At 71.2% G+C, this 113,439-nt stretch carries 112 protein-coding genes, 3 pseudogenes and 1 riboswitch (1 of these 116 only partly in view); of the genes and pseudogenes, 64 read left to right on the plus strand and 51 right to left on the minus strand.

Annotation, left to right across the window (positions count from 1 at the left end):
- The 6 genes and pseudogenes from ACWDCZ_RS03635 to ACWDCZ_RS03660 form a co-directional block, all read left to right on the plus strand.
- Positions 1-449 (plus strand): annotated as a pseudogene (locus ACWDCZ_RS03635) (hypothetical protein); the annotation flags it as partial.
- The gene (locus ACWDCZ_RS03640) at positions 446-1,582 is read left to right on the plus strand and encodes an AAA family ATPase (protein ID WP_449815120.1); all 1,137 of its coding nucleotides are present in this window, start codon (positions 446-448) and stop codon (positions 1,580-1,582) included. The pseudogene ACWDCZ_RS03635 and the gene ACWDCZ_RS03640, both read left to right, overlap by 4 nt.
- A complete protein-coding gene (locus ACWDCZ_RS03645; protein ID WP_449815121.1) occupies positions 1,579-4,158 on the plus strand; it encodes a TniQ family protein in 2,580 nt (859 codons plus the stop codon). Before ACWDCZ_RS03640 ends, ACWDCZ_RS03645 begins: the two co-directional genes overlap by 4 nt.
- 259 nt (positions 4,159-4,417) lie before the next feature.
- Positions 4,418-5,317 carry a radical SAM protein gene (locus ACWDCZ_RS03650; protein WP_449815122.1) on the plus strand — a complete coding sequence of 300 codons (900 nt, stop codon included), beginning with the start codon at positions 4,418-4,420 and terminating at the stop codon, positions 5,315-5,317.
- On the plus strand, positions 5,314-5,727 hold the full coding sequence (locus tag ACWDCZ_RS03655; protein ID WP_269858036.1) for a DUF6375 family protein: 414 nt from the start codon (positions 5,314-5,316) through the stop codon (positions 5,725-5,727). Before ACWDCZ_RS03650 ends, ACWDCZ_RS03655 begins: the two co-directional genes overlap by 4 nt.
- Entirely contained in the window at positions 5,724-9,722 is a 3,999-nt protein-coding gene (locus ACWDCZ_RS03660; protein ID WP_449815123.1) for a hypothetical protein, read from the plus strand. The genes ACWDCZ_RS03655 and ACWDCZ_RS03660 overlap by 4 nt, the downstream gene beginning before the upstream one ends.
- Positions 9,723-9,874: 152 nt before the next feature.
- Here the strand turns inward: ACWDCZ_RS03660 and ACWDCZ_RS03665 are convergent, their stop codons facing one another.
- The 7 genes from ACWDCZ_RS03665 to ACWDCZ_RS03695 all read right to left on the minus strand — a co-directional run bounded on the left by ACWDCZ_RS03665 (position 9,875) and on the right by ACWDCZ_RS03695 (position 20,014).
- Positions 9,875-10,984, minus strand: coding sequence for a restriction system modified-DNA reader domain-containing protein (locus ACWDCZ_RS03665; protein WP_449815124.1), 1,110 nt, complete (start codon positions 10,982-10,984; stop codon positions 9,875-9,877).
- A gap of 20 nt (positions 10,985-11,004) precedes the next feature.
- Positions 11,005-12,639: an AAA family ATPase gene (locus ACWDCZ_RS03670; protein ID WP_449815125.1), complete on the minus strand. Its 1,635-nt coding sequence runs from the start codon at positions 12,637-12,639 to the stop codon at positions 11,005-11,007.
- 34 nt (positions 12,640-12,673) lie between these two features.
- Positions 12,674-14,188 (minus strand): N-6 DNA methylase, encoded by a 1,515-nt coding sequence (locus tag ACWDCZ_RS03675; RefSeq protein WP_449815126.1) that lies wholly within the window; start codon positions 14,186-14,188, stop codon positions 12,674-12,676.
- Positions 14,185-15,534, minus strand: a complete 1,350-nt coding sequence (locus ACWDCZ_RS03680; RefSeq protein ID WP_449815127.1) for a hypothetical protein — start codon at positions 15,532-15,534, stop codon at positions 14,185-14,187. The genes ACWDCZ_RS03675 and ACWDCZ_RS03680 overlap by 4 nt, the downstream gene beginning before the upstream one ends.
- Positions 15,531-18,248, minus strand: coding sequence for a DEAD/DEAH box helicase family protein (locus ACWDCZ_RS03685; protein ID WP_449815128.1), 2,718 nt, complete (start codon positions 18,246-18,248; stop codon positions 15,531-15,533). The genes ACWDCZ_RS03680 and ACWDCZ_RS03685 overlap by 4 nt, the downstream gene beginning before the upstream one ends.
- A gap of 890 nt (positions 18,249-19,138) precedes the next feature.
- On the minus strand, positions 19,139-19,441 hold the full coding sequence (locus ACWDCZ_RS03690) for a hypothetical protein (protein WP_449815129.1): 303 nt from the start codon (positions 19,439-19,441) through the stop codon (positions 19,139-19,141).
- A gap of 15 nt (positions 19,442-19,456) precedes the next feature.
- Positions 19,457-20,014, minus strand: coding sequence for an HAD domain-containing protein (locus tag ACWDCZ_RS03695; protein WP_449815130.1), 558 nt, complete (start codon positions 20,012-20,014; stop codon positions 19,457-19,459).
- 172 nt (positions 20,015-20,186) lie between these two features.
- Here ACWDCZ_RS03695 and ACWDCZ_RS03700 point away from each other — a divergent pair, with 172 nt between their 5' ends.
- On the plus strand, positions 20,187-22,478 hold the full coding sequence (locus tag ACWDCZ_RS03700) for a hypothetical protein (RefSeq protein WP_449815131.1): 2,292 nt from the start codon (positions 20,187-20,189) through the stop codon (positions 22,476-22,478).
- Positions 22,479-22,612: 134 nt separating this feature from the next.
- Here ACWDCZ_RS03700 and ACWDCZ_RS03705 read toward each other — a convergent pair whose 3' ends face one another.
- The 4 genes from ACWDCZ_RS03705 to ACWDCZ_RS03720 all read right to left on the minus strand — a co-directional run bounded on the left by ACWDCZ_RS03705 (position 22,613) and on the right by ACWDCZ_RS03720 (position 27,531).
- Positions 22,613-23,983: a S53 family peptidase gene (locus ACWDCZ_RS03705; protein ID WP_049655521.1), complete on the minus strand. Its 1,371-nt coding sequence runs from the start codon at positions 23,981-23,983 to the stop codon at positions 22,613-22,615.
- 209 nt (positions 23,984-24,192) lie between these two features.
- Positions 24,193-24,951, minus strand: a complete 759-nt coding sequence (fabG, locus tag ACWDCZ_RS03710; protein ID WP_049655523.1) for a 3-oxoacyl-ACP reductase FabG — start codon at positions 24,949-24,951, stop codon at positions 24,193-24,195.
- 145 nt (positions 24,952-25,096) lie between these two features.
- Positions 25,097-26,296, minus strand: coding sequence for a thiolase family protein (locus tag ACWDCZ_RS03715; RefSeq protein WP_449815132.1), 1,200 nt, complete (start codon positions 26,294-26,296; stop codon positions 25,097-25,099).
- Positions 26,297-26,367: 71 nt separating this feature from the next.
- Positions 26,368-27,531, minus strand: coding sequence for an acyl-CoA dehydrogenase family protein (locus tag ACWDCZ_RS03720; protein WP_449815133.1), 1,164 nt, complete (start codon positions 27,529-27,531; stop codon positions 26,368-26,370).
- A gap of 173 nt (positions 27,532-27,704) precedes the next feature.
- On the opposite strand from ACWDCZ_RS03720, the gene ACWDCZ_RS03725 reads away from it, so the two are divergent.
- Positions 27,705-28,376, plus strand: a complete 672-nt coding sequence (locus ACWDCZ_RS03725) for a TetR/AcrR family transcriptional regulator (protein WP_449815134.1) — start codon at positions 27,705-27,707, stop codon at positions 28,374-28,376.
- Positions 28,377-28,483: 107 nt separating this feature from the next.
- Here the strand turns inward: ACWDCZ_RS03725 and ACWDCZ_RS03730 are convergent, their stop codons facing one another.
- From ACWDCZ_RS03730 to ACWDCZ_RS03760, 7 genes are all read right to left on the minus strand, one after another.
- A complete protein-coding gene (locus ACWDCZ_RS03730) occupies positions 28,484-29,911 on the minus strand; it encodes a sugar porter family MFS transporter (protein ID WP_074004449.1) in 1,428 nt (475 codons plus the stop codon).
- 141 nt (positions 29,912-30,052) lie between these two features.
- Positions 30,053-31,024 carry an L-histidine N(alpha)-methyltransferase gene (gene egtD, locus ACWDCZ_RS03735; protein WP_449815135.1) on the minus strand — a complete coding sequence of 324 codons (972 nt, stop codon included), beginning with the start codon at positions 31,022-31,024 and terminating at the stop codon, positions 30,053-30,055.
- Positions 31,025-31,068: 44 nt separating this feature from the next.
- Positions 31,069-31,818: an ergothioneine biosynthesis protein EgtC gene (gene egtC / locus ACWDCZ_RS03740; protein WP_449815136.1), complete on the minus strand. Its 750-nt coding sequence runs from the start codon at positions 31,816-31,818 to the stop codon at positions 31,069-31,071.
- On the minus strand, positions 31,818-33,224 hold the full coding sequence (gene egtB, locus ACWDCZ_RS03745; RefSeq protein ID WP_449815137.1) for an ergothioneine biosynthesis protein EgtB: 1,407 nt from the start codon (positions 33,222-33,224) through the stop codon (positions 31,818-31,820). The genes egtC and egtB overlap by 1 nt, the downstream gene beginning before the upstream one ends.
- A complete protein-coding gene (gene egtA, locus ACWDCZ_RS03750) occupies positions 33,221-34,501 on the minus strand; it encodes an ergothioneine biosynthesis glutamate--cysteine ligase EgtA (protein WP_241853032.1) in 1,281 nt (426 codons plus the stop codon). The genes egtB and egtA overlap by 4 nt, the downstream gene beginning before the upstream one ends.
- Before the next feature lie 273 nt (positions 34,502-34,774).
- Positions 34,775-36,025, minus strand: a complete 1,251-nt coding sequence (locus tag ACWDCZ_RS03755) for an aminotransferase class I/II-fold pyridoxal phosphate-dependent enzyme (RefSeq protein WP_449815138.1) — start codon at positions 36,023-36,025, stop codon at positions 34,775-34,777.
- Between the two features lie 50 nt (positions 36,026-36,075).
- Positions 36,076-36,576, minus strand: a complete 501-nt coding sequence (locus ACWDCZ_RS03760) for an SRPBCC family protein (protein ID WP_449815139.1) — start codon at positions 36,574-36,576, stop codon at positions 36,076-36,078.
- Between the two features lie 248 nt (positions 36,577-36,824).
- On the opposite strand from ACWDCZ_RS03760, the gene ACWDCZ_RS03765 reads away from it, so the two are divergent.
- The 3 genes from ACWDCZ_RS03765 (at position 36,825) to ACWDCZ_RS03775 (ending at position 43,794) form a co-directional block, all read left to right on the plus strand.
- Entirely contained in the window at positions 36,825-37,631 is an 807-nt protein-coding gene (locus tag ACWDCZ_RS03765; RefSeq protein ID WP_049659216.1) for an SAM-dependent methyltransferase, read from the plus strand.
- A 148-nt stretch (positions 37,632-37,779) separates the two neighbouring features.
- Complete coding sequence (locus ACWDCZ_RS03770; RefSeq protein WP_388047920.1) at positions 37,780-39,897, plus strand: putative bifunctional diguanylate cyclase/phosphodiesterase; 2,118 nt, start codon at positions 37,780-37,782, stop codon at positions 39,895-39,897.
- Positions 39,898-40,653: 756 nt separating this feature from the next.
- Positions 40,654-43,794 (plus strand): protein kinase domain-containing protein, encoded by a 3,141-nt coding sequence (locus tag ACWDCZ_RS03775; RefSeq protein WP_449815140.1) that lies wholly within the window; start codon positions 40,654-40,656, stop codon positions 43,792-43,794.
- 116 nt (positions 43,795-43,910) lie between these two features.
- Here the strand turns inward: ACWDCZ_RS03775 and ACWDCZ_RS03780 are convergent.
- A pseudogene (locus ACWDCZ_RS03780) lies at positions 43,911-44,195 on the minus strand (GTP cyclohydrolase); the annotation flags it as partial.
- 76 nt (positions 44,196-44,271) lie between these two features.
- Positions 44,272-44,847 carry a hypothetical protein gene (locus ACWDCZ_RS03785; protein WP_387969419.1) on the minus strand — a complete coding sequence of 192 codons (576 nt, stop codon included), beginning with the start codon at positions 44,845-44,847 and terminating at the stop codon, positions 44,272-44,274.
- A gap of 141 nt (positions 44,848-44,988) precedes the next feature.
- Here ACWDCZ_RS03785 and sufD point away from each other — a divergent pair, with 141 nt between their 5' ends.
- On the plus strand, positions 44,989-46,173 hold the full coding sequence (gene sufD, locus ACWDCZ_RS03790) for a Fe-S cluster assembly protein SufD (RefSeq protein WP_387969422.1): 1,185 nt from the start codon (positions 44,989-44,991) through the stop codon (positions 46,171-46,173).
- Positions 46,174-46,181: 8 nt separating this feature from the next.
- On the opposite strand, the gene ACWDCZ_RS03795 is transcribed toward sufD, so the two are convergent.
- The 7 genes from ACWDCZ_RS03795 to ACWDCZ_RS03825 form a co-directional block, all read right to left on the minus strand.
- Positions 46,182-46,976, minus strand: coding sequence for a hypothetical protein (locus ACWDCZ_RS03795; RefSeq protein ID WP_449815141.1), 795 nt, complete (start codon positions 46,974-46,976; stop codon positions 46,182-46,184).
- Positions 46,973-47,494, minus strand: a complete 522-nt coding sequence (locus tag ACWDCZ_RS03800; RefSeq protein ID WP_387969428.1) for a hypothetical protein — start codon at positions 47,492-47,494, stop codon at positions 46,973-46,975. The genes ACWDCZ_RS03795 and ACWDCZ_RS03800 overlap by 4 nt, the downstream gene beginning before the upstream one ends.
- A 4-nt stretch (positions 47,495-47,498) precedes the next feature.
- Positions 47,499-47,723 (minus strand): hypothetical protein, encoded by a 225-nt coding sequence (locus tag ACWDCZ_RS03805; protein WP_387969430.1) that lies wholly within the window; start codon positions 47,721-47,723, stop codon positions 47,499-47,501.
- Between the two features lie 277 nt (positions 47,724-48,000).
- Entirely contained in the window at positions 48,001-48,297 is a 297-nt protein-coding gene (locus tag ACWDCZ_RS03810) for a hypothetical protein (RefSeq protein ID WP_387969433.1), read from the minus strand.
- A 68-nt stretch (positions 48,298-48,365) separates the two neighbouring features.
- Positions 48,366-48,827 (minus strand): ATP-binding protein, encoded by a 462-nt coding sequence (locus ACWDCZ_RS03815; RefSeq protein ID WP_387969436.1) that lies wholly within the window; start codon positions 48,825-48,827, stop codon positions 48,366-48,368.
- Positions 48,824-49,420, minus strand: a complete 597-nt coding sequence (locus ACWDCZ_RS03820; RefSeq protein ID WP_387969439.1) for a hypothetical protein — start codon at positions 49,418-49,420, stop codon at positions 48,824-48,826. The genes ACWDCZ_RS03815 and ACWDCZ_RS03820 overlap by 4 nt, the downstream gene beginning before the upstream one ends.
- Positions 49,398-49,928, minus strand: a complete 531-nt coding sequence (locus tag ACWDCZ_RS03825) for an ATP-binding protein (protein ID WP_387969442.1) — start codon at positions 49,926-49,928, stop codon at positions 49,398-49,400. The genes ACWDCZ_RS03820 and ACWDCZ_RS03825 overlap by 23 nt, the downstream gene beginning before the upstream one ends.
- A 207-nt stretch (positions 49,929-50,135) precedes the next feature.
- Here ACWDCZ_RS03825 and ACWDCZ_RS03830 point away from each other — a divergent pair, with 207 nt between their 5' ends.
- On the plus strand, positions 50,136-51,035 hold the full coding sequence (locus ACWDCZ_RS03830; protein WP_387969445.1) for a helix-turn-helix domain-containing protein: 900 nt from the start codon (positions 50,136-50,138) through the stop codon (positions 51,033-51,035).
- A 2-nt stretch (positions 51,036-51,037) separates the two neighbouring features.
- The gene (locus ACWDCZ_RS03835; protein ID WP_387969448.1) at positions 51,038-51,280 is read left to right on the plus strand and encodes a hypothetical protein; all 243 of its coding nucleotides are present in this window, start codon (positions 51,038-51,040) and stop codon (positions 51,278-51,280) included.
- 78 nt (positions 51,281-51,358) lie between these two features.
- On the opposite strand, the gene ACWDCZ_RS03840 is transcribed toward ACWDCZ_RS03835, so the two are convergent.
- From ACWDCZ_RS03840 to ACWDCZ_RS03915, 16 genes are all read right to left on the minus strand, one after another.
- Positions 51,359-52,822 (minus strand): hypothetical protein, encoded by a 1,464-nt coding sequence (locus ACWDCZ_RS03840; protein ID WP_387969451.1) that lies wholly within the window; start codon positions 52,820-52,822, stop codon positions 51,359-51,361.
- A 223-nt stretch (positions 52,823-53,045) separates the two neighbouring features.
- Positions 53,046-53,402 carry a hypothetical protein gene (locus tag ACWDCZ_RS03845; protein WP_387969454.1) on the minus strand — a complete coding sequence of 119 codons (357 nt, stop codon included), beginning with the start codon at positions 53,400-53,402 and terminating at the stop codon, positions 53,046-53,048.
- 23 nt (positions 53,403-53,425) lie between these two features.
- Positions 53,426-53,635: a hypothetical protein gene (locus tag ACWDCZ_RS03850; protein ID WP_387969457.1), complete on the minus strand. Its 210-nt coding sequence runs from the start codon at positions 53,633-53,635 to the stop codon at positions 53,426-53,428.
- A 31-nt stretch (positions 53,636-53,666) separates the two neighbouring features.
- Positions 53,667-54,149, minus strand: coding sequence for a hypothetical protein (locus ACWDCZ_RS03855; protein WP_387969460.1), 483 nt, complete (start codon positions 54,147-54,149; stop codon positions 53,667-53,669).
- A gap of 96 nt (positions 54,150-54,245) precedes the next feature.
- Positions 54,246-54,773, minus strand: a complete 528-nt coding sequence (locus ACWDCZ_RS03860; protein WP_387969463.1) for a hypothetical protein — start codon at positions 54,771-54,773, stop codon at positions 54,246-54,248.
- A gap of 58 nt (positions 54,774-54,831) precedes the next feature.
- Entirely contained in the window at positions 54,832-55,026 is a 195-nt protein-coding gene (locus ACWDCZ_RS03865; protein WP_387969466.1) for a hypothetical protein, read from the minus strand.
- A 92-nt stretch (positions 55,027-55,118) separates the two neighbouring features.
- On the minus strand, positions 55,119-55,598 hold the full coding sequence (locus tag ACWDCZ_RS03870) for a hypothetical protein (protein WP_387969469.1): 480 nt from the start codon (positions 55,596-55,598) through the stop codon (positions 55,119-55,121).
- 50 nt (positions 55,599-55,648) lie between these two features.
- Positions 55,649-55,798, minus strand: coding sequence for a hypothetical protein (locus tag ACWDCZ_RS03875; protein ID WP_387969472.1), 150 nt, complete (start codon positions 55,796-55,798; stop codon positions 55,649-55,651).
- Positions 55,795-56,040: a hypothetical protein gene (locus ACWDCZ_RS03880; RefSeq protein ID WP_387969475.1), complete on the minus strand. Its 246-nt coding sequence runs from the start codon at positions 56,038-56,040 to the stop codon at positions 55,795-55,797. The genes ACWDCZ_RS03875 and ACWDCZ_RS03880 overlap by 4 nt, the downstream gene beginning before the upstream one ends.
- A gap of 40 nt (positions 56,041-56,080) precedes the next feature.
- The gene (locus ACWDCZ_RS03885; protein WP_387969478.1) at positions 56,081-56,335 is read right to left on the minus strand and encodes a hypothetical protein; all 255 of its coding nucleotides are present in this window, start codon (positions 56,333-56,335) and stop codon (positions 56,081-56,083) included.
- 32 nt (positions 56,336-56,367) lie between these two features.
- Positions 56,368-56,625, minus strand: coding sequence for a hypothetical protein (locus ACWDCZ_RS03890; protein WP_387969481.1), 258 nt, complete (start codon positions 56,623-56,625; stop codon positions 56,368-56,370).
- A gap of 98 nt (positions 56,626-56,723) precedes the next feature.
- Positions 56,724-57,032 carry an antirestriction protein ArdA gene (locus ACWDCZ_RS03895; protein WP_387969484.1) on the minus strand — a complete coding sequence of 103 codons (309 nt, stop codon included), beginning with the start codon at positions 57,030-57,032 and terminating at the stop codon, positions 56,724-56,726.
- A 47-nt stretch (positions 57,033-57,079) separates the two neighbouring features.
- Entirely contained in the window at positions 57,080-57,265 is a 186-nt protein-coding gene (locus ACWDCZ_RS03900; RefSeq protein WP_387969486.1) for a hypothetical protein, read from the minus strand.
- Positions 57,266-57,316: 51 nt separating this feature from the next.
- A complete protein-coding gene (locus ACWDCZ_RS03905; RefSeq protein WP_387969489.1) occupies positions 57,317-58,099 on the minus strand; it encodes a hypothetical protein in 783 nt (260 codons plus the stop codon).
- 45 nt (positions 58,100-58,144) lie between these two features.
- Positions 58,145-58,348, minus strand: a complete 204-nt coding sequence (locus ACWDCZ_RS03910) for a hypothetical protein (protein WP_387969492.1) — start codon at positions 58,346-58,348, stop codon at positions 58,145-58,147.
- Between the two features lie 33 nt (positions 58,349-58,381).
- Complete coding sequence (locus tag ACWDCZ_RS03915) at positions 58,382-58,675, minus strand: hypothetical protein (protein ID WP_387969495.1); 294 nt, start codon at positions 58,673-58,675, stop codon at positions 58,382-58,384.
- 578 nt (positions 58,676-59,253) lie between these two features.
- On the opposite strand from ACWDCZ_RS03915, the gene ACWDCZ_RS03920 reads away from it, so the two are divergent.
- From ACWDCZ_RS03920 to ACWDCZ_RS04030, 23 genes are all read left to right on the plus strand, one after another.
- Complete coding sequence (locus ACWDCZ_RS03920) at positions 59,254-59,577, plus strand: HNH endonuclease (protein WP_387969498.1); 324 nt, start codon at positions 59,254-59,256, stop codon at positions 59,575-59,577.
- Between the two features lie 29 nt (positions 59,578-59,606).
- Entirely contained in the window at positions 59,607-59,924 is a 318-nt protein-coding gene (locus ACWDCZ_RS03925) for a hypothetical protein (RefSeq protein ID WP_387969501.1), read from the plus strand.
- A gap of 12 nt (positions 59,925-59,936) precedes the next feature.
- Positions 59,937-60,167 carry a hypothetical protein gene (locus ACWDCZ_RS03930; protein ID WP_387969504.1) on the plus strand — a complete coding sequence of 77 codons (231 nt, stop codon included), beginning with the start codon at positions 59,937-59,939 and terminating at the stop codon, positions 60,165-60,167.
- Positions 60,168-60,170: 3 nt separating this feature from the next.
- On the plus strand, positions 60,171-61,832 hold the full coding sequence (locus tag ACWDCZ_RS03935; RefSeq protein ID WP_387969507.1) for a terminase: 1,662 nt from the start codon (positions 60,171-60,173) through the stop codon (positions 61,830-61,832).
- Positions 61,832-63,295: a phage portal protein gene (locus ACWDCZ_RS03940; protein ID WP_387969510.1), complete on the plus strand. Its 1,464-nt coding sequence runs from the start codon at positions 61,832-61,834 to the stop codon at positions 63,293-63,295. Before ACWDCZ_RS03935 ends, ACWDCZ_RS03940 begins: the two co-directional genes overlap by 1 nt.
- The gene (locus tag ACWDCZ_RS03945) at positions 63,216-64,103 is read left to right on the plus strand and encodes a VG15 protein (protein WP_387969513.1); all 888 of its coding nucleotides are present in this window, start codon (positions 63,216-63,218) and stop codon (positions 64,101-64,103) included. Before ACWDCZ_RS03940 ends, ACWDCZ_RS03945 begins: the two co-directional genes overlap by 80 nt.
- Before the next feature lie 8 nt (positions 64,104-64,111).
- Complete coding sequence (locus tag ACWDCZ_RS03950; RefSeq protein WP_387969516.1) at positions 64,112-64,603, plus strand: hypothetical protein; 492 nt, start codon at positions 64,112-64,114, stop codon at positions 64,601-64,603.
- 68 nt (positions 64,604-64,671) lie between these two features.
- The gene (locus tag ACWDCZ_RS03955) at positions 64,672-65,697 is read left to right on the plus strand and encodes a P22 phage major capsid protein family protein (protein ID WP_387969743.1); all 1,026 of its coding nucleotides are present in this window, start codon (positions 64,672-64,674) and stop codon (positions 65,695-65,697) included.
- A gap of 9 nt (positions 65,698-65,706) precedes the next feature.
- Positions 65,707-66,135: a hypothetical protein gene (locus tag ACWDCZ_RS03960; RefSeq protein WP_387969519.1), complete on the plus strand. Its 429-nt coding sequence runs from the start codon at positions 65,707-65,709 to the stop codon at positions 66,133-66,135.
- The gene (locus ACWDCZ_RS03965; protein WP_387969522.1) at positions 66,132-66,515 is read left to right on the plus strand and encodes a hypothetical protein; all 384 of its coding nucleotides are present in this window, start codon (positions 66,132-66,134) and stop codon (positions 66,513-66,515) included. The genes ACWDCZ_RS03960 and ACWDCZ_RS03965 overlap by 4 nt, the downstream gene beginning before the upstream one ends.
- On the plus strand, positions 66,499-66,783 hold the full coding sequence (locus ACWDCZ_RS03970) for a DUF5403 family protein (RefSeq protein ID WP_387969525.1): 285 nt from the start codon (positions 66,499-66,501) through the stop codon (positions 66,781-66,783). Before ACWDCZ_RS03965 ends, ACWDCZ_RS03970 begins: the two co-directional genes overlap by 17 nt.
- Positions 66,780-67,208 (plus strand): phage tail termination protein, encoded by a 429-nt coding sequence (locus ACWDCZ_RS03975; protein ID WP_387969528.1) that lies wholly within the window; start codon positions 66,780-66,782, stop codon positions 67,206-67,208. The genes ACWDCZ_RS03970 and ACWDCZ_RS03975 overlap by 4 nt, the downstream gene beginning before the upstream one ends.
- Positions 67,209-67,228: 20 nt before the next feature.
- Positions 67,229-67,828 carry a phage tail tube protein gene (locus ACWDCZ_RS03980; protein ID WP_387969530.1) on the plus strand — a complete coding sequence of 200 codons (600 nt, stop codon included), beginning with the start codon at positions 67,229-67,231 and terminating at the stop codon, positions 67,826-67,828.
- 585 nt (positions 67,829-68,413) lie between these two features.
- Positions 68,414-68,755, plus strand: coding sequence for a hypothetical protein (locus tag ACWDCZ_RS03985; RefSeq protein ID WP_387969533.1), 342 nt, complete (start codon positions 68,414-68,416; stop codon positions 68,753-68,755).
- Positions 68,716-69,255 (plus strand): hypothetical protein, encoded by a 540-nt coding sequence (locus tag ACWDCZ_RS03990; RefSeq protein ID WP_387969536.1) that lies wholly within the window; start codon positions 68,716-68,718, stop codon positions 69,253-69,255. Before ACWDCZ_RS03985 ends, ACWDCZ_RS03990 begins: the two co-directional genes overlap by 40 nt.
- Positions 69,256-69,266: 11 nt before the next feature.
- Positions 69,267-71,573: a phage tail protein gene (locus tag ACWDCZ_RS03995; protein ID WP_387969539.1), complete on the plus strand. Its 2,307-nt coding sequence runs from the start codon at positions 69,267-69,269 to the stop codon at positions 71,571-71,573.
- A 4-nt stretch (positions 71,574-71,577) separates the two neighbouring features.
- The gene (locus tag ACWDCZ_RS04000; protein WP_387969541.1) at positions 71,578-72,786 is read left to right on the plus strand and encodes a phage distal tail protein; all 1,209 of its coding nucleotides are present in this window, start codon (positions 71,578-71,580) and stop codon (positions 72,784-72,786) included.
- A gap of 13 nt (positions 72,787-72,799) precedes the next feature.
- On the plus strand, positions 72,800-73,948 hold the full coding sequence (locus tag ACWDCZ_RS04005; protein ID WP_387969544.1) for a hypothetical protein: 1,149 nt from the start codon (positions 72,800-72,802) through the stop codon (positions 73,946-73,948).
- Entirely contained in the window at positions 73,948-75,123 is a 1,176-nt protein-coding gene (locus ACWDCZ_RS04010; RefSeq protein ID WP_387969546.1) for a hypothetical protein, read from the plus strand. The genes ACWDCZ_RS04005 and ACWDCZ_RS04010 overlap by 1 nt, the downstream gene beginning before the upstream one ends.
- A complete protein-coding gene (locus tag ACWDCZ_RS04015; RefSeq protein WP_387969549.1) occupies positions 75,120-75,641 on the plus strand; it encodes a hypothetical protein in 522 nt (173 codons plus the stop codon). The genes ACWDCZ_RS04010 and ACWDCZ_RS04015 overlap by 4 nt, the downstream gene beginning before the upstream one ends.
- An 87-nt stretch (positions 75,642-75,728) precedes the next feature.
- On the plus strand, positions 75,729-77,585 hold the full coding sequence (locus tag ACWDCZ_RS04020; protein WP_387969551.1) for a LysM peptidoglycan-binding domain-containing protein: 1,857 nt from the start codon (positions 75,729-75,731) through the stop codon (positions 77,583-77,585).
- 301 nt (positions 77,586-77,886) lie between these two features.
- Complete coding sequence (locus ACWDCZ_RS04025) at positions 77,887-78,153, plus strand: hypothetical protein (protein WP_387969554.1); 267 nt, start codon at positions 77,887-77,889, stop codon at positions 78,151-78,153.
- Positions 78,154-78,280: 127 nt separating this feature from the next.
- A complete protein-coding gene (locus tag ACWDCZ_RS04030) occupies positions 78,281-78,976 on the plus strand; it encodes a hypothetical protein (RefSeq protein WP_387969557.1) in 696 nt (231 codons plus the stop codon).
- A 71-nt stretch (positions 78,977-79,047) separates the two neighbouring features.
- On the opposite strand, the gene ACWDCZ_RS04035 is transcribed toward ACWDCZ_RS04030, so the two are convergent.
- Positions 79,048-80,265, minus strand: coding sequence for an IS30 family transposase (locus tag ACWDCZ_RS04035; RefSeq protein WP_449815142.1), 1,218 nt, complete (start codon positions 80,263-80,265; stop codon positions 79,048-79,050).
- Between the two features lie 133 nt (positions 80,266-80,398).
- On the opposite strand from ACWDCZ_RS04035, the gene ACWDCZ_RS04040 reads away from it, so the two are divergent.
- The 19 genes from ACWDCZ_RS04040 (at position 80,399) to ACWDCZ_RS04130 (ending at position 92,826) form a co-directional block, all read left to right on the plus strand.
- A complete protein-coding gene (locus ACWDCZ_RS04040; protein WP_387969560.1) occupies positions 80,399-80,953 on the plus strand; it encodes a deoxynucleotide monophosphate kinase family protein in 555 nt (184 codons plus the stop codon).
- Entirely contained in the window at positions 80,950-81,147 is a 198-nt protein-coding gene (locus ACWDCZ_RS04045; protein WP_387969563.1) for a hypothetical protein, read from the plus strand. Before ACWDCZ_RS04040 ends, ACWDCZ_RS04045 begins: the two co-directional genes overlap by 4 nt.
- Before the next feature lie 73 nt (positions 81,148-81,220).
- Entirely contained in the window at positions 81,221-82,018 is a 798-nt protein-coding gene (locus ACWDCZ_RS04050; RefSeq protein ID WP_387969566.1) for a hypothetical protein, read from the plus strand.
- Between the two features lie 134 nt (positions 82,019-82,152).
- Positions 82,153-82,905 carry a recombination directionality factor gene (locus ACWDCZ_RS04055; RefSeq protein WP_387969569.1) on the plus strand — a complete coding sequence of 251 codons (753 nt, stop codon included), beginning with the start codon at positions 82,153-82,155 and terminating at the stop codon, positions 82,903-82,905.
- Positions 82,906-82,986: 81 nt separating this feature from the next.
- Positions 82,987-83,541 (plus strand): hypothetical protein, encoded by a 555-nt coding sequence (locus ACWDCZ_RS04060; protein ID WP_387969572.1) that lies wholly within the window; start codon positions 82,987-82,989, stop codon positions 83,539-83,541.
- Positions 83,538-84,164: a hypothetical protein gene (locus ACWDCZ_RS04065; protein ID WP_387969575.1), complete on the plus strand. Its 627-nt coding sequence runs from the start codon at positions 83,538-83,540 to the stop codon at positions 84,162-84,164. Before ACWDCZ_RS04060 ends, ACWDCZ_RS04065 begins: the two co-directional genes overlap by 4 nt.
- 98 nt (positions 84,165-84,262) lie before the next feature.
- Complete coding sequence (locus ACWDCZ_RS04070) at positions 84,263-84,481, plus strand: hypothetical protein (protein WP_387969578.1); 219 nt, start codon at positions 84,263-84,265, stop codon at positions 84,479-84,481.
- Positions 84,478-84,654, plus strand: coding sequence for a hypothetical protein (locus ACWDCZ_RS04075; protein WP_387969581.1), 177 nt, complete (start codon positions 84,478-84,480; stop codon positions 84,652-84,654). The genes ACWDCZ_RS04070 and ACWDCZ_RS04075 overlap by 4 nt, the downstream gene beginning before the upstream one ends.
- Positions 84,651-84,830: a hypothetical protein gene (locus tag ACWDCZ_RS04080; protein ID WP_387969584.1), complete on the plus strand. Its 180-nt coding sequence runs from the start codon at positions 84,651-84,653 to the stop codon at positions 84,828-84,830. The genes ACWDCZ_RS04075 and ACWDCZ_RS04080 overlap by 4 nt, the downstream gene beginning before the upstream one ends.
- Positions 84,830-85,234, plus strand: coding sequence for a hypothetical protein (locus ACWDCZ_RS04085; protein WP_387969587.1), 405 nt, complete (start codon positions 84,830-84,832; stop codon positions 85,232-85,234). Before ACWDCZ_RS04080 ends, ACWDCZ_RS04085 begins: the two co-directional genes overlap by 1 nt.
- A 21-nt stretch (positions 85,235-85,255) precedes the next feature.
- Positions 85,256-86,158, plus strand: a complete 903-nt coding sequence (locus ACWDCZ_RS04090; RefSeq protein WP_387969590.1) for a toprim domain-containing protein — start codon at positions 85,256-85,258, stop codon at positions 86,156-86,158.
- Positions 86,155-87,693, plus strand: a complete 1,539-nt coding sequence (locus ACWDCZ_RS04095) for a DNA primase family protein (RefSeq protein WP_449815143.1) — start codon at positions 86,155-86,157, stop codon at positions 87,691-87,693. Before ACWDCZ_RS04090 ends, ACWDCZ_RS04095 begins: the two co-directional genes overlap by 4 nt.
- An 11-nt stretch (positions 87,694-87,704) precedes the next feature.
- Positions 87,705-89,564 carry a DNA polymerase gene (locus tag ACWDCZ_RS04100; protein WP_387969596.1) on the plus strand — a complete coding sequence of 620 codons (1,860 nt, stop codon included), beginning with the start codon at positions 87,705-87,707 and terminating at the stop codon, positions 89,562-89,564.
- Positions 89,554-90,009: an endonuclease domain-containing protein gene (locus ACWDCZ_RS04105; protein ID WP_387969599.1), complete on the plus strand. Its 456-nt coding sequence runs from the start codon at positions 89,554-89,556 to the stop codon at positions 90,007-90,009. The genes ACWDCZ_RS04100 and ACWDCZ_RS04105 overlap by 11 nt, the downstream gene beginning before the upstream one ends.
- Positions 90,010-90,185: 176 nt before the next feature.
- Positions 90,186-90,560, plus strand: coding sequence for a hypothetical protein (locus ACWDCZ_RS04110; RefSeq protein WP_387969601.1), 375 nt, complete (start codon positions 90,186-90,188; stop codon positions 90,558-90,560).
- A 189-nt stretch (positions 90,561-90,749) separates the two neighbouring features.
- Entirely contained in the window at positions 90,750-91,805 is a 1,056-nt protein-coding gene (locus ACWDCZ_RS04115; protein ID WP_387969604.1) for a hypothetical protein, read from the plus strand.
- Positions 91,806-91,860: 55 nt separating this feature from the next.
- Complete coding sequence (locus ACWDCZ_RS04120) at positions 91,861-92,034, plus strand: hypothetical protein (protein WP_387969607.1); 174 nt, start codon at positions 91,861-91,863, stop codon at positions 92,032-92,034.
- A 19-nt stretch (positions 92,035-92,053) separates the two neighbouring features.
- Positions 92,054-92,635 (plus strand): hypothetical protein, encoded by a 582-nt coding sequence (locus ACWDCZ_RS04125; protein ID WP_387969610.1) that lies wholly within the window; start codon positions 92,054-92,056, stop codon positions 92,633-92,635.
- Positions 92,632-92,826 carry a hypothetical protein gene (locus tag ACWDCZ_RS04130; RefSeq protein WP_387969613.1) on the plus strand — a complete coding sequence of 65 codons (195 nt, stop codon included), beginning with the start codon at positions 92,632-92,634 and terminating at the stop codon, positions 92,824-92,826. Before ACWDCZ_RS04125 ends, ACWDCZ_RS04130 begins: the two co-directional genes overlap by 4 nt.
- A gap of 74 nt (positions 92,827-92,900) precedes the next feature.
- Here the strand turns inward: ACWDCZ_RS04130 and ACWDCZ_RS04135 are convergent, their stop codons facing one another.
- Entirely contained in the window at positions 92,901-94,496 is a 1,596-nt protein-coding gene (locus ACWDCZ_RS04135) for a recombinase family protein (RefSeq protein ID WP_387969616.1), read from the minus strand.
- Positions 94,497-94,560: 64 nt separating this feature from the next.
- Positions 94,561-94,908 (minus strand): annotated as a pseudogene (locus ACWDCZ_RS04140) (GTP cyclohydrolase); the annotation flags it as partial.
- A gap of 331 nt (positions 94,909-95,239) precedes the next feature.
- On the opposite strand from ACWDCZ_RS04140, the gene gdhA reads away from it, so the two are divergent.
- The 3 genes from gdhA (at position 95,240) to ACWDCZ_RS04155 (ending at position 98,692) form a co-directional block, all read left to right on the plus strand.
- Positions 95,240-96,634: an NADP-specific glutamate dehydrogenase gene (gdhA, locus tag ACWDCZ_RS04145; protein WP_449815144.1), complete on the plus strand. Its 1,395-nt coding sequence runs from the start codon at positions 95,240-95,242 to the stop codon at positions 96,632-96,634.
- A gap of 164 nt (positions 96,635-96,798) precedes the next feature.
- Positions 96,799-97,674 (plus strand): AraC family transcriptional regulator, encoded by an 876-nt coding sequence (locus ACWDCZ_RS04150; protein WP_449815145.1) that lies wholly within the window; start codon positions 96,799-96,801, stop codon positions 97,672-97,674.
- Positions 97,675-97,927: 253 nt separating this feature from the next.
- The gene (locus ACWDCZ_RS04155; protein WP_449815146.1) at positions 97,928-98,692 is read left to right on the plus strand and encodes a VOC family protein; all 765 of its coding nucleotides are present in this window, start codon (positions 97,928-97,930) and stop codon (positions 98,690-98,692) included.
- Here the strand turns inward: ACWDCZ_RS04155 and lnt are convergent.
- The 3 genes from lnt to ACWDCZ_RS04170 form a co-directional block, all read right to left on the minus strand.
- A complete protein-coding gene (gene lnt / locus ACWDCZ_RS04160; protein ID WP_449815147.1) occupies positions 98,668-100,266 on the minus strand; it encodes an apolipoprotein N-acyltransferase in 1,599 nt (532 codons plus the stop codon). The two genes, ACWDCZ_RS04155 and lnt, sit on opposite strands and share 25 nt — an antisense overlap.
- A 222-nt stretch (positions 100,267-100,488) precedes the next feature.
- Entirely contained in the window at positions 100,489-104,112 is a 3,624-nt protein-coding gene (gene cobN / locus ACWDCZ_RS04165) for a cobaltochelatase subunit CobN (RefSeq protein ID WP_449815148.1), read from the minus strand.
- Positions 104,109-104,369 (minus strand): hypothetical protein, encoded by a 261-nt coding sequence (locus ACWDCZ_RS04170; RefSeq protein ID WP_147409322.1) that lies wholly within the window; start codon positions 104,367-104,369, stop codon positions 104,109-104,111. Before ACWDCZ_RS04170 ends, cobN begins: the two co-directional genes overlap by 4 nt.
- Positions 104,370-104,416: 47 nt before the next feature.
- Positions 104,417-104,502, minus strand: a riboswitch (cobalamin riboswitch).
- Positions 104,503-104,716: 214 nt separating this feature from the next.
- Here ACWDCZ_RS04170 and ACWDCZ_RS04175 point away from each other — a divergent pair.
- Genes ACWDCZ_RS04175 through ACWDCZ_RS04185 form a run of 3 tightly spaced genes read left to right on the plus strand, consistent with a single transcriptional unit; the run spans position 104,717 to position 108,221 of the window.
- Positions 104,717-106,084 (plus strand): cobalamin biosynthesis protein CobG, encoded by a 1,368-nt coding sequence (locus tag ACWDCZ_RS04175; RefSeq protein WP_449815149.1) that lies wholly within the window; start codon positions 104,717-104,719, stop codon positions 106,082-106,084.
- Entirely contained in the window at positions 106,081-106,707 is a 627-nt protein-coding gene (locus tag ACWDCZ_RS04180) for a precorrin-8X methylmutase (protein ID WP_049649824.1), read from the plus strand. The genes ACWDCZ_RS04175 and ACWDCZ_RS04180 overlap by 4 nt, the downstream gene beginning before the upstream one ends.
- Positions 106,704-108,221: a precorrin-2 C(20)-methyltransferase gene (locus tag ACWDCZ_RS04185; protein ID WP_449815150.1), complete on the plus strand. Its 1,518-nt coding sequence runs from the start codon at positions 106,704-106,706 to the stop codon at positions 108,219-108,221. The genes ACWDCZ_RS04180 and ACWDCZ_RS04185 overlap by 4 nt, the downstream gene beginning before the upstream one ends.
- A 97-nt stretch (positions 108,222-108,318) precedes the next feature.
- Here ACWDCZ_RS04185 and ACWDCZ_RS04190 read toward each other — a convergent pair whose 3' ends face one another.
- A complete protein-coding gene (locus ACWDCZ_RS04190) occupies positions 108,319-110,058 on the minus strand; it encodes a TIGR03767 family metallophosphoesterase (RefSeq protein ID WP_107418848.1) in 1,740 nt (579 codons plus the stop codon).
- 332 nt (positions 110,059-110,390) lie between these two features.
- On the opposite strand from ACWDCZ_RS04190, the gene ACWDCZ_RS04195 reads away from it, so the two are divergent.
- Entirely contained in the window at positions 110,391-111,611 is a 1,221-nt protein-coding gene (locus ACWDCZ_RS04195) for a cobalt-precorrin-5B (C(1))-methyltransferase (protein WP_449815151.1), read from the plus strand.
- Between the two features lie 147 nt (positions 111,612-111,758).
- Positions 111,759-113,288 carry a UDP-N-acetylglucosamine 1-carboxyvinyltransferase gene (locus tag ACWDCZ_RS04200; protein WP_049649821.1) on the plus strand — a complete coding sequence of 510 codons (1,530 nt, stop codon included), beginning with the start codon at positions 111,759-111,761 and terminating at the stop codon, positions 113,286-113,288.
- 25 nt (positions 113,289-113,313) lie between these two features.
- Here ACWDCZ_RS04200 and ACWDCZ_RS04205 read toward each other — a convergent pair whose 3' ends face one another.
- Positions 113,314-113,439, minus strand: the 3' portion of a protein-coding gene (locus tag ACWDCZ_RS04205; protein ID WP_449815152.1) for a protein-tyrosine phosphatase family protein. The gene runs 381 nt beyond the window's last position; 126 of the gene's 507 nt are visible here — the last part of the coding sequence; the start codon falls outside the window, past its right edge — the gene reads right to left on this strand; it ends in the stop codon at positions 113,314-113,316.

Raw genomic sequence — 113,439 nt, forward strand, 5'->3', positions numbered from 1 at the left:
TGAGTTGCCTGCGCGTCACATCCAACAGTCCTACCGGGTTCTGCCCCGGAGCGGGGCAGAACCCGAAGATTGATCACAACATCACACAGGCCCTAGAGCGTTGGGGTGCGGGGTTGACCACGGATCGCGTCGAGCGGCGCATGGCAGTACGGCTGTCGCAGGAACGCCTGCTACTGGTTGGCGAGGACGACGCCCCGCAGAACGAGCGTGATCAGATCGCGCAGCTGCCGTCGGTTCGGCGCCTGACCGCCCTGGGATCTTCACCTGGCGACGATGTCGAGAGGGGAGGCAGACCGGATCTCCAGGGCCCATCCGTCGTTGATGGGGACCTCGCAGGTGACGACGACGGGGATGAGGAGTGCGAGGCTACGTTTCCAGGCGAGGAAGCGGACGGCGTCTGCCCGATGGACGAGGACGATTTCTACTCCGATATCTGGGAGACCAGTTGAGCGCGGGGACCGGCGAGGAGCCGTTCGAGGGTGATGAGCGACAGTACTCCCCGACTCGGCTTGAGGGCTGGTTGCAGGAGGTCAACGGGCCGGATCGAGTGCAGCCTGAGCAGCTGACCCGCGCTCAGCTCGCGGACCTGTCACCACGCGAGCTCTTGAGGCACAACGACCGGCGCGAGGTCTGGCATGCCAATATCGGCCCGATCCACACGCCTCAGCTGCTGGCCTTGCACGCGGACCTGGGGGAGATCGTGGAGTCGAACCGGCAGGACGGTGACAAGACCAAGCCGGCCGCATTGGTGGACGCCTATCCGGGACTGGGCAAGAGCACGGCGGTGCGCGACTACGCGCGCTTGCTCCACCGCAAGCAGATCGCTCTGCGCGGGGAGACCACACCGAGCGGACACCGCCGGATCCCGGTGATCTACATCGCGCTCACCGGGAACACGCAGATCCGCGGCCTGAACGCGGCGATCTGCCGCTTCTACAGGCTCCCGGTGTCCGGCAACGCCGACACGCTCGCCGAGCGGGCCGTGGACGCGGTGCTGAGCATGAAGACCGTCGCGATCGTCATCGACGACGTCCACTTCCTGGCCGGCTCGCGCAGCAACGCGATCCGGATGGCCAACCAGCTGAAATACCTGGCCAACGTCTTCCCCGTCACGCTGATCTACGTCGGAGTGGGGGTGCAGCAGCGCGGGCTGCTGCGTGAGGGCTTCCTGCCTCAGGACGCGCTGCTGGCCCAGTTCGGGCGCCGCACCACTCCGCTGACGCTGTTACCGTTCCAGGTCGAGAACGAGGTCGGTCGGCGGGAGTGGCGCACACTGCTGAAGACGATCGAGCGCATGCTGGTGCTGGCGGAGAAGTATCCCGGGATGCTCGCCGACGACCTGTCTGACTACCTCTACTCCCGCTCCACCGGGCACTTCGCCTCGCTGATGGCGCTGATCAACCGCGGTTGTCTGCGGGCGATCCGAAGTGGCCGCGAGCGTCTGGATGTTGAGCTGATGGACCAGGTCAAGAACGACGCGGCCGCCGAGGAAGCCCGCCGGGAGCTGGCCGCGGCGATCGAGGCGGGACTGCTGACCACCCGGCCGGGCGTCCGGACCGGACAGCGCAGGCGGTCGGCGTGAGCGCGTGGACCGAGGGTCGGCTTCCGATCTTCGTCGCACCGCAGCCGGGCGAGGCGCTGGAGAGCTGGATCGCCGCCTACGCTCGGCGCCTGCGCACCACCAGTAACGGTTTCCTGGAGCACATCGGGCTGCCGCGGACCAAGGCTGCCTCGCTCACGATCCGGATGTTCGCCCACGAGGCCGAGGCACTGGGGCGGGCCACCGGGTTGCCGCGGCGGGAGCTGGTGTCCATGACGCTGGAGCTCTACGACGGCCTGGCGGTCACGCTGGTGGATGACCGCCGCCGCATGGCCCTGGCTCCCTCCTGGCGTTTCGGCGGGGCCCGGCCGCGCTACTGTCCAGCCTGCTTGAGCGCCGACGGCGGCCGCGGCCCGATCGCCTGGTGCTTGCCCTCGGCGTTCGCCTGTCCGCGCCACCGGGTACTGCTGGTGGACTCATGCCCGTCCTGCGGGCGTTCCCCCAAACCCTGGCGGGAGCGCCGACTCGGCCCGGGCCCGAGCTCCTGCACCCGCGACAATCCGGAACTGCTCGCGCGCTCCGCCCGCCGCCGGGTGGCCTGCGGCGCTGACCTTACCCTCGCGCAGGCTGTTCCGTTGCCTGCTGGCGGGCTGGTTCTGACCGCCCATCACCACCTGGCCGCCCTCCTGACCAGTGCCCCGGAACGGCGCCCCGCTGCCGCTGCAGAGCTGAGACAGCTCTACGCGCTCGCGCGGCGCGCGGTCCGCGGTCTGCACAGCATCCCCGACCAGGCGCCGGCCGTCGTGCACACGATCCTCGCCGAATGCGGTGGCAACCTGCCCGCTCTCACCGACGGCACCAGCACCCATGATGCTCACAATGCGGCCCTGGGCGCCGCGATCGCCCGTATCGCCCTCCAGCCGGGTCACCGCGACCGCGAGGCCGTCTTCGACTGGATCCTCGCTGCCGACCGCACGCTGCTGACCTCGCGTCAGAAGACCAACATTGGCTCTCTGGCAGCACGCTGGATACGCACCGCACCGGGGCTGGTCCCACGTGTCCTTGCCCAGCTCGACGCCCAGGCCGACCTGCACGCTCGCCTTCGGTACGGCAGCGCCAGCCCGACCCCGCGCTGGCCGGATCGCAGCGCCGAAGACATTCGCCGCCGCGCCGCCATGGTCCCGGCACTGCTCTGGCCGGGCTGGACGATGCGCCTGCTGCCCACCACCCCAACCTCCGACCAGTCGCAGACCAGGGTGCGAATCGCCGCCTTCCGCCGTGGCTGCGCGAGCTTCCTTCTACTGACCGGTGGCCCTCCCGAGCTCAACTTCGAACGCGTCGGACCGCTTCTCGGCAACCACCGCATCCACACCGACCGGGACGCCATCGAACGCGGCCACTACCAGGGACGCGACCATACCCCGCTCGCATCCGCGCTGGCTCAACTCGCGTACGCTCTGGACGAGCACGGCTCCCCGATCGACTACGCCCGCCGACGCGCTCTGTTCACTCCGGACACCGTCACCGTCGACCTCGATGCCTACACTCGCCTGTGCACTCAGCACAACTGGAGTTCTGGAGGCACCAACCGCACGTCCGTCATGCGCTGGTACATCCTCGCCCTGCTCACCGGAGAGGATCGCCGAAGCCCCTACACCGCGCGCATCCGGGAATTCCGCTTCCAAGCCCCACGCGAGTTGCGGCTCTTCCTGCGCGAGCAGGCCCAGCACCATCTCACCCGGCACGGCATCAGTGAACCCGTCACCTGGGAGCCACCCGACGAGTGGGTCAGCGACCTCCGCTGGCCCGGTGCCTCCCCCTCGGCCATCGACCATGAGGCCTTCCGAGATCTGTTCGCCACCACCGAATCCGTGCACGAGATCGCCCAGAACCTGAATCTGACCCCCGAGCACGTGCGGCTCCACTGCGAAGCCACCGACACCGGCCTGCCCCCGCGTCCGGCCAACGGCAAACCGCTGGCCGACCGTCGCACAGGCCTGCTCGCCCCGCAACAACTCCACGACCTCTACGAGAACCAGCAGCTCTCACTGACCCGTATCGCCCACCTGGCGTCCTGCAGCCCCGCGATCGTCCGCCGGCTCCTCCAGCACGACGGCGTCCTACTGCGATCCCGCCCGACCGTCACCCGCGACTGGCTCTACCACGAATACATCGAGAAACGACGGAGCATCATGGCGCTCGTCCGTGAAGCCGGCGTCTCCCATCTCCGCCTGACCCAGTTGGCCAAGCAATGGGGGATCCCCCTGCGCGCCCCCGGCCGCTACAGCACACTCGGCACCCTCATGACCGTGCTGCCCCAGCCGCCCAGCCCGGCCCTTCAAACCGTCGCCAACAGCACCGGAGCCCTCCAGCGCCTGAAACTCATCGTCGCCGTCCCCGGATACCAGAGCTTCGCCGCAGCCGCCCGCGACCTCTACGACGGCAACGACACCGCGCTGCGGCAGCGCGTGCTCTACATCGAACGGAGCGTCGGCTTCCCGATCTATCACCGCGCCACCCCGCTGACCGCCACCGAGCGCGGCCAGGCCCTCATCGACGAGGCCCGCCACCTCCTGAGAGCCGCCCGCGACACCGACCCCGCCGATCGTCCCCAGTGACCGTTTCCGGCACCACGCCAACTCGCAGCGCCGGTGCAGAGCTACAGCGTCTCGGCCAGCGCGCTGGCGAGCACATGGACGAGAACGCCATGTCGCAGGTGTCGTCTGGAAAATGATCAACTTCTGCCCCGCCGACTGACTGGCGAAACCGTCCCGACCTGGCGCGGAATCGGACCATCAGAACCAGGAACGAAACGCCAGAAGGCGATATTTTCCGTTCATCCTCGCCGTCGCTGGCCCTCGTGGCATCATGTCGTCGATGACGTGCAAGATCCGCCTGTCCGCTTGTGGCGTTCACTTGTTTGACCGCACCTCCGGGATGAACGTCCTGCTCGATGAGGTGTCTGTCGCTGCTGAGCAGTTCTCTCCTGCACCGCGGTACCTGTCCATCGCCTTGACGAACGCGTGCGAGCTCCAGTGCCTGTACTGCTACGCGCCCAAGCATGCTGCGGCTCTCAACCCCGAGAACGTACTGGCCTGGGCGGTCGAGCTCGATGCGGCCGGGTGCCTGGGCGTCGGCTTCGGAGGAGGGGAGCCGACCGCGTACCGCCGCTTTTCTCAACTGTGCACGGACATTACTCAGTCCACGTCAATGGCAGTGACGTTCACTACGCATGGGCACCGGCTGACGCCCGACTTCATCGAGTCCCTGCGCGGGGCCGTCCACTTCGTCCGTCTGTCGGTCGACGGAATCGGACCAACGTACGAACGGCTCCGCGGCAAGCCTTTCGCCTCCGTGGTCCGAGCGGCCTCTTTGCTCGCCTCCCTTGCCCCGTTCGGCATCAACACAGTGGTCAACGCCGACACCGTCGATGAACTTGACGACGTCGCCAGGTTCGCTGCCGATGTCGGCGCCTCTGAGTTGCTGCTTCTGCCGGAGCAGCCGACTGCGGCTACCCCTGGTATCGGCGAAACCGATGCTCGGCGTCTTGTCGAGTGGGTCTCGGCCGCCAGGGCCGGGGTTCGCCTCGCAATCTCGCGCACCGGCCTCGAGACGGCGCTGCCAGTCGCGGAGGCACTCCCGGGCGAGCATCCTCTGGACGCGCACATGCACGTCGACGCCACAGGGGTGCTGCGCCCTCACGCCTACGCTGCTGTGGGAACACCGGTTGGCGCCTCCATCTTGGATGCCGTCCAGACGCTGAGAGGAGCACGATGAGGATCTGGAACGGATACGGCTCGGAGCACTCGATGAACCTCGTCATGATCGGCCGCTTCCAAGAAGTCACCGGCGCGAAGGCAGCCGAGGAATGCATGAAGGCACTGCAGGAACTCGCCCAAGACACGTGGTCCGACGACGACTGGCGCACCCACGATGAGCGCATGCCCCGCGAACTCAGCGACGCACTGCAGGAAATGAAGCTGTACGACCTGGGCCGCTCCGACGTCGACAACTACGCGTTCGACCATAGCGTCACCCGCGACGCCGAGACGGTCAGGCTCTGGACCGATGAGTCCGATGTACAGGGGTTCTTGAAGGTGTTCCTCCACTACGGTGCGAAGGTCGAGGTGTTCTCCCGCCACGAATGGAACGAGGACGCGACGCCGCGATCGGACGTGAGCGAGTGACACTGGATCTGGCTGATCTGGAGCGCCTGCCCGGTGCCCCCGACCAGAGCTTCGAGGCCCTGACGCGAGCCATCGTCTCTCGGCGCCACGGCGCGCTGGGAAGGATGCGGGAGCGGCGCAACCAGCCCGGTGTCGAGTTCTACTTCCATGTCGACCGCGTCGGCGCCCTGGGCGATCCCGGCCGGGTCTGGGGCTGGTCGTGCAAGTGGTTCGCGCTCAATAGCAAGAACGAGTTGACCGTCCGCCAGCGCGAACTGATCGAAGAGTCGCTCAGGCTGGCGGTCAAGCACTTTGATGGGCTGACCGACTTTGTTCTCTGCCTACCCCACCGGCCGGCGAAAAAGGACGAGGACTGGATCGACGGCCTCAGCCAGGAAACCGTCAAAGTCAGCCTGTGGTGCGCCGAGAACTACGAGGCTCAACTGGCCGGGCTTGACGAGCTGCGGGCCACGTTCTTCGGCGAACTCGCGCTTACCCCCGAGGTATTGAAGCGATCCCACGAGCGGAGTGTTGCGCCGGTCCGGCTCCGGTGGATGCCCCGCCTGCACACCTCAACCCAGGCTGAGCATCACATTGACCGTGCGTTGCTACGCCCGGCGGCGTTCGACTGGCTGCAGCAGCGAACCGACGATGTCGCAGTCCGTACCGATGCGCTTCGCGCCGCCCTCGATGGCCTGGACCCGGACTCGCGTGGCGCCGCCGCAGTTGCTGCCGACGACCTGAATCGCTTCGTCGAGGACCTGCGTGCGATCATCGACGCCGGCAGGAGCCTTCGCCCTGGCGAGGTCCGTGAGCGGCTCGCAGGCCAACAGCCGCCAACGACTTCTCCCCGAGCGCTGAAGCGCCTGGTGGTCAAGCTAAGGAGGCATCAGCGACCTGAGGCGCTTCTGGTGACTGGCCTTGGCGCGGACATTCGCGACATCGTCCAGTGGCTCAGCACTGCGCGAGCCGATGCCGAAGCTCCACTGCTTGCCGTCACCGCCGCCGCGGGGCAGGGCAAGACACACCTCGCCGCGCAGATGACCGCACCGACCGGCCGACCTGCAGCAGGGGTGTTCGTCCAAGGCGGGAGCCTGCATGCTGGCAGCACTCTTGACGACCTCGCACGGCGGATTCCCGGTATCAAGGCCGATCGCTTCGACCAGCTCCTGGAAGCGCTCAATTCCTCTGGAATTCGGGCGGGTTGTCGCATCCCGCTGGTCATCGACGGGCTGAACGAGGCCGAGCGGCCCCTCGAATGGCGCAGGCTGTTGGCCGAACTGGCGCCGGCGTTGGGCGACTACCCCTACGTGATGGTCATCGTCACCCTTCGCGACGCACACGCCGACCAGCTGATCCCCCAGGACGCCACGCGGTTGGACCTGGAGTGGCAGCAGGCGGAGGTCTCCGAGATCGTCTCGGTCTACTTCCGCGAGTACAAGATCAACCCGTCCGGCGCCTGGCTTCCGACGGTGGCCTTCCATAGCCCCCTGTTCGTCCGCATGTACTGCGAGGCAGCGAACCCCACGCGCCAGACACCGGTGGGCGCGGAAGCGCTGCCTCAGTCCCTGGTGGGTGTCTTCGAGTTGTACCGCGACGGTGTGGCCGAGCGCCTGGCCCTGGACCCGGCGCGCACCCACGTGCCCGCCGAGCAGATCAAGCGCCGCCTCGCCAACCTCGCCAACCACATGTGGACACATCAGCTCCGCCGTCTGCCGTCCGACGAGGCTAGGGAGATCCTAGATGCGGGCCAGTCGAGCTGGGACGAGAGCCTCTTCCGGCGCCTGGTGGAGGAAGGGGTCCTCATTCGCCAGGAGACGGAGGGCTTCGACGACACCGAGAGCGCATTCGCGTTCGACCGCCTCGCCGGATACCTGATCGCCGACTCGCTCCTGGTGCGCATGACCTACTCCGGTGTCCACGATCAGCTCGCGGAGCCGGATCTGTGGGAGTCCCTCCTCGGCGAGCAGGCGCACTCCCTCGGTGAGGATGTCACCGTCGGGCTGATCGGCCTGCTCCCACGTCGCTTCACCAAGCGTCACCTATGGCGCGCTGCCCCGGCCGAGCATCGTGATTTCGCGCTCGCCGGTGAACTCGCCACTGAGTCCGGTTTCCTGGATGACGAGACTGTCAACGCGCTTGAAGCCCTGATTAGCACACGCTGGGCCGGCGGCCGAGGGCATCGTCATGTGTTCGACCGCCTGTGGGAGGTGCGCAGGTCTGCTCGGCACCGCTTGAACGCCGAGTTCCTTGACCGGGTCCTGCGGCGGCTTCCCCTTGCGCAGCGCGATCCGTACTGGACCGAATGGGTTCGTGGCCAAGCCCCAGGAGTGCTCACCAAGGCCCTGGAGCAGACGGTCAGCCGATGGGAGGCCCGGGCAGACCGTGCCGAGAGCGACGACTTGGATGCATTGGCCATCTCCTGGCTGCTGGCCTCGACGGACACGGTCTTGCGTGACCTCGCCACGAAGGCCCTCCAGCGATACGGCCGGCCGGAACCCAAGCGGTTGTTCGACCTCGCGGCCAGGATGCTCGACGTCGATGACCTCTACATCGTCGAGCGCCTAGTCGGTGCCGCGTTCGGTGCCGCCAGCACCCATCAGATGCCTGATCCCGAAGGATCGTTCGAGCAGGCGCTGCGTGACTGGCTGGCGCAGTTGCACGACAGTTTCCTCGATGGTGGCGCCACTCCCACCTCCCATGAGCAGTTGCGCGGCTACGTACGGGCGACCTTCGAGTTCGCTGGTGCTCTCCACCCCGCCGCCGTCCCGGATGGTGTCTACGCCCGCGCCCTGACGTTTGCCGCCGTGGGGCCCGCCAATGTGATGGCCGACGACGATCCTCATGCACCGGAATGCGACCGCACCATGGGCATGGACTTTGAGAACTACGTCATCGGAGCTGCCATCAACGACCGCGGCAACTACAACTACACCCACCCTGACTTTCGCCAAGCCCGCGCCGAGGTCAGGGCCCGCGTCTGGGAACTCGGCTGGCGCAGCCAAGAATTCGGCAGCCTCGACGAGGGCATCGCCATGAGTGCCGAGCGCCGCCACAGCTCTTCCAGGAAGGTGGAGCGTTACGGCAAAAAGTACAGCTGGATCGCCTATCACGAAATGGTCGGCCGTCTCGTGGACGCCGGACGGGCACCGGCCCCCTTCGGGGAGCCGGAACGTTTGATGCCCGACATCGACCCGGGCTTCCCTGACAAGCCGCCGGCCGTACCCGTGCACCTTCCGTCGTGGGCATCTGTGGAGTGCATGGACCATCAGACCTGGGTCACGTCCGGCAGTGTGGCAGTCCCCGACCAGCTGAGGTCTCCGGCGGAGATCCACGGTGTGGACGGCGGCTGGCTCCTGGCCGAGGGCTACCTGGCCCACGAGCATGATGGTCGGACGGTGTTCGGGTTCTTCCGAACCCTTCTGCTAGCCCCCGAAGAAGCCGAACGCGCACGGCGGCTCGCCGAAGATCAGGGCTATCCGGGGAACGACTTCTTCCCCTCACTCCCAACAGCCCGCGGCGTGCTGGCCACGGAAATGCCCTGGAGCCCCAGGTTCGACCCCGCCTCAGCCGCCGACCCGCAGCCGGAAATGCGGCGGCACTGGCAGGACACCGAAGGCATCGGCCTCGGCCAAGTCGCTGTTGAGTTCTCCTCCGGCAGTGAATCGGAGAGTGCACTGCGAGGGTCATACAACGTGCCGTCCTACGAGTTCGCCGCTCAGTTCGGCTTGCGTCAATTGCCCGGCACCCTGGACCTCGTGGGCTTGGACGGCCGACGCGTCTCCGCGGTCTTCGGCGTGGACAAGCCCTGGCGCGGGAACCTGCTGTTCTTGCGCCGTGATCTCGTTGAGAGCTTCGCCGCCGGCCGCCGGATCATGCAGGTGGCGTGGGGCGAGCGCGAGGTCGCCGTCGACTGGCACGCGCCCCCTTCATGGGTACGGGAGGCCCAGCGTGCCTACACGAACGTGTGGCGCCATGTCCGGCTACTCGAGCCTGACAGCCCACCATCGTCCTGAATCCTCGTAGCGGTTTCTGCTCATGATCAGCTGCCATGAGCGGCACTCATCACTCGCGGATTCCGATGAGGACCGGTCCGTCCTTTGTCGGGCCTGTACATCCGGCCACACCTTCGGGCGCGTCAGGGTGAGTAGCGAGCAGGGGTGACCACTCAGGCCGGTGGGTCGGGTGTGGTGAGTGCGGCGCGGAACTCGGCAAGCGACTGTTCAACACCGCCAATGGCCAGCCGCCAGAAGTTCCATCCGTCGATCTCGTCGCTTCCAGTGGCAGCCCGGGCCGCAGAATTCGGGGTTCCCCAGGGTCGATTCCAGACGCTTATCCGGCCGTCGTGGAGCAGCACCGCCGTGTGCACCTTGTTCCTGTAGCGGCCGGTCAGCGAAATACCCGCCTTCAGTTCGACGGGATCGAGGTGTTCGAGAAGGTCATGCAAGTCGACGTTCGAGCGCCCCAGAGTGCTGCCCGCCGTGGCGGGGCGCGCCGCCACGGATCGGTCGGGCGTGTTCAGCTGCCGGTTGCAGGCGCGCTGCACTGCCAGAGCGGCTGCGGCTGCTGCGCTCCACTGCGCGGTAGGGCACACTCTTTTATCGATCAAGTCCTGGATGACGGGGTTGCCTGGGAACTGCGCGAGTGCAGCGATCTCCTTCATGAGCTCGCTGCGCTGCTCAGTGATCTGGGTGCTGTTGAGCGCTAGGATCCGTATGGTCTCGTCCGCGCGGCACACACCGCGTTGCGTCTCGGCCTGCGAGTAGGGGGTATGACCGCGGCGGGCGTAGCCGGCGGTGTCGAAACCGAGCAGATCAGGATCGCCGATTTGTGCGGGATCCAGGAGCAGCGGTTGCTCAAGGTCCAAGTCATCGCGCTGGCGCCAGGCGCGCGGCCCGGCCAGCAGTGGGAACCGGCTGCCCTTCGCACGGCCTTCCCGCATTCCGTTGAACCTGGCTCCGCTGCTGTTGCAGTGCTTGCATGCGATGCGGTAGTTGGCAATCTTGTAGGCGAGCCACCAGTACCCCTTGTGGCCGGGTTCCCCGAGCACCTCGGACTTGGGTCGGAAGTGGTCGACGGTGATATCCGCGCGCTGGATCGTGGTCTCGCAGTACCAGCATTTCGGTCCGAGCAGCGCGACCAACTGGTCGCGTACCTCGTCGTCGGTCCAGTGCTCGGTGAAACGGCGCTTGGCATTGCGGGCCATGGCTGCCCGCACGACATCCAAAGTGCGTTCGGTCTTGGCTGCCCACGCTTGCGGAGTGATGAGCCCGCTCATGTCCACATGTCTCATTGGCGTCAGATCACCGATGAGAAGTGCTCGTTGAACAGTTCGGCGACCAAGACCTCCAGGACCTGTGGAGGCGGAGGGTTCGCACCGGTGGCGGCCTCGACGAGGGCGCGGCGCCTGCGGTGGAGTTCGGCTAGAAAGGCCGCCACCAGCGGATCGCGGTTCGCCGTAGAAAAGCCCAGTGCGTCGAGCTCGGCTGTGACCTCGCGGAGCTCTGACTGAAGGACCGCATCATTGCCCGCCACCGGCAGCAGCGCGTACTGTCGGTCGATCAGTTCCTGGGTATGTTCGTCTAGTTGCGTGGGCAGCCCGAACAGATCGGTGGTCAGCAGGCCGCCCGCGCCCTGGCCTCGCGGGGTGGCCTCGGGGATCACGGCAGTGGCCTGACCTTCCTGATCAGTGGCGACGATCCGGACCTGCTGGCGGGTCATGTTAGCTACCAGCAGAGGTTCGTGGGTAGCCGTGATGAACTGTGAGTCCTGGTGTGTCCCCAGCACAGTGCGTACGGAGCTGTACCAGCGTCGGCTCCACTCGGGGTGGAAGTGTGAGTCGGGCTCATCCAGGAGGAAGAGTGACTCTTGTGCTCGCTGGAGCCGCAGCAGGCCCAAAATGGTTAGGAGTTGCTGCTCTCCGGAGCTCAGGTCGTCCAGCCCGAGCATTACTGCGCCGGTCTTGTGTAGGCGGACCTCGACGGTGAGGTACCCGGCGTCGAGCAGGGTGGCGAGCAGCCCAAACATCGACAGGTCACTGTCGAAGAGGTTGCGGAAGGCCCGAACGTCCTCGGTGGTGCCGAGGACGATCCGGAACCCGTCGGCGGGGCTCCCCGCGCTGTCCACCGGGTCCGGATCGGGAATTGGGCCGAAGCGGCCGGACTCGGCCACGGCCGCGAACAGAGTGCGGGCCGGCCCGCCCAAGCCCCAGTATGGCAGCGCGTCCAACGGCGCCCCCCGCGCGGTGCGGGGCGCTTTGACGCGTAGGACGGCTGAGGCCACGTGCTGGATGTAAGAGTGCTCCCGCAGGTAGGTGCCGAACGAGTCGGCCCAGTGTGTGGTCTGCGCCAGAAGGAGGAGCGGCAGGTGGGCGGGGGTGCACAGGAAGACGGGGGTGTACAGGGGGCAGTGGATGGGGAGGGCGAGCTGTTCCGGCCACGCGTCCTCGGGCGACCGGCTGGCGAGCCAAGCGTCAAGATCCTCTCGCCACTGTCGGCGCCAGTCGCCCAGGCGACGTGTCGCGAAGCGGCGGTGCTGGTCGAACTCCGCGGTCCAGGGCGCGTGTGGGTAGGCCTGGTAGCCGAATACGTGGTCGGGAAGATGTTGCGGCCAGTGGGCCCTCGGCACTCTTGTTGACTCGTGACCGGCCTGGGTCACGGTCAGTTCGGGGGCGGCTGAATGGGCAGTCTGCACGGCCCGGACGGTTGTGCCGCGCAGCTCGTATTGGACGTCGAAAGGGAAAGCCGCGCGATGTTTCGGCCGGTGCAGGGTACCGAAGATCTCGGCGAGCGCGTGCAGCGCCCGCGACTTACCGCCGCCGTTGGGGCCGATCAGCGTGGCGATGGCATGACCGCCATCCACCGCGTCGGTGAGGTCCAAGTGGAAGTCCCGTAGCCCGCGGTAGGCGGGAAGGCTCAGGCGCAGCAAACGCATGCGGTCCCCCCAGACGCAGCGGGTGTGGTCGCGGTCATGTCGTCGATCCCCGATCCTGGCGGTCGCGGTGTGCACTGTAGGGCCGCAGCGCTTCGGTAAGAGCGGTCAACTCCTCCAGGGCCGAGAGGAGCTCACCCGCGATTTCCTGTGCCATGTGGTGCAGATCGGATTCGGGCTCGTCGGGGGCAAGCAGATCGTCAGGTGGGCTGGCAGCCAGAAGATCGAGGTTGGTGCGCTCACGGGCGAGCAGGTCCTCCACGTTGAAGGACCGGAACATGTGTGACTCGACCCGCTCGCTGCGGGGCCGTCCTGGCAGGTAGGCGGACACGAAGTCGTCGTAGTCGGCACCGGACAGCGTGGTCGTACTGGTGGGCACGGGGCGGTGGGAGCGAAGGTCGTACACCCACAGCTTTTTGGTTGAGGGCTTGCCGTCCGCCCGAGGAGCGGGCTTGTCGAAGAACAGGACGCTGGCCTTGAGGCCGGTTGCGTAGAAGACGCCTGGCGGAAGCCGGAGCAGGGTGTGTACGTCGCACACATCAAGGAGTCGGCGCCGGACATGCTCGCCGGCTCCGCCTTCGAAGAGCACATTGTCGGATACCACGACGGCTGCCCGGCCGTTGAGCTGGAGCAGGCTGTAGACGTGCTGGAGGAAATTGAGCTGCCGGTTTCCCGTCTCCGCCCAGAAGTCGGGCCGATAGTACGCGTACGTCTCCCCGGCGATCGTGGATCGCCTGCCGAATGGGGGCGTGGTAAGGACCAGCGTCGCGTGTCGCGTCGGAGCCTGGGCGAGCGCATCGCCTACGGCGATCAGGGGACGGCCGTCGGCCCGTGTCAGTCCGTGCAGGACGAGATTAATGGTGGCCAACCGCGCTGTGGCATCGACGAGTTCGGTGCCGCTGAACGCGCCCTCGGTCAGTCGAGCACGCTCGGCGGGGGTAACGCCGGCAGGGAAGTGCTCAACCAGGTACTCGAACGATTTGGTCAAAAAGCCGCCAGTGCCGCAGGCCGGATCGATGATCGTATCGCCTACTCCCGGCTGGACACACTGCACGATTGCTTCGATTAGCGGGCGGGGGGTGAAGAACTGCCCAGCACCGGTCTTGGTATCGGCGGTCAGCCGGGCCAGCAAGGCTTCGAAGAGCGCGCCGCGGCTAGTGCTGTCGCTCCCTGACCAGCTGTAACTATCGACCAGGTCGACCAGGCGGCTGAGCTTGGCGGGATCCGAGATGCGGTTTTGCGCCTTGCGGAACAGCAGAGCGAGGTTGCCCGACCCATATGCAAGGCGGTCCAAGGCCCGCTCGTAGCGGTGTCGCTGGTCCTCACCGGCGCTCCAGCGGATCTCTGCCCACGCATCGTAGCCAATCATGTCGACAGGGTTGAGCGGGCGCCGGCTCTGCTCGTGGGCCAACTTGAGGATGACCAGGCAGGCGAGCTGCTCGACGTACTCGATGCCTGAGACCCCGTCTTCTCGCAGCACGTCGGCAAAGGACCAAAGGACCTTGGCCAGGTCCGGGTCGTGCCCGGGGTACGAGGAGGAAGGTGGGTTCACAGCGAGGACTCCTGTTGCCCGAACGGGTGGGCGCCTTGGGACAGCTGGCCGGTGAACGCCTGCTGCAGCAGGTTGCTCCGCAGCCGGACGGCCACGTCAATCGCTCGTTCGGCGGCGGCGGAAGAAGCCCGCAGGGAGGTGAGGTGCGCATCGACCAGGGCGACCAGCCGTTGCTGCTCGCTAGCCGGGGCGACGGGTACCGGCATCAGCCGGATTTTCCCCAGACCAATGGATGCCAGCCCGGTGACCTGCGTGGCGTTGCGCTCGCACCATTGGCGGCCGAATCCGTTGGCGTGCCAGGCCAAGAGCTTCGGGTGCAGCTGCTGGTGGGTGATGCGCGCTCGGAACACATGGTTTTGGTGGACGCAGTCAAGCACCTGCTCCTCCCAGATCCAGCTGCGGCCCAGCTGGCTGCGATCTCCGCCTCCGGTCAGGAGCACGTCGCCGGTGCGGAGGCGGGTGGCCTGGGCCCGCTGCACGGGCAACCGGATCATGTGGATGTCATCCAGGGCGAGTCGGCCCCGTTGCACGTTGGCGACCCGCAGGCAGGGAACTTCCACATCCACAGGATCCCACTGCCGTCTGTTGTTCCTGGCTACCCCGAGGGTCACTTCGGCGACGCTCTCCAGGCGGGCCCACCGCCAGTCGGCAGGCAGGGCCGGCAGGGCGCCATCCTGGGTGCCCGCAGGCGGCAGGCTTCCTGATACACGGTCGGTACCGGACAGCCCGCCCAGACTGGCTTGGGTGCTTATTGCCTGGACCAGTTCGTCGGCCCGATCGACGGCCCTGCGGGTGCGGGTCATGGTGGCGTCGATCTGGGCGAGACGCTCCTCCACCAGGCTGGCGATCCGGGCCTGCTCTTCGGGTGCTGGGAGCGGAAGCCGGATCTGCGCCAGGTCACGGTGGTTGATTCGGTATAGCGCGGTACCGCCCTGCCGGGCCAGATCCTCAAGCTGGCGGCGCACGACCGGCGAGTTCCACAGGTGTGCGAGGTATCGCGGGTCGACCAGAGAAGGCTGCACGCGCACGCGGGTCATGGTGTCGGGGAAGGCCACCGTCCGGAGAGGTTCGTCCACCAAGGCGCCCTCGCCGACCAGGGAGTGAGAGCCGCTGACCCGGCTGACCAGCAGGTCACCGGGTTCTGCCAGGGAAGGCGGGGTGTTGTGAGCTGTCTCGTCGCCGCCCTTGGTCTGGGTGAAGTCCACCGTCACCGAGCGAAGAGCCGTCGCTCGCAGGACGGGGAAGCCGCCCTCGCGGGTGGGCAGGGACCGGCCGTTGGCCAACGGCTCGCGTAGGACGTCAGCCAACTTCACCAGGGTCCAACTGGTGGGAAGGTCAAGGTTCAAGCGAGTGCCTCACCCAAGTCTTCGAGGAGGTCGATGGCGGCTTCGGCGCCGAACGCGCCAAGGAACCCATCGGTGCCACCCCGACCCGAAAACGGGACGCTGTCGAGGTCTCGGGGATCAAATCGGTCCTCGGCGGTGGCAGTCGCTTCCGCAATGTTCTCGATCCACCACACCTGGGCCGGGGTGAAGGGTCCTGCCTGCTGCATGAACGCGGCCAGACGCTGTCGCATGCCCTCGGCGGCCGCACCCTGTCCGGTGGTGGGCTCCTCCGCATCCGGTGCAGCCGGTCTGTCGTAGAGGCGGAGCAGGAGCTGCCGCAGCGCAGGCCTGTTGCCCAGCAGCGCCCTGGCATCGCGGACTTCCTCCTCGAGGGCCTCCGGCCCCCAGGCTGCGCGGACCTTCGCAACGTGGTCCGGATCGACGGTGCCTAGAAGCCGGGCCACCAACCCTTCCAAGGAAGAGCCAGCCAGCTTTCGGACCGCGGCGCCATCCGCCTCGCTCAACACGGGAACGAGCCGGGCGAGCCGCACCCCGAGTTCGGCCGTCTCGTCAGCGGTCATGCCGGCGTCCACCGTGCGGTTCAGCAAGCGCTCCAGGGCACGCCGGCCGGCCCGGCCGGATGCATCGGTCACATTGACGAGTCGTCGATGATGATGACGCGAGGTTCCCACCGCGTCGATCACCACGAACTGGGTCTTGGCGAATGCTCCTGGGGTGACCGCTCGGAGCGCCGCTGGCGCAATGCGCTGAGCCCCTTGCGCCAGCAGCCGCTCGTAATAGGCAGCGGAGCGGACATCGCGCAGGAACAGCACGCATTCGACCGCTCGCATGTCTGTGTGGCCGGACATGATGTCCACCACCACGGCAATCCGAAACTGCGGAGCGGTCCGGAAGTCCCTCAGCAGCTGGTCCGGGTTATCACTGCGCATGGTGATCTTCTGGCAGAAGGCGTCACCGGCACCGAACACCTCGCGGATTTGGTGCACGATGTCTTCCGCATGCGCGTCGCTGAGTGCGAAGATCACGGTCTTGGGTACACCCAGCTCGCTCTCGGTTGCCCTCTCGGGGAACAGGGCAGGCAGTTCATCACGGAACGCCGTCACCACCGCGGCCAGCTGCTCTGACCCCACGATCCGTGGGGCGCTGGCCGGTCCGGCGTGAGCTAGGTCCTCGTCCAACTGCTCGTACCAGGTGCGGCGCGGAGCCTTGGCCTCGGCGGCGATGTACTCAGTCAATGGCACGAGCGCTGCGCGTCCGGATGGTTCGAACCGTGCCTGGTACACGGCGTAGTCCACGAGGAGTCCGTCGGCGACAGCCTGTTCGAATGGGTATTCGCTGACCAGATTGGCTTTGAAGAAGCCGAACACCGGGGCGACCGGTGTCGCGGTGAATCCGACCACCGGAGCGTCGAAGTACTCCAGGAGAGCACGCCCTCGTCCGTAGATCTGGTGGTGGCAGTCGTCGACGACGATAAGGTCAAAGGAGTCAGGCGGCAGGGCCGGGGAGTAGGTCACTTCGAGCGGCGCGGTGTTGGACTGCGAGACCTGCTCGGCGGTCTCATAGGCCGATACGCGGGCGGATCCGTCCTTCAGCTCGGGAGTGCCTGCCAGCATGCTCTCCAACCGTTGTGCCGTGGCCACGACGATGGATACCGACGATGGCACGCCTGCCGACGTCAGCTCTGCTGCTTGGTACACATCAGCCAGACTCCGACCCGTATCCGGGAGAGCGAACTGCCGGAACGCAGCCACCAGCTGATGTGCCATCACCACGCGATCAACAACAAACAGAATGCGGGCGGCCTTGGCGTATCTGAGCTGGCGGTAGGCCGCGAAGACTTCGGTAGAGATCCGTCCCGTGCCGGTAGCCATCTGGACCAGAGCTCGGCGATCTCCGGCCGCGAGGGCTTGCTCGACTGCCAGAACTGCCATCAACTGCGGCAATCGCATTTGTCCGGCCGCCTGCGTGCCCTCTTGCAAGGGCGGCAGGGCCGTCATCCTTGCGCGATAGGTTGGGGCCTCACTGTCGGCCTCTGCCTCGCGCTGCCAACGAGCCAACGTGGCTGGCCGGTGGAAGCCGCTGACCAGCCGGGCGCGCGTTTCTGGATCATTGGTGTCGTAGAAGAGCAGCCGCCGGCCGTCACTTACGTACCGGTAGGGCAGCGGAGAGCGCCAGACCGGCCACGGCGAGGCGTCGGTCACCGCGATGGCCAGCCTCCCCGCCTGCTCCATAGCCGTGCTTAGATCCGCGCCGTCCCTCTTGTACTCGATAATCCCCACCACCTGCCCGCCAACCAACAGCAGCAAGTCGGCACGGCTGCCGCCGGGCAGACGGGGCTCGATCAACACGCAGCCGAGTGAGTGATGCCAGTCATCACCCGCATCGGGGCCCAGAACATCCCACCCTGCATGGGTGAGCCTGCGCTGCACCTCCGCCGCAATCGCGTCTTCTGTCAGCGGCTCATAGGCAGCATCGCGGGCACTGACGATCAGGCGCTCGCGCTCTGAAGCTGGTAGAGACGTGGGCCCTACTCGGAGGTCAAATTCGCGGCGCAGCTGCGGCTCGACCGCATCCACCGGAACCACTCGCTCTGCCAGAACGCGCAGGTCAGACGGGCTGGTGTGGACAAAAAGCATCGGCTCTTGGTCGCCGGTCTGGAGACGGAAGAACCAGACAGCCAGCTCAAAACATCGCTGCACCAGCTGCGACGCCACCGCCTCCGCCCGATCAGCATCACCATTCGGGTGACCGTGAAGGTCCTCGAACGCGGCAAGGACTCGCGCAGGCAGTAGCCCAGCACGGGTCAGCACCCGCAGACGAGACGACTGGGCTGCCGTCGGCAGTCGCACCCCGGCCACATGGCCAAGTTTGGCGGCGAGAACCTCACCGAACCGACGCGCAGCCACCACTGAGTCAGCAGGGACAGTGGGTGCCCAGGCCTCCGATGACGCGCCATAGAGGACTAGGAGCGGTTCGTGCGGAAGGAGGAACCCGAAATTGGCCGAGGCAAGTGCCAGGTTCGTGAATCGACTTTCGAGCTCGTTCGACTCTCGAGCCACACCAGCCCTCCCTGCCTGACCTGCCTGATGATGCGGTCGGCGGCGTGATAGCCGTTGCAGACCTGTCTCCTAGCCTATCGCCCGTGAACCGCGTGGAACATCGAGGTTTCACCAGATGCAGACCGGTGCTGCCCCCAAACGCGGCCGATTCGCCCGACGCTCTGGCGGTCAGTGAGATAGGGGCACCCCAGGCAGGGAAGGCAGCCGTTGCCGAAGTCTGCGTCTAGGGCCCGCTGCAACGGCCATACCGTCCCTGCCCGAGGATGCTTCCGAGCCGACATCTGGGCCGCCTAGCACGCGGTCCACCCGGCCAGACACCCAGGCCGAACGTCAGGGCATGCGGATCACGGGGCATCCGCTACTCAAAGTGACCGAACTCAGTATCCTGGTAGCGGTTTCTGCTCATGATCAGCCGACACGAGCAGTGCTCATGACTCACGGATTGCGATGTTTCCGCAGGCACTCGTGCTCACGATCTCGCGCTCCCTACACGCCCGCCCGGCCACTCCTGTTCCAGGGGTGGCCGGACGGGTTTCCGGGAGCGGTCACTCCTCCCAGGAGAAGGGCCGGCAGGCACAGGTGCCGTCGCGCGCCGGTTCGGCGGCCGAGTGGACGTCCTGGACGACGGCCTCCTGAACCCGTGCCACGGCCACCAGGACCCGCCGGTCGTCCGCCGGGGTCCGCGCGACCACCTCGACCTGCTCCTGCTCCTCCGCCGTCGCCCGGACGAGCGAGCTGAACACGTACGTCCCGCCCTCGACGCCGTACCCGTCCGCCCACAGCTCGACCAACGCCCCGCCGTGCAGGGCCAGATGCCAGCGGGACGGTGCTCCGGCGACGGGTTCCATGGCGGGGCAGTGTAGTCAGGCCGTCCGCAGCCAGGCGTCCAGCGCGGCGAAGTCCGCGTCGGTGAGCCCGCGTCGGGGATCGACCCGGTGGAGCAGGGCGCGGGCGGGGGAGTGGGCGGCGACCCAGCGGCGGTCGGCCCCGGTGATCTCGTCGTCCACCCAGGCGAACGGCCGCCCGCCCGCCCAGGCGAGCAGCGTGCGGGTCTTCCAGTGCAGGCCCTCCGGCGGGTGCGTGGCGTCCGCGGTGTCCGCGTCCTCCGCGTCCTCCGCGTCGTCAGAGTCGTCCACCGGCCAGTCCACGACGGGCAGTCGGGGCAGGCCGAGCCAGGGCGCGAGGCACTCGTTGGCGTCCTCCAGCCAGGTGGTGGCCCACACCGGCTCGGCCGGCAGGCGGAGCAGCCGAGGGCCCAACTCCGGGTCCACGCGGGCGATCAGCGGGTTCCCGCCCGGAGTCGTACCGGCCGGGACGTACGGGCTGCGGTGGACGGGGTAGCCGCCCGGCGGCGGGCCCCCGAAGGGGATCAGCGGACCGTCCACGTCGAGGAAGAGCAACGGGCGATCGGTATCGATCATGACGGCACCTTAGCGGGCGGCGCGGGTGGTGTGGCGCGCCGATCGGCCACCCGGCCTGGAACGGGCGAGCCGGGATCTCGTAGGGTGGCGCGCACGGAGTGTGGTGGCAGGCACCACGCAGTCGAGGGCATCAGACGCCGCGGGAGCGGCGGGGCGGGGCGGTGACCAGGAGATGGCGGAGACGACAGCGGTTTCCGGAGGTCCCGACCCGGCCGGGGGCTCGGGTCCCTGGGACGCCGTACCGCCGCCCCCGCGCCTCCCGGCCGAGGAGCACCCGCCGGGCCCCGCCGCGCTGTACGAGCCGCCGCCGGCGCCCCCGGCCGCACCCCCGGTCGCGCCGCCGCCCGCACCGCCCGTCCCGCCCACCGGATGGACCCTCACCGGGCTGCCCGCCGCCGGGGCCGCGTCCACGGCGACCCCGCCGCCGTTCCCGGTCCAGAGCGCGGCGCCGAGCGCCGCCGTCGGCGCGGGCGGGCTCGGAGCCGCGCCGCGCGGACGGATCCTGGTCATCGAGGGCGGGTACGGAACGTCCGGCCGCCGCACCTGGGGCCGCGGCGGACCGACCCAGGCACCCGTACTCTCGGCGATGCTCGCCGCCGTCTCGCCGCAGGTGCTGCTCGCCGCGGACGCGGTGGACGCCGTCCACCTCCCCGGCGCCGGGGACCCGCACACCGTCCTCGCCCACCTGCGCGCCGCCTCCCGGCACCCCGGACCGCTGCTGATCCACCTGGGCGGCCACGTCGTCGCCGACAAGCGCGGCGGGCAGCTCCAGCTGACCCTGCGCGACGCCAAGCAGGACGGCCTCCCCTGGCAGGCCGTCGCCGCCGAGCTGAGCCACCGTCCGGCCGAGTGGCAGACCCTCGTCATCGCCGACCTGAGCGCCGACCAGAACGCCTGGCCGTACCTCCAGGGCACCGTCTCGCCGCTCAGCGAGGGGATCCCGCTCTGGGCGGTGGTCAGCCCGGACCCGGAACAGATCGGCACCTTCACCCGCGCCCTGATCGAGGCGCTGCACGGCGGGCGGCCCGGCGCGGGCGAGGTGCTCGCGCCGGAGCAGCTGCGTCAGCAGGTGTACTCGGTGCTGCGGCCGGATGTGGTCATCCTGGCCACGCACGCCCCGGACCGGCCGTTCTTCCGCAACACCGCCCGTCGCGGCGAGGGCCTGCCGGCCGAGGTGGCGCCGCTGCCGACCGCCGGTACGGCGCCCTCCGACGCGCCGCCGCCCCCGGTGGCGCCGACGGCGCCGCTGCCGCGTCCGGCGGAGCCCCGGGACGCCGCTCCCGAGTGGCCGGTAGCGGCCCCGGCCGGGGCGCCCGCGTCGTCGGCCGGGTCGGCGGGGGCGGTCGGGTCCGCTGCGTTCGCCGGGTCTCCGGTGGCCGCGGGCGGTCCGGTCAGCCTGGTCAAGCCGGGCGTACCGCCCACCCCGCCGCGGCCGGCCCGCCCGGTCAGCCTGCAGAAGGCGGGCGGGAGCGTCGAGGCACCGGGCGTGACCCTGCGCAAGCCCGCCCCGGCCGACACCGTGCCCGAGGACAGCGCGTCCCCGGCGGGCGTCACGCTCCTGAAGTCCCGGCCGGAGCCGGTGGACGGTGCCGTCGCCGAGCCCGAACTCCCGCAGGAGGAAGCCGCGGTGGCCGCCGAAGCCGCGGCGGAGGCGGTCGGGACCGTGGTCGAGCCGGTGGCCGAGGAGGCAGCGGAGGAGACGGCGGAGGAGACGAGCGAGGAGGCAGCCGAGGGCGCTGCCGGGGAGGTCGTCGAGGAGGCACCCGAGGCCGCGGAGGAGCCCAGGGACGCCGTCCCGGTGGAGTCCGTGCCGACGGACGAGGCTCCCGCCGAGCAGGAGTCCGCCGAGCAGGCTCCCGCCGACGTCGTTCCGGTGGACGGGACACCTTCTGACGAGGTGCCGACCGACGCCGTGCCGCAGGACGAAGCGCCGGCCGAGGACGCTCCCGCCGACGCGCCGCCCGCCCCGAGTGACGCCCCTGCCGACGCACCGGCCGACGAAGCCGCTGCGGCCGCTGCGGCCGCTACGCCCCGCGCGGACTACCGCGAGGTCATCGGACGGATCGTCCGTAGCGCCGAGGCCGGGGACCACGCCGCCGCCACCGACCTGGCCTTCGCCCTCGAACTGGAGGCGATCGCCGAGCACGGTGCCGTCTCCGAGCCGGTGCTGCAGGTCCGGCAGGTCCGGGCGCACGTCTGCCGGCTCGCGGGCCGGTCGGCCGAGGCCGCGGACATCTACCGTGAGGTGGCGCTGACCCTGCTCCGTTCGCAGGGCCCGGACCATGTGGAGACCCAGCGGGCGGCCACCAACGCCGAGGCCTGCTGGCGCGCGATCGCCGACCGTGCGGAGGCCATCCGGATCGCCCCGGAGATCATCGAGCTGCGCGCCTACCTCCCGGGCCCCGACGGCCGCAAGCTCCGCGCCGCCGAGCGCTACCTCGCCCAGCTGGCGGCCACCGGCTGACAACCGGCGGTCGGCGGGCGACAGCTGACGGATAACAGCAGACGGAAAACAGCGAACAGCGGACAGATTTCAAAATCTGTCCGCTGTCGTCTGTTATCTGTTACCTGTCACCCGTCACCCAGTGACCCGCCGGTTCACCGACCGGCGACCGCGTGCACGAACTTCGCGCCGTCGATGGTGCCCAGGCCGCTGGCGAGGTCGTAGCCCTCGGTCGCGTTGTAGCCGGTGACGCCGTTCCAGCCGTTGTCGCCCTGCTTCACGTCCACGATGCCGCTCCACTTGCTCGGCAGCAGGTTCATGCCGTACAGGCGCCAGTTGAGCTGGCCGAGGCGGTGGCCGGCGAGCTGGTCGGCGAGCGCGACGACGCCCGAGAACAGCGGGGTGGCCTCGCTGGTGCCGCCGGTGAGGTGCCAGCCGACCGAGGTCGGGTCGTAGGACTCGTAGGTCCAGGCGGCGCCGTCCACGGCCGCGCTCATGCTGATGTCCGGGGTGCCGCGGTGGTTGCCGGTGACGTTGGCGACGCCGGCCTGGTACCACGGACGCTCGAAGATGCCCGAGACGCCACCGCCGCCGGCGCCGGACTTGTCGTGCCACACCTTGTCGGGCGCGGTGCGGTTGCCCTTGTCGTCCAGGGTGAGCTGGGTGCCGCCGATGGAGGTGACCAGCGGGTCCGAGGACGGCCAGGAGTTGACCTTGTACGGGTACAGGTCGGTGCCGTTCTCCTGGGCGTCGGTGGCGCCGTTGTCGCCGGAGGCGGCGAGCACCGTCACGTTGTGGTCGGCGGCAGCCTGGAAGGCGTAGCGCAGGTCGGTGAGCGACTTGAAGTCGCCCTTGTCGTACCCCGGGAAGGTGTTCTCGGTGGCGCCGAAGCTCTGCGAGATGACGTCGGCGCGGCCGGCCTTGATGAGGGCCTTCTCGGCGTCCATCATCTCGGGCAGGCCGGTGGTGCCCTCGGTCTCGGCGACGCCGGTCTCGACCAGGATGATGTGCGCGTCGGGGGCGATCGCGTGGGCGTACTCGACGTCCAGGGTGGTCTCGCCGGCCCAGCCGGTGTGGTCGGGGTTCTTCGGGTCCCAGGTGGGGACGTTGCCCCACTTGACCACCTCGACGTTGGTGTCCGGGATGCCCCACTGCTTGTCGAAGACCTCCAGGTCGTGCTGGATGGTCGGCGAGCCGAAGGAGTCGACGATGACGATGGTGCGGCCCTTGCCGGTGATGCCCTCCTGGTACAGCGGGTCCAGGTTGTAGGCGGTCCGGTACTGCAGCGGCGAGTAGCAGTGGATACCGACCTGGCTGACGCACTGGGTGGTGCTCAGCGGGGCGGGGCGGCCCTGGGCGTTGTGGTGCCCGAAGGAGGCGGGGCGGACGTGGACGCCCGTGAGATCGTGCGCGGGGGCGGCGATCGCGGTGCCGGCGGCCGGTACGGCGACGGTACCGGCCGTGAGGGCGGTGGCCCCCACGGCGAGCAGGGCCAGGGCGCGGCGGAGGGTGGCGGGGCTGCCCATGGGACTCCTTGGGGCGCAGGGCCCGACCTGGTTCGGTCGGGTCGGTGCGGCCATCCCATCGAGAGCTGCATGATCATGCCATAGTCATTTGGTGGGGCCATGTGATCAAGGACATGGTCATACTCGGCCACGCGAAAAGGTAAAGGCCGTCCCAGGGGAAAGTAACCTCCCACCCGGGACGGCGATATGACGACACGTCAGACGACTGCCTAGCGCGCTCCGCCGTTGACGTACAGCGTCTGCCCGCTGACGTAGGAGGCCTCCTCGCTGGCCAGGAAGGCGACGACCGAGGCGACCTCCTCCGGCTGCCCGACCCGGCGCAGCGGCGTCCGGGCGGCGACCTCGGTCTGGTGCTCCTCGGCGCTGCTGCCGACCCGCTCGGCGGTGGCCGCGGTCATCGCGGTGGCGATGTACCCGGGCGCGACGGCGTTGACATTGACGTTGAACGGCCCGAGCTCGATCGCCAGGGTCGCGGTGAGGCCCTGGATGCCGGCCTTGGCGGCCGCGTAGTTGGCCTGGCCCCGGTTGCCGAGGGCGGAGCGCGAGCTGAGCGAGACGATCTTCCCGTACTTCTGCGCCACCATGTACTTCTGCGCGACGTGGCTGCAGTTGTACGCGCTGGTCAGGTTGACCGTCAGCACCGCGTCCCAGTCGGCCTTCGGCATCTTGAAGAACAGGTTGTCCCGGGTGATCCCGGCGTTGTTGACCAGGATGTGCACCCCGCCGAGGTCTGCCGCGACCTGCGCGAACACCGCCTCCACGGCGTCGTAGTCGGCCACGTCGCAGCCGTACGCCCGGGCGGTGCCGCCCTTGGCGGTGATCTCGGCGACCGTCCCGGCCGCCCGCTCGGCGGTGAGGTCGACCACGGCGACCGCCGCGCCCTCCTCCGCCAGCAGACGGGCGGTGGCCGCCCCGATGCCCTGGGCCGCGCCGGTCACCACGGCGACCTTCCCCGCGAACCGCGTCATGTGAACTCCTCGGAAGTCTGGAGGGTTGAAGGTCGGTCCGGGCCTTGGAGACTCGGACCGACGGAGGTGTGGATCAACAGAGGTGTGGACCAACAGAGTTGTGGATCGACAGAGGTGTGGATCGACGGACGGGGAGCGCCGGTCGTCAGACGTTCTCGACGAGCACGGCCGTACCCTGCCCCACGCCCACGCACATGGTGGCCAGACCGCGCCGGGCACCGGTACGGCGCATCCGGTGCAGCAGGGTGGTGAGGATGCGGGCGCCGGAGCCGCCCAGGGGGTGGCCGAGCGCGATCGCGCCGCCGCTGGGGTTGACCACCTCCTCGGCCCGCTCGGGGCTGAACCCGATGCCGTCGGCGGAGGCGAGCGCCTGGGCCGCGAAGGCCTCGTTCAGCTCGGCGGTGTCCAGGTCGGCGAGCGACCAGCCGGCCCGCGCGAGCACCTTCGCCGTGGCCGGGACCGGGCCGATGCCCATGACGTCCGGGTGCACCCCGGCCGAGGCGCCGGCCACGTACCGGCCGAGCGGCCGCAGCCCGAGGTCGTGCAGCGCCTCCTCGCCGACCAGGAGCAGCCCGGCCGCGCCGTCGTTCATCGGCGAGGCGTTCCCGGCGGTGACCGTGCCCCCGGGCCGGAACACCGGCTTGAGGCCGGCGAGCTTCGCCAGGCTGGTGTCCTCGCGGATGCCCTCGTCGCGGCCCACCGTCACCCCGTCCGGCCGCTCGACCGGGACGAGTTCCGCGTCGAAGTGCCCGTCCTCGCGGGCGGCGCCGGCCCGCTGGTGGCTGCGCAGCGCGAAGGCGTCCTGGCGCTCCCGGCCGATGCCGTACCGGGTGGCCACCTCCTCGGCGGTCTCGCCCATGCTGAGCACGCCGTGCAGTTCGGCCATCCGCGGGTTGGTGAGCCGCCAGCCGAGCCGGGTGTCGAAGGTCTCCATCCGGTGCGGCAGCGCCTCGTCGGGGCGGGGGAGGACGAAGGGGGCGCGGGTCATCGACTCGCAGCCGCCGGCCAGCACCACGTCCGCCTCGCCGGAGCCGATGGCCCGGGCGGCGAGGGTGACGGCCTCCAGGCCGGAGGCGCAGAGCCGGTTGACGGTGGCTCCGGGGACGGTCTCCGGCAGGCCGGCCAGCAGCACGGCCATCCGGGCGGCGTTGCGGTTGTCCTCGCCGGCCTGGTTGGCGGCGCCCCAGTAGACGTCGTCGATCCGGGCCGGGTCGAGCGCGGGGACGTCGGCGAGCAGGGCGCGCAGCACGGTGACCGAGAGGTCGTCCGGGCGGACCGTGGCGAGCGCGCCGCGCAGTCGGCCGATGGGTGTGCGGCGGGCGGCGGCGAAGTAGACGGGACGCACGTCGTCGGGCTCCTTCTCGGGAAACGGGTGGCGGGGCAGGCGGCGGGGCAGGGCGGCTTGGCGGGCCGGCGTCAGAAGGCGTTGACGCCGGTGAGGGCGCGTCCGATGAGCAGCTGGTGGATCTGGCTGGTGCCCTCGTAGAGCGTCATCACCCGCGCGTCGCGCAGGTACTTGCCGACGGGGTACTCGTCGATGAACCCGTAGCCGCCGAAGACCTGGAGCGCGTTGTTGGCGGCCCGGACGGCGGCCTCGCTGGCGTACAGCTTGGCGACGGAGGACTCGGTGGCGAACGGCAGGCCGCGGTCGATGTGGTCTGCGACCTTCCAGGTGAGCAGCCGGGCCGCCTCGACGTCGACGGCGATGCCGGCCAGCAGCTCCTGGACGAGCTGGTGCGAGGCGATCGGCTTGCCGAACTGTTCGCGCTCGCCCGCGTAGCGGACGGCGCTCTCCAGGCAGGCCCGGGCGATGCCGACGCAGCCGGCCGCCACCGACATCCGGCCCTTGGCCAGCGCGGCCATCGCCACCGTGAACCCCTTGCCGACCTCGCCGAGCCGGGCGCTGTCCGGCACCCGGACGTCCTCGAAGGAGAGGCCGGCGGTGGCCTGGCCGCGCAGGCCGAGCTTGCCGTGGATCTCGGTGCGGGTGAAGCCGGGCAGGCCGGTGGGGACCAGGAAGGCGGTGATGCCCCGGTGGCCCCGCTGCTCGGGCGCGTCCCCGCCGGTGCGGGCGAAGACCAGGGCGACGTCGGCCCAGGTGCCGTTGGTGATGAAGGTCTTGGCGCCGCTGATCAGCCAGTCCCCGCCGTCCCGGACGGCGCGGGTGGTGAGGTTGGCGGCGTCCGATCCGGTGCCCGGCTCGGTGAGCGCGAAGCAGGCGAGCGCCTCGCCCGAGGTGAGCCGGGGCAGCCAGTGCCGCTTCTGCTCCTCGGTGCCGAAGGCGTTGACCGACTTGCCGACCAGGCCGAGCGAGACCGAGACGATCCCGCGCACGGCCGAGTCGCCGCGCCCGAGTTCCTCCAGGACGAGGCAGTACGCCAGGTGGTCGCCGCCGCTGCCGCCGTACTCCTCCGGGATGGTCAGCCCGAGGAAGCCGACCTTCGCCAGCTTGCCGATGATCGCGCGGTCGACGGACTCGGCGCGGTCCCACTCGGCGGCGTGCGGCACGACCTCGCGGTCGGTGAAGGAGGCGGCGAGGTCCCGGACGGCGCTCTGCTCCTCGGACAACTCCAGGTTCACGGCGGCTCCCGAATCCGGTGTCCAGGGCCCCGACCCCAGGGCCGGACCCATTAAACTAGCGCTGCAAGTTTTATGGGGGGACTGTAGCCCCGCCCCGCCCGCGCTGGGAAGGGGCACCTGCCAGAATCGGTCCCCAGCACACCCGACCGGAGGAACCGGAGGCACCCGCCGCGATGGCCCGTCCACGCACCCCGCTGCTCAGCCGCGAGCGCATCGTCGCCGCCGCGCTGCGGCTGATCGACGACGAGGGGCTGGACGCCCTCTCCACCCGCCGGCTCGCCACCGAGCTGTCGGTCAGCGGGCCCTCGCTCTACAACCACTTCGCCACCAAGGACGAGCTGCTGGACGCGGTGGTGGACAGCGTCATCGGCGAGGTCGACCTGTCGATGTTCGGCATCGCCGGGGCCGCCGGAGTCGTCGCGGCCGGTGGGGGCTCCTGGCCGGAGGCGCTGCGCGACTGGGCCCGCTCCTACCGTGCCGCGCTGGCCGCCCACCCCAACATCGTCCCGGTGCTCGCCCAGGGCCCCGGGCGCCGGCCGAACGCCCTGCGGCTGGCCGACGCGGTCTTCGGCCACCTGGTCGAGTCCGGGTGGCCGCGCGGCCAGGCGACCAGGATCGGCGCGCTGATGCGCTACTTCGTCACCGGCTCGGCGCTCGCCTCCTTCGCGGCCGGCTTCCCCGCCGACGCCGAGGTCTACGACGCGGCCGACTACCCGCACCTCGGCGAGGCGCACCGGCTGGCCGGGCACCGCGGGACAGTGGACGAGGGTGCCTTCGAGACCGGGCTGGAGGCGCTGCTCGACGGGCTCGCCCTGCGCTACGCCCGGCTCGCCGAGCGGCCCTGAGACGAGGCTGGAGGGGCCCGGTCGAGCGGAAACGATTCGGCCCCCGCACCTCGCGCTGATCGCGCCGGGGGTACGGGGGCCGAGAGGTCGGCGGGCCGACGGGCGGGTCAGCCCATGTCCTCCAGCCGGACGCCCTTGGTCTCCTTCATGAACTTCGCCACGAAGAGGATGGAGAGCGCCGCGAAGGCGGCGTAGATCAGGTAGGTCGCCGACAGGTTCCAGCGCGACATGGACGGGAACGAGACGGTGATCACCCAGTTCGCGATCCACTGCGCGGAGGCGGCGACGGAGAGCGCGGCGGCGCGGATCCGGTTCGGGAACATCTCGCCGAGCATCACCCAGACGACGACGCCCCAGGACATGGCGAAGAACAGCACGAAGGCGTTGGCGGCGACCAGCGCGACGGTGCCCTGGAGGTCGGGCAGGGTGAGGTTGTCCCCGCTGCCGGTGGCCGAGGAGAAGGCCCAGCCGGCGGTGCCGAGCGCGACCGCCATGCCGGCCGAGCCGATCAGGGCGAGCGGCTTGCGGCCGACCCGGTCGACCAGCACGATCGCGATCACGGTGCCGAGGATGTTGATCACCGAGCCGACGAAGCTGATCAGCAGCGAGTTGCCCTGGTCGATGCCGACCGACTGCCACAGGATCGACGAGTAGTAGAAGATCACGTTGATGCCGACCAGCTGCTGGAAGACCGACAGGCCGATGCCGACCCAGACGATCGGGAGCAGGCCGAAGCGGCCGCCGAGCAGGTCGCGGAAGCGCGGACGGTGGTCGGAGGCGATCAGCGCCTGGACCTCGGCGATCCGGGCGTCGGTGTCCACGCCCTCGCCCTCGACCTCGGCGAGCACCTTGCGGGCGTCGTCCAGGCGCTCGGCCTGGATCAGGTAGCGCGGGGACTCGGGGATCACCGAGGCGAGCACGAAGTAGACCGCGGCCGGGACGACGCAGATGCCGAGCATCCACTGCCAGGCCTCCAGGCCGAGCAGCCGGCCGCGGGTGTCGCCGCCGGCCGCCTGCGCCAGCACCCAGTTGACCAGCTGGGATATCGCGATGCCGAGCACGATCGCGGCCTGCTGGAAGGAGGCCAGCCGGCCCCGGTACTTGGTCGGCGCGACCTCGGCGATGTAGGTCGGGGCGATCACCGAGGCGATGCCGATGGCCGCGCCGCCGAGGACGCGCCAGAGGGCGAGGTCCCAGGCGGAGAACGGCAGCATCGAGCCGACCGCGCTGATCGCGAACAGCAGGGCGCCCGCCTTCATGACCTTGATGCGGCCGTACCGGTCGGCGAACCGTCCGGCGATCGCGGCGCCGACCGCCGAGCCCAGCAGCGCCGAGGAGACGATCAGGCCGGTCACGCCGCTGCCGACGCCGAACTTCTCCTGGATGCCGGAGACGGCGCCGTTGATCACGGAGCTGTCGTAGCCGAACAGGAAGCCGCCGAGGGCCGCTGCCGCGGTGATGAAGACGACGAAGCCGAGGCGGCCGGGCGCGGGGGCCTCGACCGCCCCGGAGGGCTTCTGGGTGACGCTCACGATCTGACTCCTGGTACTCAACGCTGAGCTCGGTAGCCGAGATCGTAACCCCTATTCGTTTAAGTCTTGTACACCGGGAACCTCAAGTTTCGCTCTGAGAATTCGTAAGGTGAACAAGCAAATTGGGCCGTCCGGGCAAGGCGGTCAGGCCGGCGAGGCGAGCGAGAGCCCGAACCGGCCCTCCGGGTCGGTCCACCAGTGGCTCAGCCGCAGCCCGGCCGCCGCCAGTTCCCCGGCCACCCGCTCCCGGCGGAACTTCGCCGACACCTCGGTGCGCAGCTCCTCGCCCCGGGCGAAGTGCACCGGCAGGTCCAGGGCCGGGATCTTCACGGACTGCGCGCGCAGCGAGCGCAGCCGCATCTCGATCCACTCCTGCTCGGCGTCCCAGAGCGCGACGTGCTCGAAGGCGTCCGGGTCGAAGTCGGCGCCCAGCTCGCGGTTGAGCACGTTCAGCACGTTCCGGTTGAACTCGGCGGTCACCCCGGCGGAGTCGTCGTAGGCGGCGACCAGCACCGCCGGGTCCTTGACCAGGTCGGTGCCGAGCAGCAGGAAGTCGCCCGGGTCGAGGGCGGCGCGCAGGCCGTGCAGGAAGGCCGCGCGCTCCAGGGGCAGCAGGTTGCCGAGGGTGCCGCCGAGGAAGGCGACCAGGCGCGGGCCGCCCTCCGGGGGCAGGCCGAGCCCGGCGGTGAAGTCGGCGAGCACGCCGTGCACCGCGAGCCCGGGGTACTCGGCGGAGATGGCGGCGCCGGCCGCGGTCAGCGCGCTCTCGCTGACGTCCACCGGGACGTACGTCTCCAGGGTGCCGAGCGCGCGCAGGGCGTCCAGCAGCAGCCGGGTCTTCTCGGAGGAGCCGGAGCCCAGCTCCACCAGGGTGCGGGCCCCGGTGGCGGCGGCGATCTCGCAGGCCCGGGCGGTCAGGATGGCCCGCTCCGCCCGGGTCGGGTAGTACTCGGGCAGCCGGGTGATCTCCTCGAACAGCTCGCTGCCCCGCGCGTCGTAGAACCACTTCGGCGGCAGCCACTTGGGCCGCGCGGTCAGTCCGTGCTGCACGTCGTGGCGCAGCGCGGTGCTGAAGTGGTCGGCGGGCAGCAGTCGGGTGAGTTCGAAGGTGTCCATGACAGGGTGGTTCCTCTGTTCAGAAGGTGAAGGAAGAGTGGGGATCAGTCGCGGCCGGGAAGGCGGCGTACGGTGACGCCGCGCGAGTCCGCCAGCAGCAGCGAACCGTCGGGGACGGACGTCCAGCCCGGCGCGTCGTCGTACGGTTCGGAGGCCACCACCGTGCCGAGGCCCGGCAGGGTGCGGTGGTACAGGGTGTCGCCCCAGGTGGTCGCGGCGATCGAGGCGCCGTCGGTGAGCAGCAGGTTGAGCCGCCCGGTGGTGTGCGCGGTGACGTCCGCGACGGTGCCCGCCAGGGCCTCGCCCGGCCCGGCGCCGTCCCGCAGCCGGTGCAGGGCGAGCGCCCACAGCAGCGCCGAGTCGGTGCGCGCCTCCAGGCCCAGCAGTTCGGCCGGGGGCAGCAGGGCGGCCAGCGCGTCCAGCTTGCCGGGCCAGCCGGCCACCGCGCCGTTGTGGCTGAACAGCCAGCGCTCGGCGGCGAACGGCGCGGCCGCGCCCTCGCCCGGCGCGCAGCCCTCGGTGGCGGACCGGACGGCGGCCAGCAGCGCCCGGGTGCGGACCACCCGGGCGAGGTCGGCGAAGGCCTCGTCCGCCCAGATCGGCCCGGTCCGGCGGTAGCGGGCGGGCACCTCGTCGCCGTCCGCGTACCAGCCGAGGCCGAAGCCGTCCGCGTTGACCGTGCCGTACTGCTGGACCCGGGGCGCCCAGGACTGCCGGTACAGCCCGTACGGCGGGTGCACCAGTAGCTCCCGGGGCGCCACCGGCTCGCCCAGGTAGGCGATGTGACGGCACATCAGTCCGCCTCCAGGTCGCGGGCGGTGCGGAACCCGGCGAAGATCTGCCGCCGGACCGGGTAGTCCCAGTTGCGGAAGGTGCCCCGGCAGGCGACCGGCGCCACCGCGAAGCAGCCGCCGCGCAGCACCTTGTGCTCGGGGCCGAAGAACACCTCCGAGTACTCCCGGTACGGCCAGGACCGGAACCCCCGGTAGGGGCGGAAGTCGCTGGCCGTCCACTCCCACACGTCGCCGATCAACTGGCCCACCCCGTACGGGGACCGGCCCTTCGGGTAGCTGCCCGCCCCGGCCGGGCGCAGGTGGCGCTGGCCGAGGTTGGCGTGCTCGGGGCCGGGCGGGCCGTCGCCCCAGGGGTAGCGGCGGGAGCGGCCGGTGGCCGGGTCGTGCCGGGCCGCCTTCTCCCACTCGGCCTCGGTCGGCAGCCGCCGGCCGGCCCACCGGGCGTACGCGTCCGCCTCGTACCAACTGACGTGCAGGACGGGCTCGTCCGGCTCGACCGGCGCCACCGTGCCGAAGCGCCGGCGGAGCCACTGGCCGTCCTGGTGGCGCCAGAACAGCGGGGCGGTCAGGTCGGCGCGGCGGCGGTGCTCCCAGCCCTCCGGCGTCCACCAGCGCGGGTCGTCATAGCCGCCGTCCGCGATGAACCGCTGGTAGGCGGCGTTGGTGACCGGGGTGGTGTCCAGTAGGAAGGCCGGCAGATCGACGGTGTGCGCCGGGCGCTCGTTGTCCAGCGCCCACGGCTCGGTGTCCGTCCCCATGGTGAACGGGCCCGCGGGGATCAGGACTTCGGCGGGCAGGGTGGCCGCGTCGGCGGGCGCGGGCGGTGGCGGTGGGGCGGCCAGGGCCGGCTCGCCCTGGCGGAGCTGGTGGGTGATCAGCATCGTCTCGTCGTGCTGCTGCTCGTGCTGGGCGATCATCCCGAACGCGAACCCGGCGTCCAGCAGCGGCGCGCCCTCCAGCGGGCTCGCCGCCAGCAGGTCCAGCACCCGGCCGCGCACCTCGTGGGCGTAGGCGCGGGCCTCGGCGGGCGGCAGCAGCGGCAGGCTGGGGCGCTCGGCGCGGGGGTGCTGGAAGGCGTCGTAGAGCGGATCGATCTCGGGGTGCATCGGGTCGCGGCCGCCGACGTTGCGCAGCAGCCAGAGCTCCTCCTGGTTGCCGATGTGCGCGAGGTCCCAGACCAGCGGGGACATCAGCGGGGAGTGCTGGGCGGTGAGGTCGCCGTCCCCGACGCAGTCGGTCAGCGCGGCGGTGCGGGCGCGGGCGGCCAGCAGCTCGGTGGCGATGCTCTCGCGCAGCGCCTCGGTGCCGGTGGCGGCGGCGTCAGGGGTGGCGGTGGCGGCGGTCGGGCCGGTGCTGCGGTCCGGGCCGGCCGCCTCGGTGCCCCCGTGGGGTCGGACGTCGGTCATGGTGCGGCCTCCTCCGGGGGAGCGGGTCGGGTGCCGGAGCGCAGGGCGTCCAGCTGGTCGTCGGCCGGGCAGCGGCCGCGCGCGGGGTAGCGCTCGGCGAACTCGGCGACGACGGTGCGCAGTTGACCGGCGCCGGGCAGGCGGCCCAGTGCGGCGTCGGCGGCGGCGAAGCAGGTGAGGGTGGCTCGGCGCAGCTCCGGGTCGGCCATGGCCAGGGTGGCGGCCCGGCGCCAGACCTCGCTGCGCGGCGGGCGCGGACCGTCGGTGCGTTCCAGCGGCTCCAGCGCGGCCAGCGCGGCATCGGCGGCCACCGGGTCGTCCAGCAGGGCGGTGACCAGTGCGGCGACCACCACCCAGCCGTCCCCGGGCTGGGCGTCGATCATCCGCAGCTCCAGGTGGCCGCGCGGGCGCACCGGTGGGAAGAGGGTGGTGCGGTGGTAGTCCAAGTCGTCGAGTGTGGGCGGGCGTTCGCCCGCGCCGCGGATCCAGTCGCGGAAGGTCAGCCCGGTCGGGGCCGTCCAGGGCAGGCCCTCGGGCCTTCGCACGCACAGGACTTGGGCGTCCAGCACGTACTGTGCCCAGGCCTCGCGCGGGTCGCCGTGGTCCGGCTCCGGGGCGAGCGTGCGGGTCGGGTCCATCCGGGACCAGACGGCCTGCCGGGTGGACCGATGGCCGGTCGAACTACCGTCCAGTGTCGGGGAGTTGGCGAATGCGGCGACCAGCACCGGGCCCAGCCGGTGGGCCAGTCGCCAGCGGCGCTCCACCGCGTGCGGCCCGTCCGCCTCGCCGGCGTCCAGGCAGACCTGCACCGACGCGGTGCCGGTCATCATGATGCGGCCCCAGGGCCCGGCGGAGTCGAAGAAGCGTTCCATCGCGAGGTAGCGGGGGTGGTCCAGCACCATCCGTCGGGGGCGGGCGTACGGGTCCGTCCCGGTGCCGGTGAGTCGCAGGCCCTGTGCCGCGAAGGCGGCCCGCAGGGCGGTCAGATCGCGTCGGGTGTCCTCGACGCAGGCCAGGAGGCCGGTGGCGGGCGGGGAGCTGAGCTCGACCTGTCCGCCGGGTTCGAGCGTGAGGCGCGAACCGGAGGGGAGGGAGACGCCGTCCGGTCCGCCGAGTGGCAGCGACTCCAGTGCGGCGTGGAGCAGTTCCGGCCGTACGGGGCGGGACGGACATCGATCGTCATGGACGAACCATTCGACCTCCACCCCCACCAGACGGGGCGGTCCGATCTTGAAGCAGACGCCCGACACGTGGCTGCGCGCCCCCGATTCGGTCAACGGGGTCACCCCCGGCGGGGGTGTTGGCGTGCTCTGCCGGTCGGGCGGAGTGGTGCGGGATACCGGTATCACCGGACTCACCATCCTCGGGATCACGATTGCGGCCCGGTCTACTTTGCCCAGTCTGCTACGGAGCATGCGGGGATGCCCCGCAAAAATCGTGTGAACGTTCGTTTTCCCAGGTCAGAGCTGTGGCGAACGGGTGAGTTCGGGGCTGTCAGGCCGATCGGCGGGCAGGGAGCGGTCCGTACCCGGTCGGGGCACGTGCCGGGGTCACAGGCGCTCCAGCCGCTCCAGGACGGTCGCCAGCACCGGCCCCGGCAGGGCGTAGTTCAGGCGCAGCGAACCCCGGCCGCCGGGCCCGAAGTCGGCACCGTCGGAGGCCTCCAGACCGCAGCGCTCCAGCAGCGCCCGGCGGGCGTCGGCGGGCGGCAGGCCGAGCGCGGCGGCGTCCAGCCAGAGCAGGTAGGAGGCCCGCGGGGTGGCGCGGACGGCGGGCCCGAGCCGGTCGGTCAGCCGGGTGCGGGCGGCGGCCAGGTGGGCGAGCAGCGCGTCCAGCCAGGGCCCGCCCTCGCGCAGCGCCGCCTGCTGCACGGTCTGCTCCAGCAGGCCGCCCTCCCAGAGGCCGTAGCCGGCCAGCGCCTCGGTGAACCGGGCGCGCAGCCCGGGGTCGGGGACGAGGGCGAAACTGCTGGGGAGGCCGGAGCAGTTGAAGGTCTTGCCGACGGAGTTGAGGGTGACGACGAGGGGCCGGTGCGCCGGGTCGGCGGTGGTGGCGGCGACGGGGTGGGCGCGGTCGGGGTGGGTGAGGTCGCCGTGCACCTCGTCCGAGACCAGCAGCGCACCGCTCTCGGCCGCCCGGGCGGCGAGAGCGCGCACGGCGTCGGCCGGCCACACCGTGCCGGAGGGGTTGTGCGGGTTGCTCAGCAGTACGGCGCCGACGGGGCGGGGGAGCGGGCCCGACGGGAGCCGGTAGCCGCTCGGGCCCGGGTGCGGTACTTGCGGCGGGTGCGCCGGGTGCAGCGGCAGCTCGCGGTACGGGAGGCCGGCCGCGCGGCAGAGCTGGGCGAAGCCGCCCCACTCGGGGGTGGGGAAGAGGACGGGGGCCTGCGGTCGTACGGTCTCCAGGAGGACGCGCAGCGCGGTGCGCGGGCCGCAGGGCAGTAGCAGGACCCAGTCCGGGTCGACCGCGGCGCCGTGCCGGGTGCGGTACCAGTCGGCCACCAGCGCGCGGCCGGCCGGGTCGCAGACCGTGTAGCCGTACGCGCGGTGGCGGGCGCGCCGCTCCAGCGCCTCGGCGACGGCGGGCGGTCCGGGCAGGTCCATGTCGGCGAGGCCCATCGCGATCGTTCCGGGGGCGTCCGCGCGGGCCCACTTGCTGCTGCCGGTGCCGGTGCGGTCGAAGGGGGCGTCGAAGCCGAAGTCGGGGGCGGGGACGTCGGTGGGCGCGGGGCCGGGGGTGTCGCGAACAGATGACAGATTTCGAAAGCTGTCATCTGTTCGCTGAAAGTTGTCGTCTGTCATCTGTTCGCCGCCATCCGTCCTCCGGCGCCCGCCACCCCGCTCGACGTCTGTCACCCCGCCGCCGCCCCCGCCAGGTACGCCGCGAGCCCCCGCCGCCCCCGGCGCATCATCACCGCGTGGTTGGCCCGGAACAGCGGGTGCAGCGGCAGGGCGAGCCGGCGCAGCAGGGGCTTGCCGGGCCGGGTCTCCTCCTCGAACAGCACCCGGCTGCCCGGACCGCCCGGCCCGCGAGCCTCGTGCGGTCCGCCGGCCCCGCCCGCCAGGTCCGGCGTCACCGTGAACCGCGACCACCCGGCCAGGTCGCCCCGCATGGCCACCTCCAGCACCCCGGCGGCCGGGTCGCGCCGGTTCGCCGCCAGCCCGATCACCAACCGGTACGGCAGCAGGGCGCGCACCACCACGTCCCCGGAGTCCTCGCCGGTCGGTCGGACCTCGCGGATCTCCGGCCACCACAGCGGATAGCTCCGCACGTCCTCGAGGGCCGCGTACACGGCGGTCGCCGGAGCCGCGAGCCGCCAGACGCCCCGGAATCGGTAGTGGTTGGGGTCCACGGCCCCACCCTAGTCCGGGCCGGTCGCTCCGAGGGGTGAACGCCGTTGGACCGTTGCCGAGTTGGTCCGTGGCACGGCCGGTAACCGGAGGTGAATCTTCCGGAAGCGCCCGTCCGGGAGGAAAGAAGCGCTCCGCTTGCACCCGTTCGGGGTGCGGGGGAGGATCTTCTGTGCTTGTAGTCTCATCAGTCACGGCAGCATCCCCTGGGCGCTGCGACCCCAGAAACCGGAGTGAAGGAGTCACAGGCATGCGGCGACCGAGCTGGGTACCGGAGGGCACGGACCTGGACAAACCGAACGCCGCGCGGGTCTACGACTACTACCTGGGGGGCTCGCACAACTTCGAGGTCGACCGGGAGATGGCCCGCAAGGCGATCGCCATGTGGCCGGAGCTGCCGCAGATCATGCGCTCCAACCGCGCCTTCCTGCGCCGCGCCGTGACCTTCCTCGCCGAGCAGGGCGTCACCCGCTTCCTGGACATCGGCTCCGGCATCCCGACCTTCGGCGCCGTGCACGAGATCGCCCGGGCGATCCGCCCCGAGGCCAAGGTGGTCTACGTGGACCGCGACCCGGTCGCCGTCGCGCACAGCCGCCTGCTGCTGGAGGACGACCACGACTGCGCCGTCGCCCAGGCCGACCTGCGCGACGTCGACGACCTGCTGGCCCGCCCCGAGGTCACCGAGCTGCTGGCGGCCGGCGAGCCCGTGGCCGTGCTGCTGGTCGCCGTCGCGCACTTCGTCGGCGACGAGGACGACCCGTGGCGGCTGATCGGAACGGTCCGCGACGCCCTCCCGCCCGGCAGCGCGCTGGTGCTCTCGCACGCCGCCCTGGAGAGCCGCCCCGACCAGGCCGAGGACCACCAGAAGCTCTACCAGCGGACGCCGACCCCGCTGACCATGCGCACCCACGAGCAGATCACCGCGATGTTCTCCGGCTTCGAGCTGGTCGAGCCGGGCGTGGTGCACCTGCCGCTGTGGCGTCCGGACCAGCCGGGTACGGTCGGTGAGCACCCCGAGCGGATCGCCGGGGTGGCGGGCGTGGGGATCCGCCCTTGAGCGGACGCGACGGACGAGGCACCGACGGCCGCACGCCCCGCGCGGCGGCCGTCGCGAGGCCTGCCCGGCCCGCTCGGCCCGCAAGGCCTGCCGGGCCCGCCGGGCCCGCCGGAACCGGCGCGTACACCAGAGGAACCAGGTTCAGCAGATGAGTACCACCCCGGTGCGCGGCAACGCGGAGCGGTTCCACGAGGAGTGGGCCCGGCTGCTCTCCGCCGACCACGGCACCGCCGTCCACCCCGGCCTGCTCGGCCGGCTGGTCGCGCGCACCGCCGCGCTGCTGCACCGCGCCCAGGAGGACGAGCCGTTCGAGCCGCGGCTGGCCGCGCAGGCCGGCGCCGACCTGGTCGACGCGCACTTCACCGACCCGGTGCTGCTGGCCCGGGCGGTCGAACTGCTCCAGGCGCAGCCCGTCCAGGACGACCGCGGCCCGGCCCTGACCGGCGCCTTCGCGGCCGGCTGGGCGGCCGCCCTGCGCGAGCGCACGCTGACCGAGCAGGAGGCGATCCGCACCGCCGCCGACAGCGCCCGCAAGGAGGCCGAGCGGGCGCTGCGCGCCTCCGAGGCCCGGTTCCGGGCGCTGTTCGAGAGCGCCGCCATCGGCATCGGCATCGGTGACACCGACGGCAACATCATGGCGGTCAACAAGGCCCTCCAGGAGCTGTTCGGCGCGGGCCCGGAGGACATGATCGGCCGCCGGGTCGGCGACCTGGTGCACCCCGAGGACACCCCCGGCGTGTGGGAGGCGTACGAGGAGCTGATCAGCGGCAAGCGGGACTACTTCCAGTTCGACAAGCCGTACTACCGCCAGGACGGCGAGGTGATCTGGACCCACCTGACCGTCTCGCTGATCCGCGACGACGACGGCATCCCGCAGTACCAGGTCGCGATGCTGGAGGACGTCACCGACCGCTACCGGCTCCAGGAGCGGCTGCGCCACCAGGCCACCCACGACCCGCTGACCGGCCTGCCCAACCGCGCGGCCTTCTTCGAGCGGCTGGAGAAGCTGTTCGAGGAGCCCGAGCCGGGCGCCCGCTTCGGCCTCTGCTACGTCGACCTCGACGGTTTCAAGGTGGTCAACGACAGCCTCGGCCACGACATGGGCGACCAGCTGCTGGCCGCCGTCGCCGCCCGGCTGAAGGCCGCCCTCACCCCGCTCGGCCACCTGGTGGCCCGGCTCGGCGGCGACGAGTTCGTCGTCCTGCTGGAGAAGTGCCGGGGCGAGCAGGAGGCGGTGGCCGCCGCGAAGACCGTGCTCAGGGCGCTGGCCGGGCCGGTGCTGATCGGCGACCACAAGCTCGCCGTCGGCGCCAGCGTCGGCGTGCTGGAGCGGCGGGTGTCCACCACCACCCCGGGCGCCGCCGTCCGGGCCGCCGACCTCACGCTGTACCGCGCCAAGGAGGCCGGCCGCGGCCGCTGGACGCTCTTCGACCCCAAGGAGAACGCCCGGGCGGTCAGCCGCTACGCGGTGTCGGTGCGGATGCCGGCGGCCCTCGACCGCGGCGAGTTCTTCATCGACTACCAGCCGCTCTACCGCCTCGCGGACGGCCGGCTGGCCGCCGTGGAGGCGCTGGTGCGCTGGCGCCACCCGCAGCTCGGCGTGCTCGGCCCGGACGAGTTCGTCACCACCGCCGAGGAGACCGGGCTGATCATGCCGCTCGGCCGCTGGGTGCTGGAGCAGGCCTGCGGCCAGGCCGCGGACTGGATCAAGCGGTACGGCGACGCCGCCCCGCAGCTCAACGTCAACCTGGCGGTCCGGCAGGCCCGCAGCGCCGCCCTGGTCACCGACCTCGCCCGGATCCTCGACAGCACCGGCCTGGACCCGGCCCGGTTGCAGCTGGAGATCACCGAGTCGACCGTGGTCGGGCCCGAGGACGAGGCGCTGCGCACCCTGCACGGGCTGGTCGACCTCGGGGTTTCGCTGGCCGTGGACGACTTCGGCACCGGCTGGTCCAACCTCGCCTACCTGCGCGACCTGCCGGTCTCCGGGCTGAAGATCGCCGGCTCCTTCGTCGGCGACCTGCACGAACCGGGGAAGGACGAGTCCACCGGGTGGCGGATCGTCAGCGGCCTGGTGTCGATGGCGCACGCGCTCGGGCTGAACGTCACCGCCGAGGGCGTGGAGACCCACCGGGACGCCGAACGGCTGCGGACCATGGGCTGCGACTGGGCGCAGGGCTGGCACTTCGGACGCCCGGTGCGGCCCGAGGAGATCGCCCGGCGGATCGTGGAGGAACCGCTGGGGCGCCCGGTCGAGGAGCGCTGAGGCGGGCCGGCTGGACGCCGGCTCGAGTTCGGCTCGGGGGCCGGTCCGTTCCCGCCCGGTCCTGCTCCGCTCCGACGGCGGCGCCGGCCCGACCGCCGTACGGGCAGTGCCGGCCGAGGCGTCGACAGCGGCCGGTTCCCCGTCGGGGATCGCGCTTGCGTACCGGTCCTGCGATGGGTCGGTCCTGATCCGCGAAAGCGGCCGACACCCGCGCCCGCCATGAGGGATGATGACGCGTCACAATCCACCCCGGAACCGGTGCGCCCATGGTCACGGCCCCGCGCCGGTCCGGGCTGCGGGGGAGGGGAGCGTCGCATGGGCACGACGGAGGACGCGGACCCGGCCGAGGGCGGTCGGCGCGGGCCGAGGCCCCGGTCGGCCGCCGGAGCCGAGCCGGGGAATCCGCCGGGGAGCAGGGTGGAGCGGTGGTCGCGGGGGCGCTGGCGTGCCTCCGAGGACGCCCCGGACCGGTCGTCCCGGCTCGGCGCGAACCCGCGGGCCCGGGTGGACCCGCAGGCCGCGACCCGTCGGGTGCCCGCCGCCCCGCCGCGCTTCGATCCGGAGGCCGCGACGCGTCGGGTGTCCGGCAACCAGCCGCGGTACGACCCGGAGGCGGCCACCCGCCGCAGGCCGGGCACCGGGCCGAGGTTCGACCCGCACGCTCCGACCGAGCTCCGGCCGAACCGGCCGGGGGGCTCGGGCAGTTCGGGGGGCTCGGGGCACTCGGGACGTTCGCCGGGTGCCGACTCGGAGGCGGTGACCGAGGTCGTCCGGCCCCGGTCGGGCTCGGGGGCCGGCTCGTCCTCCTGGCAGGACGGCATCGGGCCCGGCGGCCCCGCCCCGGCCGGGGGAGTCGGTGGCGGGAGTGCGGGCGGGAGCCCGGCCGGCCCCGAGGACGGGTTTGGCGGGGCCCCGGACACCGGCGGTCCGTTCGAGGGCGTCTTCCCGGACGCCCTGCGGAGCCGCTTCATCCCGCTGGGTCGGGCCGGAGCCGGCTCCGAGGGCACCGTCTGGTACGTCCGGCGCACCGACGGCGGCGGTGACGCGGCCGTCAAGGTGGCCGTCGCGGGCCAGCCGATGGACCACGACCTGCTCTCCCACCTGGGCCACGACGGCTTCCGCCGGCACGTCCCGCAGCTGATCGACTTCGGCCGGGTCCGCCACCACGGCGCCCAGGTCGACTGGGTGGCCATGGAGTACCTGCCGGTCACCCTCGCCGCCCACGTCGCCGGGCTGTGGCAGTCGGGCGGGCACGGCGACCGGCGGACCACCGAGCAGATCGTCTACGAGCTGGTCGCCCTGCTCGACTTCTGGCAGCAGCGGATCCAGCGCAACCCGCTGGACTTCAAGCCCGCCAACATCCTGGTGCGCCCCGGCAGCGGGTCCGGGGAGTTCGTGATCGCCGACTTCGGCGGCGTCGACCGGCTCACCGACAGCCGCCGGTTCACCTCCGAGATGATGGTCACCGTCGCCTACATGGCCCCCGAGCAGCTGGCCGGCAAGAACCACCAGGCCGGGCCCTGGTGGGGGCTCGGCAACGTGCTGTACGAACTGTTCGTCGGCCGCCCCCGCTTCGTCGGCGCGGACGGCGAGCGCCCGGACGACCAGGAGCTGGAACTGGAACTGGTCATGGGCGAGGAGGTCGACCTCAGCGCCGTCCGCGACCCGCGCCAACTGCTGCTCCTCCAGGGGCTGTTCACGAAGATGCCGGAGGACCGCTGGACCGCCCCGCAGGTCCGCAGCTGGCTGGCCGGCGGCACCCCCGAGGTGATCCGCCGCCGACCGCAGGCGCAGGCCAGGGCCCACCGGCCGGTCACCTTCCTCGGCAACCCGTTCACCGACCCGGTCCGGCTCACCGAGGCGCTGCTCAAGAACTCCGGCGCGGCGGCCCGCTGGCTGGCCACCGGGGGAGCGGAACGGGTGCGCGACTGGCTGCGGGACGAGGTCGAGGACACCGTCTTCGACCTGCACTACCTCTCCGACGTGGCCAAGGCGCCCGGCTCCCGGCGCGAGTCCGTGGCCGCGGTGGCGGTGCTCGCCCTGGGGGCCGCCTTCGTCCCGGGCGCCGTCCCGCACTACCGCGACCGGCCGATCGACACCACCGGGCTGGAACGCGTCGTCACCGCACCGGACGGCGCCGAGCTGATCGACGAACTCGTCCGGGGCGGGGTGCCGGCCGTGGTCGCCCGCTACGACTGCTTCCACCCCGAGTGCGCCGGCGAGCACTGCTCGCGGCTGCTAGCACTGGCCGCACTGCCGGAGGTGCTGGCCGAGGTGGACCGGCTGGCCCGCACCGTCGGCGGCGGCCGGCGCGGCGGCGACGGGCTCAGCCCGGAGGAACGCGAGGAGGCGCACCGGCAGGCGGTCTGGCTGAGCATCCGGCCCGAGGAGCGCGCGCGGCTGCTCGGCCGGCTCTCGCCGCTGCCCGCCGCACTGCACCGACTGCCGCTGCCCGAGCGGGTCTCGGAGCTCGCCGCCGCGGTGGCCGCCACGGTGGTGGACGGCGCGCTGGCCATGGGCGCGGGCGCCCGCACCGCCGTACGGACCGTGGCCCGCAAGCCGGCGCCCGACCCGGTGGCGGCCACTCCCCGGGACGTGGTCCGGCGCCACTGGTCCGCGCTGCGCCGACGGGCGGTGAGCGCCGACCCGGCGCAGCCGGCCGGACGGGCGGCCCTGGTCGCGGCGGAGGCACTGCGGCGGCGCGGCCGGGGACGGCCCGAGCGGCCCGAACCGGAGGCCGGGGTGCGACAGGAGGGGCGGGTGGCCCGGCTCTGGCTCAACCGGCGCCGCCGGCCGCCGACGGGCTGGGAGGAGCGGCGGGAGCAGCTGGCGGCCTGGTGGCCGCACGCCCGCACCGCGTTGCCGCGCCGGGCCGGGGCGGTCCTGCTGCTGCTCCTCGCCTTCGGGCTGCTGCTGTGGGCGGGGGCGGTGCTCCGCTACCCGGTCGAGGCGGGGGAGAAGCTCGACCTCTCGCCCGCCGGCGTGTTCGGCGGCCCCCTGCGGAACGCCGGCGAACACGCGGCCCGGCAGGTGGCCGGACAGCTCGGCGCGGGGCTCGTCGCAGCCGCCGTGATCGCCTTCTTCCCCGCCCGAGTGGGCATCGGCACGGCGCTGCTCACCGGCGCCGGAGCCCTCGCCATCGGCTACCTGCGGCTCGGACCGCCGATGACGGTGCTGGAGACACCGCCGTCGGTGGCCGACCGGGTCGTGGTGTTCGAGGGCGGGATGGGGAGTTGGGCCGGGATCGCGGCGGTGGTGGCGACCGTCGTCTCGCTCGTCCTGATCGAGCGGGCCGCCAACCGGCTGCTGAAGCCGGCTCAGGAGGCCCGACGGCAGGCCCGGGAGGCATGGCGGGAGCGGGGCGTGCGGGGCGTGCGGGGCGCGGGGCCGTCCGGGGCCGGCACCGCCGAGCGGGCGGGGAGCGCGCCGTCCGGGCGGTGGCGGACGGGCGGCGCCGGTGCGCGCGACCGGGTGCGGTTCGCGCTCGGGACGACGGCGGTGCTGGTGCTGCTGCTGTGGGCGGCGGTCGAGGTCCGGCTGGCGGCCACCGGGGCGCACCCGACGCCCGACTCCTGGGGGACGGGGCAGGGCGGTGCGGACTACCAGGCCGGGTTCGTCCTGCTGCTGGCGGTGGTGTCGCTGGTCAGCACCCTCGGGACGCCGGCCACCGCCAAGGGGCTGTTCGTGCTCTGGGTCCCGGCCACGCTGTTCCTGGGCGCCTGGCCGGGGCCGCTGGGCCCGGTCGAGGCGCTGCGGATCCCGGTGTTCGAGGGGCTGTTCCGGGCGATCGCCGGGCGGTGGGGGCACGGGGCCTTCTGGGCCGCACTGCTGGTGGCGCTGCCGCTGGCGGCGTACGGGGTGCTGCGGACGGTCCGGGGGCGCGCGGGGCGCGGGTGACAGCGAACGACTGACAGCTGACAGATCACAGCGAACAGATCACAGCAAACAGATGACAGCTGACAGATTTTGAAATCTGTCAGCTGTCATCTGTCACCAAGCGCCCGTGCGGCAGCTCAGCCGACCAGCCGGGACAGCTCGATCGAGTGCCCCGTCCGCTCCACCTTCGCCCGCAGGTAGCGGACGTTGCTGGCCGACAGGTGCACCCCCGTCGGCACCCGGTGCCGCACGACGATCCCCAGGTCGGCCAGCTGCGCCGCCTTGTCCGGGTTGTTGCTCAGCAGGTCGATGCCCGTGGCGTCGAGCGCGGCGAGCATCTGGGCGGCCGCGGTGTAGTCGCGGCCGTCCTCGGGCAGGCCGAGCGCGGTGTTGGCGTCGTACGTGTCCAGGCCGGAGTCCTGGGGTAACGGTACACCCCTCTACCTTGTTCCCGACCTGCGGAAACAGGGTGAGGTGGTGAGGTCCGCGCCCCTCCCGTCACGGGAACAGCCGGTAAGCATCGAGCGCCCGTGCTGCGGCTTCCACGCGGACCCGCGCGGCCTGCTGCTGGTTGCGCAGGGGGACTTCCCAGGTGCGGAGCAGGTACTTCATGCGGGAGGTGGGGATCCCGTAGCGCTGCGCGAGCTTCTTGGGAGACGTGCCTTCGTTGTAGAGCCGGGTCGCCTCCTTGCGGTCCATCCGGGGGGCGGTGCCAGCCGGGTATCGGGCGTTGTCGTGGCGGAGGTGGGCGGCTTGACGGAGGTCGCGTTGGGGGACCTCCCACGCGCTGAGAAGTGACCTCATGCGGTAGGTAGTGACGCCGTAGCGTCGCGCGAGCGCAGCGGGGATCGTCCCGTTGTTGTAGAGCCGGGTCGCCTCCGCGCGGTCCACGCGGGGGTCCGTGTCCGCGCTGGGCTGGTACTTGGGGGCCTCCCAGTCCCGGAGCCACTTGGACATGGTGCCCTGGGACACCCCGTAGCCCTTGGCGAGCTTGTACCCGGGGGTGCCGTTCGTGTAGGCGTCGATCAGGTCGGCGCGAGTTTTGCCGGTGGGCTCGGGGATCTTGGGTGGCATGGGGTGTCCGTTCGTAGGTTCGTATGAGGAGGCCCCGCCCCGTGTGGTGCTGAGGTCGCGCACGGGGGCGGGGCCTGAGGCGAATCGATCACATAAACCAACTGGCCTCTGGTAGCGGCAAGTTGGCTGTAGGCTGCCAGGATGGAGCTTCCTGACGAACGACTGGCGGCCGGCCATGCCGGCGGCGATGTTCTGGCGTTGTCCACGATCCACCGCTTCACCTCTCTCGATGTTGACGCCTTCGAAATCCCGAAGGGCCGAGAAGAGGACTGGCGGTTCACCCCGCTGTGGCGGCTGAACGGGCTGCACGACGGGACTGCCGTACATCGCGACAACGGCCTTTACTTCGGTCCCGCACGGCTGGAGAGCGGAGTCCGCGTTGAGGTCGTCGCCTCCGGAGCCGGAGGGGAGGATCCCCGGATCGGTTCGGCCGTCGCGCCGGCCGACCGTGTTGCAGCTCAAGCCTGGCGCAGCCACACCCACGCACTGCTGGTGACCGTGCCACCGGACACGATCGCGACGGAGCCCGTCATGGTCGGAGTCACCGGCCCGGGAGAGGGCACCGCGGCGTACGGCCACGTGACGATCCGGGCCGGCAGGTTCAGCAAGGCCACCGTCGTGGTGACCTACACCGGCTCGGGGAGCTTCGCGGACAACGTCGAGCTGGTTGTCGAGGAGAGCGCCGACCTGGCCGTGGTGGTCCTCCACGAGTGGAGTCCGGATGCCGTCCACGTCTCGGCACACCACACGAGCCTCGGACACCACGCCAAGCTGAAGCTGACCACTGTCAGCCTCGGTGGCGCGGCGGTCCGCGTCAGCCCCACCCTGACCTTCGAAGCGCCCGGAGCGGACGCGGAGCTGTCCGGCTTGGTCTTCTCTAAGGCAGGCCAGCACATCGAGCACCGGCCCGTCGCCGACCACACCGGGCCGCACTGCACGTCCCGGGTCAACTACAAGTGCGCTGTGCATGGCCGGGATAGCCGAAGTGTGTGGATCGGCAATGCCTTCATCCGTTCCGCGGCTAAGGGCACCGACACCTACGTGGCCAACAGGAACATCTTGCTGTCGGCTGGCGCCCGTGCCGATGCGGTCCCGAACCTGGAGATCGAGATCGGTGACATCGTCGGCGCTGGCCACGCGAGTGCGACCGGGCGATTCGAGGATGACCAGCTGTTCTACCTGATGTCCCGAGGTATCGACGAGAACGAGGCGCGGCACCTGGTCCTGCGCGGCTTCTTCCGGGAGATCATCGCGAAGATCGGCATCCCCAAGGTTGAAGACCGGGTGCTGGGCACGATCGAAGGCGAGCTGGACCGGCTGAGCTGACCGGCTGGTCATCGGACGCTTCCCAGGACGACGTACGCCACGGCCGGGTAGCAGGACGCGAACGCCCACACGAAGCAATTCAATCCCATGGTGATTGCAATGATCATGTGGAAGGCCAGGGCCAGCCCGATCAGCAGCGGAAGGAGCGGAGGCGGCGTCAGCAGCACGAGCGGGAACGCCGTCTCCGCGCTGACCAGGGCCAGCGACAGCCAGCGGCACAGAGCGGGCCGTCCGGCCAGTCGGCGCGCCGCCCAGGCGTTGCCCCATGAACGCGTTCGGAGGACTCCTAGGAGGCCGGTCCCGTCGCGCCACTCCGAGTGGAGGACCTTCGCGAACCCTGACGAGAAGTACGCCAGGCACGCCTCGGCGACGATGAACCACAGGGCGATCCGCTGACCACCGAAGGTCTGCGCCATCGCCAGCGAGCCGAAGACGATCAGGAGCACCTGATCGGAGCCCTCGCCGCCGTAGGGGGCACGGAGGCCGCGCAGCGCCAGCGACGCCGTCACCAGCCACAGTAGAAGGGCTTGCCAGGCCCCAGAGGGGGCGGCCAGGACCAGCGCGGCGGCGGCCACTGATCGCACCGCCACGCCGATCAGGTCGCGGGGGTACCCCAACAGGCCGTCGACCATGGCCCCGGTGCGTCCCGTCGAAGTCCAGCGTCGGCGCAGCCGCAGGACACGCCAACTGTTCCAGGAGCTGTTGTCGGTGCTTCGAGGCCGAGCCAGGACCTCAAGAGAGGAGATGAGTACGCCGATTCCGGCGATGATCTCCGTGAGGCGGATTGCGGAGGAGGGAATCACCGGGATTCTCCGAGGTGGTGGCGGCCGGATTTGAAGATAACGTCCGGGCTCTCGTCACTGAGAACGCCATGCGAGATCGCCAGGACGAATTGAACCTCGCGGGCGTCTGGGACTCTCGATGCCACGGCGGTGACGTAGTTCAGAATCGCGAGGTAGGGCAGGGATACCTGCACGGCGCGCGGCCTCTGCACATCAAAGCGGTGGGCGACGGACATCACGTCGGACAAGCCCTTGAATGCACGACGGTCCGGATTCCAGGCGATGTGCCACCAGCAGCGCTCCGGAGGGCCGGCAACCTGATGCCAGGGGCCGAATTCTCCGGAGGGTCCTGCCATCCGCATGAGGAGGTGATAGTCGTGCTGGACCGGTCGGGGCGCGAAGAATCTGTAATTCGGAACAACCCCGAAGATATCCCAGGCCCTCAACCGGTCCAGCAGTCGCCGCGGAACCGTCAACTGGCCGACAGCCGACACGATGAACCACGCCGTCAGCACGACGGCCGTGATGACGGTCCCCACGGGATCAGGCCGCGATCAGCAGGGCCGTGCGCCGGACGCCCAGCAGCTCGACCAGGCCGGCGTTCTCGGACGCCGAGTCCACGAGGTCGACGGCGATCTGGTCGTCGTCGGTGACGACGCTGCCGGCCGAGAAGGTCGCCTGCCCCTGGGTGGTGACGTCGGTGACGCCGGTGAGGGCGTCGCTGATCTCCGGGTCGGCCCCGATGACCGCCGAGATGTCGAACGACATGTGCTCTCCTTTCCCGAGCTTCCTTCCAGCGGATGCCGGAAGGAATCTTCGAGACGATCACCCCGACGCGGGATGTGCTCTCGAAGGTGTCATTAACATAGCCGACATCGGAGATCCACTAAAGCGCTTTCGGCGGTACTATTTATAGGGAACTTCGCATTCCGGAGTTTCTGCCTTTGGGCATGACTAAGCCCCCTATTTCGACAAGTGAGATAGGGTGATAGATGGGTGCCGGGCTGCCAATAGATGACAGCCCGGCGCGGGTCGCCCCGAGGCTCTAATTTCGGGGCCCCACCTCCGATCGGAAGACCTCGGGCGCGTCCTCGGAGCACTCCACGAGTGCCACCAGGGCCGTCATCGCGATCACGGCCAAGGCCGACTGGAGGTCCCTGGTGGCGACAGCCTTCTGGCTGGGCCGCATCTTTCGCAGCTTCAGCATGTTCAGCGCCGCGTTGCCCATGCACTCCTGCAAGCTGAACATCAGCAGGCTCAGGAGGTCCGGCGCGTTCTCGGAGCGCGCCTTCAACTGGGCGTGCATGAGGTGCGCGCGTTCCCAGAGCCATTCCGTGTGCATACCTGAATACTCATTTCTCAAGAGAAGGGTGAGCGGTTCGAGCGAGCTGGGTGCCTGGTGGCCGCTGGCTAGCGGGCGCGGGACTGCGGACGGAGTCGGAGTTCGGCCCACACGTCCTTGCCGCAGGCGTACAGGTTGACTCCCCAGCGGTGTGCCAGGCGGTTGACGACCAGGAGCCCCCGCCCGCGCAGGGGTACGTGGTCGGGGCCGGCCGGGAGGCCGGCGTCCACGAAGACCGGCAGCGAGCAGGAGCCGTCGCTGACCGTGATCCGGACCGTGCACTCGCCTAGGCGCTGGATCGAGAGCCCGAGCTTGCGGCAGCACGCCGTCTCGATGGCGTTCGTGACCAACTCGCTCACCACCAGCACGGCGCTGTCGATCAGGTCGAACAGCTCCCAGCCGGCCAGGGCGGCGTCCACGAGCCAGCGGGCCAGCGCGGCCGACTCGGGTACGTAGGGGTACTCCGCGGTGAAGCTTGTGAGGGGGACGTCCAGCTCGACCTGGACGGGGGGTTCGGCAGTGGTAGTCATGTCACCTCCATCCGTCTTAAGCCGTCGAGTAGCCGTTGCATGAGATCGGCCGGCGGCGCCTGGTGGCTGTGGTCCTGGTGGAGCTGTTCGATCTGCTCGGTGCCGAAGTGCTCCTGGAGCGCCTGGCCGGGAGCACGCCGGACCAAGGGGGGCTCCGTGTTCGCGGCCCGGCCAGCGTTCACGACCGATGCGAGCCGGACGGCCCGGATCTTGGCTTGCAGGTCTTCCAGCATCGACCGGTTGAGTCGGAGTTCGATCACGGGAGGGGGGCACTCCCCGGAGGGGTCCGGCTCGATACCGCTGAGCGTCATCCGGAACGACTGCGTCGGACGATCGAGGAGCTGCAACTGCGCCGGCGGGATCTCCTCGACGGAGATCCGCCCTCGTCGCGGCGCGGTGCTGGTCTGGGGGTTCGAAGGCGCGGTCCCGACCGTGGGGCGGAGGACCGTTCGGATCTTGTTCTCCAGCCGCACCACGGTCTTGCGGGTGAGGCGGAGTTCGATCGGGGGAGGGGGCTGGCTCTCGGTGGCGTCGAGGCCGATCCCGCTCAGGGTCAGCAGGATGGGGCAGTCAGGCTGACCGAGGCGTTCCAACCGCGACGGGCCGAGTTCTTCGACGGAGATCCGGCCCCGGCGGAGCGGAGAGCTGTCCTGCGGGTAAGGCTGTATGGACATGCTGTCCGCCGGCCTCATCGAAGTCCCCCTTGAGAGTGGCGCAGACGATCTTGTAGCGGTCGACCGGGTTGAGGTCCCAGTGCCACGACGCGGTCAGCTCCGTGACCAGTTCGAAGCCTCGGCCGCCGGTGTCGTAGGTGCCGGCCATGCGGGGCTTCGGGAGGTCCGTGGAGCGATCCATCACTTCGATCCACGGGAGCCTGTTCCACAGCGCCACGAAGGTCACCTGGTACGGCGTCTCGGCGTGCCGGAGCGCGTTCGTCGCCAGCTCGCAGGCGACGAGCACCGGGTCATCGGGGTCGCTCCCGATGGCCTGGCACGACTCCGTGATGAGCCGCCGGACGCTGCGAACCGAGGTGGGGTCAGGTTCGAAGGATTCCGATCGAAAGAGACGAACGATGGTGCTCAGGTGGGCGTGATCGAACACGGCTTGCACAGCTCCTCCACAGGTCGGCCGGAGGGAGCCGTGCGTCATCGCGGACGCACTACACTCCGCAGATGGCTCGTAGCGGGTGGTGCCCGAATAGTGTTCCGCGTACTTAACTGCGTACGCAACCCCCAGCCTGACGAGCCTTCAAAGTTCACTCCTGGGAGGCATGCTGCCCTCAGGACGCGCTACGCTCATCCAAAGACGATGCAGCTGGATGAAGAGGTGATAGGCGTGGGTACCAGGCCGCAAGCAGCCCGTGCTGCGGCGAGCGTCGGCCGGCGACTGAGCGCCCTTCGGTTGGACGTGCGACCGCGCCTCACCCAGGTCACTGTTGGCAAGGCCCTGGGCAAGAGTCAGGACTTTGTATCCCGGATCGAGAAGGGGGCCCAGCTCCCCACTGATCAGCAGCTCCGTAAGATGCTTGATCTCTATGAGGTTGACCAGGCCATTCGTCTCGATCTGATGGCCGAGATCCGCGAAGCGCGGGCGGCGGAGTCGGAGTGGTGGACCAAGTATGTCGCTGATCTCCCGCGAAGCTTGGTCAAGCTGATCGAGCTGGAGGACGTAGCGACGAAGGTCAGTATTGCCTCCGGCGGACTGATCCCTTGGCCGTTCCAGACCGAGAAGTACATGCAGGGCGTGGACGAGTTCGCTTCAGTCGAGGTCGGCGCGGAACGACTGACCACTCAACACGCTGTTCGAGTGAAGCGCCAGGAGATCGTCACCCGAGCCGACCGGCCGGTGATCGTGGATGCTCTGGTCTCCGAGGCTGCTCTTCGCCCCCACGTCGGTGGTCCGGCTGCAATGCGTGAGCAGCTGGATCGCCTGATCGAGATGGCAGACTTGCCTAACATCACGGTGAGGGTCATCCCCTTCGCCGCTGGTGGTGCTGCCGCCTCGCAGCTGAACCTCACGATCATCGACTTTCCCACCCCGAACGACCCCGGTGTCGCGACCATGGACACCGGGACGGGCGTCGCCATCCTGGACGACCCGAAGGAGGTCCGGGCACGGCGGCGTAGGTTTGACTACCTGTGTGGGAAGGCGTTCAGTTCTACTGAATCGCTAGAGCTGATCAGATCCGCAAGTAAGGAATTCCTCTAACCATGGAAAAGCAGGAACTGTACGACGTTACTCCGCCCATGGAGGATCGCTTCAAGTCGCCGTTCAGCGAGGCGAACGGTGCCTGCGCGACGTTCGCGCCGATCCTAGGTGAGGACGGGCGGTTGATCGGGGTCTTTCAGGGCGACAGTCAGAACCCCGAGATCCTCGGAGTCCGGCACACTATTGCGGAGTTCGTCGCCATGGCGGACGGGATGACCGCCATCCGCACACGGCTCGGCCTGTAGAAGCATCTCTCCATACACTCTGCCCAGGACACCCCTGCCTCCGCCGGAGGCAGGGGTGTTTGCCGTTCCCGGCCCTCGTCATCGAGTCACGACGACGGGGTGGGGCTTGGCACCACCCGGTACGTCTCCTCTTCCCCCGGCGGCGGGAGCGGGACGGCGATGGACAGTTCGATGCCGGCCACGGCTCGGAGCTGGTAGCCGTAGCCGGGCGGGAGGGTGCCCGGCGGGGAGCCCTCGGTGGTCTTCGGTATCCACGCGCGCCCACGGAGTTCGACGGTGCCGATCTGTTCGCCCAGGCCCCGGACGACCCGGAAGCGGCCTCGGCGTCCCTCGTAGGTGAGGTCGAAGACCCGGTCGTCCCATTGGCCGTCGGGCAGCAGGTTGGCGGGGTGGGGAATCAGGGGTGTGTCCTTCCGTTCGGGTGGGTCGGGGTGGGGCCTGGTGCCAGCGGCCGGCGGAGCCGGTGGAGCATGACCGGGTGGAAGCCGCGGGGGTGGGGCCTGGTGTCCAGAGGCCGATCTCGACTCCGTCGGCGAGCAGTTGCCGGACGGCGGCCTCGGTCTGGTGGGGGTAGGGGTGGCGGGAGTGGAAGTGGCCGTTCTCGCGGATCTCGTACATGTCGGTAGCGAAGTCGCGGTCGTTGAGGGTGACGTCGAGCCGGCGGGCGTGGCCGCTGCCGGTGACGCTCCAGCGGTCGGCACCCACCGCGGACCACGTCAGGTCGATGTCCGCTCCGGTGCGGGCCCGCTGGGCGCGCTCGCGTTCGGCCTGGGCGTCGGCTCGGCGCTGGCGTGCGGCGGCCAGCTCGGCCTGGTGCTGCCGCTCGGCCTCCTCGCGACGCCGCAGGAACTCGGCCCGGCTCTGGGCGGCCTGGCGTTCCAGCTCCAGCATGCGCTGGCGGGCCTTCTCGCGGCGGCGTGCGGCTTCGTGGCCGCCGGGGAGCGGGGGTAGGGCCTGGGGCTCGTGGCGGGCGGGCCAGGGGTCGGCGAGGTCGGTGCGGTGGTGCTGCCAGATGCGGAGCATGGCGCGGCCGTCCGGGGTGGCGACGACGTCGCCGTGCTCGTCCTGGCGGAGGAAGCCGGCCGCGAGGGCCAGCTCCACGACGCGGCGGCGCACGCGGCGGCCCTTGGCGTCGTGGCGGGCTCCGGCGGGGACGAGGCGGTAGCCGGTGCCGTCCCACCACACGCCGCCTTCGCCAGGGGGCAGGGTGGCCGCCGAGACGAGGCCGTACACCCTGCTGGTCCACCCGGACTTCTCGCGGGTCTCGCGGGTGCGCTCGGCGGCGACGAACCTGCGGATCTCGGCTTCGTGGTCGTCGGCGTGGAGGCGGGCGGCGTGGTGGGCGTCGTCGCGGTGGTGGTGGTCGTCGCCGACCTGGGCCGGGCGCCCGGTGTACCGGTCGCCGCAGGACAGGCACCACACCTTGCCGCCTTCGCCCCGGTAGCCGCCGGGGCCGACGCCGACGGGGCAGGCGTCGCGCAGGCCCCACTCCAGGGCGGTTCCGCCCCCGGGTATCCAGGGGACGCGGGCGGGGGTGGTCACTGGGGTCTCCTGGGGGTGGGGCCTGGGGTCACTCTGGGTGATGGAGTGAGTGGACAGCGTAAGGGTCTATGTCGTTATGTCATTTTTTATGACATTTAAAAAAAATATATAAACAGCACTACAACGGTGGGAACCAACCTGAATCGGGCTCCGACATACGGCACTTCGGCACACCCCGCCCTCACCCGGAGGCGGGGGCGGGGCCTGGTGTCGGCGGGGTGGGTCAGTCGGTTCCGAGGGCTTCGAGCCATTGGCCGGCGTCCATGCCGTCGATGGTGGGGTGGCCGTCGTGGAAGCGGATGTCCCGGGGCTCCAGGGTGACGTCGAGGAGCTGCCCGAGGTGCAGGCACTCCCGGACGACGAGTCCCCGGTAGGCGGCTTCGGCGCGGGCCTGGGCGTCGTCTCCGAAGTACTGGCGGGGCTGGTCGCCGGTGGGCATGCGGCCGGCCGCTCCGTACGGCTGCCTCTCGACGGTCCAGGTGCCCTTGGCGTCGGGGGCGGCGGTGAACCGGACTGCCGTCGGCGGCTGCTCGGGGTGGGCGGTCGGGTAGGTCAGGGTGTATCGGGTGGGGGCTGGCACTGGTGTCTCCGGGGGGTGCGGGGTCAGGGGTGGACGAGGGGCGCGCAGGCCGGGCAGAGCGGGTCACCGTTGAGGGCCCAGTCCGGGGCGAGCGGGGTGTCGGGGCTGCACAGTGCTCGGCGTTCGGGGCCGTCCACGAGGGCGGCGTGCGGTGGGGTGCCGGGGCGGGCGTAGCCGAAGGTCAGGTGGCGGGGCAGGTCCATGACCCGCAGCGGCTCGGGGGTGTCGTGCACGGGGTTCTCCGGGGGCGGGTGGGGCCTGGTGTCAGCGGTGCTCGGTGGCGAGGTGCCGGCGGCGGGTCTCGTCGGTGTAGCCCTTGCCTGCGTTCTTCGTCTCCCAGCCGCAGGTGCACACGGCCTTCGAGTAGGCCCGGCCGGGGCAGCCTTCGGTCAGGGGCTTGCCCGAGCTGGTGTGCTTGTGGGTGGGCGGGCAGGGGGTGCCGTCGGCGTGGTGGTCGGTGCGGGGTGCGGTGAACGTGGCCGCGGGGGTGTCCTGCTTCGGCCGGCGGGCCCGGGGCGGGGCCTGGTGCCAGGTGCTGCGGCGGCGGTTGTCGGCTTCCTGCTCGGCGTCCCACTCGGCTTCGGTGAGGGCGTCGCCGACGACCAGGGGCTCGGTGTGGTCGTACCAGGTCTCCCAGTCGGCCGTGACGATGCGCTCGGCTGCGGTCTGGGCGGCTTCGGGGCTGTCGGCGAGGACGGGCACCACGTGCACGGTGATGACGTCGACGGCAACGATGTACTTCGGCATGCTGCTTGTTCTCCGGTGCTGCTCGGGGGGTGGGGCCTGGGGTCTGGCCGGGCCTCGGCGCGGTCCGGAGGGGTGTCCGGGCCGCACCGGGGCGGGTCAGGCCGCCAGTACGGTGCCGTTGACGAGCAGGCCGGGCAGGCAGTCCTGAAGGAGGACGGGGATCATCTCGGTGTGCTTGTCGCGCATCCACGGGAAGCCGGGGGCGGTGGCGATGGCGAACGGCTCTCCGCCGTCGGCCGGGACGACGATGCGGAAGCGGGCGCGGGGCTGGCGGACCTCCGGGCAGGCGAGCCCGAGCACGCTGGGGTGGGTCTCGCTGGCGACGCCGTAGCGCACGGTGCCGTCGGGCTCGGTCCAGCGCTGCCACCCTGCCCCCTTCGTGCGGGTCCGGCTGGGCTTCGTGGCGGGACGGGGACTGGGCCCGATCTTCACCGCGCTGCCAGGACTGCTGACCTTGGGCAGGTCGAGGGCGAGCTGCACGGCTTTCGTGTGCGTCGTCTGTGCGCCGCTCTGTCCGGCCGGGGTGGTGACGGTCACGGTGCGGTGCTTCGTCGTGAACTGGCCCTTCTCCTCGTGCTGGTAGGGCAGGCGGAGCGTGGTCGTGAGGGCGGCGGGGGTGGTCACGGTGGCGCTGTTCCTTCGGTGGTGCGTGGGGGTGGGGCCTGGTGTCAGCGGCGGGTGGTCACGCGGCGGCGGGGAGCGCGTCCAGGGGCTCGGGGTCGTGGACGGTCGGTTCGTGGCCGTGGCTGTAGGCGTCGGCGCGGGCGTCGCTCTCGAACGCCGACATGGCGGCGGCTTCGGCCGCGTCGTAGTCGTCGGCCTCCACCACGAAGCGGAAAGTCTCGGTGTTGTCGATGTAGACGGCGAAGCGGGGCACAGCTGTCTCCTACAGGTGGGGTGTGGTGGCAGGGCGGTGGGGCCCGGCCGGCCTCGGGGCGGGTGACGCCGGCCGAGGGGTGGGGCCTGGTGTCAGCGGCTCGCGTCGTAGGAGATCCACCAGTCCGTCTGGCCGGTCTCGTAGGCGAACCACTCGCCGTCGTCGCCCGTCCCGCCGGTGGCTTCGGCCCAGGCGCGGAACCCTTCGCGGCTCAGCCGCCAGCCGCGCAGCCTGGCGGCGTCCAGGGCGCCCTTGCCGTACGCCCGGCTGTCGGCGGTCCACTCGGGCAGCGCTTCGGACAGGTCGACCCACCCCGCCCGGATCACCGGCCGCCACACGACGCGGACGGTGCGGCCGGGGCGGGGCCACTCGACGGCGACGGCTCCACCCGCTTCGGGGGTGAGGGTCGCGCCGTGGTGGACGGCGTGGCGGGCGAGGCGCTGGGTCAGGAGGTGAGGGCTGGTGCTCGGGCTGTCGGCTTCGGTGCCGTACGCCATCGCGCCGTTCCCTGCGGCGTGGTCGCCGAGCTGGCCGACAAGGGTGTCGTAGGCGTAGGTGCCGGGGGTGTTCATGGTGGCGCTGTTCCTTCGGTGGTGCGGGGTGGTGGGGGTGGGGCCTGGTGTCAGTGGCGCTGGAGGAGGCGGAGGACGGCCGCCCGGAGGTCCGCGAGTTCCGCCCGCAGCGCGGTGTTCGCGGCGGTGACGGCCGCGACGCGGGCGCGCAGCTCGTCCAGCTCGGCGGGGTCCGGTTCGACGTCGGCGGCCCGGATCACCGGCCGCTCTCCGTCCCACGGATGAGCGCTTCGAGTTCGGCGGTGAGGTCGAGCAGCAGTTCCCGGCACTGGTGGGCGCGGTCGGCGTTCGCCTCGTCGTAGGCACCCATGTACCGGTCCTCGGCGGGCTGGTCGGGGTGGTGCGGGTCGTAGGTCGGGATGCGGTCGTAGAAGAGGGCTTCCCAGTCGGCTTCGTTCTCCCGGACGCGGTCGACGAGCGCTTGGAGCTGCATGGTGGTCATGGCGCTGTTCCTTCGGCGTGAGGGGGTGGGGCCTGGTGTCTCAGGCGGTGGCGGCTTCGAGGTCGCGCAGGAGGGCGTCCAGGGCTTCGGCGGTGGCGAACAGCTGGTCGCGGGAGGCGCGTTCGCGGGCGGCGCACAGGTCGTCGTAGTGGTCGCAGTCGTCGTCGCTGGTGTGGAACTCGCCGTCGGCCGGGTCGGGGTTGTAGGAGGGGATGGCGTGGAACGCCTGCTCCCACTCGTTCTCGAAGGCGGTGTGGGCGGCGAGGACGGCGCGCAGTCGGGCGGTGGTGGTCACGGGGGGCTCCGGTCGGGTGTGGGGGGTGGGGGTTAGAGGTAGATGCCGCACAACTCGTTGTCGGCGCTGCACACGGCGTTGCTGATCGTGTCGTCCAGGTGGGCGGGCGCGGCCTGGTCGCAGGAGTCGCACTCGGTTTTGGCGTTCTCCACGTCGAGGCCGGTGCCGATGAGTTCCACGCTGCCGTCTTCGTCCTGGACGACGTGCAGGAACGCGGGGACGGTGATCGTGAACGTTCCGCCGCACGGGCAGCGCAGTTCCGGGGTGGGGGTGGTCAGGGTCTCGGGCATGGCTGTACTCCGGGGGCGGTGTGGGGGTGGGGTCTGGTGTCTGTGCACCCTTGGCGGGGGCCCGGCGGGGCGCTGGGCCCTCACCAGGGGCGCACAGCTCAGAGGGAGCGGAAGACGTGCCCGCTGGCGGCGTGGAAGTAGTCGCAGCCCCACGCGATCAGGTCCACCTCGGGACGCCAGCCCCGGCATCCTTCGACGGCCGCGCGGTACTCGTCGTCGGTCTCCATGAGCTGGTCGTGGGCGAAGTCCTCCAGGCTGTCCCACTCGCCCTCGTAGGCGTCTTCGAAGGTCTGCACGGCGTACTCGGCGTTGCCCACGTACGCGGCGTAGGCGGTGAGGGCTTCCAGCTCTGCGACGACTCCGACGTCTTCGGCAAGCTCGGTCAGGTAGTCGGCGGTGCGGCTCACGGTGGGGTCTCTCTCGGGTCGGTGCGGGGCGTTGGGGGGGCCGGGCGTCAGACGGTGTCGGGGGCGTCGAACAGCTCGTCCAGCAGGAGATCGAGACCCCGGGCGTACTCCGGGTCGTGGCGCATGTCGCGGAAGGCGTCGAACATCGCGGCCACGTGGTCGGGGTGGTCCATGCCGAGCTTGGCGAGGCGGGGCCAGTAGCCGGACAGGGCAAGGGCGGTGGCGCGGGTCATGGTGGTGCTTTCCGTTCTGTGCTGGGGAGTTGGAGGGGGTGGGGCCTGTTGTCAGGCGGCGCGGCCGTACACGGCGCGGTATCCCTGCGCGGAGCCCCGGACGATGGCGCGGACGTCTTCGCGGTACGCGGCCCCCTGCTGCGTGGCGTAGCCGGTGAGGTAGGGCTTCAGGACGGCGGTCAGGGGCTTTCCGGTGTCGGGGTGGGACGTCTCGTTGAGGGCGCAGTCGCGGCACAGCGGCTCACCGCGCCGGGCGTCCGTGGGGGTGAGCCAGTCGTCGCAGTCGGAGCAGGCGGTGTACCCCAGGCCGGACAGGGCTTCCTCGACCATGGCCATGGTGATCTCGCCGAGCGAGGGGGACGACAGTTCGCGCAGCACGTCTTCACCGTCGACGCCGTCCGGCAGGGTGAGGGGTGAGCCTTCGATCTCTTCCACCATCGCGGCGTGTTCCCGCTCGGTGTGGTCGTCGTCGTCCAGCAGCGGGTACCCGGCCAGGCTGTCCGCGATCCGGCGCGCTGCGTCGCTGGCCAGGAAGGACCCGGCGTCGTAGATGATCCCTTCGCCGCAGGTGTCCCACAGCGTCCCGCGCTCCCCGGCGGCGTCGCCCATGATCCGGCATGCGGCCTGCCAGTTGGACTGTGCGCGGACGGCGTCCGACTCGTGTTGGTGCCAGCCTTCCCCGTCCTCCAGGAGGCTGCCTGTGCCGTCCATGACCATGCCGAGGCTGGCCCATCCGTAGCCGTCCGCCTCCGCCTCCATCCGGTGCACGAAGTCCCATGCGTGGCAGTGGTGTTCGGTGGCGGCGAGGAGTTCGGCGGTCAGGGTGGTGCTCATGATCGTGTTCCTTGCGGTGGTGCGGGCGGTGCGGTGGTCGGTGGCTCAGCGGGTGGTGGCAAGCCAGTCGCAGGCGTACGCGCTGCCCTGCTCGCAGGCGTCGGCCATGGCTTCGACCCACCCGTCGTTGAAGGCGGTCACCTGTACGGCGTCGACCGGGGAAGGCTCGTTGAACGTGTTGCCGGTGATCCACCCGCCGAGTGCGGCGGCGGACAGGGCGATCACGGCGAGGGTGCGGCGGGGGTTCATCGCGGGTTCTCCGGGGGTGTCGAGGCGGGGTGGTCAGCGGGCGTCGCGGCGCTTGCGCTTGCCCCGGCGGGTGGGGACGTCGGCGCGGTCGCGGTCGTAGGCGTTCACCGGGGCGGGGGTGACGGCCACCGGCTCCGGCTCAACGGCGGCCACTGCCGGGCCCTGGACGGTCCGCTTAACCAGGGCGGGCACCTGCTTGCCCCAGTGGGCGAGAAGGGCGGTCAGTAGGGCTGCTGCGACCCCTCCGCCCCAGTTGTGCGTCTGCCACGGCGACCCCGCCAGCAGCATGACCAGGCCCAGGGCGGCCGGGGTGAAGTGGTTACGCATCGTGATCTCGTTTCGGTCGGTCCGTCGCTTGCAGGACCAACACTGCACCAGAGATGCAGTGGAAGTCCAATGCATGTCGAGTGACGCCCATCACATAGAGCGAAGCGCTCGCTTCGGCCGAAGGCGGAAGACGCGCGCTCGCGCGAAGCGAAGTGAACTCACAGGCAAGGCAAGGGATTTGGTGGTGTCGAGGCGGCAACTCAACGGTTGCTGCGAGGGGACCCGGGGGGTGCCTCCCGTGCGCGTTCCTTTATTGCCCGGAGCGTCATAGCAGTCGAGATCCGATGCGAACGCCGGCCGACCCCTTCTTCCAGCTGATTCACGCAGCGTGACCAGTGGGGATGAACTCATTGCCACGCACTGAATGCGGAGAGTGAGGCCGCGGGCGTCGGCCGCGTGTTAACCGCCCCCGCTTAATACATGTGGAGGCGGCTTCGCGCGCGTGCGCGCACCCCGTTGCAGCGGCACCCCGGCCGGCCTCCGCCCGTAGCCCCGCCAGGGCAACGCTCCCCGACCGGCCCTCTCTCCCCGGTCGAGGTCGAGCACCTGGCGGGGCCCTGCGCTTCAAGGAGGCTGCCGTGGCCGCGAGTTCGCGCCGGACGACTCCTCTTCCCCCGCACTGGGCCCGCCTTCGCCGCGCGGTGATGAACCGCGACGCCTGGCGCTGCCAGCACGTGCGCTACGACACCGGCGAGCCGTGCGCCGAGCCCGCACGCCACTGCGACCACATCGTCCCCGCCTCCGAGGGCGGCTCCGACGACCCCGCCAACCTCCGCGCCCTGTGCGACTGGCACGTGCTCCGCAAGGACGCGGCCGACGCCGGCCGCGCCCGCAAGAGGGCCGCCGCGGATCGCTGGCAGCCCGCCCGAACACGCCGACCACACCCCGGGGAGGTCCACTGAACGTCGACCCGACCGAGAAGAACCCGGCGGTGATCCGCGCCGCGCTGGTCGAGCTGTACGAGACCGAACTCGACCTTGAGCCGACCGACCTCGCGCTGATCGACGTCGCCGCGCCGATGCTCGCCCGCGCGGCCCAGCTCGACGCCGTGGTGAAGCGCGAGGGCCAGATGATCGAGGGTGGGAACCGGAAGGACATGATGGTTCTCCATCCCGGCATCGCGCAGGCCCAGCTCAACCGCACGCAGGCCGCTGGCCACCTCGCCAAGATCCGCGGGGAGGGCGACGGCAACCGCCGTGGCCACAACGCCCGCGACGCCGTGGGCGCCCGCTGGGGCAACCGAGTCTGAGAGGAGCCCGCCGTGGCACGCCGCAAGGCAGCACGGGCCGCCGGCCCCTCGGACGAGTCCCTGCGCATCGCGCGGACGATCGTCTACTACGAGGCGTGCTTGGACTCCGAGGTCCCGCATGCCATGGCCCGCGAGCTGTGGGCCCACGACATGACCACGCCCTTCGCGGCCGGTGAGCACGTCTCCATGGAGGCGGCCCGGCTGCTGGAGGACCGCGCCCGCCGGGAGGCAGCCCAGCCGTAGGAGGTGGCCGTCCTGACCATCACCTACGAGCCGCTCCGCACGATCCCGGACACCGTTCCTCACCCGCACCGCACGCTGGCGGGTGAGCTGCTGCGCTGGAGCGCCCGGGCGTTCCGGCCGGACTGGAAGTACACCCCGGAGCAGTGCCGCATCCTGGCGCGCTGGTACGAGCTGCGCGACGACGCCGTGCCCGAGGACCCGAACGACCCCGAGACCTGGGGCCGCGGATTCCGGCACGAGTCCGGCACCCTGCGCCGCCTGAAGGGCTGGGGCAAGGACCCGATGATGGCCTCCGTCTGCGCGATGGAGTTCGTCGGTCCGTGCCGCCTGGTGGGCTTCCGCGACGACGGTTCGCCGGTCGGCGGACCGCCGCAGGAGAGCTGGGTGCAGATCTTCGCGACGGCGGCCGGCCAGAACGTCAACACGATGTCGGCGCTGAGCACGATCTTCTCCCAGGCCGCGATCGACCGGTACGCGATCAAGCTCGGCCAAGAGGTCTGCTACGCCTCGCAGACCGACACCGACGGCCGGCAGTGCCGCCTGGAGGCCAAGGCCTCCTCCTTCCGCGCCGCGGAGGGCGGCAGGCCATCTCTGGCCCTGCTCAACGAAACGTGGCACTGGGTGGAAGCCACCCAGGGACCCCGCCTAGCGGCCACAATTCGCCCCAACGCCACCAAGGTTGGTGGGCGAACGATGGAGATCACCAACGCCCCGGTGATCGGCGAAGAGTCGGTCGCCGAGGGCACGTGGTACGCCTGGGAGAAGCAGCGCGACGGCGTCAACAGGGACGCGGGCATCTACTACGACTCGGTGGAGGCCCCTCCCGGGGTCGACCTCGCCGACGAGGACCAGCTGCGTGCCGCGATCCTGTGCGCCCGGGGCGACTCGGTCTGGATCAACCCCGAGCGGGTGATGAAGGACATCTGGTCGGCCAGCACGTCCGAGGACGAGTCCCGCCGGAAGTACCTCAACCAGCTCTCCAGCCACGATGACGCGCTGGTGGAGCGGGACACCTGGGACCTGGCCACGGTGGAGCCGGCCGACGGCATCAAGCCCGGCGAGCGGATCGTCCTGGCTTTCGACGGCGGCAAGACCGACGACTCGACTGCCCTGCTGGGCATGCGGGTTCGGGACCGGCTGGTGCAGCCGCTCGCGCTGTGGGAGAAGCCCGACGGCCCGGCCGGCAAGAACTGGGAAGTCGACGGGGCCGAGGTCAACGACATGGTCGACCACGTCTTCCAGAAGTACACCGTCGTCGCGTTCTTCGCCGACGTGAACGGTTGGGAGGGTCGCATCGCCGACTGGTCGGAGACCTACGGCAAGCACCTGCTGATCAAGGCGTCCGGGAAGTCGTCGGTCGGGTTCGACATGCGCGCCAACCAGCGCGAGATCACGGTCGAGCACATGGCGATGGTCGGTGCGATCGAGGCCCGGGCCCTGCCGCACGTGCGCGACTACTCGCTGACCCGGCACACCATGAACGCCCGCAAGCGCCCGAACAAGTTCGGCATCGGGTTCGGCAAGGAGTCCCGGGAGTCGAAGTTGAAGGTGGACCTCTACGCCACGATGGTGATCGCCTGGATCGCCCTTCGCCGCCTCATGGAGAGCGGCAAGCTCAAGCCCCCGAAGCAGCCCGGAACGCTACAGACCCGAGGAGGGTTCTGATGTCCCTCCCCGTCGTACTCCAGCGTGCCCGCCACGCGAAGGGAGTGATCGACCGCGACGCCGAGCGGCTGAACCTGGTCGACCGCTACGCCCGCGGCCTGCACCGCGCGCCGTGGATGCCGGCCAAGGCCAACGCGGAGTTCAAGGACCTCGTGAAGCGCTCGATCGTGAACGTCTCCGCCCTGGCGGTGGAGGCCCCGTTGAACGCCCTGCGCGTGCAGGGCTTCCGCAAGCCGGGCTCGGGCGAGAACGCGTACGAGTGGCGGTACTGGCAGAACAACCGGCTGGACGAGCGACAGAACGCCGTCCACCGCGCCGCGCTCACCAGCGGCGCGGCTTACGTGGTGGTCACCCCGGACCCGCGCAAGGGCCGCCGTGAGCCCTCGATCCGCGCATACGACGGGATCAACACCGTCGCCGTGTACACCGACCCGGCGTGGGACGAGTTCCCGGTGTACGCGCTGCACGTGCCCGAGCACCAGCCGGACGAGCAGCGCACGCTGGCCTGGCTGTGGGACGACGTGGGCCGGTACACCGTCGACCTGGAGGCCGAGCCGGAGGCCGCGGTGCTCGGCTTCGAGCCGCACGGCATGAACGTGTGCCCGGTGGTGCGCTTCTCCCCGGCCGTGGACCTCCGGGGCCGAACGAGGGGCCTGGTGGAACCCCTGATCACGCCGCAGGACCGCCTCAACCAGCAGACGCTGTCCCTGCTGCTCACCGAGCACTGGGGCGCCCACGCGATCCGCTTCGCCACCGGCCTCGCCCCCTCCGAGCGCCTGGACCCCGAGACCGGTGACCCGCTGCGCGATCCGGAGACCGGCGAGCCGGTGTACGACGTTCCCTCGCTGGACCCCTCCACTCTGCTGATGGCGCCCAACTCGGACGCGAAGTTCGGGCAGCTCCCCGCGATGCCGACCGGCGATCTGCTGGCCTCCCGCCGTCAGACGATCGAAGAGATCATGGGTCTGGCCGACGTGCCGCCGCACTACCTCGCCGGGTCGAACCTGGTGAACCTGAGCGCCGACGCCCTCGCAGCCGCGGAGACCAGCTTCAAGCGGTTCCTGTCCACGCTCCAGGACTCGCTGGGCGAGTCGTGGGAGTCGGTGTTCCGGCTGTGCGCGCTCGCGGCCGGCCGGGGCGAGATCGCCCAGGACGAGAGCCAGGTCGAGTGGGCCGAGAAGGCCACCCGCAGCCTCGCGCAGGCCGCCGACGCCATGGTCAAGCTGATGCAGCAGGGCGTCCCCCTGAGCGTCGCGCTGCGCAAGGTCCCCGGCTTCAGCCAGGCCGATATCGACGAGGCGGTGAAGGCCGCCGAGGAGGCCGCCCGCAAGGCGGAGCAGGCCGAAGCCGAGGCCCTGAAGCAGCAGAAGGAGGCGACGGCCGGTGGCGTGGATTCCAAGGTCCGCCGAGATCCTGCGGGCGGTGGCCGCGTACCAGCTCGCGCAGGAAGCGCTGGCCGGTAGGTTCGCGGCCCGCTGGGCGGAGGCCCTGGCCGCCGTCGAGGCCCGCGACGTCGCCAGCTCGCTGACCGAGCTCGAAGCCGAGTACGCAGCGGCGATCCGCGAATCCGCGGTGGCCTCCCGGGCGCTGTCGGTCGCCTTCTACCGGCTGGTCCGGGCGCTGGAGACCGGCCGTGTGATCGGAGGCCCCGGCTACCGCCCGGGTTCCTCGCTCGGCTCCCTGTGGGCCGACTTCAACAAGCTCACGGGCAAGCGGACCGGCTCCGGACCGTCGACGCCTCTGCCCGTGGACACCCGCAACCCCTTCCCCGCCGCCGACCTCAGCCGCGAGGCCGAGCGCGCCGCCGAGGCGTTCCGCCACCAGGTCGCCGACCGCGTCGCCCGGCACGAGCGCGAGCGCGCCGGCCGGGGCTCGGCCGCGCTGGACGACGCCGAGCTGATCGCCTGGGAGAAGGAGTTCCTGGAGTCGCTGCGCACCGGCAGCACGGGGGCGGGCGGGATGCTCGTCCAGGACGCCGGTCGGGACGCGATCCACGCCGCGCTGCAGGACGACCCCGGGGCGATCGGCTACTACCGCAAGACCGACGCGAACCCCTGCTACTTCTGCGCGCTCATGGCCTCGCGCGGCGCGGTCTACAAGTCGAAGCGCACGGCCGCGTTCGGCGCGCACCCGCACTGCCACTGCCAGGCCGTTCCGATCTTCTCCCGCCGCTACCAACTCCCCTCCGAGAACCACAGGTTCGCCCGGATGTGGAAGGACTTCGGGGGCGGCTCGCTGGCGGACTGGCGCACCTACTACACCAAGACCTAGGAGAGAGATTGTCCGAGCAGTCTGAGACCCCGACCCCGGCCGAGGCGATCCCCGGCGGCGTGGCCCACCCGGACACCCCGCCGGCTACCCCGGAGCCCGAGGCGGACCCGGCCGCGGAGGGCGGCGAGGAGAGCGCCGTCCCGAAGCCGGTGGAGCCGGACTACCGGGCGCTGTACGAGAAGATCCAGGCCGACCTGGACGCCACCCGCGAGCGCGGCCAGGAGGCCGGCGTCGAAGCGGACGAGCTGCGCGCCCAGGTGGCCCAGCTCCAGGAGCAGGCGCTTCGGGACCGGATCGCAGCCGAGTACGCCCTGCCGCCGGTCCTCGCCGCCCTCGTACAGGGCGGTGACGAGGCCGCCGTACGGGCGCACGCCGAGCAGCTGGCCGCCGTCGCCGCGCCGAAGCCGCTGCTGGGCGCGGGCGGGCTGACCCCGCACTCCGAGCCCGACCCGTACAAGGGCCTGGCCGATCGACTGCGCAAGCGCCGCTACGGCTTCTAACCCCCACCCGCACCGCATGAGGCCGTCCCGTCCCGGGGCGGCCTTCCGTCTTCCCGAGGAACAGCGCTATCTCTCTCAACAGCAACCGGGCCAACGCCTTCCAGAACCCCGACAAGCTCGTCCAGGCGGCTCTTGCCAACCTCAAGGACAGCGTCGTCCTGGCGGGCATGTTCGACCGCCGGGCCGCGTCCGAGTTCGTCAACGCCACCGGCCAGGTCATCAACATCCGCCGCCCCGCCCGCCTGAAGGGCGCGGAGGAGGCCATCGACGCCAAGCGCAAGTTCAACGACGCCTCCACCTGGATCCAGTCGGAGAACCTGAACGAGGGCCTGCTCACGGTCAAGCTCGACACCCACGCCTACTCCGCGGTGGACCTCTCCGACGCCGAACTCTCCCTTGACCTCCTGTCGTTCGGCGAGCAGGTCATGGTCCCGCAGATCGACTCCATCACCGAGCGCCTGGAGAACAAGGTCGCCTCCGCGATGACCGAGTTCCCCGAGGTCGCCACCGCCGCGAAGATCCCGGCCGACCTCACCAAGGCGGGCAGCGACGAGCAGGCCGGCCAGATGATCCGCAAGGCACTCGCCCGCCTGCGTGTCCAGCTCAACAAGGAGAACATCCCGAGCGAGGGCCGGACCGTCGTCCTGGGCTCCGAGGCCGCGTTCTACCTCCTCAACGACCCGAACATCCTCAAGGCCAACGAGCACGCCGACGGTGGCGCGGCCCTGAAGGAGAGCACCCTCGGGCGCATCCACGGCTTCCGCCTGGTGGAGTCCACGAACGACAAGCTCAACCCGCTGGGCGTCTACGCCTTCCACCGCTCCGCGATCCAGCTCGTCTCCGGCGCGCCGTCCGTCCCGGAGTCCGCGAAGGGCGGCCGGCAGAGCGCGGAGGGCTTCGCCCTGCGCTGGATCAAGGACTACAACTCCGGCGCGGCGATGGAGCGTTCCTTCCTCTCCTCCTACTGGGGCGCCACCCTGGTCACCGACCTGAAGAAGGGCGAGACCAACTGGCAGGACCCGAAGAACATCGTCAAGGTGCGCGGCGTCAAGGTCACGTTCACCGGCGAGCCGGCCGCCACCGCCGCGAAGTAAGGGGGCCGCGTGGCGCTCGATGTCGCCGACCTCTTCAAGCGCCTGGGAAAGCCCGCCCCCGAGCCCGGTACCCCGGACTGGGAGCGGGCGAGCGCCGCGCTGGAGGACGCCTTCTGGGTGATCGCCGCGACCGGCCACCCCGCCTGGTCGCCCGAGCGGCACCCTGCGGTGATCCGCACCCTGGCCCTGGCCGTCGCCGACCGCCGCTTCCGCAACCCCGAGGGGTACGTGCAGGAGCAGGCCGGCGAGGTCTCCTACCGTATGCCGGACGGCACGCCGATCGGCCTCGCCCTGACCCGGGGCGAGGTCGCCCTGATCGAGCGGACGGCAGGCCGCGGTGGTCTGCGCTCCGTGCAGGCCCGCCGCGAGGTCGCCTCGCGCGGGATGCGCGCGGGCTACCCGTTCCCGGACCCCGAGGACTCCTGGGGTGCGGCGTGAGCCTGCTGGAACGCGGCCGTACCCGCGTGACCGTCCACACCGTGGTCATGGTCGATGACGGCTACGGCGACCGTCGGCCGGCACCCGGGCCGAGCACCACGTACTCGGCGTGGGTCGCCCCGGTCGGCGACGCCGCAGGTTGGCGGGCCCCGGTCGGTGCTCAGGTCGGCTGGTCCCCGCCGATCCGCCGCAAGATCGTCTTCCCGCCGGGCACGGTGATCGACAAGTGGTCCGCCGTCTCCTTCGAAGACCCCGGCGACCCCGGGACCCGCTGGGCCGTGGTGGACGCCCCGCGTGCCCACCACGGCGCTTCCGACCGGATGCGGTTCGTGACCGTGATCGTGGAAGGCGGTGGCCAGAGTGGTGGAGATCCGTCCTGACCTCGACTCCGTGATCGCCGGGCTCCCCGGGGTGATGGGCGCGCTCAAGTTGGAGGCGGAGGAGCGCAAGGCCCGTGTCGTCGCGAAGGCCGCGTTGCACATCGAGACCGGCGAGTTCATTGCCGGGCTGAAGGTGAAGCGGCATGCCAAGGGCTACTCCATCGTCAACGAAGACCCGCTGGCCGCCCACAAGAACTGGGGCGGCTGGAACGAGCGTGCCGGACGCCCCGTGGACGGCATCCACGCGATGGAGGCCGCCCTGTGGTGACCCCCGAGCCGTACCTGATGCCCGACTCCGAGCGGATCGTCCTGGACGCCCTGCGCACCGCCCTGCCCGGCGTCCGCTGCGCGGTCTACCTGCCCACCGACTGGCAGCTCACCCTGCGCGAGGCCGGCGGCCTGGTGATCGCCCGCCGCGTCGGCGGGACGATGAAGGACAAACGCTTCATCGACGAGGGCATGTTCACCGTCCAGGCCTACGCCACCTCGCGTGCGGACGCCTCCCTGCTCGCCCGCCGCGCCCGCGCCGGCCTGGTCCGCCTGACCTTCGAGCAGTTCGGCAACGCCGACGGCCATCTGTCCCGGTTCCGGGAGGCGACGGGGCCGTTCATGACCACCGACCCGATGACCGAGGCGCAACCCGACTTCTACCGGTTCTCGGCCAACTACATGATCGCTACAAGGCCCCGCTGACGGGCCGGAAAGGAGTCAGCATGGCTGCTGACGACGCCCCGGTCCTGGTACCGGGCACCGGATACATCTACGTCGCCCCGCCGGGCACCGCGCTGCCCGACCTCAAGCCGGGCTTCGACCCGAAGGACTCGACCAAGTGGGGCCCCGAGGGCCTGACCTGGAAGTCCATCGGCAACACCTCGCTCGACAACGGCATCGAGATGTCGGTCGACGGCGACGAGCCCGAGGTACTGGGGTCCTGGCAGAACAAGAGCCTGAAGACCACCGACCCCGGCAAGACCTACGCCGTGACGATCAACCTCAGCGACTTCACCGCGGAGTCCTACAAGCTGTACTACGGCACCGACAAGGGCCTGGACTCCAAGGGCCTGTTCTCGATTCCGACCAGCCCCACCGCGCAGAATCGCGCACTGATGATCGCGGCCGTGGACGGTGCGAAGTGCGTCGCCTGGCACTACCCGAAGACGTCGATCATCGGCGCGGACTCCGTGACCATGGACCCCGCCGCGCTCGGCGAGATGCCGGTTAAGGCCACCGTCGTGGCCCTCAACCAGAGCACGCCGCTCGGCAGCGTCACCCCCGTGTTCGACCTGGCCGCCGGCCTTCAACCCGCTGCCTGATCTTTCTCGTGAGCTAGTGGCGGCTGTGGCGGTCCCTGGCCCTTTCGCAGCTCTGCCTGGACCTTGCGGATCGCTCGAATCGAGATGATCGCATCCTCGCTCAGAGACGGAATCCAGCGCCTTAGCACCACGCGGAGGACGGTAACCACCGCAGCGGCACCGAGGACGACAGGCGCCAGCCAGCCAGGAACCTGCACTACAACTCCCTTGATCTGGCGGCAGATCGGGAGTTGACCTGTTTTTGGGCAGGCTCGACCCGACCTACCGCAAGCGGTAGGCGAATCGAGACCTGCCGGTGCAGGTTCTCGTACGGACGTTGAAGATCATCTCCAACGTCTAGGTGCAGCACTGTTGGGCTGCGCCTCTCTTCGAGTGCAGGGCTCTCCTCGACCGCCGGTCGAGGCATCACTCGCATGCGCCTGGAAGCAAGCCCCGAGCGCACCGGCACTCGGGGGGAAATAGCACACGAGATGAATCGGATGCATTCCCAACATCCGATGCCTGAAGGGCGACGACACAAATGCCCCTCGGCAGGATTCTCGTAACTCTAAGTAAGTTTTGTCAAACCGCCTGGAGGCATCCCTCTTGACCACCCTGGACTTCGCCGACCTCAAGGCCGAAGCCGATCGCACGCACGCAGGCAAGGGCCTGAAGTTCATCGCCGCCAGCGGCAAGAAGGTCCGCCTGCGCCGGATCGAGGCGCTGCCCGGCGGTGACCTGAAGGCGGCGCTTGCGCTGCTGGACGTCGTGCAGTCCGATAAGGTCTCCAACGAGCGCCGCATCGACGCGATGTCCGGTCTGCTGGTCGCGGTCGCCTCCGACAAGAAGGCGATGCGGGAGTCCGTGGACGCGCTGCCGCTGCCGGAGCAGATGAAGATCCTTGAGCGGTGGATGGAGGAGGCCGCGCCGGGGGAAGCCGCGGCCTGATCAGGCTGCTGGACGAGCACGGCGCGGAGGTCACCGCCGACCTTCGCCGCTTCTGCGGCGTGGACGTCCTGGACTGGTTCCGGGGCCGGCACTCCGCGCGCTTCGTCCTCGCCCTGATCGGGACCCTTCCCGACGACTCGGCGACGCTGGCCGCCCTGCGCGGTGGCCGTGAGGCACTGGGCTGGGATGCCAAGGCGTACGTGCTCGCGGACCTGGTGGACGCCGTGCAGGCGCTCACCCACGTCCAGGTCGCCAAGGCGTCGAAGAACCCGCGCACGGTCGAGAAGCCGTCGCCGTACCCGCGCCCGTACGCCAAGAAGTCCCGCCGGCCGACCGGTACCAGTCCCTTCGCCGCCGCGCTCCAGCGTGAGGTCGGAGAGGGCGGCGGCTCCGTGCTCGCCGAACCAACTTCCCCCCTTGCAGAAACGATCCGTCTCCCGGCGGCTGTGCTCGCGCGCTCCACCGCGCCGGTCCGGCCCGCGCCGGTCCGACTCACGTAGGAGGTGAGCCTGTGGCCGGTCCCGGCGGTAAGGAGGCCGGGCGCGTCCATGTGCGCGTCCTGCCGGACACCGACGGCTTCCGGGACCGCTTGAAGCGGTACCTGGAGATGCTGGAGAAGTACACCAAGCTCTCCGTCAAGCTCGATCTTGACACCACGGGCGTGAACGCCCGGTTGCGGGAGCTGACCCATGACCGCCAGGTCCGGGTCAACGTCGTCGCCGACACCGGCGAGGCCGCCGCCCGGATCGCCGCGCTCACCCGGGAGCGACGAGCGCGGATCTCGGCCGACGCTGACACCGCGCCGGCCGAGGCCCGGCTGCGGGCGTTCACCGGCCGCCGCTGGCGGCTGGGGGTCAACGTCCACCTCGCGAGGGGTGGGTTCGACCGGATCAAGTCCGGCCTGCGGGACATCGGTTCGGGGGCCGCGGAGGTCGCCCGGTCCTTCGGCCGGCTGTTCACGCTCAGCATCGAGCAGACGGCCTCCGCCCTCCAGGGCATCGGGTCGGGCATCACCTCGGCCGCCCAGGGCGCCCTGGGCATGGCGGCCGGGTTCGCCCAGTCGCTCGCGGCGGCGCTGCCGCTGCTGGTGGCGGTCACCGCCATCGCCTCCTGGGTGACGGTCGTCGCCTCCGGGCTGATCGCCGTCCTGGCGCTGGCCGCGCTGCCGGTCCTGCCGATCGGCTTGGCCGCGATCGCGGCGGCCGGCGACATGAAGACCCTCGGCGACAACGCCGAGGAGGCGATGCAGAAGGCGTCGGCGGCGCTGAAGCCCGCGACGGCGCTGATGCGCTCCGAGTTCGGGGGCGCGCTTCGCGACATCACAGGCTGGTTCAAGCAGGCCGAGCCGGTCCTGAAGTCGTTCTTCGACTCGGGGGCGCAGTTCGTACGTCCCATGGTGAAGTCGATCCTGGACTTCACCGACGTCCTCTTCCCCAAGCTCACCGAGGCGATGAACTCGGCGGGGATGAAGGCGTTCACCGACGCCCTCCCGGCCGCGCTCGTCGGCATCGGGGCCAGCCTCGGCGACTTCTTCCTCGTCCTGGCCAACGGGGGTGACCGGCTCAAGGCGCTGCTGCCCCCGCTGAACGGGCTGCTCGACGTCTTCCTCCAGGGGATCGCCTCCCTGGCGGTCCAGTTCTCGCCCGAGATCGCCGCGTCGATCTCGTGGTTCGCGGGCAGCCTCCAGCAGTTCTTCCAGGTCTTCAAGGACAACGCCCAGGCCACGGCCGCGATGATGCGGCTGGTCGACCTGGGCTTGCGCGCCCTGGTCGTCGGCTTCGACATCACCATGACCGCCTGGAACGCCCTGGCGGTCGCCGCCGTTGCCGCCTGGCACGCCGTCCAGACGGCGTGGGACGGGCTGACGGCCGCCACCTCCGCGGCCTGGTCCGCGGTGACCTCGTGGACGGCCTCGGCCTGGGCGTCGGTGACGTCCACCGTGTCGTCGGCGGCCAGCGCCGTGGGCTCGGCCGTGTCGTCGGCCTGGTCCGCGGTGACCTCCTGGACGGCCTCCGCGTGGTCGTCCGTGACGTCCGCCGTGTCCTCGGCGGCGTCCTCCGTGGCCTCCGCCGTCTCGACCGCGTGGAACAACGTCTCGTCGTGGACGTCGTCCGCGTGGAACTCCGTGACGTCGTGGACCTCGTCCGCCTGGGCGTCCGTGACGTCCACCGTGTCGTCGCGGGTCTCGGCCGTGGGCAGCGCCGTCTCGTCGGGCTGGAACAACGTCCAGTCGTGGACGTCGTCCGCTTGGAACGCCTGCTACAACGCCGTCACCTCCGCCTGGTCGAACATCGCCAGCGGCGTGTCCAACGGCATCGGCACGGTCGTCTCGTACGTCTCCAGCCTGCCGGGCAAGATCCTCTCCGCGATCGGCGACCTGGGCTCGCTGCTGTTCGACAAGGGCAAGTCGGCGATCCAGGGCTTGGTCAACGGCATGAAGTCGATCTCCGTGTCCGGCGTCGTCTCCAGCATCGTCGGCTCGCTCAACCCGTTCAAGGCCAGCATGCCCGCCGCCCCGGCTGCCGCACCGCGTTCCCTGATGGCCGCTCCGGTCATGGCGTTCGCCGCGATGCCGGCCGCCGCGTACGCGAGCCCGCTGGAGCAGGCCCTTCGCCCCGTCGCCACCGGCCTTCGCTCGCTCGACTCCTACGGCTACGGCCAGCGCGCCGCCGCCGGCCTGCGCCACTCGGAGCCCGCGTCCAAGGACGCCGGCCGGGCGCGCTACGGCGCACAGATCACCGTCAACGCCCGCACCAACGCGGACCCCCACGAGATCGGCAAGGCCATCGCGTGGGAGCTGAAGACCTCCGGGAGGTAGCTGCTTGGGGGCTCTCTCCCCACCCTTCATCGGCGACGTCACCGCCCACACCGCCCGCGTCTTCTTCACGAAGACGCCGGGCGCGTGGACGGACGTCGAGACCACCAACACCGCCACGGGCAAGGCGCACTACGACGCCGAAGACCCCCAGTGGCCGGGCACAGCCCTCGTCGGCGACGAAGGCCCGCTCGGCGACGACCCGCCCCTGGAACCGGACACCGAGTACCGGGTCCGCTACCACTGCACCGGCACCGACCTGGACGCCTGGTCCGAGCCAGCCGTCTTCCGGACCCTTCCGGATCTGCCCGCGCCGCAGCTTCCAGACGTAGGTCCCCAGCCCAGTGCCCACAACCCCTACACCGGCCAGCCGTGGACAGCGACGTGGGGCGGGCTGCTGCTCGGCGAGGACTCCACGGTCGTCCTGGAGGAGGTGGCCGGCCTCCTGGACGCCCCCGACGTCCGCAGCTCGGACGCCGAACTGCTTCAGCGCGACGGCCTCACCCCGGGCACCGACTACATGGGAGCGCGCACCGTCACGCTGACCATGCTGGCCCTGGACGACCACGAACTCCCCGACCTGCTGGCCGCGTTCGCCCCCGGCGGGCCGGAGCGGCCGTTCGCCTTCGCGTTCCCGGGGGTGGCCGGCGGGAGGGCGCGGATCATGGCTCGGGTACGCAAGCGCGCCGTCACCGTGGACCGCGAGTTCCACGCCGGTCGCCGCCGCGTCACCGTCGAACTCCTCGCCACCGACCCCCGGCTGTACTCGGCCGACGAGGCGACCGCGACCGTGGCGGTGGCCGCCCCGCGCGAGGGTAGGCCGATCTTCCCGCTGACGTTCCCGTTCGACATGGGCACAGGTCCCGCCGTCCGGGCCGCACCGGACATCACCAACACCGGGTCGGTCGACACCTGGCCCGTCGTCCGCCTCACCCCGCGCGCCGGGGAGGTGCGCGACCCGTCGCTGACCCTCGTCCACAACGGCGAACGCAAGCGCTTCGCGCTTCGTGGACTGCGGGTCGGCCGCGGTGACGCCCTGGTGGTCGACATGGGCCGCCGCCGCATCACCCTCAACGGCGCTTCGCGCTTCGGGCAGGTCGACCCGACCTCCACCTGGTTCTCCGTCCCGCCCGGGGCGAGCACCGTCCAACTCGACGTACTCGAAGGCCCCGACGGGGTCACGGCGGATGTGCAGTGGCGCTCCGCCTGGATGTAAGGACCCCTCACTCTTGGCCGCTGAACTCCGCGCCCCGCTGTTCGTCCAGCAGGGCCGCTACGACGCGCTCGATCTGCGCACGATGATCGGCGGGACCCGGGGCGCCCACGTCGGCGTCGCCGGGCCCACCGCCCTGCTGGTCGAGAAGGTCGACAACCCCACCCCGCGCGTCAGCGTGGCGGCCGGCTCGGTGTGGCTGCCCGACGACGTGGCCGTCTCCCACAAGGGTGCGGTGCACTTCGCGAACCTTGACACCTCCGTGCAGCTCCAGTGCTCCACCCCGAAGCCCGGCGAGGCCGCGCGAACCGACCTGGTGGTGGCCTTCGCCGATCCGGACTCCGTTCCCGCCGGGCCGCTGCTGATGGACATCCGCACCACCGCGGACCAGTACATGCAGCCCGTCTCCTACGCCGCAGACGGCACCCCCTACGCCACCGCCACCTCCGGCGCGCAGGTGACCAAGGAGGGCGCCAAGGGCTGGTCCATCGCGGTGCTGGCCGAGTCCACCCCCGGGGCGAGGGACTGGCAGGTGCCGTCCAACTCGGTGCGCCTCGCGCTGGTGAGTATCGCGCAGACCGGAATCACCGGCATCGAGGACCAGCGCTTCGTCGTCGCCGGGCAGCTCGACACCACCCCGCTTCGCCACCTGCGCACGGCCGGCGCCCAGGGCATCGCCCAGGTTGCTGCCGGGGCTCCGGCGGGCTCTCTGGTCTACGACTCGGTCACCACCGCCCTGCACAAGGTCACCGGCCCCGGCACCACCGCCCCCGTGCTGCCCGGTGCGGTCCGCCTGGACGCCTCGTACCAGGCCGGGGACGGGGCGTGGGGCACGCTGGCGTGGCACCAGTTCACGGCCCCCGCCGCCCCCTACCCGCGCCTGGTCACCGTCTCGTTCGAGGTCAGCTATCGAGGCGACTTCGGCGAGGGCTGGATCACGCCCGTGGTCGCCGGACACGGCGAGCGCCGTCGCGCGGGCCGCCCGCAGTTCGTGAGGGCCGGCGACGCCCACGACGCCCGGGGCAGCGCCACCGTCCGAGTGCCGGCCGGGACCCCGCTCAACGTCTCCACCATGGTCTTCACCGACAACTCGGACAACAACAACGTCCGGCTCACCACCGCGTGGACGTCCTACGCCGAAGCCGTCGTCGTCCAGGCGGCCTGATGACGGACGACAACGGCTACCGCGTGATCCTCTCCGAGTTCAAGGGCGGCGCTCTGCTCGCCGAGCTGCCCGTCTCGGCCCTGAACTACCGCTCCATCCTCAACGCCCCCGGCTCCGCGAGCCTCACCGTGCCGCTGGCCGCCGAACCCCTCGCCGGACTCGACTGGTCACTGATCTCGCCGTGGCGGATCACCGCCCACGTCCAGCGCGGCTCCCGCGTCCTGTGGGGCGGCCCGCTGCTGACCTGGAACGTCGACCTGGCCGCCGAGGAGATGACGCTCGACTGCGTCGGCCTGTGGGAGTACTACCGCAGGAACACGATCAACCTCGGCTACTCCACCGGCACGGTGCCCCGCGAACAGACCACCATCGCACGCGAGTTGATCCAGCAATTCGCCGACAACCCCTCGCCGGTCGCCCCCGGCGAGTACGGCTACTGGGGCAGCAACGGCCCCGGCGCGCTCACCTTCGGCCCCGACCTGGACACCATGAAGCGCGAACGCACCTACGACTGGTTCGCGTGGAAGAGCGTCGGTGAGGCCGTCGAACAGCTCGGCGCGGTCATCAAGGGATTCGACTTCCGCCTCGACTTCGCCTGGGACCTGGACGCCCGCGTGATCCGCAACCACTTCCGCTTCCTCTACCCGGCCGGAGGCCAGGACACCGGCATCGTCCTGGAGCACGGGGCGAACTGCACCGTCACCAGCGTCACCAGCGACGGCGACCAGATGTGCACCGAGACCGGCGTCAACGGCGCGGGCGAAGGCTGGAGCCAGCTCAAAAGCTGGTGGTACAACGGCCAGCTCGAAACCGAGGGCGGCCGCCGCATCCCGCGCCTCGCGTCCATCGCTACGAACAACTCGGTCGTGCGGGTCGAGACCCTGACCGCGCAGGCCGAACGCATGATCGCCGTCGGCGCTTTCCCGATCGTCGTCCCCGAGGTCACCCTGCACCCGGGCGGCGAGTACTCCGCCGCCGAGCTGCGTGTCGGCCACAAGATCCGCGTGCGTGCCCGCACCGCGAAGTGGCCCGGCATCGACGCGGAGTACGTGATCCAGGAGATCAACACCAAGGTCACCCGGACCGGTGAGGAGACCACCCTCGCCCTCGTCCCCGTCACGATCTTCGAGCGCGTGGACGACTGGGTGAAGGGCGAACTGGAGGCCGCCGCGTGACCGCCTACGGCCGCCCCACCCTCGCCGACTCCTTCCAGGGCATCGACACCCGCCTGTCCGCGATGGAACGCACCGCCAGCGCGCTGGGCGCGGTCCTGCCCATGACCCCCTACCGCCCCGGCCTGGACGTCGCCACCACCTGGCGCGCCGCTGCCACCATCCCCACCGCAGGCATCGCCCACCCCGTCCTACGCCTGGACTGCCGCGTCTCCAGCCGCACCGGCGCGAACGTCTGGCTGCGGCTGTTCGACGTCGACCGGGCCCGCGCGGTCACCGCGGAGTGGCAGTACACCGGCGGCGCGCTCAACAACGGCTGGGTCCGCCTGGACTGGGTGCTGCCGATGGGCGGAGGCCAGCCCGGCGAGTGGCAGCGCGTCCTCCTCCAGACCCGCACCGACACCGAAGGCGGAGGCACTGTCGACCCCGGCGTCGCCATGGCCCTCCCGTTCAACCAGGCCCCCGGCGCGACCGAAGCCGGCACCTGGACCCCCGTCCCCATCCCACCCGGCTACGCCTGAGCCACAGCTGCAACCCGCGCAGCGGCCCCGCCCGAACTCCCGGGCGGGGCTTCCCTGTTGAAAGGACCGCCTATCTCCCGCGAAGCAGTGATCACCGAGGCCCTGAAGTGGGCCGACCAGAACTACCGGGGCGGCCTCTCCCCGAACGGGCGCTACTACGACACCCCCTTCGGCCGCTGGTACGGGCTGAACCACGAGCCCTTCTGCGACATGTTCGTCTCCTGGTGCGCCGACAAGGGCGGCGAGGCCACAGCCGTCGGCAAGTTCGCCTACTGCCCCAGCCACGTCCAGGCGTTCCGCAACAAGAGCCAGTGGTTCGGCCGCGACGCCGCGTTCAAGCGCGGCGACATCGTCTTCTTCTCCTGGGACGGCGGCCCGACCGCCGACCACGTCGGCATCGTCCTGGAGGACTCCGCCCCGGGGCAGCAGGTCAAGACCGTCGAAGGCAACACCGCCCGCAGCTCCGGCGCGGGCCAGGGCTCCGGCGGCTGCGTCGTGCGCAAGACCCGCCCCCGCTCGGTCGTGCTCGGCGTCGGCCGCCCCGCCTACTCCACCAGCGGCAGCACCGGCACCACCGCCCCGTCGACCGGCCAAGCCGTCACCATCGACGGCAAGCTCTACGGCCCCGGCGCACGCGGCGAGCACATCACCACCATGGGCCGCGCCCTGGTGCGCGCGGGCTGCTCCCGCTACAGCCAGGGCCCCGGCCCGGTGTGGGGCGGCGCGGACACCGAGAGCTTCCGCGCCTGGCAGCTCAAGCTCGGCGACGGCGGCGCGGACGCTGACGGCATCCCCGGCCCGAGGCAGCTCGCCCGACTCCTCGCCGAGTTCGGCCCGGTCACCGAACCGCTGCCGACCGTCCCGCCCCGGCCGGCCACCCGCACGATCACCGTGCGCCGGGGCATGACCCTGGGCGGCATCGCCGTCGCCGTGGGTACCACCGTGGCCGGTCTGCTCTCCCTCAACCCCCAGATCGAGAACCCGGACCGGATCACCGAGGGCCAGCAGCTCACTGTCCCCGCCGCGTCGGCCTCGCCGACCACTGCCCCGGCGGCCTCCGCATCGGAGCCGAGCGAGACCCAGGCCCCCGTCGAGCCCGGGCCGGCCGAGACGCCGCAGCCCGCTCCGAGCCCGGACCCGCTGCCCACCCCGGCCCCGGGCGCGACCACCCACACCGTCGCCCCCGGCGACACCCTGTCCGCCATCGCCGTCCGCTACGGCGTCGGCCTGGACGCCGTGGTCAACGCCAACCCGCAGCTCGGCGACCCCGACCGGATCGAGGCCGGCCAGGTCGTCAGCCTGCCCACCGCGACCGCAACGGCCACCGCCCCGCCGCTCCACACCGTCACGGCGGGCGACACCCTGTGGGACGTCGCCGCGTGCTACCGGGTCACCCTGGAAGCCCTGGTCGCCGCCAACGCGGCCACCGTCGCGAACCCGGACCTGATCTACCCCGGCCAGGACATCGTGATCCCCGACGGCTCCGCCCCCGTCCCGCGCCCGGCCTCACCGAAGACCCCGGCCGTGAAGGCGCCCAAGGCCGAGTCGAAGGCCGAGCCGGCGGCCCCGTCCCCGGCTGCCGAGGAAGCTCCGGCCGCGTCGAGCACCGGCTACTCGGACGACCTGGCCGGGTGGATCGAACAGGCCCGGGACATCCTGCGCGCGAACGGCGACCTGGTCCCCAGCGCGGCGGCCATCGAGCACCGCGCCATGGTCGAGTCCGGCGGCAACCCGCTCGCCGAGAACCACTGGGATTCGAACGAGGCCCGATACGGCGGCACGTTCGGCCTCCTCCAGACCATCCGCCCGACCTTCGACACCTACTCGTTGCCCGGCCACCGCAACATCCTCAACCCCGTCGACTCGATCATCGCCGGAGTCCGCTACGCCAACGCGACCTACGGCTCGTTCGAGGCGATCGCCTGGAACGTAGGGGGGTACTGATCACTACCGACGAACATCTCGGCGGGGTACACATCGGTCCCCGTGAGATCTACGACACCCTGGTCGAGGTCCGAGAAGACGTCCGCTCGCTCGCCCAGAGCAGCGACGCCGTCGACCAGACCCTCCGCGACCACGAAGACCGCGTCCGCGCCCTGGAGCGCTGGCGCTACGGCGTCGTCGCCTCCGGACTCGCCGGAGGCACCGCACTGATCACCGACGTCGTCGCACGCCTGAAGGGCTGAGCACCATCGAAGACCTGAAGAGCTGGATCACCGAGAACCCCGTGAAGGCGCGGTCGGCCGTGGCCGCAGCGCTCACTGCGCTCGGCACCGTCGTGCCCGCGCTCGCCGGGATCGAGACCAACGAAGGCGTCGTCGGCCTGCTGCTGATCATCGTCACGATGGCCGCCGGCCACTCCGCGGGCAAGCACGTCGTGACCACCGCGACCGACGCCGCCAACTCCGAGGCCGCCCGCGCCGAAGCGCTCGCCGAGTGCTGCTCGTGCCCCCACGCGGACCCCGCTCCCGTCGCCCCACCGCAGGACGACGGCATGAAGAGCAAGCGGTGAACCCCGGGCCCCGGCTCGTCTTCGGACGGGCTGGGGCCATTTCCTCGTTCCGGGGAAGGGCGTGGTGGAATGGACGCCGGGTTCCGTTGGTTGCACAACGGTCCCCGTCCCGAGTCGAGAGGAACCCATGCCCCCGAAGAAGCCGACCGCGCCCGCCTGGCTGGAGTTCCCTGGCGCGCAGGAGATCATGGACCGGGCGGTGCCACTCGTAGGCCCCGCGCGCGAGAGCCGTGACTTCGGCCCGCTCGCCGAGGTGGTGTTCGAGACAGCTCTGCTGTTCACCAACGCCGAGGGCCGCCCGGATCTTCGCCGTGAGAGCTACGCCGCACGACAGTGGATGTCCACCCTTCTGGACACCGCCGGAGTGAAGGCCCCGCCAATGTCCTCTCCCGAGGTCCGCGCGGCAGTCAAGAAGGACCGCGACAGCGTCCTCCAGGGCGTCCGGGGTGCGCTCTCCCCTGTGCGCGTCCAATACGTCCTCTCTCTCGGGCCGGAAGGCCTCGCACGCCAGTTCCCGGGGCTGATGTCCTCCGACGAGGTCTTCGAGTACTACAAGATCATCCCGAAGGCGCAGCGGGAGGTTCGGATCGATCGGTACAACCGCCGGACGTCCCTCCAGAAGCTCGGTGCGCTGCTGTCTGACGAGGCGCCGGCCATCGCGCCGGCCGATGGTCCGGACGTGATCCATGCACTCCACCGGCTCGCCACGGCGCTGACCGGTGCTCTGTTCGACGGCGCGGATGCCGGGGAAAAGGACCGGCTCCGCCAGGAACTCAACGAGACGCGGGCTGCCCTGCTCGCGTTGGAGCAGGTTCTGAGCTGACCGCCCGCCGTCGAGGCCCCGTCTTCCCGTCGGCGGTTTCTAGGGGTCGTTGCAACACGTGGTCGTGTTGATCAGGCTGCGATGAGTTTATGCAGGCGCTCGGCTGGGGTTTCCCAGCCGAGCGTTTTGCGTGGGCGGCGGTTGAGCTGGTCGGCGACGAACACGAGGTGTTCGGGGCTGTGGAGGGCGAGGTCGGTGCCCTTGGGGAAGTACTGGCGGAGCAGGCCGTTGGTGTTCTCGTTGCTGCCGCGTTGCCAGGGGCTGGCCGGGTCGCAGAAGTAGACCGGGATGTCGGTGGCGAGGGTGAAGTCGACGTGTCGGGCCATCTCGGCGCCCTGGTCCCAGGTCAGCGACCGCTTCAGGTGGGCGGGCAGGGTCTGGACGGTCTCGACGAGGGCGTCGCGCACGTGCTCGGCGGTGCGGCCGTTCGGCAGGTGCAGGAGCATGACGTAGCGGGTGTGGCGTTCGACCAGGGTGCCGATGGCGGAGGCGTTGTCCTTGCCGATGATCAGGTCGCCTTCCCAGTGGCCGGGCACGGCCCGGTCGTCCACCTCGGCGGGGCGCTCGCTGATCATGACCATCGGGTCGGAGAAGCGGGGCCGGCGGCAGTCGGCCTGGCGTTGGGGCTTGCGGCGGGCGCGTCCGCTTCGCAAGGCGCCGGCCAGTTCACGTCGGAGTTCTCCGCGGCCTTGGACGTAAAGGGCCTGGTAGACGGTTTCGTGGACCACGTGCATCTCCGGACGGTCGGGAAAGGTTCTGCGCAGGACCTGGCAGATCTGCTCCGGGCTCCACCGCTCGTCCAGGCCCGCCTGGATCGCGTCCCGCAGCTCGGGGTTCTGGCTGATCTTCCCGGGTTTCGGGCGGGGCCGGCGGTCGTCGGCGCGCGCCTGGGCCGCGAACGGACGGTACTGGCCGTTCTCGGGATGGCGGTTGCGGCGGATCTCCCGGCTGACCGTGGACGGGCTGCGGCCCAGCTCGGCGGCGATCGCCCGGACCGTGGCCTTCTCCCGCAGCCGGTCGGCGATGTAGACGCGGTCGTCCTCGCGCAGGTAGCGGGACACGCCACAAGGCGGCAGCACCGGTCTGACCGGTGCTGCCGCCTTGGAACGGCCGGAAGGGTTCCGGCCGTTACGCCATCGCTTTCCCGTGCGGAGGTTGATACCGACCGCACGGGCGGCTTCCGCGTAGCTCACACCCTGCTTCACGAGCTGGAAGTATGCCTCCCGCTCACGCGTGAGCCGCCTGGCTCCCTGGGCCACCGTCCGGCCCTTGCGAATCTCGAAGGTCATTGCACTCCCCAGCTGGGGTGTTGCAACGATCCCTAGAACTCAAGGTCTTCGGGAGGGCGGGGCCTTTTCGCGTTCCCGCACCGTGTTAACCACCCCTGCTCAACCTCGGTGACCACGGAGAAAGGAAGCACGGATGCACGGTGTAGCCCTGATCGGCCGGGCGCGGTCCGGGAAGGACACGGCGGCCGGCGTGCTGGCCGAGTACGGGTTCGTCCGGCTCGCGCTGGCCGACCCGTTGAAGGTGATGGCGTACCACATCGACCCGATGGTGGGCACCGAGCTGCTGGGCGTGGACGCCGCGGCACCGCTGTATCTGGCCGACGCGGTGGACCGCTACGGCTGGGAACGGGTGAAGGACGAGTTCCCGCAGGCCCGCCGCTTCTTGCAGCGCCTCGGGACCGAGGGCGTCCGCCGACACGTCGCCGAGGACTTCTGGATCACCCGGTGCGTGAAGGCCGCCGCCGCGTCGCAGCGGCCGGTCGTCGTCACCGACGTGCGCTTCGACAACGAGGTGGCCGTCCTGCGGGAGGCGGGCTTCACGGTCTGGTTCATCGACCGGGGCGCCCCCGACGGCGACCACCCCAGCGAACAGCTCGGCCCTGAGCACGCCGACCAGGTGATCGCCAACACCGGCTCCCTCGCCGACTTCCACACCCGAATCCGCGAAGCCCTGGAGGCCACCACATGACCCTGCGCGACCGCTACGACGCGATCGACCGTACCGCAACCGCCATCGAGAACGTCGTCTTCGTCTACACCCCCGTTCCGGACGTGCTGACCGAGGACGAGCGCGAGGCCGACGAGCAGGCTGCGAACGCCCGCGTCCGGGCAGAGGTGTCCGCGTTCTTGGAGACCCTGCCCTCGCTCGCCGCCGCAGCCTGACCGCCGCCCGCCCTTCGGCCCGCCCCCGCCGGGGGCGGGCCTTTCCCATGCCCCGCCACAGAGAAGAGAGCCCATGTCCGAAGGCGTCCGCACGATCCACCAGAAGGGCTCGCGTTACTACGTCCACCCCGAGTCGGGCGACCTCGCCCCCTCGGTGACGAGCATCCTGAACATGGAGGCCAAGCCCTTCCTCCAGACCTGGGCGGCCGGCATGGCCGCCGAGGCCGCGGTGACCGACCTGGAGGTGGTCCAGCGCATCGCCAGCAGGGACCGGCAGGCCGCCGTCGACTTCCTCAAGTTCGCGGCGAAGAGGTACACCAAGCTGCGCGCCGACGTCGGCTCTCTGGTTCACGACTACTTCGAGCTGCGCCTGCGCGGTGAAGAGGTGCCCTACCCGCACCACGACGTCGAGCCGTACGTCCCGCACATCGAGGCATGGCTCGACCGCTACCAGCCCGAGCTGCTGTTCGCGGAGGACGTGGCCTGGTCGCGCGAGCACGAGTACGCCGGGTCGTTCGACTTCATGGTGAAGATCAACGGCAAGACGGTCCTGGGCGACCTGAAGACCGCCAAGTCGGTCTACACCTCCGTGGCCGCGCAGCTCGCGGCCTATGCCCACGCGGACGACCTGATCACCGTGGACCGCAAGATCCAGCCGTTCCCGAAGGTCGACGCCGGAGCGGTGCTGCACATCACCCCGGCCCGCGCCGAGTTCCGCCCGGTCAAGATCGACCGCGACGTCTTCGACCGGTTCCTCACCCTGCGCCGCCGCTTCACCGACGACCGCGCCTCGGACGCCGGGATCATCGGCCGCGTCGCCTGGGCCAACGAAGCCGGCCGCCAGACCGGCACCGCCCGCCGCGCCGCCTGACCCGGGTTGTTAACCACCCCGCTTCAACCCCCATGAGCACGGAGAGCGGGACGGTGTTAACCGCCCCGGCTCACCTCTCGTGAACCCGGGGGCCGACCGACCGGCGGTCCCGCCTCCCGACAGAACGGATGCCCTTGAGCGACGCACTCGACAACATCTTCAACAGCGACCCCGAGCTGGCCGAGCGCGCGGAGCGCGCCGAGGCGAACTCCCGCCCGGACCTGGCCGGCGTCTTCCGCAACTACGAGGCGGCCCCCGACGGCGGCTTCCCGATCGCCCAGCACCAGTGGATGGTGACCACCGCACTGCCGGCCACCGCCGAGGCCGTGGCCGAGCTGCTGGGCGGCGAGCCGTACGAGCGGGACACCGAGGCAGAGGACGCCATGGCGGTCAAGACGAACGCCGACCGGGTGGAGGCCGTCATCGACGGCCCCGAGGCCGTGAAGCTGGACTTCAAGCAGTGGGTGAACGGCAAGCTGGCGCACCACTGCGACACCCGTGTCTTCCTGTCGCCGCCGGAGGACGTCGGCGTGCCGTGCCGCTGCCCCGGCACCATCGCCGAGCTGAAGGACCGCGCGAAGGCGGAGCGGGGCCCCAAGCCCAGCATCGAGATCGACTTCACGCTGCCCCACGCCATGGAGCTGGGCCGCTTCCGCTACAAGTCCTCGGGCTGGTCGATGATCGCCGACCTGCCCGCGCTGAAGGGCGCGCTGGCCCGCTCGGGCGGCCCGTCGCTGGTCCACCTGATCAACGAGCGCGTCCAGTACGTGAGCAAGGCGGGCCGGGACGTGGACTACCAGAAGCTCACCGCCAAGGTGATCAAGCCCTACGAGCTGGCGCTCACCGACACCCCGGCCATGGCCATCGAGGAGGAGCCGCCGTTCTAACCGGCGCTCCACCCAGCACCACCAGCGGGACCGGTCCTTCGGGGCCGGTCCCGCCCCTGTTTTCCCTGGAGAGAGAAACCCATGTACCCCTGCACCGCCACCACCGCGGTCCTGCCGCCCGCCGACCACCACCGCCACCGCATGCCGTGGGAACTCTCGGAGACACGCCGTCTTGGCGACCTGTGCGCCCAGGGCGTGCGCTGGAGCGAGATCGCCCGGCTGCTGGGCCGCACCGAGGCCGCGGTGAAGGCCCAGGCGAAGAAGTCCGTCGCCGCCGAGATCCGCCCGGCCGCCGCGATCACGCTGATGGCGGACATGCCCCCCGCCCGTATGCGTCGGGACGAGCTGCTGAAGCAGCGGGAGCGCACCGGCCTGACCTTCGAGCAGCTGGCCGCGCGCGCCGGAATCCTCTCCGGCCCCGGCATCCTCTACGTCGTCGCGGCGGGCAGGAACCAGCTGGCATCGCGCTACACCAACGCGATTCGCGACCTGCCCGACGCCCGACGCCCCGCCCGGGTACCGGCCCCCGCACCGGCCGTGACACAGCTCGCCCCGGGCTTCGTGAACGTCGCCGTGCCGGAGCACATAGCTGCCGCGATCCAGGTGATCGTCCACGCGATGGGAGCCCACCCGTGAGCACGTGGGAGAAGGACGCCGAACTGTTCGGCAAGGCAGGAAACAAGGCGTTCCTCGCGATGCTCGCCGCACGATGCGTGGAATCCGGAACCGGGCAAGGGGCCCGCGGACCTCGGCCAGAAATGGCCAAGGTCAGCGCCCGAGAATTCGCCAAGGCCGCAGGCAAGGTACACACCACGGTCGCCAAATACCTCTCGACGTGGGACCTGCTCGCCGAGGCGGGGCACGTCCCGCCGCGCGAGGAGCTGGCCCCGGGCGTGGACGTGGATCTTCCGGCCGCGAAGACGTGGACGGAGTTCTACCGCAAGGCGAACCCGCCGAAGCCGAAGGCCGGGAAGCCGGGCGACATCACGCTGGAGCAGGCCGAGGCCGAACTGGCCGCCGACCCCACGGTGCGGCTGCTGCCGGTGCCGCAGGGTCGGCACGTCGGCACCTTCCTCATGAGGATGTTCGACGCCACGGCGGACATCGGTGACCGCGTCCCCGATCCCGTCGCGGACGCGGTGACGCGCCTGGTCGAGTCGCTGGAGTCCCTGAGCAACCCCGACGAGACGAACCACGCCTACTTGCGGAGCATGGCCGCCGTCACCGATCTGGCGGCGGCCCTGGGCACCGCGCGATGAGAAAGGCCCCCGTGCACCACCCCACCCCCACCGGGCCGGTTCCGGCCCGCCTCGTCAACCCCCTTCCGGATGTCGACCGGGCGCAGGAGATCATGCGCATGGCGTTCCGTGAGTCGCCCCGGCCGCCGTCGGCCGGCACCCGCAACTCGCAGGCGAAGCTCACCGAGCGCAAGGTCTACGCGATCCGGCGCGCGGCCGACCTGGGCGCCGGCCTCGCCGCGCTCGCGGAGGCGTTCGGCATCTCCGAGCGCGCCTGCCGCCACATCGCGCGGCGGACCTCCTGGGCGCATCTGCCCGAGGAGGGGACGGCCCGTTGACCGACTACTCCACCCCGCTGTGGAAGGTCCCGCCCGAGCAGCGGCGGGCCTTCCTGCACGGCCGGGCACGTGCGCTCGCCGCCGACGGCGCGTCCGCCGCCCGGGTGCTGCGGGCCTCCGACTCGGCCCACGTCGCCGACTTCCGCGAACCCCGTGACCAGGAGGACATGTGACCTACCGCATCGGTCCGGGCATCGCCCCGGCGATCGGCGACCTCTACACGGCCGGGCCCGGCGACACGATCGTGTTCCTGCACGACGCCCGCCAGCGCCCCGACTGGCTGCGCTACTGGCAGGCCGCGGCGGTCGCCGTCTTCCGGGGCGCGGCCCTGACGGTGGTGAGCGCTTAGTGCCCAACCGCGCGAAGGCGAAGGGCACCGCCTGGGAATCCGCGGTGGCCGACTACCTGAACGAACAGCTCGGCCAGTACCGGCCGGACTGGAAGGACGGCGACCGCTCCGTTCGCTGGAAGGACCCGTTGGACCCGGACAACGTCCGCCGCAACGTCCAGGAGGGCGCGGCGGACATCGGCGACCTGAACGTCCGCCCGTTCTGTGGCGAGAACAAGGCCGAGAAGTCATACGACCTCGCCGCCTACGTCCGCCAGGCCGAGGCCGAGGCGAAGAACGCCGGCCTGCCCTTCGGGGTCGCCTACGTGAAGCGGCCCCGGGCCCGGACCGAGGACGGGTACGCCGTCACGTCCATCCGCACGCACGCGGCGATCGTCAAGGCCCTGCGGGAGGCCGGTTACTAGAGAGAGGAGAGGGCTGTGCGGATGTCGGCGATCCTGGACCGCCTGGAGGAGTGGCGGGACTACCAGCCCGGTGAGTGGGTCGCCCGCTGCCCGGCCCACGACGACGGGAAGCCGTCGCTGTGGCTCAACCTGAAGACGTCCGGCATGGTGGGCCTGGCCTGCCGTGCCGGGTGTCGTTTCGAGGACATCGTCGCCGGGATGGACCTGCTGCCGAGGCAGCTGTTCAACGTGGACGGCGAGGGCTTGGTCGCCGTCGCCGAGGCCCGGCCGGAGCCGGTCTCGCCGTTCCTGACAGCGGCGCTGCGGGTGTGGCTGGACAGCCTGCCTGCCGGTGACGCCGCCACCCCGGCTGCGGCCTACGCGCAGAAACGTTTCGGCCTCTCCCTGGTCGAACAGAACCGGCTGGGCCTCCGCTGGTGGCTCGGCCCGCAACCATGCCCCGACTGGGTCCCGACCTCGTTCGTCCGGTATCCCCGCCTCGTCGTGCCCATGCACGACTTCGCCGGGGTGGCCAGGGGCGCGCAGGGCCGGGACCTCTCGGGGCGCTGCCCCGGCCGGTGGATCTCCCTCGGGAACCCAGACGGCTTCGAGTGGCAGCGCTACGGGGTGTTCCCGGGCCCGGACCCGGCCGCGCCGTGGGTGGTCGCCGAGGGCTTGTCGGACCCGCTGGCGGTCGTCGCCGACGGCTACAACGCGGTGGGGGTGCGCGGGGCCGCGCTGCTCAACAACGACCCCGCGACGCTGGACAGCCTAGCCAGAGGGCTGGCCGGCCGGGATGTGCGGGTGTGCGGCGACAACGACCGCTCCGGCCGGGAGTTCACCCGGACCATCCTCGCGGCCCTCCACGAACGAGATGTGCACGCCCGGCAGTTGACGCTGCCCGAGGGCTTCAAGGACTACGCAGTATGGAGAGAGAAGCGATGACGGCCTACGCCATCGACAGCCTGACCACCCTGTACGAGCCGGACCGGCCCGCGTTGACGCTGCCGCCGGCCGAGGCGGTGGCGGCCTACCGTGAGGCGGCGTCCCGCTACGGGGCCTCGGACATTGTCAACGCCCACGCCCTGGTGCAGTACACGAAGGGCGGCATCAAGTACGCGGACGGCGTGGGCTTCCATGTGTGGTCGGGGACGCACTGGGTGCGCAACGAGGTGCTGGTGCGCCAGGCCGCCCACGACCTCGGGGCGGCGATGGTGGAGACGCTGGCGAGGGAGAAGGCGGTCATCCGCGAGGCCCTGGCGCTGAAGCTCGCCGGGGACGCGCTGGAGGCGGAGTACGAGAAGCAGGTCGCGGCCCTGCCGCTGGCCAAGGCCGCGCGCGGCTTCACGATGGCGAGAAGGATCGATGACCTGATGCGCGAGCTGGCGTCGGTGCGCGGGGTCCACTGCGAAGTAGACGACTTCGACAACCGGCCGCACCTGCTGTCGTTCGCCAACGGGACGGTGGACCTGCGCACCGGCGGGCTCCAGCCGCACGATCCGGCGGACATGCTGACCAAGTCCCTGCCGTGGAACTACAACCGGTTGGCGAAGGCCAAGCGGTGGCTGCGGTTCCTGGACGAGGTGTTCCCCACCGAGCCGTCGATGCCCGCCTACATCCGCCGCCTGTGTGGGTACGGCATCACGGGCAGCACCGCGGAGCAGGCGTTCGCCGTGCTGGTCGGGATCGGCGCGAACGGCAAGAGCGTGTTCCTGGACACGCTCTCGCACGTCTTCGGCGACCTGTCGGAGACGACGCGCTTCGAGACCTTTGAGGACCGGGGTTCCAGCATCCCGGCCGACCTGGCCGCGCTGCGCGGGGCCCGGATGGTGATGGCCAGCGAGGGCGAGGCGGGCAAGCCAATGTCGGAGTCGGTGCTGAAGCGGGCGACCGGCAGCGACCGGCTGACCGCACGGTTCATGCGGGAGAACTTCTTCACCTACCAGCCCACCTTCCTCCTGTGGCTCGCGTCGAACCACACCCCGGCCTTCCGCTCGCAGGACGAAGGCTTGTGGAGGCGTGTGAAGTTGGTCCGCTTCGACCGGTACTTCGCGCCGGAGGAGAGGGACCACGGCATCTTCGCCGAGCTGCGCGAGGAGGCCGAGGGCATCGCCGCGTGGGCGGTCGCCGGAGCGGTGGAGTGGTACGCGGACGGCTTGAAGGAGCCCGACTGCATCAAGACGGCGACCAGCGCGTTCAAGGAGAACTCGGACGCGCTGGCGGAGTTCCTGACGGACGTCCTGGTGAAGACGGGCGACGACCGGAGCCACGTTCCCAGCCAGGACGCGTACAACGCCTACCGCGACTGGTGCGAGGCCCAGGGCGAGAAGGCGTGGACCCGCCGCGGATTCGTCTCCGCGCTGGACGAGCGCGGTATCCGCCAGCACCGCATGACCAAGGGCCGCGTGCTGCTCGGCGTCCGCTTCGCGGCCGAGCCGGTGCCCGCCGGGCCGGGGGTCTTCGACACCACCAACGACTAGGAAGAGAGCACATGCGGGTACACCCGTACCGGCTGGCCCAAGAGCCAGTCGAGATCAAGGTCGCCGAGAACGGTGACGACCTGCGGGAGTTCCGCACCTGGTGGACCGGCCACGCGAACGCCGGCACCCTGATCGGCTTCGACACCGAGACCACCGGCCTGGCCTGGACGGACCGAATACGGCTCGTCCAGTTCGGCGACACCCACACGGCGTGGGTGCTGCCCGTCGAACTCGGCGGCCCGTTCCGCGAGGCCGCACGCGAGGCGCTGGCGAACCTGCCGAACCTCGTCGCCCACAACCTTGCCTTCGACGCCCTGAAGGTCGACTCCGAGCTGGGCGTCCGGCTCGAAGACCTCTACCCGCGTGCCCAGGACTCCCGGGTGGCCGCCCATCTCCTGGACAGCCGCCACGACTTCGAGGGCGGGGTGGGCCTGTCCCTCAAGCCGCTGTCGGCCTGGTACGTCGACCCGGCCGCGCCGGACACGCAGGGCGACCTGACCCGGGTGTTCAACAGCATGGGCCTGACGAAGGAGAACGGCTGGGCAGGCATCGGCCTCTCGCACCACGTCTACGAGCTGTACGCCGGCCTCGACGCCCTGCTCGTCGCCCGGCTGCTGCCCAAGCTGCTGGCCCGGTACAAGGCCGAGGGCCTGCGCTCCGCGCTGCTGCCCTACGAGCACCGGCTCGCCCTGGTGTGCGCCAAGCTCCAGCGCACCGGGATGCTGATCGACCCCGAGTACACCAAGGGGCTGGTCGGCCGCCTCGCGGACGAGAAGAAGCGGCACTCCGCAGTGGCGGCACGCTTCGGCGTGGCCTCGGTGAACAGCCCCGACCAGGTGGCCGCCGCGCTGCTCGGCATGGGCGAGCGGCTGACGGAGAAGACCGACAGCGGGGCGCTGTCGGTGGCGAAGGAGGTGCTGCTGCCGCTGGCGGATCTCGACCAGGACTGGAAGCGGCTGGGGATGCGCGAGCCCAATGCGCTGGCGGACGCTGTGCTGCGGGCGAAGAGGGCCGGGAAGTGGTCCACCTCCTACGCCGAGGCGATGCTGAACAATCGCGACGCCTTCGACCGCATCCACCCCAAGATCAACCCCATGGGGGCGATCACCGCCCGCGCCTCCCACTCCGACCCCGCCATGGCCCAGCTTCCCTCCCACGGCTGGGAGGTACGCCGCTGCGTCGTCGCCGAGCCGGGGAACGTCTACTTCTCCGTCGACCAGCAGGCCGTCGAACTGCGGGTGTTGGCCGCGTTGTCCGGGGAGTCCCGGATGATCCGGGCCATCGCCGCGGGCAAGGACCTGCACGGGTTTGCCGCCGAGATGATGTACGGCGAGGGCTTCGACAAGGGGCAGCGCACACTGGCGAAGATCGCCGGACTTGGCACCGCCTACCAGGGTGGTGCGGCGACGCTGGCCAAGCAGACCGGCCAGGACGTCCAGGTCATGCGGGACACGCTCCAGCGCTACGGCCGGGCGTTCCCCGGGATCAAGCGGTGGGCGCGGAAGATGCAGCGCGTCGCACTGGCGGAGGGCTGCACGCTGACCACCGTCACCGGCCGGCGGCTCTACCTGGACCGCGACAAGCTGTACAAGGGCGTGGCGTACGCCTGCCAGTCCACGGCCCGGGACACGATGGGGCAGGCGCTGATCAGGATGGACGAGCAGGGCCTGACCCCCTACCTGACCATGTGGGTGCACGACGAGGTCGTGGGCACTGCCCCGAAGAAGGAGGCCGCGGACGTCGCCCGCGCGTGCGCGGAGGCCATGAGAATGACGCTGCTCGGGGTGCCGCTGGACACCGACGCCGAGGTCTACGGGCCGAGCTGGGCCGACGGCTACGGCCTGCCGAAGGAGTGGGCCTATGCGGCGTGAAGTCCGTACTCCCGAGAGCGAGTTCACCCAGTTCTGTGAGGTGTGCGACGACGAGCAGCCGCTCGCCCGGTTCGGCCGGCGCAAGCGGGCCCCGAACGGCAGGGCGAACGTCTGCCGCGCCTGCGTGAAGGCCGCGAACCACAAGGCCAACAAGGACCCGCAGGTGATCCGCAAACGGCGCGACGCCCGACTGCGCAGGGTCTATGGCATCACCCTGGCCGAGTACGAGGGGATGGGCCGTCGCCAGCGGTGGCGGTGCGCGATCTGCGGCCAGAAGGCCGCCGTCGGGGACCGCCTGGTGGTCGACCACGACCACCACAAGCCGAAGGGCGAGGCCGTGCGGAGGCTGCTGTGCCGGGGCGAGAACTCGGCCCTGGGCCACTTCGGCGACTCCTCCGCCCGCCTCGACAAGGGCGCCCGGTACCTCCGCGAGCACGGGAAGTGAGACCCGGCTCACATTACCATTACTTTACGTAGTGTTGCCTGGTTATTTACATGATCGGGACTTTCGGCCTAGACCAAAGGCCCCAAGATTCACGTTGCTGGCGAAGTCGCCCAGCCTCTACTGTCTGCACGCAAAGTTATGCATATGGGTACATCCCTCAGAGGGCAGGAGTGGTGATGGCGGGCCGATACGGCACCACCCTCGTGGGCGTCCGCCGCCTCCTGGCCCGCATGGCCCGCATCCGCCGCCGCTTCGCGGAAACCGCCACCGCCCGGACCCTCCGGGACTTCTGGCGGGCAGTCGGCATCGCCAACGCGGACATGCTGCACCTCGGCCCACTGTCCTGCCAGGTCCCCCTGCGCCAGATCGAGCAAGTGGAGCTGCGCGCGTTAGCTTCCCTGCATACCCATAGGGCCGTGAGCCCAGAGGCGGGCCGGGCTCGCTTCAGGCGGGCCCTGCACCTCCTCATCACCCGTTGCATGGCGCTGTTCACGCGCCACCTCGCCCTCTCGAACCCTGCGGCCCTTCGCCGCAGTGCTCCGGGAGTCTGAATACCGGCCTGACCTGACGTCAGGCACTTCCAGGCCCCTGCCCTTCGGCTGACCCGAACCGGCAGGGGCTTCTCCATGCCCCAGTGCGGCCTGAGTGCCGGCCGCTGGCTTTGCCATGCCCTTTTGCGGTCCGCCGCACGGCGATACCGCACGCCCATCTTCATGTTCTGTACATGCCAAGGAATCTTCATGTCCACGCCCTGCATCACCCCTGCCCTGATCCGTCAGGCACAGACCCCCAAGCCCCTGCCCGCCCTCACCGGCATGGGCAGGCTCGACCGGGGCCGGGTGGCCACCGAGGAGATCCTGAACGGACTTGAGGGCATCGCCCGGTCCGTATCCCGCAAGCGGGCCCAGCAGATGGAAGGCGACAGCCACCAGGCCGCCCAGGACATCGCCCAGGAGATGCGGGTGAGCTTCTGGCGCGCCATCCACGCCTGGGACACCGACGCCGACAACCGCGCCGAGTTCACTTCCTACGCCTTCCAACGGGCCAAGCTCGACGGCCGCTCGGCCGCCACCCGCGAGACCGCCCCCGGCGTGGCGCGCGACGCCGCCGCAGCGTTCATGGGAGCCCTCGCCCGCACCGACGGCGACTTCACCGCCGCGAAGGAAGAGATGACCGGTCACCCGGACCCCAAGCGCCGCTTCTCCCCGGAGCAGGCCGACATCGTCGCCGCCGCCTTCACCCGCCCCCTGCCGATCGTCAGCGTCGCGGACAGCGCGCTCGAAGCCTCCACTGCACAGGACCCGGACCACCTGGTCGAGTACACCCCGCTCGGCACCGCCCCCCGCACCGCCCGCCTGCACCTGGCCGCCAAGGACGGACAGCCGGTCGTCGCCGCCGCGACCACCGCCGGTTGGTGCACCGGCCTCCAGCCGTCCCTGGCCTTCAACCCGCTCGCCATCAGCCGGGACGCGGTGCGGTGCAAGGGGGTTCGCGTCACCGGGGCCAAGTGCGGCAAGCAGGCCAGCGGGGCGATCATCGACTACGCCGCCGACGCCGAGACCAGCGCCCGCTTCACCGCCGCCGCCCAGGTCAAGGCGGCCGAGTTGCTGGCCGGCATGTCGCCGACCGAGGCCGCCGTCGCACGTCTCGCCTTCGGCTTCGACGGCAACCCGCCGATGCTCACCGACGCGGGGAAGCTCGACGCCACCGGCATAGCAGAAGCCCTCGGCACCACACCTGGCAGCGTCAAGGCCACCTGGTCCCGCGCCCGCAAGAAGCTCCGGGCCACCGCGTGAGCCGCACTGTTAACCACCCCGGCTCAAGCCTTCCGAACCCCACGGAAAGGCCCTCGTGATGAAGAACCCGGTCGGCACCTTCTCCCTGCGCGGCGGCGCGACCCTGCACGTCACCCCCGACGACGGCGACGGCTACAGCCTGGAGATCACCCACGACGGCCAGAGCGTCCGCTACGACGGCGGGCACTCCGCCCGCGAAGTCCAGGCGTTCCTGGCCCTGTTCACCTAGAAGACGGAGAGAGACCCCGATGACAACCGCAACCGAGACCGTACGCCCGGACGAGCAGCGCTTCCCCTGTAAGTACGACGGCCCCCGGGACTACGCCCGCACCCACGTAGACGGCGAAGGCGACATCGGCCTACTCGTCCACTGCGGCGAGACCACCGCCTCCATCTACCTGAACCCGGAGGTCGCCGAATCGCTGGGCAACACCCTGGTCCAGTCGGCCACGCAGTCCCGCACGATCGCCCAGGAGATCGCGCGCGTCCGCCAGGAGGAAGCCCAGGCCGCCCTGCGCCTCGGCGAACTGGAGGCCGCCCGCCAGGCCGAGGAGGCCCGCCAGGCGGGACTGCCCTACCTCGCGGCCGGCGGCTCCACCTCGCCCGCCGCCCTCCCGCAGCCGGTCCTGGCCGACATGCTCACCGCCCCTCAGTCGGCCGTCCCTGAGATACCGGCGTACCCGCCGACCTTCGCGGACGTGATGCTGCCGCAGCCCGGCACCGAAGAGCGCGAGCGCGCGTTCCTGCGCGCCTCCGAACTCCTCGGACCGGACGCCGGGGTCGCCTCCAAAATCGCCATGGCCAACTACCTCCTCAAGGGAGCGGCATGACCCTCCCCGTGATCCACGCCGTCGTCCACCAGGCTGCCCGCGCCTACGAAGCCCGCACCCCCGCAGGCGAACGCGTCATCGTCATCGAGACCGAGCACACCCTGCCCGGCCAGATCACCCGATCAGTCCTCCCCCTTCCGGAGCACGTAGCGCTCGACCTCGCCACCGACATCGAGTCCGTCGGGTGGTGACACCTACCCGACCCACGCCAAGGCCCCCGGCCGGCACTGTTCGCACAGTGCTGACCGGGGGCCTTTTGTGCGTTTCAGGACTCGCCCGCCCCGGGCTTCTCGTCCTTCTCCTTCTTTGGCGGCTTCCACCCGCGTGGCTTCGCCCACTCGATGACGATCCGCTGCGGTGTCACGCGCTGGCCGGAGTAGTCGGCTTTCCGGATGAAGACCTTGTCGATGGCCAGCCGCAAGAGCTGACCTCGGAAGGTGTCGTCAGAGGAGTCCCACAGCTCCGCGCAGCGGTCGGGGTCGGTGAGGACGGAGACGTCGCCGGTCGGCTGAGCCACCTTCTCCCATTCCTTCTGCGCCGTCTCCACATCGGACACTGACGCCCGCCGTTGCTTGACGAACGTGGTCTCGCCGTCGCGACCGGGATAGGCTCCAGCGGCGTTCAAGCGGTCGAGCCGGGCGACCGCCTCCTGGGCGACCTTGAGCTGGCCCCGAGCATCGGCCTCAGCCTTGCTCTCTGTCGGGTGAGAGAGCGCAACCCAGCGCTCACCTACAGCCAGCATGGTCGGGTCCAGCGGGTCCTCCGCTGCCAGGCGCTTCTTCCATGCGGCGAGCACGACGCGCAGCACGCCATCGCGTGTAGCGGTGCACGGTTCCTCGCAGGGAATCCCCGCGAGGTTTGCGGCGCACCGGAAGGCATTCCCGTTAGACGTTGCACGGTGCCCCGTCTTCTCGACAAAGCCACCCCCAGCGCACCAGGTGAGGCCGGCGACGGGGTTGTTCTCGGCAGGAGCCTGGTCCTCTGCCCGATCAGTGCCGAAGCCCGCTGGCCGCTCGACTCCGGCGGCTGTCCGGCGGTGCTTATCCCAGACTGCCTGCGGGATGCCGTCGAAGCCCTTGGCGAAGACCCGCACCTTCTTCCCCCTGGCGTTGAGGTAGACCACGGGCGCACCCTTGACGGTCACCACTTGCCAGCCCAGGTAGACAGGATTCCGGAGGATCTTGCCAACAGTGGTCGCCCGCCAGGGCCCGCCGCGAGGTGCGGTGAACCCGTCTGCGGTCAGCCCGGCCGCGATCTTCCGCTGCGACTTCCCTTGGGCCGCCTCGTTGTGGATGCGCTCAACGACCGGCCACCACTTGTCGCCCTTGAGCTTCCGCTTCTTTGTGACCTTGAGCCCGTACGGCACGGTGGCGAGCCACTTGCCCGCGTCGCGCTGTTCGGCCTTGGTGTCCCGTACCTTCTCGGACAGGACGCGGCTGTATTCACGGTCGCGCTCGGCGTCTTCAATGATCCGGCGACGGTCCTCGGGACGCTCGGTGTCGAGGCCGTTGATATCGAAGACCAGCCGCTTGCCGGGGCTGTCCAGGATCTTCAGCACGTCGCCCGCGCCCTTGCGGCTGTACCGCGAGGAGTCGTAGGCCCAGAGGCAGTGCGATTCACCTTCGAGCAGCGCGTGAACCGCATCATCGAAGTCCGGCCGCTTCACGCCCGGCTTGTAGGCGGACAGGTTCTCGCGGTAGATCCGGCGGATCGTGTAGCCGTTGCGCTTACCCCAGGCGCGGCCCCGGGTCTCCTGGGACTTCAGGGACAGGATGTCGCGGGCTGCCGTCCCTCGGACGATCTGCGACTTCCGCAGGAGAAGGTCCAGGTAGCGGACCTGATCGTCTGCCGTGCGCGCCATGCTCTCACTCTCCGGTCAGCGGCGCGCACCCGCACCCGGGGAGGTGGCAGTCTGGTTACGCGCTCTGGAGGGCGTAAGCGTCCAGCTTGTTGTAGAGCCCGATGCCGCGGCCCTCCTGCCGCAGGTAGAGCAGGTACCCGCCGGCCTCGCTGATCCGCTCCACCGACTCGCGCAGCTGCGGCCCGCAGTCGCAGCGGTCCGAGCCGAAGACGTCGCCGGTCAGGCACTCGGAGTGCAGCCGCACCAGGGGCGTGCCACCTTCGGGGACCGTGCCGAGCGCGAGCGCCAGGTGCTCGGCGCCGTCGGTGAGGCCGTGGAAGGTGGAGACCTCCGCGTCGGCGCGGTAGCCGTCGGGGAAGGTCAGCGGGATGCGCACACGCGAGCGCACCGTGGCGGCGCCGGGCTGCGGCATGGGTGGGCCTCCGTGGATCGGGGGTGGGCCGGGCCGGTTCGGCGCGGACCGGGGCGGACGCGGTCGGACCCGAACGGGTCGTGGTGCATCGGAGGTCGACCGTACTAGGTAGTTCCAATTTGAACAACTAGGGGCCGCCGGGGCCCGGCTCGACCACCGGGGCGCACAACACCCCATCAGCCCCGGCTGTTCCCACCAGGGCTTCCAGCATGTGGATGGTGCGGGACCCGCGGTGTGGACACTGCGAGACTGGCGCCGTTTCCTGGGCACGTCCCTCAGGCCCGTCGGGACACTGCGCACGCCCATCGACGACCACGGAAGGGTCCTGAAGATGTCGACGACCCCTGCCACCCCCCACGCCTCCGCCCCCGGCTCCTTCGAAGCCGAGCAGCGCGCGATAGAGGCGCTCTACGCGGACGTGGTCCGCCGCAACCGGGGCGAGGACGAGTTCCACCAGGCCGTCCACGAGGTGCTGGAGACCCTGGCGCCGGTGCTCGCCCACCGCCCCGAACTCCTCGACGCCCGGATCATCGAGCGGATCTGCGAGCCCGAGCGGCAGCTCATGTTCCGGGTGCCGTGGACGGACGACTCCGGTGACATCCACGTCAACCGCGGCTTCCGGGTGGAGTTCAGCAGCGCCCTCGGCCCGTACAAGGGCGGGCTGCGCTTCCACCCCTCGGTGAACCTCGGGATCGTCAAGTTCCTCGGTTTCGAGCAGATCTTCAAGAACGCGCTCACCGGCCTGCCCATCGGCGGCGGCAAGGGCGGCTCCGACTTCGACCCCAAGGGCCGTTCGGACGCCGAGATCATGCGGTTCTGTCAGTCCTTCATGACCGAGCTGTACCGCCACCTCGGCGAGTACACGGACGTGCCGGCCGGGGACATCGGCGTCGGCGGCCGGGAGATCGGCTACCTCTTCGGCCAGTACAAGCGGATCACCAACCGGTACGAGAGCGGCGTGCTCACCGGGAAGGGCCTCGGCTGGGGCGGCGCGCAGGTCCGTACCGAGGCCACCGGCTACGGCTGCGTCATGTTCACCTCCGAGATGCTGCACAGCCGCGGCGAGAGCCTGGACGGGCGCCGGGTGGTCGTCTCCGGCTCCGGCAACGTCGCCGTCTACGCCATCGAGAAGGCGCAGCAGCTCGGCGCGACCGTGCTCACCTGCTCCGACTCCTCCGGCTACGTGGTGGACGAGAAGGGCATCGACCTCGACCTGCTCAAGGAGGTCAAGGAGGTCCGGCGCGGCCGGGTCTCCGACTACGCCCGACTGCGCGGCGGCCACGTCCGGTTCGTCGAGGGCCCGGGCGTGTGGGGCGTGCCCTGTGACGTCGCGCTGCCCTGCGCCACCCAGAACGAGCTGGTCGAGGCCGACGCGCTGGCGCTGGTGCGCAACGGGGTGCTGGCCGTCGCCGAGGGCGCGAACATGCCCACCACCCCGGAGGCGGTGCGGGTGTTCCAGGAGGCCGGGGTGGCCTTCGGTCCGGGCAAGGCGGCGAACGCGGGCGGCGTCGCGACCAGCGCCCTGGAGATGCAGCAGAACGCCTCGCGCGACTCCTGGACCTTCGAGCACACCGAGGAGCGGCTGGCCGGGATCATGAAGCACGTCCACGACTCCTGCTTCACCACCGCCGAGCGCTACGGCCACCCGGGCAACTACGTGGTCGGCGCGAACATCGCCGGCTTCGAGCTGGTCGCGGACGCGATGCTGGCCCAGGGCCTGATCTGAGCCGCTGACGGCCGTCACCCGGCGATCGGTCAGGCACCAGGCACCAGGCACCAGGCACCCGGCGATCGGAGCCCGGCACCCGACCGGAGCGGGCACCGATTGTCGGGTGCGGCAGGGTGGGTCCTTCCTACGGTGAAGGTCAGTAAGGGAAGGACGGGGTTGGCGTGCTGGAGCACCTGAACCGGGCGATGGACCGGATCGAACACGACCTGGACCGCGAGGTCGACGTGGCCGCGCTGGCGCGGATCGCGATGACGTCGGAGTACCACTTCCGGCGGTTGTTCTCGATGCTCGCCGGGATGCCGCTGTCGGAGTACGTCCGGCGTCGGCGGCTGACCGTCGCCGGGGCCGAAGTCCTGGGCGGCGAGCGGACGTTGCTCGACATCGCGGTCCGGTACGGGTACTCCTCGGGGGAGGCGTTCGCCCGGGCGTTCCGGGCCATGCACGGAGTCGGGCCGGGCGAGGCCCGGCGCGACGGCGCGGTGCTCGTCTCCCAGCCCCGGATGTCCTTCCGACTCATCGTGGAGGGAAGCAGCAGTATGGAATACCGGATCGTCGAGAAGCCGGACTTCCGGATCGTCGGCAGGAAGGCCCGGGTCACCCTGATCTACCTGGGGATCAACCCGGGGATCGCCGAGTTCATCAAGGGCCTCGGCAAGGAGACGGTCGAACGGATCGCGGAGCTGTCCGGGGACGACCCGGCCGGGATCCTGTCGGTGAGCGACGACTTCTCGCCGAACCGCGAGGAGGGGTCCGAACTCGACTACTGGCACGCGGTGGTGGCGCGCGAGGGGGTCGCCGTCCCGGCGGACCTGGACGTGCTCGACGTCCCGGCCGGCACCTGGGCGGTGTTCACCAACTCCGGGCCGTTCCCGCAGGCCCTGCAGGAGATGTGGGGGGACGTGGCCAGCCAGTGGTTCCCGTCCAACCCGTACGAGGCCCGGCCGGGTCCGGAGATCCTGCGGGTCAGCCCGGTCCCGGGCACGGCCGACGCCGAGGCGGAGCTGTGGATCCCGGTGGCGAGGGCCGTGCGCGGCTGACGGGCGAAGGCCGACAGCCGACAGCCGACAGCCGACAGCTAACGGATAACAGCGAACAGATAACAGATGACAGCTGACAGATTTCGAAATCTGTCAGCTGTCATCTGTCATCTGTTCGCCCGCCCGTCTCGCCGCCCGTTCGGCCCACCCCGCCCGCCAAGCTCCGCCCCGCCCCGCATGCTGGGCCTGGAGGTGCGGGGGCCGAGGCGCCGAAAACCCGGGAGTTCCCGAGCAAGCTGCGAGGACAGACGCCATGAAGCAGACCTCCGTGACCACCAACGCCCCCTGCTGGACCGAGTTGGGCACCTCCGATCCGGCCGCCGCCCGGGCCTTCTACACCGAGCTCTTCGGCTGGCAGGCGGACGACACGGCCCGCCCCGGGGAGGGCGACTACACCCAGATGCTGGTCCGGGGCGTCCCGGCCGCCGCCATCACCCCGCGCTACGCCCCGCAGCAGCCGATCGCGTGGACGGTCTGCATCGCGGTCGCCGACGCCGACGCCACCGCCGCGAGGATCAAGGAGTGCGGCGGCCTGGTCCGGAAGGACCCCGGCGACGTCTTCGACTTCGGCCGGTTCTCGGTGGCCGCCGACCCGTCCGGCGCGGTGTTCATCCTCTGGCAGGCCCGCGCCTTCCGGGGCGCCGGGGTGTTCAACGAGCCCGGTGCGCTCGGCTGGGTGGAACTGCTCACCCGCGACCCGTCCGGCGCGCTCGCCTTCTACCCGGAGGTCTTCGGCTGGTCCGTCGCCCCGTCCGAGCACTACCCCCAGTGGGGCCTGGACGGACGGGACTTCGGCGGCATGCTGACGATGGACGACCGCTTCCCGCCCGAGGCGCCGCCGCACTGGCTGCCGTACTTCGCGGCCGCCGACGTGGACGGCACCGTCGGCCGGGCGGTGACGCTCGGCGGGGACGTGCTGACGCCCGCCACCGGCATGCCGGGCGGCCGGCGGATCGCCGTGCTGCGCGACCCCCAGGGCGCCGCGTTCGGCGTCTACACCGCCGGCACCGAGGGCTGACCGGCACGCCGGAGGGCGCGCGAGCGACGCCACCCGGCGACGCCCGCGCCCGCCGCCCCCGCCGTGACCAGCAGCGCCCCCAGCGGCACCACGTCGCCGATCCGGTCGTACCAGGTCAGCGTCCCGGGCGCGGTGAGCGGCAGTCGGACGGTCAGCACGCCGGTGCCGTCGGTGCCGAGCCGGGCGAGCTCCCGGCCCTGGGCGTCGAAGGCGGCCGAGACCCCGGTCAGCGAGGCCTGGACGGCCGGTCGGCCGGTCTCGGCGGCCCGGATCGCGGCCAGCGAGACGTGCTGCTCGGGCGCCCAGGTGCGCTGGAAGGTCGAGGTCGAGGACTGGTAGACCAGCACCCGGGCGCCGTCCCGGGCGGCGGTTCGGGCCATGTCGGGGAAGGCCGACTCGAAGCAGATCAGCGCCCCGACCGGCAGCGGCGCGCCCGCCCGGTCGGTGGCGGGCAGGACGTGGAAGGACGTGCCGGGTGCCCGGTTCTCGCCCGCGGCCCGGCTGACCCCGGCGATCCAGCCGAGCACCGGCCGCAGCGGGATGTACTCGCCGAACGGCACCAGCCGGATCTTGCGGTAGCGGTCCACCACGCCGGCGGGGGAGACCAGCACCGCGTCCTTGGAGATCCGCCCGTCCGCCTTGCGCGCGTCCTCCCCGGCGACGACCTCGGCGCCGGTGGTCGCGGCGAGCCGGCGCAGGGTGTCCAGCGCGGCCGGGTCGCGGTCCAGGTCGGCGGTGGTACTGCTCTCGCCCCACACGACCAGGTCCACCGGCTGTCCGACCAGTCCGGCCGTGATCCGCGCGCTCGCCTCGAAGCGGGCCTGGGGGTCCTCCACGATGCCGGGCTGGACCAGTGCCACGGTCACGGCCCCGTCCGTGGCAGGTGCCTCGCGCAGCGCGAACAGCAGCGGACCGGAGGCCAGGACCAGCACGACGGTCCCGGCCGCGACGGCCCGCGGCCGCCGGTGCACCGCGGTCAGCGCGATCAGCGCCCCGGTGTTCACCGCCGCCACCGCCGCGCTGACCAGCCAGATCCCGCCGGCCGAGGCCAGCCCGAGGACCGCCGGGTGCTGCCACTGGGTGGCGCCGAGCAGTGCCCACGGCCCGCCGAGCGCGGGCCAGGACCGCGCGTACTCGGTCGTCACCCAGACGGCCGGTACGACCAGCAGTGCGAGCAGGGCCCGACGGGCGGTCAGCCGGGGGTGCAGCAGCCGGTGCACGGTGTACCCGACGGCGCTCTGGAGCGCCCCGAACAGCACCGCGATCACCGGCAGCCCCGGCCCGACGGACGGGACCAGCCAGTACATCGCGGTCAGGATGAACCCCGCGCCGAACCACCAGCCGCGCACCGCCGCCTCCCGGCCCGACGGCGCCCGCTGCATCAGCAGCAGTCCGGGGACGAGCGCGACCCAGGCCAGCCAGGCCTGTCCGGGCGCGGGGAAGGCGAGCACCGGAACCGCGCCGGCCGCCAGCGCACCGGTCCGCGCGCGGTACTGGTGCGGCGCGTGCGGCTCCCGTTCCTCGGCGGCGGTCGTGCTCAGGGTCGGGCTGGCGGGAGCGGAGCGACGCGACATGACCCGTATTGTCCGCTTGACGGGCGTACACCACCAGTACGCCGTTCAGCCGAACGGGTGACAAGAGGCCCATGTTCGGAACCAGTGGTCCCAGCCGTACCGGTGGCCTTGCCAGAACGGGCGATCGGAGGGGTGGCCCCAAGGAGGAGCGGCCCCGAGGAGGGCTGCCCCAAGGAGGAGCGGCCCCGTGGGGGCCCGCCCCTCCGATCACCGTGCGCGGCCCTACTCCTCGCCGCCCTCCAGGTCCCCCTCGGTCTCCAGGAACGCGGCCTGCAGCTGCTCGATCAGCTCCGGGTCCGGCTGCTCCCACAGCCCGCGGCTCGCCGCCTCCAGCAGCCGCTCGCTGATCCCGTGCAGCGCCCACGGGTTGGCGCCCGCGAGGAACTCCCGGTTGACCGGGTCGAGGACGTACTCCTGGGTCAGCTTCTCGTACATCCAGTCCGCGACCACGCCCGTGGTGGCGTCGTAGCCGAACAGGTAGTCCACCGTCGCGGCCATCTCGAAGGCGCCCTTGTAGCCGTGGCGGCGCATCGCCTCGATCCAGCGCGGGTTGACCACCCGGGCGCGGAAGACCCGGGCGGCCTCCTCGGTCAGGGTGCGGGTGCGGACCGTCTCCGGTCGGGTCGAGTCGCCGATGTAGGCGGTCGGCGCCTTGCCGGTGAGGGCCCGTACGGTGGCCACCATGCCGCCGTGGTACTGGAAGTAGTCGTCCGAGTCGGCGATGTCGTGCTCGCGGGTGTCGGTGTTCTTCGCGGCGACGGTGATCCGCTTGTACGCGGTCTCCATCTCCTCGCGGGCCGGGCGGCCGTCCAGCCCGCGGCCGTACGCGTAGCCGCCCCAGACCGTGTACACCTCGGCCAGGTCGGCGTCGGTGCGCCAGTCCCGGCTGTCGATCAGCTGGAGCAGGCCCGCGCCGTAGGTGCCCGGGCGGGAGCCGAAGACGCGGACGGTGGCCTTGCGCTCGTCGCCGTGTGCGGCGAGGTCGGCCTGGACGTGGGCGCGCACGTAGTTCGACTCCGGGGCCTCCTCCTGGGCGGCGGCCAGGCGCACCGCGTCGTCCAGCAGGGCGACCACGTGCGGGAAGGCGTCCCGGAAGAAGCCGGAGATGCGCAGCGTGACGTCGATGCGAGGGCGGCCCAGCTCGTCCAGCGGGATCGGCTCCAGGCCGGTGACCCGGCGCGAGGCGTCGTCCCAGACCGGGCGGACGCCGAGCAGGGCGAAGGCCTCGGCGATGTCGTCGCCGGCGGTGCGCATCGCGCTGGTGCCCCAGAGCGAGAGCCCGACCGAGGGCGGGTACGCGCCGTCGTTGTCCGAGCGGTAGCGCTCGACCAGCGAGGAGGCGAGCGCCTGGCCGGTCTCCCAGGCGAGCTTGCTGGGGACGGCCTTCGGGTCGACGGAGTAGAAGTTGCGGCCGGTGGGCAGCACGTTGACCAGGCCGCGCAGCGGCGAGCCGGACGGGCCGGCCGGGACGAAGCCGCCCTGGAGCGCGTGCAGCACGGCGTCCAGCTCGTCGGTGGTGGCCGCGAGCCGCGGCACCACCTGGGCGGCGGCGAAGTCCAGCACCGCGCGGACGGCCTCCTGGACGGCCTCCGGCAGTTCGGCGGTCACCTTCTCGACCGCCTCGGGTGCCCAGTCCTCCGCCTCCATCGCCTCGACCAGGGCGCGGGCCCGGGCCTCGGCCGCGTCGGTGGCGCCCAGGGTCAGCGCCGCCTCGTCCAGGCCGAGCGCCTCGCGCAGGCCGGGCAGGGCGCTGACGCCGCCCCAGATCTGCCGGGCGCGCAGGATGGCGAGCACGATGTTGACCCGGTCGGTGCCGGTCGGCGCCTGGCCGAGGACGTGCAGACCGTCACGGATCTGGGCGTCCTTGACCTCGCAGAGCCAGCCGTCGACGTGCAGCAGGAAGTCGTCGAAGCCGTCGTCCTCGGGGCGCTCGTCCAGGCCGAGGTCGTGGTCGAGCCGGGCGGCCTGGATCAGGGTCCAGATCTGGGCGCGGATCGCCGGCAGCTTGGCCGGGTCCATCGCGGCGATGTTGGAGTGCTCGTCCAGCAGCTGCTCCAGGCGCGCGATGTCGCCGTAGGAGTCGGCGCGGGCCATCGGCGGGACGAGGTGGTCGACGAGCGTGGCGTGGGCGCGGCGCTTGGCCTGGGTGCCCTCGCCCGGGTCGTTGACCAGGAAGGGGTAGACCAGCGGCAGGTCGCCGAGGACGGCGTCCGGGCCGCACTCCGCGGACAGCGCGGCGGTCTTGCCCGGCAGCCACTCCAGGTTGCCGTGCTTGCCGAGGTGGATCACCGCGTGGGCGCCGAAGCCGCCGTCCTCCTGGGCGGCCTGGATCCAGCGGTAGGCGGCCAGGTAGTGGTGGCTCGGCGGCAGGTCGGGGTCGTGGTAGATGGCGACCGGGTTCTCGCCGAAGCCGCGCGGCGGCTGGATCAGCACGAGCAGGTTCCCGGAGCGGATCGCGGCCAGCACGATGTCGCCGTCCGGGTTCTGCGAGCGGTCGACGTACAGCTCGCCGGGGGCCGGGCCCCAGTGCTCCTCGACCTGCTCGCGCAGGCCCTGCGGGAGGGTGGCGTACCAGCGGCGGTAGTCGGCGGCGGGGATGCGGACCGGGTTGCGGGCCAGCTGCTCCTCGGTGAGCCAGTCCTGGTCGTAGCCGCCGGCCGCGATCAGGGCGTGGATCAGCGGGTCGCCCTCGTGGCCGCCCTCGCCGTCGTCGAACGCGGGGAGGTCGTCCCCGAGGTCCATGCCCTCCGCGCGCAGCCGCTCCAGCAGCCGCACCGCGCTGGCCGGGGTGTCCAGGCCGACGGCGTTGCCGACCCGGGCGTGCTTGGTCGGGTACGCGGACAGCACCAGGGCGAGGCGGCGCTCGGCGGCCGGGACGTGCCGCAGCCGGGCGTGCTTGACGGCGGTGCCGGCGACGCGGGCGGCGCGCTCCGGGTCGGCGGCGTAGACGGTCAGGCCGTCCTCGTCCAGCTCCTTGAAGGAGAACGGGACGGTGATCAGGCGGCCGTCGAACTCCGGGACGGCGATCTGGGTGGCGGTGTCCAGCGGGGACAGGCCGTCGTCGCTGGCCTCCCACTGGGCGCGCGACCAGGTGAGGCAGAGCGCCTGGAGGATCGGGCGGTCGAGCGCGGCCAGCGCGCCCGCGTCCCAGGCCTCCTCGTCCCCGCCGGCCTGGGCGTCGGCCGGGCGGGTGCCGCCGGCGGCGAGCACGGTGGTGACGATCGCGTCCGCCTCGCCGAGCGCGGCCAGCAGCTCGGGCTCGGCGCCGCGCAGCGAGGCGCAGTAGTAGGCCCTGGCCCTGGCGCCCTGGTCCTCGACGGCCCGGCAGAGCGTCTCCACGAAGGCGGTGTTGCCGCTCATGTGGTGGGCGCGGTAGTAGAGCACCGCCACCGTCGGACCCTCGGACGTACGGGCCTCGCGCTCCAGCGGGCCCCAGGCCGGGGCGGAGGCGGGCGGGGCGAAGCCGTGGCCGGTCAGCAGCACGGTGTCGGAGAGGAAGGCGCCCAGCTCGGCCAGGTTGGCGGCGCCGCCGTGGGCCAGGTAGGCGTGCGCCTCGGCGGCGATGCCGGCCGGGACGGTGGACAGCTCCATCAGCTGGGCGTCGGGGGCCTGCTCGCCCGTCAGCACCACCACCGGGCGGGGGCCGGCCAGCAGCGCGTCCAGGCCCTCCTGCCAGGCGCGGCGCCCGCCGAGCAGGCGGACCACGACGAGCTCGGTGCCCTCCAGCAGCGCGGGCAGGTCCTCGGGGGTGAGCCGGGCCGGGTTGCCGAGGCGGTAGCGCACCGGCCCCTCGGAGGCGCGGGCGCTGAGCAGGTCGGTGTCGGACGTCGACAGCAGCAGGATCATGTGAAGGCCCTCCCGGCCTCGTCGGTGGCCGGGGTGGCCGGGATCTGGGCCGGGGCGGCCGCTGGGGTGGCACGGACGGCCGCGCGGTCGACCGGGGTGGTCGCGGCGCGGGCCGGGGCGGTCGCACGGTCGACCGGGGTGGTCGTGGCGGCGGCCGGAACGGGCATGACGGCGGTCGGGACAGCCGCGGTGGCGGTCGGGACGGCCGTGGTGGCGGCCGGGGACGCGGGCGCGGGCATGCGACAGCGCTGGAACATTTCTGCCTTCCTCGGGGTCCGCGCCCCGGGCCGGTGGAGGACGGCAGGAGTTCCTGGCTCCCGCGGCCGACCGGTCTACCGGTGAACCGCGGTCACAGTGGCGGGACCGCACCGGGTTCGCACCGGTTTCCTCCCCTGCGCCGTCGCTGGCGTGCGGACGGTCCGTGAGGGACCGCCCGCCAGCATCGTACGGGGTGCGGCTGACCTGGGGGAGGGTGAGCTTTCGGACGTCCGGCCGACGGGGCTCGGATGTCCGGCGGACGGGGGCTCGGGGTGTCCGGCAGGTGCGGCGGGGGCGGGGCCGGGGTGTGATGCAGCGGACGGAGGCAAGCGATCGGATCATCTGTATGCTCGCCGCCATGCCACCGACACCCGACGCCACCGCGCCGGGCGCCGCAGGACCCGACCGGGAGGTGCCCGACCGGGGGCGTGCGGACGCCTGCCCCGGAGCACTTCGTCTGCATACGGCCGACGACGGCGCCCTCGCCCGGATCCGCCTGCCCGGCGGCCTGCTGACGGACCGTCAGGCCATCGCGCTGGCCCAGGCCGCCGAGGCCCTCGGCGACGGCGAGCTGGAGACCACCTCGCGCGGCAACGTCCAGCTGCGCGGCCTGGCCCCGCACTGCGCGGCCGAGCTCGCCGACCGGCTGCGCGCCGTCGGGCTGCTGCCCTCGGACACCCACGAGCGGGTCCGCAACATCGTCGCCTCGCCGACGGCCGGACTGGACACCACTGCCGAGGGAGCCGTCGGCAACGCCGATGTGCAGTCCTGGGTACGGGAGTTGGACGCGCGGCTGTGCGCCGCCGACTGGGCCGCCGGGCTGTCCGGCAAGTTCCTGTTCGCACTGGACGACGGGCGGGGCGACGTCGCCGCGCTCGACGCCGATGTGACATTGGTCGCAGGCCCGGACGGCACGCGGTTGCTGCGCCTCGGACGCGACGGACGCGGACACCCGGTCGAGGCCGGGCGGGAGGTCACGGCCGTGCTGGACGCGGCCCGCTCCTTCCTGGCGGCGCTGCGGACGCACGGGCGCAAGGCCTGGCACCTGCGCGAGGTCCCCGAACTGCTGCCGGCCGGCACGGTGCCGCTGCCCGCCTTCGCCGGCACCGCGCCCGCCGTCGGCGCGCTGCCCGGCGGGCTCTCGGTGGGGCTGCGGTTCGGCCGGGCGAGCGCCGGGCAGTGGCGGACGCTGGTCGCCGCCTCGGCCGGTGAGCTGCGGCTGACCCCCTGGCGCGGGGCGGTGCTGCCCGGCGCCCCGGCCGACCGGCTGCCCGGGCTCGCCGCGGCCGGCTTCCGCACCGAGCCCGGCTCGGCCTGGGAGCGGGCCACCGCCTGCACCGGGCTGCCGGGCTGCGCCAAGTCGCTGGCCGACGTCCGTACGGACGCGGCCCGGGCGCTGGACTCCGGTGCCGCCGTGAGGGCTGGTGCCACGGTGAGGGCCGGTGCCGTCGTGAGGACCGGTGCCGGCCCCGATGGACTGCTGCCCGTCCACTGGTCGGGCTGTGAACGGCGCTGCGGCCATCCGGCCGGGCGGTGGGTGGACGTGCTCGCCACGGGGCGCGGCTACCGGGTGACGGTGAACGGGGCGAACGCCGACGTGCCGGAGCCCGATGCGGCGAAGGCCCATGAGATGAACGCCGTTGTGACGAACGCCGTTGTGACGAACGAGGAGATGGCCGAGGCGGTCGCCGAGGCCAGGAGGACCACGAAGTGATCGAGTACGAGAAGGACGGCGCGTCCATCTACCGCCAGTCCTTTGCCACCATCCGCGCGGAGGCCGATCTGGCCGCCCTCCCGGCGGACGTCTCCCAGGTCGCGGTGCGGATGATCCACGCCTGCGGGATGGTCGACCTGGTCGAGGACCTGGTGTACTCGCCCGGTGTGGTCGCCTCCGCGCGCGCCGCGCTGCACGCGGGTGCGCCCATCCTCTGCGACGTCAACATGGTCGCGAGCGGCGTCACCCGTCGGCGGCTGCCGGCCGACAACGAGGTGATCTGCACCCTCACCGACCCCTCGGTGCCCGAACTCGCCCGCACGATGGGCAACACCCGCAGCGCCGCGGCCATGGAGCTGTGGCTGCCCCGGCTGGAGGGCGCGGTGGTCGCCGTCGGCAACGCCCCGACCTCGCTGTTCCGGCTGCTGGAGATGATCGAGGCGGGCGCACCGCGACCGGCCGCGGTGATCGGCGTCCCGGTCGGCTTCATCGGCGCCGCCGAGTCCAAGCAGGCCCTGGCCGAGCACCCGTCCGGCCTGGAGCACCTGGTGGTGCGCGGTCGGCGCGGCGGCAGTGCGATGGCCGCCGCCGCCATCAACGCGATTGCGAGCGAAGAAGAGTGACGGACCGTCAGAGCACCACGGGTCGGCTGTACGGCGTCGGGCTCGGCCCGGGCGACCCGTCGCTGGTGACCGTCCGCGCCGCCGAACTCATCGGCAAGGCCGACGTGGTGGCCTACCACAGCGCCCGGCACGGCCGGTCCATCGCGCGGTCGATCGCCGAACGGTATCTGACGGACGGTCAGATCGAGGAGAAGCTGGTCTACCCGCTCACCGTCGAGACCACCGACCACCCGGGCGGCTACCGCGGCGCGTTGGACGACTTCTACGAGGAGGCCGCCGCCCGGCTGGCCGCCCACCTGGACGCCGGGCGCGACGTGGTCGTCCTCGCCGAGGGCGACCCGCTCTTCTACGGCTCCTACCAGCACATGCACAAGCGGCTCGCGCACCGCTACCCGACCGAGGTGGTGCCGGGCGTGACCTCGCTCAGCGCGGCCGCGGCCCGGCTCGGGCAGCCGCTGACCGAGGCCGAGGAGACGCTCACCGTCATCCCCGGCACGCTGCCCGAGGAGGAGCTGACGGCGCGGATCGCGGCCGCCGACTCGGCCGTGATCATGAAGCTGGGGCGCACCTTCCCGACCGTCCGCCGGGCCCTGGAGCGGGCCGGGCGGCTGGCGGACGCGCAGTACGTGGAGCGGGCCTTCATGGCGGGGGAGCGGATCGCGCCGCTCGCCGAGGTCGACGGCGACACGGTGCCGTACTTCTCGGTCGCGGTGCTGCCGAGCAAGGTCGCGCCGCTGGAGCCGGAGGTCCGGCTGTCGGACGGCGTCGGCAGCGTGACCGTGGTCGGCACCGGGCCGGCCGGGCCGCTCTGGCTGACCGCCGAGGCGCGCGGCGCGCTCTCCGTGGCCACCGACCTGGTCGGCTACACCACCTACCTGGACCGGGTGCCGGAGCGGCCGGGGCAGCGGCGGCACGGCTCGGACAACAAGGTGGAGTCGGAGCGCGCCGAGTTCGCCCTGGAGCTCGCCCGGCGCGGGCACCGCGTCGCGGTGGTGTCCTCGGGTGACCCGGGGGTGTTCGCGATGGCCACCGCCGTGCTGGAGGTCGCCTGCGAGGAGGCCTACCGGGACGTCCCGGTGCGGGTGCTCCCCGGGATGACCGCCGCCCACGCGGCCGCCTCCCGGGCCGGCGCCCCGCTCGGGCACGACTATGCGACGGTGTCGCTCTCGGACCGGCTCAAGCCGTGGGACGTGGTGGCGAAGCGGCTGCGGGCCGCGGCCGAGGCGGACCTGGTGCTCGCCCTGTACAACCCGGGCTCGAAGTCCCGGACCACCCAGGTCGGGCTCGCCCGGGACCTGCTGCTGGAGTACCGGGCACCCGAGACCCCGGTGGTGATGGCCCGCGACGTCGGCGGCCCGACCGAGCGGGTGCGGATCGTCCGACTGGGCGAGCTGGACCCGGCACTGGTCGACATGCGGACCATCCTGCTGATCGGCTCCTCGCAGACCCGGGCGGTCGAGCGGGGCGGCGGCGTGGAAGTCGTCTGGACGCCGCGGCGGTACCCGGAGGAGTGACGGGTGACAGATGACAGCGAACAGATTTCATCATCTGTTCGCTGTCATCTGTTCTCTGTTCGCTGGTATCCGTTCCCTGTTCTCCGGCTGCCGACCGCTACCGGGTCGGCTTGGTGAGCAGCAGCTCCGTGTTGTGGTCCCCGCCCGCGCCCAGCAGCGCCGCCGGGCGGCCGTTCGGGTCGTTGTACGACAGCTCGCGGTAGAGCGCCGCGAGGTTGGCGTCCGAGGTGCCGCCGAAGTCCGTCCCGTACGGGGCGGAGGACTCGATCAGCGTGGTGAACAGCGAGAGCGTGCCGTCCCCGTTGTCCGCGATCTCGATGATCCGCCCGTGCTGCGGGTAGTCGATGTGCGAGGCGGTGTTGATCTCCCAGAACGCCCGCTCCGGCACCGCGTGGCCATGCGGCGTGATCTTGTTCATGTGGGTGTGCCCGTTCACCCACGCGACCACGTTCGGGTAGCGCTGGAGCAGCGCCACCAGCTCGTTGCCGTCGTGCCGTCCCTCGAAGATGTTGCGCGGGTCCGGCAGCAGGTTGCCCATCGTGCCGCTGGTGTGGTGGCTGAAGAGCAGGATCAGCTCGTCCGTGCTCCCGCCGGTCACCTTGCGCCCGTCGGCGTCGTACCAGTGCCCGCTGTGCGCCTGCAACTGCTGCTCCAGCCAGCGCAGTTGCGCGGTGCCCAGCGAACCGTCGGCGAACCCGGCCTGGTTGGTGGTGTCCAGGCTGATGCCGACCACCTTCTCCGAGATGCGGAAGGTGTAGTAGAGCTTGCCGCTGTTCGCCATGTCCGAGGTGAAACCGTGCCCGTACGGGCCGGCGCCGGTGACCGCCGGGTTCAGGTGGGCCTTGGCGAACTCCTTGAGCGTGAACGGCCGGCGGCGCTCGTCCGGGGTGACCTTGCGGACCAGGTCGCCACTGGCGATCAGCTTCGCCAGCAGCAGCACGGCGCCCGCCGGGTCGCGGCGCAGCGAGTCCGTCAGCTGGGCGGCCGTGGCGTCGTCGCAGCCCTCCAGCTTGTACTGGCCGGTGTACAGGTCGTTCAGCAGCCCGAGGTCCGGCAGCGAGCCCTCGATGCTGTCGTCGTGGTTGCCGACCGTGGTGTACCAGGGCGTGCGCAGGCCCGGCGCGTCGAAGGGGCGGCCGGCGGCGGACAGGAAGCCGGCTATCTGCGGGAAGCCCTTCGCCTTGTAGCCGTCGTTGTAGGAGAGTTCGGGGTTCCAGTAGGCGGCGTTGCCGGAGTTCTGCACACCCTCGTAGCGGCTGAGGTCACCGGTGTTCTGGGCCAGCCGTCCACCGCCCATGACCTTGAGGTACCAGTCGAGTTCGGCGAGCTCGTGGTTGTCGGTGTTGTCGCCGGTGGCCATCACCATGCTGAACGGCATCCCGGTGTAGGGGCCGCCGGCGAGCGAGTTGACCCGCTCGACGAGGGCCGAGACACCGCGGGCGTTCAGGGCCTCCTGCGGCCGGTACGCGCTGCCGTTGAGCTTGGCCAGGTACTCGAAGCGCACCGGGGACTCGGTGTCCACCAGGTGCAGGTCGCTGAACTGGACGAAGCTGGCCAGCCCGGTCCGGCGGTCGTCCCGCCCGGTGGTCGCCGACGCCAGGTCGCCGCGCACCACCAGCGGCCAGCCCGGCCCGGCCGTCAGCCGCTTGTAGCCGCCGGTGCCGACCGGCGTGGCCACCTGCTCCAGCGTGGTCCCGGTGACCCTGACCGCCCGCGCGGCCGTCGTCGCCAGGGCCTGGTCGCGCGCCGCGGCCGAGGCGAACTGCGCGCCGCCCAACGACAAGGCCGACCAGGCGGCGGCCACCGACGTACCGGTGAGGAACGTACGCCGACTCATCCCTGCCACAAAAACCCCCACATGCTGGTGGCCCGGCGGGGCAGTCGACCCCGGCCGGGCCCACGTCTGTCATGAACCCGCTTCTGGCGGACCGCCAGATTACTCACTGGTAGCCGCGGCGGGCGAGGCCCGTGCGGAGAACTCTTCGGGAACGCGGGACGGCGCGACCCTCCGCAACTCGTGCACGAGGGGTTCCACCGAGCGGGGCGAGGCGCCGCCGCCACCCCGGTCGGGCCCCACCAGGGCCGGTGGGGGAAAATCGGCGACGGCGTCCGGTGCGGCCGCCGGAGCGGAGCAAGGACGGCGCGGGCGCCGTCGGAAACGGGGCGCAGGTGGCCGCAGCGGGATCCGAGGCGGGAGCCGGGGTCGAAGCCGGAGCGGGCGGCCGGGCCGGCCAGCTGAAGAGCAGCGGCCTGCGGCCCGGCTGGACGACGGGCGCCTGCGCCACCGCCGCCACCAGGGCCGCGTACACCGCGCTGCTCACCGGCGAGTTCCCGGACCCGGTGGTCATCACCCTCCCCAAGGGGCAGCAGCCCGCCTTCGCCCTCGCGGCCGAGCAGCTGACCGTCGCCGAGCAGCCGACCGGTACTGAGGAGCCGACCGCAGCCGAGCAGCCGACCGGCCCCGGCGGGCGCACCGCCGCCATGGCCGGGGTGGTCAAGGACGCGGGCGACGACCCCGACGTCACCCACGGCGCGCTGATCCGCTCGACCGTACGGTCCGGCGAGCCCGGTACCGGGGTGGTGTTCCGGGCCGGCCCCGGGGTGGGGACGGTCACCAAGGCCGGCCTGCCGCTGCCCGTCGGCGAACCCGCGATCAACCCGGTGCCCCGGCAGATGATCCGGGACGCCGTCGCCGAGGTGGCCGCCGCGCACGGCGGCAGCGGGGACGTGGTGGTCGAGATCGCGGTCGACCACGGCGAGGAGATCGCCCGCTCCACCTGGAACCCCCGGCTCGGCATCCTCGGCGGCCTGTCCATCCTCGGTACGACCGGGGTGGTCGTCCCCTACTCCTGCTCGGCCTGGATCGACTCGATCCGCCGCGGCGTGGACGTGGCCCGCGCGGCGGGGCGCACCCACGTGGCCGGCTGCACCGGCTCGACCTCGGAGAAGGTCGCGGTCGCGGAGCACGGGCTGCCCGAGGACGCGCTGCTGGACATGGGCGACTTCGCCGGTGCGGTGCTCAAGTACCTCAAGCGCCACCCGGTGCCCCGGCTGACCATCGCGGGCGGCTTCGCCAAGCTGTCCAAGCTCGCGGCCGGCCACCTCGACCTGCACTCGGCGCGCTCCCAGGTGGACAAGGGCTACCTGGCCGGACTGGCCCGCCGGGGCGGCGCGGACGAGGCGCTGGCCGAGGCGGTCGCGGGCGCCAACACCGCGCTGGAGGCCGTGCAGTTGTGCCGTGCGGCCGGGGTGCCGCTCGGGGACCTGGTCGCCGAGGCGGCCCGGGCGACGGCGCTCGGCGTGCTGGTGGGCTCGCCGGTCGCGGTGGACGTCATCTGCATCGACCGCGCGGGCACCGTCGTCGGCCGGGCGGAGCCGCTCGGGCCGTGACAATGTCACGGGTGTCACGACGGCGCGACAACATCGCCCGATGACGTGAAGAACTGACGCCCAAACAGGGCAAGAATCGGACAAATGGAGCAGTAGGGCGGGCCCCCGGTTCTGTCGTCATCTCAACCATGAGATATCGTCTGGCGAGTGACAGGCGACTACCTCACCCGCATCGGCACCCTCATCCGTACCGCGCGCCAGCACCGCGGCTGGTCCCAGGCGCAGCTCGGCGAAGCCCTCGGAACCAGCCAGAGCGCGGTCAACCGCATCGAACAGGGCAAGCAGAACGTCAGCCTTGAGATGATCGCCCGCATCGGCGAAGCCCTCGACAGCGAGATTGTCTCCCTCGGCTACTCCGGCCCGATGCACCTGCGCGTCGCCGGCGGCACCCGGCTCTCCGGCGCGATCGACGTCCGCAGCAGCAAGAACGCCTGCGTGGCGATCCTCTGCGCCTCGCTGCTGACCACCGGCCGCACCACGATCCGCAGCGTCGCCCGGATCGAAGAGGTCTACCGCATCCTCGAGGTGCTCACCAGCATCGGCGTCAAGAGCCGCTGGATCAACGAGGGCCGCGACCTCGAACTCACCCCGCCCGCCGAGCTCGACCTCGCGGCGATGGACGTCGAGGCGGCCCGCCGCACCCGCAGCGTGCTGATGTTCCTCGGCCCGCTGATGCACCGCGCCCAGCGCTTCGCGATCCCGTACGCCGGCGGCTGCGACCTCGGCACCCGCACCGTGCAGCCGCACCTGACCGCGCTGCGCCGCTTCGGCCTGGAGGTCGCCACCACCGGCGGCGCCTACCACGCCTCGGTCGAGCCGGGCACCCCGCAGGACCGCCCGATCGTCCTGACCGAGCGCGGGGACACCGTCACCGAGAACGCCCTGCTGGCCGCCGCCCGGCACGACGGCGTCAGCGTCATCCGCAACGCCTCGCCCAACTACATGGTCCAGGACCTCTGCTTCTTCCTGGAGAAGCTGGGCGTGCGGATCGAGGGCATCGGCACCACCACCCTCACCGTGCACGGCGTCCCGGAGATCACCTGCGACGTCGACTACACCCCGGCCGAGGACCCGGTGGAGGCGATGAGCCTGCTGGCCGCCGCCGTCGTCACCTCCTCCGAGCTGACCATCCGCCGGGTGCCGATCGAGTTCCTGGAGATCGAGCTCGCGGTGCTGGAGGGCATGGGCCTCGACTACGACCGCACGCCCGAGTACCGGGCCCACAACGGTCAGACCCGACTGGTCGACCTCACCGTGCGCCCCTCCAAGCTCACCGCGCCGATCGACACCATCCACCCGATGCCGTTCCCTGGCATCAACATCGACAACGTGCCGTTCTTCGCCGCCATCGCCGCGGCCGCGCACGGCACCACGATGATCCACGACTGGGTGTACGACAACCGCGCGATCTACCTGACCGAGCTGACCCGCCTCGGCGCCGACGTCAAGCTCCTCGACCCGCACCGCGTACTGGTCCAGGGCCCCACCCGCTGGCGCGCCGCCGAGATGATGTGCCCGCCGGCCCTGCGCCCCGCCGTGGTCATCCTGCTCGCCATGCTCGCCGCCCAGGGCACCTCCGTCCTGCGCAACGTCTACGTCATCAACCGAGGCTACGAGGACCTCGCCGAGCGCCTCAACTCCATCGGTGCCCGGATCGAGACCTTCCGCGACATCTGACCGACCGTCACGCCGCTGGCCGGCCTCACTCGTTGAGCCCGGCCAGCAGCACGGAAACCTCCAACCCGGTGTTCAGGTACTCCACGAACACCGGGTTGTCCAGTGCCCAGGGCGAGCGCCGTTCCCGGACCAGTCGGACCGCCTCGCCGCA

This window comes from Kitasatospora sp. NPDC001225, from assembly GCF_053597855.1.

Coding starts and splice junctions, on each gene's coding strand:
- ACWDCZ_RS04115 (WP_387969604.1), top strand. CDS start 90,750: ATGTCCACGCCCTGCATCACCCCTGCCCTGATCCGTCAGGCACAGACC.
- cobN (WP_449815148.1), bottom strand. CDS start 104,112: ATGATCCTGCTGCTGTCGACGTCCGACACCGACCTGCTCAGCGCCCGC.
- ACWDCZ_RS03915 (WP_387969495.1), bottom strand. CDS start 58,675: ATGCGTAACCACTTCACCCCGGCCGCCCTGGGCCTGGTCATGCTGCTG.
- ACWDCZ_RS03650 (WP_449815122.1), top strand. CDS start 4,418: ATGACGTGCAAGATCCGCCTGTCCGCTTGTGGCGTTCACTTGTTTGAC.
- ACWDCZ_RS03940 (WP_387969510.1), top strand. CDS start 61,832: ATGTCCCTCCCCGTCGTACTCCAGCGTGCCCGCCACGCGAAGGGAGTG.
- ACWDCZ_RS03700 (WP_449815131.1), top strand. CDS start 20,187: ATGGCGGAGACGACAGCGGTTTCCGGAGGTCCCGACCCGGCCGGGGGC.
- ACWDCZ_RS03665 (WP_449815124.1), bottom strand. CDS start 10,984: ATGAGCGGGCTCATCACTCCGCAAGCGTGGGCAGCCAAGACCGAACGC.
- egtC (WP_449815136.1), bottom strand. CDS start 31,818: ATGTGCCGTCACATCGCCTACCTGGGCGAGCCGGTGGCGCCCCGGGAG.
- gdhA (WP_449815144.1), top strand. CDS start 95,240: ATGTCGACGACCCCTGCCACCCCCCACGCCTCCGCCCCCGGCTCCTTC.
- ACWDCZ_RS03770 (WP_388047920.1), top strand. CDS start 37,780: ATGAGTACCACCCCGGTGCGCGGCAACGCGGAGCGGTTCCACGAGGAG.
- ACWDCZ_RS04070 (WP_387969578.1), top strand. CDS start 84,263: ATGGCGTTCCGTGAGTCGCCCCGGCCGCCGTCGGCCGGCACCCGCAAC.
- ACWDCZ_RS03670 (WP_449815125.1), bottom strand. CDS start 12,639: ATGCGTTTGCTGCGCCTGAGCCTTCCCGCCTACCGCGGGCTACGGGAC.
- ACWDCZ_RS03695 (WP_449815130.1), bottom strand. CDS start 20,014: ATGATCGATACCGATCGCCCGTTGCTCTTCCTCGACGTGGACGGTCCG.
- ACWDCZ_RS03880 (WP_387969475.1), bottom strand. CDS start 56,040: ATGACCACCATGCAGCTCCAAGCGCTCGTCGACCGCGTCCGGGAGAAC.
- ACWDCZ_RS04030 (WP_387969557.1), top strand. CDS start 78,281: ATGCCCCCGAAGAAGCCGACCGCGCCCGCCTGGCTGGAGTTCCCTGGC.
- ACWDCZ_RS04060 (WP_387969572.1), top strand. CDS start 82,987: ATGTACCCCTGCACCGCCACCACCGCGGTCCTGCCGCCCGCCGACCAC.
- ACWDCZ_RS04010 (WP_387969546.1), top strand. CDS start 73,948: ATGACGGACGACAACGGCTACCGCGTGATCCTCTCCGAGTTCAAGGGC.
- ACWDCZ_RS03830 (WP_387969445.1), top strand. CDS start 50,136: ATGCAGCTGGATGAAGAGGTGATAGGCGTGGGTACCAGGCCGCAAGCA.
- ACWDCZ_RS03690 (WP_449815129.1), bottom strand. CDS start 19,441: ATGGAACCCGTCGCCGGAGCACCGTCCCGCTGGCATCTGGCCCTGCAC.
- ACWDCZ_RS03655 (WP_269858036.1), top strand. CDS start 5,314: ATGAGGATCTGGAACGGATACGGCTCGGAGCACTCGATGAACCTCGTC.
- ACWDCZ_RS03900 (WP_387969486.1), bottom strand. CDS start 57,265: ATGACCCGCGCCACCGCCCTTGCCCTGTCCGGCTACTGGCCCCGCCTC.
- ACWDCZ_RS04110 (WP_387969601.1), top strand. CDS start 90,186: ATGGCGGGCCGATACGGCACCACCCTCGTGGGCGTCCGCCGCCTCCTG.
- ACWDCZ_RS03725 (WP_449815134.1), top strand. CDS start 27,705: ATGGCCCGTCCACGCACCCCGCTGCTCAGCCGCGAGCGCATCGTCGCC.
- egtB (WP_449815137.1), bottom strand. CDS start 33,224: ATGACCGACGTCCGACCCCACGGGGGCACCGAGGCGGCCGGCCCGGAC.
- ACWDCZ_RS03905 (WP_387969489.1), bottom strand. CDS start 58,099: ATGAGCACCACCCTGACCGCCGAACTCCTCGCCGCCACCGAACACCAC.
- ACWDCZ_RS03980 (WP_387969530.1), top strand. CDS start 67,229: ATGGCTGCTGACGACGCCCCGGTCCTGGTACCGGGCACCGGATACATC.
- ACWDCZ_RS04040 (WP_387969560.1), top strand. CDS start 80,399: ATGCACGGTGTAGCCCTGATCGGCCGGGCGCGGTCCGGGAAGGACACG.
- ACWDCZ_RS03910 (WP_387969492.1), bottom strand. CDS start 58,348: ATGAACCCCCGCCGCACCCTCGCCGTGATCGCCCTGTCCGCCGCCGCA.
- ACWDCZ_RS03785 (WP_387969419.1), bottom strand. CDS start 44,847: ATGCCACCCAAGATCCCCGAGCCCACCGGCAAAACTCGCGCCGACCTG.
- ACWDCZ_RS04035 (WP_449815142.1), bottom strand. CDS start 80,265: ATGACCTTCGAGATTCGCAAGGGCCGGACGGTGGCCCAGGGAGCCAGG.
- ACWDCZ_RS03855 (WP_387969460.1), bottom strand. CDS start 54,149: ATGCCGAAGTACATCGTTGCCGTCGACGTCATCACCGTGCACGTGGTG.
- ACWDCZ_RS03890 (WP_387969481.1), bottom strand. CDS start 56,625: ATGCCCGAGACCCTGACCACCCCCACCCCGGAACTGCGCTGCCCGTGC.
- ACWDCZ_RS04135 (WP_387969616.1), bottom strand. CDS start 94,496: ATGGCGCGCACGGCAGACGATCAGGTCCGCTACCTGGACCTTCTCCTG.
- ACWDCZ_RS04190 (WP_107418848.1), bottom strand. CDS start 110,058: ATGAGTCGGCGTACGTTCCTCACCGGTACGTCGGTGGCCGCCGCCTGG.
- ACWDCZ_RS04100 (WP_387969596.1), top strand. CDS start 87,705: ATGCGGGTACACCCGTACCGGCTGGCCCAAGAGCCAGTCGAGATCAAG.
- sufD (WP_387969422.1), top strand. CDS start 44,989: ATGGAGCTTCCTGACGAACGACTGGCGGCCGGCCATGCCGGCGGCGAT.
- ACWDCZ_RS04130 (WP_387969613.1), top strand. CDS start 92,632: ATGACCCTCCCCGTGATCCACGCCGTCGTCCACCAGGCTGCCCGCGCC.
- ACWDCZ_RS04105 (WP_387969599.1), top strand. CDS start 89,554: ATGCGGCGTGAAGTCCGTACTCCCGAGAGCGAGTTCACCCAGTTCTGT.
- ACWDCZ_RS04125 (WP_387969610.1), top strand. CDS start 92,054: ATGACAACCGCAACCGAGACCGTACGCCCGGACGAGCAGCGCTTCCCC.
- ACWDCZ_RS03755 (WP_449815138.1), bottom strand. CDS start 36,025: ATGACAGACGACAACTTTCAGCGAACAGATGACAGCTTTCGAAATCTG.
- ACWDCZ_RS03805 (WP_387969430.1), bottom strand. CDS start 47,723: ATGTCGTTCGACATCTCGGCGGTCATCGGGGCCGACCCGGAGATCAGC.
- ACWDCZ_RS04090 (WP_387969590.1), top strand. CDS start 85,256: ATGTCGGCGATCCTGGACCGCCTGGAGGAGTGGCGGGACTACCAGCCC.
- ACWDCZ_RS04175 (WP_449815149.1), top strand. CDS start 104,717: ATGCTCGCCGCCATGCCACCGACACCCGACGCCACCGCGCCGGGCGCC.
- lnt (WP_449815147.1), bottom strand. CDS start 100,266: ATGTCGCGTCGCTCCGCTCCCGCCAGCCCGACCCTGAGCACGACCGCC.
- ACWDCZ_RS04170 (WP_147409322.1), bottom strand. CDS start 104,369: ATGTTCCAGCGCTGTCGCATGCCCGCGCCCGCGTCCCCGGCCGCCACC.
- ACWDCZ_RS04095 (WP_449815143.1), top strand. CDS start 86,155: ATGACGGCCTACGCCATCGACAGCCTGACCACCCTGTACGAGCCGGAC.
- ACWDCZ_RS03765 (WP_049659216.1), top strand. CDS start 36,825: ATGCGGCGACCGAGCTGGGTACCGGAGGGCACGGACCTGGACAAACCG.
- ACWDCZ_RS03705 (WP_049655521.1), bottom strand. CDS start 23,983: ATGGGCAGCCCCGCCACCCTCCGCCGCGCCCTGGCCCTGCTCGCCGTG.
- ACWDCZ_RS03835 (WP_387969448.1), top strand. CDS start 51,038: ATGGAAAAGCAGGAACTGTACGACGTTACTCCGCCCATGGAGGATCGC.
- ACWDCZ_RS04155 (WP_449815146.1), top strand. CDS start 97,928: ATGAAGCAGACCTCCGTGACCACCAACGCCCCCTGCTGGACCGAGTTG.
- fabG (WP_049655523.1), bottom strand. CDS start 24,951: ATGACGCGGTTCGCGGGGAAGGTCGCCGTGGTGACCGGCGCGGCCCAG.
- egtD (WP_449815135.1), bottom strand. CDS start 31,024: ATGGACACCTTCGAACTCACCCGACTGCTGCCCGCCGACCACTTCAGC.
- ACWDCZ_RS03815 (WP_387969436.1), bottom strand. CDS start 48,827: ATGACTACCACTGCCGAACCCCCCGTCCAGGTCGAGCTGGACGTCCCC.
- ACWDCZ_RS04050 (WP_387969566.1), top strand. CDS start 81,221: ATGTCCGAAGGCGTCCGCACGATCCACCAGAAGGGCTCGCGTTACTAC.
- ACWDCZ_RS03870 (WP_387969469.1), bottom strand. CDS start 55,598: ATGAACACCCCCGGCACCTACGCCTACGACACCCTTGTCGGCCAGCTC.
- ACWDCZ_RS03810 (WP_387969433.1), bottom strand. CDS start 48,297: ATGCACACGGAATGGCTCTGGGAACGCGCGCACCTCATGCACGCCCAG.
- ACWDCZ_RS04045 (WP_387969563.1), top strand. CDS start 80,950: ATGACCCTGCGCGACCGCTACGACGCGATCGACCGTACCGCAACCGCC.